At 57.1% G+C, this 115,343-nt stretch carries 103 protein-coding genes and 1 tRNA gene (2 of these 104 only partly in view); 70 read left to right on the forward strand and 34 right to left on the reverse strand.

Annotated features, from left to right (window positions below):
- Both K0V07_RS14190 and K0V07_RS14195 read left to right on the forward strand, forming a co-directional pair.
- Positions 1-1,183 carry the 3' portion of an SGNH/GDSL hydrolase family protein gene (locus tag K0V07_RS14190; protein WP_220622044.1) on the forward strand. 311 nt of this gene lie to the left of the window's left edge, so only the last 1,183 of its 1,494 coding nucleotides appear in the window; its start codon lies off the left edge, out of view; the stop codon is at positions 1,181-1,183.
- Between the two features lie 29 nt (positions 1,184-1,212).
- Positions 1,213-2,253, forward strand: coding sequence for a LacI family DNA-binding transcriptional regulator (locus K0V07_RS14195; RefSeq protein ID WP_220622045.1), 1,041 nt, complete (start codon positions 1,213-1,215; stop codon positions 2,251-2,253).
- Between the two features lie 168 nt (positions 2,254-2,421).
- Here K0V07_RS14195 and K0V07_RS14200 read toward each other — a convergent pair whose 3' ends face one another.
- Both K0V07_RS14200 and K0V07_RS14205 read right to left on the reverse strand, forming a co-directional pair.
- Complete coding sequence (locus K0V07_RS14200) at positions 2,422-3,210, reverse strand: TorF family putative porin (RefSeq protein ID WP_220622046.1); 789 nt, start codon at positions 3,208-3,210, stop codon at positions 2,422-2,424.
- Between the two features lie 413 nt (positions 3,211-3,623).
- Complete coding sequence (locus K0V07_RS14205) at positions 3,624-4,448, reverse strand: mechanosensitive ion channel domain-containing protein (protein ID WP_220622047.1); 825 nt, start codon at positions 4,446-4,448, stop codon at positions 3,624-3,626.
- A 93-nt stretch (positions 4,449-4,541) separates the two neighbouring features.
- Here K0V07_RS14205 and K0V07_RS14210 point away from each other — a divergent pair, with 93 nt between their 5' ends.
- From K0V07_RS14210 to K0V07_RS14225, 4 genes are all read left to right on the forward strand, one after another.
- Positions 4,542-6,467, forward strand: coding sequence for a DUF294 nucleotidyltransferase-like domain-containing protein (locus K0V07_RS14210; protein WP_220622048.1), 1,926 nt, complete (start codon positions 4,542-4,544; stop codon positions 6,465-6,467).
- 35 nt (positions 6,468-6,502) lie between these two features.
- Positions 6,503-7,180, forward strand: coding sequence for a 3'-5' exonuclease (locus tag K0V07_RS14215; RefSeq protein WP_220622049.1), 678 nt, complete (start codon positions 6,503-6,505; stop codon positions 7,178-7,180).
- Positions 7,181-7,252: 72 nt separating this feature from the next.
- Entirely contained in the window at positions 7,253-7,717 is a 465-nt protein-coding gene (locus K0V07_RS14220; RefSeq protein WP_220622050.1) for a DUF4405 domain-containing protein, read from the forward strand.
- 48 nt (positions 7,718-7,765) lie between these two features.
- Positions 7,766-8,734, forward strand: a complete 969-nt coding sequence (locus K0V07_RS14225; protein ID WP_220622051.1) for a TIGR01212 family radical SAM protein — start codon at positions 7,766-7,768, stop codon at positions 8,732-8,734.
- 174 nt (positions 8,735-8,908) lie between these two features.
- Here the strand turns inward: K0V07_RS14225 and K0V07_RS14230 are convergent, their stop codons facing one another.
- Positions 8,909-9,805: a phosphatidylserine decarboxylase gene (locus K0V07_RS14230; RefSeq protein WP_220622052.1), complete on the reverse strand. Its 897-nt coding sequence runs from the start codon at positions 9,803-9,805 to the stop codon at positions 8,909-8,911.
- A gap of 154 nt (positions 9,806-9,959) precedes the next feature.
- Here K0V07_RS14230 and K0V07_RS14235 point away from each other — a divergent pair, with 154 nt between their 5' ends.
- A complete protein-coding gene (locus tag K0V07_RS14235) occupies positions 9,960-10,457 on the forward strand; it encodes a hypothetical protein (RefSeq protein ID WP_220622053.1) in 498 nt (165 codons plus the stop codon).
- A 167-nt stretch (positions 10,458-10,624) separates the two neighbouring features.
- On the opposite strand, the gene clpB is transcribed toward K0V07_RS14235, so the two are convergent.
- Entirely contained in the window at positions 10,625-13,225 is a 2,601-nt protein-coding gene (clpB, locus tag K0V07_RS14240) for an ATP-dependent chaperone ClpB (protein WP_345778179.1), read from the reverse strand.
- A 387-nt stretch (positions 13,226-13,612) separates the two neighbouring features.
- Between clpB and K0V07_RS14245 the strand changes: the two genes are divergently transcribed.
- From K0V07_RS14245 to K0V07_RS14255, 3 genes are all read left to right on the forward strand, one after another.
- Positions 13,613-13,879, forward strand: coding sequence for a hypothetical protein (locus K0V07_RS14245; protein WP_220622055.1), 267 nt, complete (start codon positions 13,613-13,615; stop codon positions 13,877-13,879).
- 211 nt (positions 13,880-14,090) lie between these two features.
- Positions 14,091-15,350: a GDSL-type esterase/lipase family protein gene (locus K0V07_RS14250; RefSeq protein ID WP_220622056.1), complete on the forward strand. Its 1,260-nt coding sequence runs from the start codon at positions 14,091-14,093 to the stop codon at positions 15,348-15,350.
- Between the two features lie 273 nt (positions 15,351-15,623).
- Complete coding sequence (locus tag K0V07_RS14255) at positions 15,624-17,252, forward strand: S8 family serine peptidase (protein ID WP_220622057.1); 1,629 nt, start codon at positions 15,624-15,626, stop codon at positions 17,250-17,252.
- Between the two features lie 5 nt (positions 17,253-17,257).
- Here the strand turns inward: K0V07_RS14255 and K0V07_RS14260 are convergent, their stop codons facing one another.
- Complete coding sequence (locus K0V07_RS14260; protein ID WP_220622058.1) at positions 17,258-18,568, reverse strand: FAD-dependent oxidoreductase; 1,311 nt, start codon at positions 18,566-18,568, stop codon at positions 17,258-17,260.
- Between the two features lie 179 nt (positions 18,569-18,747).
- Between K0V07_RS14260 and K0V07_RS14265 the strand changes: the two genes are divergently transcribed.
- Together K0V07_RS14265 and K0V07_RS14270 are read left to right on the forward strand one after the other, a co-directional pair.
- Positions 18,748-19,524: a helix-turn-helix domain-containing protein gene (locus tag K0V07_RS14265; RefSeq protein WP_220622059.1), complete on the forward strand. Its 777-nt coding sequence runs from the start codon at positions 18,748-18,750 to the stop codon at positions 19,522-19,524.
- A gap of 102 nt (positions 19,525-19,626) precedes the next feature.
- Positions 19,627-20,991 carry a cellulase family glycosylhydrolase gene (locus tag K0V07_RS14270; RefSeq protein ID WP_220622060.1) on the forward strand — a complete coding sequence of 455 codons (1,365 nt, stop codon included), beginning with the start codon at positions 19,627-19,629 and terminating at the stop codon, positions 20,989-20,991.
- Between the two features lie 25 nt (positions 20,992-21,016).
- Here K0V07_RS14270 and K0V07_RS14275 read toward each other — a convergent pair whose 3' ends face one another.
- Positions 21,017-22,360, reverse strand: coding sequence for a sulfatase-like hydrolase/transferase (locus K0V07_RS14275; protein ID WP_220622061.1), 1,344 nt, complete (start codon positions 22,358-22,360; stop codon positions 21,017-21,019).
- A gap of 56 nt (positions 22,361-22,416) precedes the next feature.
- On the opposite strand from K0V07_RS14275, the gene K0V07_RS14280 reads away from it, so the two are divergent.
- The gene (locus K0V07_RS14280; RefSeq protein ID WP_220622062.1) at positions 22,417-23,493 is read left to right on the forward strand and encodes a LacI family DNA-binding transcriptional regulator; all 1,077 of its coding nucleotides are present in this window, start codon (positions 22,417-22,419) and stop codon (positions 23,491-23,493) included.
- Positions 23,494-23,794: 301 nt separating this feature from the next.
- On the forward strand, positions 23,795-25,105 hold the full coding sequence (locus tag K0V07_RS14285; RefSeq protein WP_220622063.1) for a tyrosine-type recombinase/integrase: 1,311 nt from the start codon (positions 23,795-23,797) through the stop codon (positions 25,103-25,105).
- A 14-nt stretch (positions 25,106-25,119) separates the two neighbouring features.
- Here K0V07_RS14285 and K0V07_RS14290 read toward each other — a convergent pair whose 3' ends face one another.
- Positions 25,120-25,536 (reverse strand): hypothetical protein, encoded by a 417-nt coding sequence (locus K0V07_RS14290; RefSeq protein ID WP_220622064.1) that lies wholly within the window; start codon positions 25,534-25,536, stop codon positions 25,120-25,122.
- A 146-nt stretch (positions 25,537-25,682) separates the two neighbouring features.
- Here K0V07_RS14290 and K0V07_RS14295 point away from each other — a divergent pair, with 146 nt between their 5' ends.
- Together K0V07_RS14295 and K0V07_RS14300 are read left to right on the forward strand one after the other, a co-directional pair.
- The gene (locus K0V07_RS14295) at positions 25,683-26,471 is read left to right on the forward strand and encodes a hypothetical protein (RefSeq protein WP_220622065.1); all 789 of its coding nucleotides are present in this window, start codon (positions 25,683-25,685) and stop codon (positions 26,469-26,471) included.
- A gap of 357 nt (positions 26,472-26,828) precedes the next feature.
- The gene (locus tag K0V07_RS14300) at positions 26,829-28,409 is read left to right on the forward strand and encodes a toll/interleukin-1 receptor domain-containing protein (protein ID WP_220622066.1); all 1,581 of its coding nucleotides are present in this window, start codon (positions 26,829-26,831) and stop codon (positions 28,407-28,409) included.
- Between the two features lie 20 nt (positions 28,410-28,429).
- Here the strand turns inward: K0V07_RS14300 and K0V07_RS14305 are convergent, their stop codons facing one another.
- Together K0V07_RS14305 and K0V07_RS14310 are read right to left on the reverse strand one after the other, a co-directional pair.
- Positions 28,430-29,962, reverse strand: coding sequence for a type IV secretion system DNA-binding domain-containing protein (locus tag K0V07_RS14305; RefSeq protein WP_220622067.1), 1,533 nt, complete (start codon positions 29,960-29,962; stop codon positions 28,430-28,432).
- Between the two features lie 26 nt (positions 29,963-29,988).
- The gene (locus K0V07_RS14310) at positions 29,989-30,363 is read right to left on the reverse strand and encodes a hypothetical protein (protein ID WP_220622068.1); all 375 of its coding nucleotides are present in this window, start codon (positions 30,361-30,363) and stop codon (positions 29,989-29,991) included.
- Between the two features lie 570 nt (positions 30,364-30,933).
- Between K0V07_RS14310 and K0V07_RS14315 the strand changes: the two genes are divergently transcribed.
- The 21 genes from K0V07_RS14315 to K0V07_RS14415 all read left to right on the forward strand — a co-directional run bounded on the left by K0V07_RS14315 (position 30,934) and on the right by K0V07_RS14415 (position 53,372).
- Entirely contained in the window at positions 30,934-31,350 is a 417-nt protein-coding gene (locus tag K0V07_RS14315) for a hypothetical protein (RefSeq protein ID WP_220622069.1), read from the forward strand.
- A gap of 95 nt (positions 31,351-31,445) precedes the next feature.
- Complete coding sequence (locus tag K0V07_RS14320; RefSeq protein ID WP_220622070.1) at positions 31,446-32,717, forward strand: TolC family protein; 1,272 nt, start codon at positions 31,446-31,448, stop codon at positions 32,715-32,717.
- Between the two features lie 45 nt (positions 32,718-32,762).
- Positions 32,763-33,893 carry an efflux RND transporter periplasmic adaptor subunit gene (locus K0V07_RS14325; protein ID WP_220622071.1) on the forward strand — a complete coding sequence of 377 codons (1,131 nt, stop codon included), beginning with the start codon at positions 32,763-32,765 and terminating at the stop codon, positions 33,891-33,893.
- A 20-nt stretch (positions 33,894-33,913) separates the two neighbouring features.
- Complete coding sequence (locus K0V07_RS14330) at positions 33,914-37,012, forward strand: CusA/CzcA family heavy metal efflux RND transporter (protein WP_220622072.1); 3,099 nt, start codon at positions 33,914-33,916, stop codon at positions 37,010-37,012.
- A 17-nt stretch (positions 37,013-37,029) separates the two neighbouring features.
- Positions 37,030-37,356 carry a P-II family nitrogen regulator gene (locus K0V07_RS14335; protein ID WP_220622073.1) on the forward strand — a complete coding sequence of 109 codons (327 nt, stop codon included), beginning with the start codon at positions 37,030-37,032 and terminating at the stop codon, positions 37,354-37,356.
- Between the two features lie 38 nt (positions 37,357-37,394).
- Positions 37,395-37,661, forward strand: coding sequence for a hypothetical protein (locus K0V07_RS14340; RefSeq protein WP_220622074.1), 267 nt, complete (start codon positions 37,395-37,397; stop codon positions 37,659-37,661).
- 8 nt (positions 37,662-37,669) lie between these two features.
- On the forward strand, positions 37,670-38,158 hold the full coding sequence (locus tag K0V07_RS14345) for a hypothetical protein (RefSeq protein WP_220622075.1): 489 nt from the start codon (positions 37,670-37,672) through the stop codon (positions 38,156-38,158).
- Complete coding sequence (locus K0V07_RS14350; protein ID WP_220622076.1) at positions 38,145-38,528, forward strand: P-II family nitrogen regulator; 384 nt, start codon at positions 38,145-38,147, stop codon at positions 38,526-38,528. Before K0V07_RS14345 ends, K0V07_RS14350 begins: the two co-directional genes overlap by 14 nt.
- Positions 38,521-39,039, forward strand: a complete 519-nt coding sequence (locus K0V07_RS14355; RefSeq protein ID WP_220622077.1) for a hypothetical protein — start codon at positions 38,521-38,523, stop codon at positions 39,037-39,039. Before K0V07_RS14350 ends, K0V07_RS14355 begins: the two co-directional genes overlap by 8 nt.
- The gene (locus K0V07_RS14360; protein ID WP_220622078.1) at positions 38,993-39,919 is read left to right on the forward strand and encodes a cation diffusion facilitator family transporter; all 927 of its coding nucleotides are present in this window, start codon (positions 38,993-38,995) and stop codon (positions 39,917-39,919) included. Before K0V07_RS14355 ends, K0V07_RS14360 begins: the two co-directional genes overlap by 47 nt.
- Before the next feature lie 150 nt (positions 39,920-40,069).
- Positions 40,070-41,029, forward strand: a complete 960-nt coding sequence (locus K0V07_RS14365) for a permease (protein ID WP_220622079.1) — start codon at positions 40,070-40,072, stop codon at positions 41,027-41,029.
- Positions 41,030-41,415: 386 nt separating this feature from the next.
- Entirely contained in the window at positions 41,416-41,721 is a 306-nt protein-coding gene (locus K0V07_RS14370) for a hypothetical protein (protein WP_185676817.1), read from the forward strand.
- Positions 41,715-42,071 carry an IS66 family insertion sequence element accessory protein TnpB gene (gene tnpB / locus K0V07_RS14375; protein ID WP_220622080.1) on the forward strand — a complete coding sequence of 119 codons (357 nt, stop codon included), beginning with the start codon at positions 41,715-41,717 and terminating at the stop codon, positions 42,069-42,071. Before K0V07_RS14370 ends, tnpB begins: the two co-directional genes overlap by 7 nt.
- A gap of 45 nt (positions 42,072-42,116) precedes the next feature.
- Positions 42,117-43,634, forward strand: a complete 1,518-nt coding sequence (locus K0V07_RS14380) for an IS66 family transposase (protein WP_220622081.1) — start codon at positions 42,117-42,119, stop codon at positions 43,632-43,634.
- Between the two features lie 280 nt (positions 43,635-43,914).
- A complete protein-coding gene (locus K0V07_RS14385) occupies positions 43,915-45,222 on the forward strand; it encodes a TolC family protein (protein ID WP_220622082.1) in 1,308 nt (435 codons plus the stop codon).
- A gap of 16 nt (positions 45,223-45,238) precedes the next feature.
- Positions 45,239-47,164: an efflux RND transporter periplasmic adaptor subunit gene (locus tag K0V07_RS14390; RefSeq protein ID WP_220622083.1), complete on the forward strand. Its 1,926-nt coding sequence runs from the start codon at positions 45,239-45,241 to the stop codon at positions 47,162-47,164.
- Between the two features lie 21 nt (positions 47,165-47,185).
- Positions 47,186-50,296 (forward strand): CusA/CzcA family heavy metal efflux RND transporter, encoded by a 3,111-nt coding sequence (locus K0V07_RS14395; RefSeq protein ID WP_220622084.1) that lies wholly within the window; start codon positions 47,186-47,188, stop codon positions 50,294-50,296.
- A 27-nt stretch (positions 50,297-50,323) separates the two neighbouring features.
- Positions 50,324-50,752, forward strand: coding sequence for a metalloregulator ArsR/SmtB family transcription factor (locus tag K0V07_RS14400; RefSeq protein ID WP_220622085.1), 429 nt, complete (start codon positions 50,324-50,326; stop codon positions 50,750-50,752).
- Between the two features lie 4 nt (positions 50,753-50,756).
- Positions 50,757-51,554, forward strand: coding sequence for a cation transporter (locus tag K0V07_RS14405; protein WP_220622086.1), 798 nt, complete (start codon positions 50,757-50,759; stop codon positions 51,552-51,554).
- Between the two features lie 607 nt (positions 51,555-52,161).
- A complete protein-coding gene (cysK, locus tag K0V07_RS14410; RefSeq protein ID WP_220622087.1) occupies positions 52,162-53,118 on the forward strand; it encodes a cysteine synthase A in 957 nt (318 codons plus the stop codon).
- Between the two features lie 68 nt (positions 53,119-53,186).
- Positions 53,187-53,372, forward strand: a complete 186-nt coding sequence (locus tag K0V07_RS14415) for a hypothetical protein (protein ID WP_220622088.1) — start codon at positions 53,187-53,189, stop codon at positions 53,370-53,372.
- A 561-nt stretch (positions 53,373-53,933) separates the two neighbouring features.
- Here K0V07_RS14415 and mobF read toward each other — a convergent pair.
- Entirely contained in the window at positions 53,934-56,762 is a 2,829-nt protein-coding gene (gene mobF / locus K0V07_RS14420; protein WP_220622089.1) for a MobF family relaxase, read from the reverse strand.
- A 349-nt stretch (positions 56,763-57,111) separates the two neighbouring features.
- Between mobF and K0V07_RS14425 the strand changes: the two genes are divergently transcribed.
- A complete protein-coding gene (locus K0V07_RS14425) occupies positions 57,112-57,648 on the forward strand; it encodes a JAB domain-containing protein (RefSeq protein WP_220622090.1) in 537 nt (178 codons plus the stop codon).
- A 28-nt stretch (positions 57,649-57,676) separates the two neighbouring features.
- Here K0V07_RS14425 and K0V07_RS14430 read toward each other — a convergent pair whose 3' ends face one another.
- Positions 57,677-58,612: an AAA family ATPase gene (locus tag K0V07_RS14430; protein ID WP_220622091.1), complete on the reverse strand. Its 936-nt coding sequence runs from the start codon at positions 58,610-58,612 to the stop codon at positions 57,677-57,679.
- Between the two features lie 186 nt (positions 58,613-58,798).
- Here K0V07_RS14430 and K0V07_RS14435 point away from each other — a divergent pair, with 186 nt between their 5' ends.
- The 13 genes from K0V07_RS14435 (at position 58,799) to K0V07_RS14495 (ending at position 69,096) form a co-directional block, all read left to right on the forward strand.
- Complete coding sequence (locus tag K0V07_RS14435; protein WP_220622092.1) at positions 58,799-59,071, forward strand: hypothetical protein; 273 nt, start codon at positions 58,799-58,801, stop codon at positions 59,069-59,071.
- Between the two features lie 48 nt (positions 59,072-59,119).
- Complete coding sequence (locus K0V07_RS14440) at positions 59,120-59,461, forward strand: hypothetical protein (protein WP_220622093.1); 342 nt, start codon at positions 59,120-59,122, stop codon at positions 59,459-59,461.
- Complete coding sequence (locus K0V07_RS14445) at positions 59,454-62,093, forward strand: hypothetical protein (RefSeq protein ID WP_220622094.1); 2,640 nt, start codon at positions 59,454-59,456, stop codon at positions 62,091-62,093. Before K0V07_RS14440 ends, K0V07_RS14445 begins: the two co-directional genes overlap by 8 nt.
- Positions 62,090-62,536, forward strand: a complete 447-nt coding sequence (locus K0V07_RS14450) for a hypothetical protein (protein ID WP_220622095.1) — start codon at positions 62,090-62,092, stop codon at positions 62,534-62,536. Before K0V07_RS14445 ends, K0V07_RS14450 begins: the two co-directional genes overlap by 4 nt.
- Before the next feature lie 4 nt (positions 62,537-62,540).
- Positions 62,541-63,344 carry a DUF4141 domain-containing protein gene (locus K0V07_RS14455; protein ID WP_220622096.1) on the forward strand — a complete coding sequence of 268 codons (804 nt, stop codon included), beginning with the start codon at positions 62,541-62,543 and terminating at the stop codon, positions 63,342-63,344.
- A 15-nt stretch (positions 63,345-63,359) separates the two neighbouring features.
- Positions 63,360-63,818, forward strand: coding sequence for a hypothetical protein (locus K0V07_RS14460; RefSeq protein WP_220622097.1), 459 nt, complete (start codon positions 63,360-63,362; stop codon positions 63,816-63,818).
- 17 nt (positions 63,819-63,835) lie between these two features.
- A complete protein-coding gene (locus K0V07_RS14465; RefSeq protein ID WP_220622098.1) occupies positions 63,836-65,050 on the forward strand; it encodes a hypothetical protein in 1,215 nt (404 codons plus the stop codon).
- A complete protein-coding gene (locus K0V07_RS14470) occupies positions 65,047-65,733 on the forward strand; it encodes a hypothetical protein (RefSeq protein WP_220622099.1) in 687 nt (228 codons plus the stop codon). Before K0V07_RS14465 ends, K0V07_RS14470 begins: the two co-directional genes overlap by 4 nt.
- A gap of 7 nt (positions 65,734-65,740) precedes the next feature.
- Entirely contained in the window at positions 65,741-66,631 is an 891-nt protein-coding gene (locus K0V07_RS14475; RefSeq protein ID WP_220622100.1) for a hypothetical protein, read from the forward strand.
- A gap of 12 nt (positions 66,632-66,643) precedes the next feature.
- On the forward strand, positions 66,644-67,720 hold the full coding sequence (locus K0V07_RS14480) for a TrbI/VirB10 family protein (protein WP_220622101.1): 1,077 nt from the start codon (positions 66,644-66,646) through the stop codon (positions 67,718-67,720).
- Positions 67,710-68,228 (forward strand): hypothetical protein, encoded by a 519-nt coding sequence (locus K0V07_RS14485; protein ID WP_220622102.1) that lies wholly within the window; start codon positions 67,710-67,712, stop codon positions 68,226-68,228. The genes K0V07_RS14480 and K0V07_RS14485 overlap by 11 nt, the downstream gene beginning before the upstream one ends.
- Positions 68,229-68,354: 126 nt before the next feature.
- A complete protein-coding gene (locus K0V07_RS14490) occupies positions 68,355-68,729 on the forward strand; it encodes a hypothetical protein (protein WP_220622103.1) in 375 nt (124 codons plus the stop codon).
- A gap of 88 nt (positions 68,730-68,817) precedes the next feature.
- Positions 68,818-69,096, forward strand: coding sequence for a hypothetical protein (locus K0V07_RS14495; RefSeq protein ID WP_220622104.1), 279 nt, complete (start codon positions 68,818-68,820; stop codon positions 69,094-69,096).
- 115 nt (positions 69,097-69,211) lie between these two features.
- Here the strand turns inward: K0V07_RS14495 and merA are convergent, their stop codons facing one another.
- Positions 69,212-70,684, reverse strand: a complete 1,473-nt coding sequence (merA, locus tag K0V07_RS14500; protein ID WP_220622105.1) for a mercury(II) reductase — start codon at positions 70,682-70,684, stop codon at positions 69,212-69,214.
- Between the two features lie 2 nt (positions 70,685-70,686).
- On the reverse strand, positions 70,687-71,337 hold the full coding sequence (locus tag K0V07_RS14505; protein ID WP_220622106.1) for a heavy metal-associated domain-containing protein: 651 nt from the start codon (positions 71,335-71,337) through the stop codon (positions 70,687-70,689).
- A 50-nt stretch (positions 71,338-71,387) separates the two neighbouring features.
- Here K0V07_RS14505 and K0V07_RS14510 point away from each other — a divergent pair, with 50 nt between their 5' ends.
- Positions 71,388-71,780: a MerR family transcriptional regulator gene (locus K0V07_RS14510; RefSeq protein ID WP_220622107.1), complete on the forward strand. Its 393-nt coding sequence runs from the start codon at positions 71,388-71,390 to the stop codon at positions 71,778-71,780.
- Positions 71,781-71,844: 64 nt separating this feature from the next.
- On the opposite strand, the gene K0V07_RS14515 is transcribed toward K0V07_RS14510, so the two are convergent.
- From K0V07_RS14515 to K0V07_RS14530, 4 genes are all read right to left on the reverse strand, one after another.
- Positions 71,845-72,384 carry a DUF3347 domain-containing protein gene (locus K0V07_RS14515; protein ID WP_220622108.1) on the reverse strand — a complete coding sequence of 180 codons (540 nt, stop codon included), beginning with the start codon at positions 72,382-72,384 and terminating at the stop codon, positions 71,845-71,847.
- Positions 72,385-72,438: 54 nt separating this feature from the next.
- Positions 72,439-72,852 carry a FixH family protein gene (locus K0V07_RS14520; RefSeq protein ID WP_220622109.1) on the reverse strand — a complete coding sequence of 138 codons (414 nt, stop codon included), beginning with the start codon at positions 72,850-72,852 and terminating at the stop codon, positions 72,439-72,441.
- A gap of 28 nt (positions 72,853-72,880) precedes the next feature.
- Positions 72,881-73,231, reverse strand: a complete 351-nt coding sequence (locus K0V07_RS14525; RefSeq protein WP_220622110.1) for a hypothetical protein — start codon at positions 73,229-73,231, stop codon at positions 72,881-72,883.
- A 169-nt stretch (positions 73,232-73,400) separates the two neighbouring features.
- Positions 73,401-73,826 carry a hypothetical protein gene (locus K0V07_RS14530; RefSeq protein ID WP_220622111.1) on the reverse strand — a complete coding sequence of 142 codons (426 nt, stop codon included), beginning with the start codon at positions 73,824-73,826 and terminating at the stop codon, positions 73,401-73,403.
- A gap of 191 nt (positions 73,827-74,017) precedes the next feature.
- On the opposite strand from K0V07_RS14530, the gene K0V07_RS14535 reads away from it, so the two are divergent.
- From K0V07_RS14535 to K0V07_RS14550, 4 genes are all read left to right on the forward strand, one after another.
- On the forward strand, positions 74,018-74,485 hold the full coding sequence (locus K0V07_RS14535; protein WP_220622112.1) for a JAB domain-containing protein: 468 nt from the start codon (positions 74,018-74,020) through the stop codon (positions 74,483-74,485).
- A gap of 101 nt (positions 74,486-74,586) precedes the next feature.
- Positions 74,587-74,844, forward strand: coding sequence for a hypothetical protein (locus K0V07_RS14540; protein WP_220622113.1), 258 nt, complete (start codon positions 74,587-74,589; stop codon positions 74,842-74,844).
- Between the two features lie 409 nt (positions 74,845-75,253).
- Positions 75,254-77,044 (forward strand): DUF3560 domain-containing protein, encoded by a 1,791-nt coding sequence (locus K0V07_RS14545; protein ID WP_220622114.1) that lies wholly within the window; start codon positions 75,254-75,256, stop codon positions 77,042-77,044.
- Between the two features lie 48 nt (positions 77,045-77,092).
- A complete protein-coding gene (locus K0V07_RS14550) occupies positions 77,093-77,734 on the forward strand; it encodes a class I SAM-dependent methyltransferase (protein WP_220622115.1) in 642 nt (213 codons plus the stop codon).
- 211 nt (positions 77,735-77,945) lie between these two features.
- Here the strand turns inward: K0V07_RS14550 and K0V07_RS14555 are convergent.
- From K0V07_RS14555 to K0V07_RS14565, 3 genes are all read right to left on the reverse strand, one after another.
- Positions 77,946-78,021: transfer RNA gene (locus K0V07_RS14555), tRNA-Phe, on the reverse strand.
- Positions 78,022-78,189: 168 nt separating this feature from the next.
- A complete protein-coding gene (locus K0V07_RS14560; protein ID WP_220622116.1) occupies positions 78,190-79,026 on the reverse strand; it encodes a pseudouridine synthase in 837 nt (278 codons plus the stop codon).
- The gene (locus K0V07_RS14565; RefSeq protein ID WP_220622117.1) at positions 79,023-79,820 is read right to left on the reverse strand and encodes an SDR family NAD(P)-dependent oxidoreductase; all 798 of its coding nucleotides are present in this window, start codon (positions 79,818-79,820) and stop codon (positions 79,023-79,025) included. Before K0V07_RS14565 ends, K0V07_RS14560 begins: the two co-directional genes overlap by 4 nt.
- A gap of 69 nt (positions 79,821-79,889) precedes the next feature.
- On the opposite strand from K0V07_RS14565, the gene raiA reads away from it, so the two are divergent.
- Positions 79,890-80,264 carry a ribosome-associated translation inhibitor RaiA gene (gene raiA / locus K0V07_RS14570; protein ID WP_220622118.1) on the forward strand — a complete coding sequence of 125 codons (375 nt, stop codon included), beginning with the start codon at positions 79,890-79,892 and terminating at the stop codon, positions 80,262-80,264.
- Positions 80,265-80,416: 152 nt separating this feature from the next.
- On the opposite strand, the gene K0V07_RS14575 is transcribed toward raiA, so the two are convergent.
- The 3 genes from K0V07_RS14575 to K0V07_RS14585 all read right to left on the reverse strand — a co-directional run bounded on the left by K0V07_RS14575 (position 80,417) and on the right by K0V07_RS14585 (position 83,412).
- Entirely contained in the window at positions 80,417-80,779 is a 363-nt protein-coding gene (locus K0V07_RS14575; protein ID WP_220622119.1) for a hypothetical protein, read from the reverse strand.
- Between the two features lie 370 nt (positions 80,780-81,149).
- Complete coding sequence (locus K0V07_RS14580; RefSeq protein ID WP_220622120.1) at positions 81,150-82,241, reverse strand: Gfo/Idh/MocA family oxidoreductase; 1,092 nt, start codon at positions 82,239-82,241, stop codon at positions 81,150-81,152.
- A 13-nt stretch (positions 82,242-82,254) separates the two neighbouring features.
- Positions 82,255-83,412, reverse strand: coding sequence for a Gfo/Idh/MocA family oxidoreductase (locus K0V07_RS14585; protein WP_220622121.1), 1,158 nt, complete (start codon positions 83,410-83,412; stop codon positions 82,255-82,257).
- Positions 83,413-83,660: 248 nt separating this feature from the next.
- Here K0V07_RS14585 and K0V07_RS14590 point away from each other — a divergent pair, with 248 nt between their 5' ends.
- On the forward strand, positions 83,661-85,271 hold the full coding sequence (locus K0V07_RS14590) for a carbon starvation CstA family protein (protein ID WP_220622122.1): 1,611 nt from the start codon (positions 83,661-83,663) through the stop codon (positions 85,269-85,271).
- A gap of 242 nt (positions 85,272-85,513) precedes the next feature.
- On the opposite strand, the gene proS is transcribed toward K0V07_RS14590, so the two are convergent.
- Positions 85,514-87,040: a proline--tRNA ligase gene (gene proS / locus K0V07_RS14595; protein ID WP_220622123.1), complete on the reverse strand. Its 1,527-nt coding sequence runs from the start codon at positions 87,038-87,040 to the stop codon at positions 85,514-85,516.
- 138 nt (positions 87,041-87,178) lie between these two features.
- The gene (locus tag K0V07_RS14600; protein WP_220622124.1) at positions 87,179-88,234 is read right to left on the reverse strand and encodes a LacI family DNA-binding transcriptional regulator; all 1,056 of its coding nucleotides are present in this window, start codon (positions 88,232-88,234) and stop codon (positions 87,179-87,181) included.
- Positions 88,235-88,420: 186 nt separating this feature from the next.
- Here K0V07_RS14600 and K0V07_RS14605 point away from each other — a divergent pair, with 186 nt between their 5' ends.
- The 3 genes from K0V07_RS14605 (at position 88,421) to K0V07_RS14615 (ending at position 93,358) form a co-directional block, all read left to right on the forward strand.
- Positions 88,421-90,430: a heparinase II/III family protein gene (locus K0V07_RS14605; RefSeq protein ID WP_220622125.1), complete on the forward strand. Its 2,010-nt coding sequence runs from the start codon at positions 88,421-88,423 to the stop codon at positions 90,428-90,430.
- Between the two features lie 190 nt (positions 90,431-90,620).
- Positions 90,621-91,847 carry a polysaccharide pyruvyl transferase family protein gene (locus K0V07_RS14610; protein WP_220622126.1) on the forward strand — a complete coding sequence of 409 codons (1,227 nt, stop codon included), beginning with the start codon at positions 90,621-90,623 and terminating at the stop codon, positions 91,845-91,847.
- Between the two features lie 128 nt (positions 91,848-91,975).
- Positions 91,976-93,358 (forward strand): sulfatase, encoded by a 1,383-nt coding sequence (locus K0V07_RS14615; RefSeq protein WP_220622127.1) that lies wholly within the window; start codon positions 91,976-91,978, stop codon positions 93,356-93,358.
- Between the two features lie 212 nt (positions 93,359-93,570).
- Here K0V07_RS14615 and K0V07_RS14620 read toward each other — a convergent pair whose 3' ends face one another.
- Genes K0V07_RS14620 through K0V07_RS14630 form a run of 3 tightly spaced genes read right to left on the reverse strand, consistent with a single transcriptional unit; the run spans position 93,571 to position 96,322 of the window.
- Positions 93,571-94,278: an RraA family protein gene (locus K0V07_RS14620; RefSeq protein ID WP_220622128.1), complete on the reverse strand. Its 708-nt coding sequence runs from the start codon at positions 94,276-94,278 to the stop codon at positions 93,571-93,573.
- A gap of 53 nt (positions 94,279-94,331) precedes the next feature.
- Positions 94,332-95,099, reverse strand: a complete 768-nt coding sequence (locus K0V07_RS14625; protein ID WP_220622129.1) for an SDR family oxidoreductase — start codon at positions 95,097-95,099, stop codon at positions 94,332-94,334.
- A gap of 32 nt (positions 95,100-95,131) precedes the next feature.
- The gene (locus K0V07_RS14630; RefSeq protein WP_220622130.1) at positions 95,132-96,322 is read right to left on the reverse strand and encodes an enolase C-terminal domain-like protein; all 1,191 of its coding nucleotides are present in this window, start codon (positions 96,320-96,322) and stop codon (positions 95,132-95,134) included.
- An 82-nt stretch (positions 96,323-96,404) separates the two neighbouring features.
- On the opposite strand from K0V07_RS14630, the gene K0V07_RS14635 reads away from it, so the two are divergent.
- Positions 96,405-97,169, forward strand: coding sequence for a helix-turn-helix domain-containing protein (locus K0V07_RS14635; RefSeq protein ID WP_220622131.1), 765 nt, complete (start codon positions 96,405-96,407; stop codon positions 97,167-97,169).
- Between the two features lie 29 nt (positions 97,170-97,198).
- Here K0V07_RS14635 and K0V07_RS14640 read toward each other — a convergent pair whose 3' ends face one another.
- Positions 97,199-98,536: a polysaccharide pyruvyl transferase family protein gene (locus tag K0V07_RS14640; protein WP_220622132.1), complete on the reverse strand. Its 1,338-nt coding sequence runs from the start codon at positions 98,534-98,536 to the stop codon at positions 97,199-97,201.
- 182 nt (positions 98,537-98,718) lie between these two features.
- On the opposite strand from K0V07_RS14640, the gene K0V07_RS14645 reads away from it, so the two are divergent.
- From K0V07_RS14645 to K0V07_RS14655, 3 genes are read left to right on the forward strand one after another with little or no spacing between them, the layout of a single operon-like run.
- Positions 98,719-99,789 carry a LacI family DNA-binding transcriptional regulator gene (locus K0V07_RS14645; RefSeq protein WP_220622133.1) on the forward strand — a complete coding sequence of 357 codons (1,071 nt, stop codon included), beginning with the start codon at positions 98,719-98,721 and terminating at the stop codon, positions 99,787-99,789.
- Positions 99,790-99,847: 58 nt separating this feature from the next.
- On the forward strand, positions 99,848-101,416 hold the full coding sequence (locus tag K0V07_RS14650; RefSeq protein WP_220622134.1) for a sialate O-acetylesterase: 1,569 nt from the start codon (positions 99,848-99,850) through the stop codon (positions 101,414-101,416).
- 18 nt (positions 101,417-101,434) lie between these two features.
- Positions 101,435-103,624, forward strand: a complete 2,190-nt coding sequence (locus K0V07_RS14655; RefSeq protein ID WP_220622135.1) for a glycoside hydrolase family 3 N-terminal domain-containing protein — start codon at positions 101,435-101,437, stop codon at positions 103,622-103,624.
- 66 nt (positions 103,625-103,690) lie between these two features.
- Here the strand turns inward: K0V07_RS14655 and K0V07_RS14660 are convergent, their stop codons facing one another.
- Positions 103,691-105,118, reverse strand: coding sequence for an ammonium transporter (locus tag K0V07_RS14660; RefSeq protein WP_220622136.1), 1,428 nt, complete (start codon positions 105,116-105,118; stop codon positions 103,691-103,693).
- Between the two features lie 246 nt (positions 105,119-105,364).
- Between K0V07_RS14660 and K0V07_RS14665 the strand changes: the two genes are divergently transcribed.
- Complete coding sequence (locus tag K0V07_RS14665) at positions 105,365-106,201, forward strand: PEP-CTERM sorting domain-containing protein (protein ID WP_220622137.1); 837 nt, start codon at positions 105,365-105,367, stop codon at positions 106,199-106,201.
- A 69-nt stretch (positions 106,202-106,270) separates the two neighbouring features.
- Here the strand turns inward: K0V07_RS14665 and K0V07_RS14670 are convergent, their stop codons facing one another.
- A complete protein-coding gene (locus K0V07_RS14670; protein ID WP_220622138.1) occupies positions 106,271-106,741 on the reverse strand; it encodes a hypothetical protein in 471 nt (156 codons plus the stop codon).
- Positions 106,742-106,877: 136 nt separating this feature from the next.
- Between K0V07_RS14670 and K0V07_RS14675 the strand changes: the two genes are divergently transcribed.
- Entirely contained in the window at positions 106,878-108,674 is a 1,797-nt protein-coding gene (locus K0V07_RS14675) for an ATP-binding cassette domain-containing protein (protein WP_220622139.1), read from the forward strand.
- A 281-nt stretch (positions 108,675-108,955) separates the two neighbouring features.
- On the opposite strand, the gene K0V07_RS14680 is transcribed toward K0V07_RS14675, so the two are convergent.
- Together K0V07_RS14680 and K0V07_RS14685 are read right to left on the reverse strand one after the other, a co-directional pair.
- Positions 108,956-110,191 carry a hypothetical protein gene (locus K0V07_RS14680; RefSeq protein ID WP_220622140.1) on the reverse strand — a complete coding sequence of 412 codons (1,236 nt, stop codon included), beginning with the start codon at positions 110,189-110,191 and terminating at the stop codon, positions 108,956-108,958.
- Between the two features lie 24 nt (positions 110,192-110,215).
- The gene (locus K0V07_RS14685; protein ID WP_220622141.1) at positions 110,216-111,157 is read right to left on the reverse strand and encodes a LysR family transcriptional regulator; all 942 of its coding nucleotides are present in this window, start codon (positions 111,155-111,157) and stop codon (positions 110,216-110,218) included.
- Positions 111,158-111,233: 76 nt separating this feature from the next.
- Between K0V07_RS14685 and K0V07_RS14690 the strand changes: the two genes are divergently transcribed.
- A complete protein-coding gene (locus K0V07_RS14690; RefSeq protein WP_220622142.1) occupies positions 111,234-112,229 on the forward strand; it encodes a putative sulfate exporter family transporter in 996 nt (331 codons plus the stop codon).
- A gap of 232 nt (positions 112,230-112,461) precedes the next feature.
- Positions 112,462-113,787 (forward strand): DEAD/DEAH box helicase, encoded by a 1,326-nt coding sequence (locus tag K0V07_RS14695; protein WP_220622143.1) that lies wholly within the window; start codon positions 112,462-112,464, stop codon positions 113,785-113,787.
- Here the strand turns inward: K0V07_RS14695 and xerD are convergent.
- A complete protein-coding gene (xerD, locus tag K0V07_RS14700; RefSeq protein WP_220622144.1) occupies positions 113,784-114,734 on the reverse strand; it encodes a site-specific tyrosine recombinase XerD in 951 nt (316 codons plus the stop codon). The two genes, K0V07_RS14695 and xerD, sit on opposite strands and share 4 nt — an antisense overlap.
- A 467-nt stretch (positions 114,735-115,201) precedes the next feature.
- On the opposite strand from xerD, the gene argA reads away from it, so the two are divergent.
- On the forward strand, positions 115,202-115,343 hold the beginning of the coding sequence (gene argA / locus K0V07_RS14705; RefSeq protein WP_220622145.1) for an amino-acid N-acetyltransferase. Its footprint extends 1,187 nt past the window's final position; only the first 142 of its 1,329 coding nucleotides appear in the window; its start codon is at positions 115,202-115,204; the stop codon falls past the right edge of the window.

The raw sequence follows: 115,343 nt of genomic DNA on the forward strand, positions 1-115,343 counted from the left end.
CTGCGGCATCTCCGGGGACACCTCCTGGGGCACCAACAGCCGCTACGACTGGGATGTCGCTCCCACCGAGCCGACCGTCGCTACGATCATGCTCGGCATGAACGATGTCGGCCGCAACTACTACGGTCAGGAAGCCACCCCCAACATCCAGCAGCAGCGTGAAAAACGTGACGACTCCTACCGCAAGAACATGCGCAAGCTCGTCAAGAAGCTCAAGGATCAGGGTGCGACCGTCATCCTGCTGAGCCCCACCCCCTATGACGACACAGCGGACATCGAGACCAAGAACCTGAAAGGCGTTAACGCCAAGCTCGGTGCCTACGGTGACTTCGCACGCGAACTGGCTGAGGAGGAAGACCTCACCGTGGTAGACTTCAACGGCCCGATGACTGCGCTCAACGAAAAGCTTCAACAGGACGACCCGACCTTTACCCTGATTGGACCGGACCGCGTCCACCCGCGCACTCCCGGCCACCTCATCATGGCCTATCTGTTTCTCACTGCACAGGGTGCGCCCGCCGAGGTATCCAGCGTGAAGATTGACAGCAAGAGCCTCAAGGCCAGCGCCGACAATGCCACCGTCACCGACCTCGCCCGCAAAGGCGACAGCCTCAACTTCACCGTGAAAGAGAACGCCCTGCCCTTCCCCGTTCCGTCAGATGGCGAAGTCGCCCTCGAATACATACCTTTCACCGAAGACCTCAACCAGGAGCTGCTCACCGTGACCGGGCTCGCTCAGGGCTCTTACACGCTGAACATTGATGGCAACAGCGTCGGTACCTTTACCCAGGCAGAACTGGGCAGCGGAGTGAATCTCGCCACCCTGACCAACACGCCGCAGTACCAGCAGGCCCAGAAGGTTCTCGCGCTGGTCAAGCAGTGGCGCTCTCAGGTGGCCACCCTGCGCGGCATCGCCTATGTCGAGCACACGCGCCTGAAGGATGACCCCAAGCCGATCGACCTGGAGCAGGTGCGCCCGAAGCTTGAAGAGCTCATGAACAAGTACAAGACAACGGATGCTGACAAGCCGCATGCCGGGTACTACGCCCGCGCTATCGAAAACTACCTGAAGAACAAGACCAGCCAGGAGGAGATCAGCCAGAACATCGAGAAGCTCCAGACACAGATCAAGCAGGCTGCCCAGCCTGTCGCCCACGAATACTCGCTGCAACTCTCCCGCTAAGCGGCGAGCAGCAGTCTCTTAGTTGAATAATGCCAGATAATTCTCAGCCGATCACACTGCAGAGCATCGCCGATGCCAGTGGTTATGCTCGCTCTACGGTCTCTCTGGCGCTGCGTAATCACCCGAGCATCCCCGCGGATACGCGGCAGAAAATTCGTGAGGTAGCCGACCAACTGCACTACCGCCCCAACCCGCTGGTAGCTGCACTCATGTCGCAGCTCAGGGACCGCAACAACAAGCATCAGGAGCGACTGGCTCTGATATGCAGGTTTAAAAACAAGCTCCCCCATACCAATGGCGAGGGGCTGTTTTATAACCTGCTGTATAAGGCACTCATCGATAACGCCGAAAAGCAGGGGCTCGGCATCGATGAGTTTTACATGGGGACCGAGAACTTCACCGACCATCGGCTGTCCAGCATTCTTGTCTCCCGAAACATACACGGGGTCATCTTCTTCCCCGGACTGGATGAGAAGGTGCAGGAGTTCCCCGAGCTGGAGTGGGAGAAGTTTGCCACGGTACTGATCGGCTACAACACCACACGGGAAAATCTCCACCAGGTCGCCTCCAACTACACCTACGACATCGACTACGCTCTGGAGCGCATTCGCGCCACCGGCGTGACACGGATCGGCTTTGCCATCGACGAGATCGTCAACCGCTCGACAAATGAGGCCTGGCTGTCCCGCTACCTGCTGGATCAGTACCGGCGTCCCCCCGAGCAGCAGATCCCGCCCTTTCTCACGCCCAACCGCATGATCCCGCCTCAGAACCTGCTAAACTGGCTGAAGCAGCACCGACCGGAGGTCATCCTGGTCGCGGGTGGCACCATCCCGAAGCTTCTGACCTCCCAGGGGGTTCGCATCCCGCAGGACGTCAAAGTCGTCAATCTCATTCAACGCCATGAGCCTGGTCTGGCGGGAATCGACCCGCATACCGATGAGGTCGGGCGCGCAGCGATCAGCCTGCTGACCGCCCTCCTGCAGGGGAATCACCTCGGGCCGCCTGATTTCCCGCAATCGATCTCCGTCAAGGGGCAGTGGATTCCCGGCGATTCCTTTCCCGAATAACACATCGCTGTCCGCCCGAGATCGGCTGCGACAAAAAAGCCCCTGCATCACCCCGATGAGGGGCCGATGCAAGGGCTTGAAAGTCTTCTTCTTTTTATACGCAGGGTCGGTACGCCCTGCTCCGAATATCTCGCGAGGCTAGAACTGGAAGGTCCCACCGATGCCCCATCAGAAGTTGGTAGCGCGCTCGCCAATGTTGTTATCCTTACCGGCATCGTTAGTTGAGAAACGGGGACCGGCGAAGACCGAGAAGTTCTCATTGTAGGTGTAGACAACATCCACTGCCATCTCGACGTAGAAGTACGAGACCTTGTCCACCTCGTTCTGCAGATAACCGAAGGCAACCCCAGCGGCCAGAGAAAGTCCGTCCACGGTGTACTCACTCAGGTCAAACTCGTAGCTGCTGACGATGATGCACTCAAGCTGGTTGAGGTTCAGGTCGTAGTTGAGCTCGAAACCGGGGTTCAGCAGTACATCTGCCGCGATCCCGAAGTTCAGCTCCCAAGTGTGGTTCGGGTCGGTATTGAAGTCCGGATACAGGTAATAAGTAGCGCCTGCCGTAGCACTCAGCAGATCGTCCATAAAGGACATGCCATAACCGGCGTAGATATTGTATTCATCAGAAAACTCGTCGTTCGTCCAGTTCCCACCGGGATTGGAGTCCAGAGGCATATTAGCCCAGACGCCGGCATAGAACCCATAGTAGGCGAACTCTACGTTCGGCTGCAGCGACTCGTAGGCACCCTGCGCACCTGAGGTGACATACATCGACTCATAGTCGATCGTCGCAAAAGCGTGCAGCTCGACCTCACCCTCATCCTCAATCACAGCGGTCTCCCGTTCCTCTGCCTCAGTGGTAGCATCTACCCCCTGGAAAATCTCCGACTGGGCGTATCCTGCACTTGTGCCAAGCAGGAAGGATACTGCGAGAAGTTTACTGATTGTTTTAATAGTCATAGCATTATCGGTATCGTGTTAATGAAGACCGATCCTATCTTCGACCGCCAAGTAGCTTTTTAGCGGAAGGATAGGAATGAGTCCGCGTCTCAATTCTGTATCATTTGGATCCCTAATTAATTCTCATGGACACAACTGAGACACAGCAGCCATGAATCACCGTCAGCCCCACCCCTCAATCGTGATTGTGAGATTCATTTTCAATCCGACCAAAAGGTCAATTTTGTTATGAGCGAGGGGATAAAGATAAGTGAGTTTCAAGCACCATAATTAGAAAATCTTATCACCCCATCAATGCATCAAATCCGCACCTCTACCCAACCAATATCGTACGGCCTTCAATCATGCCTAAAAAAAGGCGCCCCCATGCAGGAGGCGCCTGTCGTAAAAAACAAATACGTATAACAGATAGACTAAGCCGAGGGCTTGGGGTCGACCTGATGCAGATGGACGTCCTGCTGCGGGAACGGGATAGAGATCCCCTCTTCGTCGAAGCGCAGCTTGATCGTCATGTTGAGGCGGAAAAAGGTCGGCCAGTAATCCGAGCTGTTAACCCAGGGCCGCACCGCAAAATTGACGCTGCTGTCGGCCATTTCGAGTACGCCGATCGTGTAGGTCGGGTCCTTCAGGACGCATTCATCATTGTTGAGAATGTCCTCCAGGACTGCCTGCACCTTACGCAGATCATCCTCGTAGCTGACGCCTACCACCAGGTCCATACGGCGCGTGTCGTGGGCGGAGAAGTTTGTGATCGGCCCGCTGGTGATCTGGCCATTGGGGACCACTATCTTCTTGTTATCCGGCGTTTTGAACTGAGTTTCAAACACGCTCAACTCGACGACACTCCCGCTGATACCGGCGGCCTGGATAAAGTCCCCGACGCGAAACGGCTTGAAGACCAGGATCATGACCCCGGCAGCGAAGTTACCCAGTGAGTCCTTTAGAGCGAAACCGATGGCGACCGTACACGCGCCCACGATGGCCACGGCAGAGGTCGTGTTAATACCCACTTCTTCGAGCGCCGCGATGATCGCGATGGCGAGCAAAATAAAGTAGAGTACATTACTGCAAAACGAGATCACGGCTGCCTCGACCTTTCTTGCGGTCAAGACCTTACGGAATATCTTGCAGATGAACTTGGCCAGGATACGGCCAACGATCAGGATAATAATGGCATAAATCGCCGGGAAGGCGTAGGTTTCCACCAAGTGCATGATGGTGCTGGTTTCTTCGTCCATAGATGAGGATGGTAAGTTTGCGATTAGGAGCTGTCCGGTCGTCATTTTTTGCTCGGACCGGTACAGAATCGGCGCATAGAATGAACACTTTATATGAAAACGTCCAGCATCTCCCTGCGCGTCGCTGATTTCCTCAAGCAGCACCCCCCCTTTGAATTTTTCGGGCTGCAGGACCTTGTACAGCTTGCCGGTACGGGGAGGGTCAAGTTCCACGAAGAGGGAGAGCACGTTTTTGATGAGGGCGAGCCCCGCGGGCGGCATTTTTACGTCATCCAGCAGGGTACGGTAAACCTCTACTCCCGCTCCGCCAAGGGTGGTGAAGAGCTGATCGACGTGCGTGTCGAGGGGGACCTGCTGGGCATCTTCTGGCTGATGGGAGAGCAACCCTACCGCTACACAGCTATCACCGCCAGCGACACCCTGTTGTACGCCCTGCCCTTTGAGGACTTTCTGCCGCTGGCTGCCCGCTACCCCGCCGCCACCCGCTACCTCGTCGATTATTTCTCGGAAATGTCCGGCCCCAAGGGGGATCATACCGATGAGAGCAGCCCCGGCCATGAACAGGGCCTGTGGCTCCAGAAGTCCGGCCCGCACCACACCTTTGAGCCAGAGGACTTCCTGAACTGCTCCCCCGGCGAGAGCATCAAAGATGTCGCCTCCAAGCTCTCCTCCCACCACCAGCAGGCAGCCATCATCACCGATGACAAAAGCTACCCGCTGGGTATCGTGACCGAGGCAGACCTGTGCCGCCGCGTGGCCACAGCGGAAGTCTCCCCCGATGAGCCGGTCGAGCTGCTGATGAGCTCACCGGTACGCACAGTCAGCCCGGACCTTAATGCCGGGGACCTGCTCCTGCTCATGCTCCGGCATCGCCTGCGGCACCTGTGCGTGACGCAGGACGGCTCGCCCGACTCACCCGTCCTCGGATTGATCTCCGAGCGTGAGCTGCAGATGAACTACGGGCGCCTGCCCAATGCGCTCGGGCGTCAGATACTCTCCGCCCCGGATGTGCGCACCCTCTCCCGGCTACGCGACCGGGCCGATCAGCTCCTGATCGAATACCTCGAGAGCGAAGCCCATATGGGCTTCCTGACAGACTTTGTGGCCGAGATCGACAGTCTGGTGCTGAACCGCGCGCTCGTTCTCGCTGAGCGCCACCTGATTGATCGCGGTCTTGAGAAACCCGACATCGACTTCTGCTGGCTGGCCATGCATAGCGAGGGCCGCAAGGAGCGCCTGATCCGCTCCTCCCAGCGTACCGCTCTCGTCTATGCAGACCCGCCGATGGAGATCAGCCGCTACTGCCGCCGCTGGTTCCTGCACCTGGCCGAAGAGGTCAGCCACATCCTCGTCGGCTGCGGATTCCCCTTTGACACCAATGGCCGCCTGGCCAGCAACACCGAGTGGTGCCAGCCCTTTACGACCTGGAAGGCCTACTACAGCCGCTGGATTCATGAGCCAATCGACAGCAATATCGTTTCGCTGACCACGCTGTTTGACCTGCGGGCAGTAGGCGGAAACCCCGAGCTGGCCGACGCCCTGCGCAGCCATATCCGCGCAGAGATTAAGGAAAGCCCGAACTTCATCCCGCTGCTGGCCAACGACGCCATGGCAAACCTGCCCCCGGTCACGATCTTCCGGGACTCGGTCATGGACAAGGCCGGGATCCTCTGGAGCTGTATCGACACCAAGATGCACGCCCTCTACCCGCTCGTCGATGTGGCCCGTGTCTTTGCGCTGGAGTACGAGCAGGAAGACTGCACGAACACGATGGAACGCTTTGAGCGCATGGCAGAGCGTCTGCCCGAGGACCGCGAGCTTTTCCGCGCGGCTGCCGAGGCCGTAAGTGCCAGCCTCGCCCTGCAATCGCTGATCGGCCACCGGCGCGGCGATAACGGCCAGTTTATCCGCCCGCACGAGCTAACGAAGGCCGACCAGGAGCACCTCAAGGGCGTTTTTCGCACGATTGTTCGCCTCTTGGACTACGCAGCGGCACACTTTAAGCTTAAACTCGACTAGCCACTCTACTAACTGCCTGAACTTCGGATACTGCCATGAACCTCTTCGGAGATACTGACGACATCCAGCTCTACCACGAGTCCTTCGACGACAGCTGGAGTGACAGCGACACGCTGGACCATGTCCGCTTCGTCGTGCTCGACACCGAGACCACCGGCCTGGACGCCCGTAAGGACGCCATCGTCACGATCGGGGCCGTCGCGGTGCGCCGTAACCAGATCATGCTCGATGACCAGTACGAGGCCATGATCAAGTTTGCCTACAACACCTCCTCGGTCGTGGTACACGGGGTCACCCGCGAGTCGGCTCAGGAGGGCGGCGTCGAGGAACCGGTCGCACTGCGGCAATTTCTCGCCTATCTGCGGGACGGGATCATCGTCGGCCATCACATCGGATTCGACGTGGAAATACTCGGCGAGCGCTGCCGCCAGCGCTTCGGGCTCGACCTGCAAAACCGCTGGATCGACACCATGGAGCTCACCTTGAGGCTGGAGGATCTGGGCGCATTCCCCGAACAGGAGCACCTGAAAAAGGACTTCTCACTGGACGGGCTGTGCCGCCGCTTCGGCATCCCGCCGCACGACCGCCATACCGCTCCGGGCGACGCCTTTATCACCGCACAGGTTTTTCTGAAACTTTTACGCCTGGCCCGGCGTTATAATATGACAACGCTGGCCGACATCTCCCAACGCTGGCAGCCCCCCGAGGAGTAACACGGGTCGCGCCCTTTGGCGCCAGTACGCGGGAGATTGTTCCAAGGGCCAGTTTACAAATCGATCTGCCCCATGAAAAAGCTCATCTTCCGCCGTGTGCTGAACCTCCTGCTGTGGCTCAGTGCCTGTTTCCTCGCCGCCACCGGCTTTGCGCTCAAGTGGCGTTTCCCTCACGGAGGGGGACATCGTGGAGGCTCGGGTGGCCCACCCGTCATGCTGGGGCTAGATAAACACGAGTGGGTGGACCTGCACACCTGGGTCGGCGTGGGATTCGCAGTGCTGATACTCGCCCATCTTTACCTGGCCTGGCCCTGGCTTAAAAACGCAGCCGCGGGCAAGAAGCGCCTCTGGGCGGTCTTCGGCGGGCTCGCCACCGGTCTGGCCATGGTGGCGATACTCCTGCTTGCTCCCGTCAGCAGTCAGACTCTAGCCGAGTCCAGCGACTCCACACTCCAGACGCAGGGCGGCAGCTATGGTGGGAATGGACCGGGCGACGGCACCGGTAACCGCTGGAGGCAGCAATCTGACGACGAGTAAGGTTACGCTTTCCAACCCGCTCACAGGGCGTATAAATGGACGGTCTGCATGAGCGCGGTATATCCATGGGGCCACGAAGGCCGTTATAATGACTTCACGCGAGCCTTCCGGCGGCGCTTCGAGGGGCGCGTGCAAAAGGTATCCGTGGACGGCGGCTTTACCTGCCCCAACCGCGACGGCACCCTCGCCTGCAGCGGCTGCGCCTACTGCAACAACGAGAGCTTTAACCCGGACTACTGCCGCGAGCAGCCCAGTATAGCCGCGCAGCTGCGCGAGGGCATCCAGTTCTTCTCCCGAAAGTATCCCTCGATGGGCTTTCTGGCCTACTTTCAGGCCTACTCAAACACCTATGCTCCGCTGGACATCCTGCGCGAACGCTATGAGGAAGCCCTCGCCCAGCCCGGCATCGTCGGTCTGGTGCTCGGCACCCGCCCGGACTGCGTGACCGAGGAGGCCCTCGACTATCTGGCCGAGCTGGCGCGCGAGCACACCGTCATGATCGAGTACGGCGTCGAATCCGTAAAGGACCAGACCCTGCGCCGCATCCGGCGTGGCCATAGCTACGCCGACTCGGTCCGGGCCATCGAGAAAACCGCTCAACGGGGCATCACCGTGGGGGCTCACCTCATGCTCGGCCTGCCCGGCGAAACGTACGAGGACTGGATAGCACAGGCACAGGCTGTCTCCGCCCTGCCCCTTGATCACCTCAAGCTGCACCAGCTCCAGATCGTGCGCGATACAACGCTGGCCGACGAATACCTGGCAGACCCGTCGCGCTTTCACCTTTTCAGCCCCGAGGAGTACCTCGAAACGGTGGTCGATTACCTGGAGCGCCTCAACCCGCAGATTGTCGTCGAACGCTTCACCAGCGAAGCCCCCGCGGACCTGCTGCTGGCCCCGGACTGGGGAAAGCTCCGCAACTACCAGTTTGCGATGAAGGTCGAGAAACGCCTGCGCGAACGCGACACCTACCAGGGCCGCCTCTACGCTGAGCAGGACATAGTCCTGCACCTGTGATGCTCACGCATCACTGATGACTCCGCTAAGGCGGAGCCATAGGCCGAGTTGCATCCGGTGGCAATAATGCTGTCTCCAGATCACACGAACTCCTCTTGCGCAATCGAAAGCTAAAGGGGTAGGCACGCAGTGCCGTAGGGGCGAAGCCCCTCAATGCCACCGGGTGCAACCCGGTCACGCACCCATCACATCGCCCATGTGGGCGTAGAGTTCGCGTCCGGCGGCGGTATGCTCTAAAAGGTCGGCGGACAACTCCACCCGGCCGGGCTCAAAGAGCGTGATGCACATTGAGCCGCCGAAGCCGAAGTAACCCTTTTCGCCGCCCTTGGGCGTGTACTGGCCGGGCACATGCGTCTGCACGATCGTGCCCACACAAGTCGCGCCAACCTCCAGGCAGAGTATCTGCCCAAAGCTTTCCGTCTTCAGTCCGGTCAGGGCACGCTTGTTTTCCCACAGGACAGACAGCCGCTGGCGCAGGCACACCGGGTTGACGGAGTAGAGGCTGCCGTTGACGAGCAGCGTCTCACCCGGCACGCCCTCGGCCGGATAGTGAAAACGGTGATAGTCCACCGGGCACAGCCGCGAGATGACCATCGAACCGCCGCTGTATTGGTCCGCCAATACGGGATCGCCGAGCAGTTTCTCCAGGTCCATACGCTGGCCCTTGGCGTAAAACTGGTCCGATGCGCTCACATCGGCAAAGCCCAGATGCCGACCGTCGGCGGGGAAGACCACGGTGGCCTCGTCCGCGTCAATCGGCCGAGCCTCGGGCTTGAGGTGGCGCGAAAAGAAATCGTTAAAATTTTGGAAGTGGTCCGGCGGTCTCGCCATCTCGTTGATATCGAGCCCGTATTTTTCGATGAAGGGGACGATCTTGCGTGCGCTGGAGCGACGGTCCATCCGCCAGCCGTACCAGCGTGAGAACCACGCGCGCTTGGCCGCGAGCTCGACCGTGAGCCGCCCCAGCGGCTTGTTATAGGCCCAGTCCAGCCAAGCCTCGCCGTAGACGGACTCGCGCTCGATCTGGCCGGTCAGGCGATTAAAAAACTCGGGGCCTTGGGATTCGCTCATGCGGGGCACAGGTTTTAGCAAAAACACCGCCACGCCAAGCGGGAAAGTCATGGCCACGAAGAGTCCCGGCACGGGCCGGAATCTTGACAGCCCTCAGGCCTCGGCCCTATTGTTGCAACCCTATTGCATCTTTAACGTTGTACCGGTTTCCGTCATGAATGCCAAGCCCCCCGCCGTCAGCCAGTCCGACAACCCCAACCTGATCCCCCCGAGCGGCCCAAACTGGCGCCTGATTGGAGCCGCGATTGTCGCCCTGGCGATTATCGGCAGCATCGTATCGATCCCACTCTACGAGCGCTGGCAGACGGAGAAGGCCGCCCACATCGAGCGCGGCAAACAATTTGGAGCGCTCTACCCCATCGAAATCAACGGCCAACCCTACGAGCTGGAGCTCGGCTGGGGCCGCAAAAACCTCATCATCCTGACCGAGCCACTCCTGCCCACGGATACGCAGATCACTGTCAGCGGGGACTTCGGCACGGAGACGCTCGCCTGGAACGAGGAGTACAAGATATTCGGCCCCTCGCAGCTCCCCGTCGATCCCGCCGCCCACCACAAGGTCACCGTCACCATCAAGGACGCTGACGGCAACCTGCTGTGGAAAGGCAAACGCTGGGCCTGGGGCATCGTCAGCGAGCATCACCACCACTAGCAGGCAGGACACAGTCCTGCACCTGTGATCCTGTCGGATCACTGAGGCCAACGCTTTAAGCGTCGGCCTGGGCAATGGCGGTTGCGCCGATTCAAACGAACTTCTCTTGCTCTATATAAAAGAGCAGCGAACGCAGTGAGCGATGGGGCAGAGCCCCATCATTCGCATCACATGCCGAGCATGTGCAGTTCGCCGTCCCTGACGGTGAAGGTGACGGTGGAGCCGTCGCCGACATCACCGGCGATGATGGCGCGGGCCAGGCGCGTCTCGACCTGCTTCTGGAGGAAGCGCTTGAGCGGACGGGCACCGTAGACCGGATCAAAGCCCTTCTCCGCCACCCACGAGCGAGCGTCTGCGTCGAGCGCGACCTTGACGCCACGGTCTTCGAGGCGGTGGTTGAGGTCGGCCACCAGCAGGTCCACGATCTTCGTGATCTCTTCGAGCGTAAGCGGTTTGAAGAGCACGATGTCGTCGATGCGGTTGAGGAACTCCGGGCGGAATCCGGCGCGCAGCTCGGTCATGACGGACTCGCGGACAGACTCGGGGATTTCCCCACCGGCAAAGCCGTCAATGAGGAAGCGTGAGCCGACGTTCGAGGTCATGATGATGACCGTGTTCTTAAAGTCCACGTTGCGGCCCTGCGAGTCGGTCAGGCGACCGTCGTCGAGGATCTGCAGGAGCGCGTTGAACACGTCCGGGTGCGCCTTTTCGATCTCGTCGAAGAGCACGACGGAGTACGGCTTGCGGCGGACGGCCTCGGTGAGCTGACCGCCCTCCTCGTAGCCGACGTAGCCGGGAGGCGCGCCGATGAGGCGGGCCACCGCGTGCTTTTCCATGTACTCGGACATGTCGAGGCGGACGATGTTCTGCTCGGTGTCAAAGAGCGACTCCGCGAGGGTCTTGGCCAGCTCGGTCTTCCCCACCCCGGTCGGCCCGAGGAAGAGGAACGAGCCGATCGGGCGGCGCGGGTCCTTGATGCCGGAGCGGGCGCGCAGGATAGCCTCGGAGACGAGCGTCACCGCCTCGTCCTGCCCGATCACGCGATCGTGCAGGATGTTCTCCAGGTTCAGGAGCTTTTCTTTTTCGCCCTCGACCAGACGCGAGACGGGTATGCCCGTCCAGCGGCCCACAATCTCGGCGATCTCCTCGGCAGAGACTTCCTCCTTCACAAGGGTGTCGCCGGAGCGTACCTCCTGCTTTTCCTGGGCTTCGAGTTTCTTCAACTCGTCTTCGAGTTGAGGCAGCTTACCGTGGCGCAGCTCCGCGAGCTTCTGCAGGTTGTAATCACGCTCGGCCTGCTCCATCTCGCGGCGGACCTGCTCGATCTGCTCGCGGACTTTCTGGGCCTTGCCCAGCTCGGCCTTCTCGTTTTCCCAGCGTGTGCGCATAGCGTGCGTCTGCTCGCGCAGCTCGGCCAGCTCCTTACGGAGGTCTTCGAGGCGCTTCTTCGAGGCGTCGTCCTTTTCCTTCTGGAGGGCGGCCTCCTCGATCTCCAGCTGCATGACGCGGCGGTTCAGCGCGTCCAGTTCGGCGGGCATGGAGTCCATCTCAGTGCGGATCTCGGCACAGGCTTCGTCGACAAGGTCGATAGCCTTGTCGGGCAGGAAACGGTCGGAAATATACCGGTGCGAGAGCACGGCGGCCTGCACCAGGGCGTTGTCCTGGATGCGCACACCGTGGTGCACCTCAAAGCGTTCGCGCAGCCCGCGCAGGATCGAGATGGTGTCCTCGACCGTGGGCTGATCGACCATGACGGTCTGGAAACGGCGCTCAAGGGCCGCGTCCTTTTCGATGTATTTGCGGTACTCGTCGAGCGTGGTGGCACCGATACAGTGCAGCTCACCACGGGCGAGCATGGGCTTGAGCATGTTACCCGCGTCCATGGCGCCCTCGGTCTTACCCGCGCCGACGATGGTGTGCAGCTCATCGATGAAGAGCAGGATGCGCCCGTCACTGCTTTTGATCTCCTGCAGCACGGCCTTAAGGCGCTCCTCGAACTCACCCCGGTACTTGGCACCGGCCACGAGCGAGGCCATATCGAGCGCGAAGATGGTCTTGTCCTTCAAGCCCTCGGGCACGTCCCCGCGCACAATGCGCTGAGCCAGCCCCTCGACGATGGCAGTCTTACCGACGCCGGGCTCGCCGATGAGCACGGGATTGTTCTTCGTCTTGCGCGAGAGGATGCGGATGACGCGGCGAATTTCCTCGTCGCGCCCGATGACGGGGTCGAGCTTGCCCTTTTTGACCTGCTCGACCAGGTCGATGCCGTACTTCTTCAGCGCCTCGTAGGTGGCCTCCGGGTTCTCGGAGGTCACACGCTGGTTACCGCGCACCTGCTGCATGGCGGTGAGGGCCTTGTCCGCAGTGAGCCCGACGCTGGAGAAAAGCTTCTTCAGCTTGGCGTCACCGGACTCAAGCAGCCCGAGAAAGAGGTGCTCGACGCTGATGTACTCGTCCTTGAGGCGCTTGGCGGCAGCCTCGGCCTTGGTGATAGCGTCCTGCAGCGCCTGGGTGATGTAGATGCGCGAAGCGTCCACGTCCCCGGTGACAGCGGGGAGCTTATCCAGCTCGCGCCCGACGGCCAGCGTCACTGCGCTGGGCTGCACATCGAGCTTCTCCAGAATGGCCGGCACGATGCCGTCCTGCTGGTTCAAGAGAGAGAACAGCAGATGCCAGGTGTCGATCTGCTGGTGATTGCGGCGGCGGGCCTCAGCCTGCGCCTCCATAAAGCCTTCACGGGCCTTTTGGGTAAAAGTGTTTAAGTCCATACTCATGGTGAACGGATTTGCACAAAGCGTTCCACCCGATTTTCGCTGTGCGAAGTCGAGCGGAAACATTCATAAGATACTATATAACAACTGACTAAAAAGCCAACACCGTACACACCAGTCATCTACAGGCACCGCCATTTCTGGGACAAAACGGCCCGCCCTGCGTCAAAATTTCACGTCTCTGTCCTAAGAGTAATCACAGCAACTGGCAATACAGATCATACCCCCAAAATGAGACAGCTTGATCAAATTAGGATTGCCACCCCCGAGTCATGACCCTACTTGCAAATAGGCATGATACCCCTTCCGTTCAGACACTGTCTGCTGGGAGCAGTCCTTGTTCTTACCTGTAGCTCTTCCCATGCCCTTTTCGATAACAGCTGCATGCTGTTCAACATCGCGTCCCGCGATCACCCGCTGCCCTCGGGATGGCTCGCCGACAGTCTCTTTGACCTCAGCGCAAAAAAGATGAGCGTGGCGCAGATTCGCAGCCTCAAGTACTCCCTGAGCGACGAGGATGTGCGAAAGACTACCGATAGCTCCACCTACTATCTCGTGGATGGTGAGATCCGCTTTATCGCTCCCGAGGATACAACCTCTCAGCCAGCACCAGCCAACAAGAGCCAGGCGAACGCCGCCTCCGAAAAGTAAGCCTACCGCGAGCAAGAGTAATTCGAGATCTGAGCGGGCAACCGATCCTCAATGGGGTCGATCTGAAACGCTTTCGGGCTTCAACCTGAGTCTACAGCTTACACGTATGTGTGAGCAAAAATTGACTGGCGAGACAGTAGCGTCCTAAGAGATGCTTAGGCCTTTCCTGCACGGCCTTCCCAAAGGGCCTTTATCTCCTTTGTTTCCCATCATGAAAAGCAAACTGATCCATCTGAGCTTGTTGAGCGTGCTCGCCACGCTGACCCTCTCCCACGCACGGGCCGGTGAAAACCTGGTCCAGAACCCGTCCTTTGAGCAACTGAGCTCGAAGCAGAATCCGCGCTACTACTCGTCGTTCTTCCCCAAGGCACCGGCCAAAAATGCTGACGTTGTCGGGCAAGGCGACCTGTCCATGGTCCTCGTGGATGACTCCACCGCTCACAGCGGGAAGTACTCCCTGCGCCTTTCCTCGGATAAGCCCGTGCGCATCGCCATGGGCCAGAGCAAGCTGCCGTTCATCCCCGGCCAGACGATCCGCGTCACCGCCTGGATGAAGGGTGAAAACCTGAAGGCCACCAGCAGCATGCCCGCCGGCGTGATCCGCTTCGCCTTCAGCGCTCCGGATAATAAAGACATCCATCAGGATATCTACAAGCAAAGCGGCTGGCTCAAGGCGCCCTCCAGCGACTTCGACTGGACCGAGCTGACGACCACCGTCACCGTCCCCGAAGGCACCGAAAACGTCAACATGCAGTGCTTCCTGTGGGAAGGCACCGGCACGGTCTGGTTTGACGACCTGAGCGTCGAGGTCATCGATGGTCCGGCCAATCCGCCTGACAGCCTCCCCGACCCTGACCAGCTCCGCCGCTACCAGGACGAGAACGCCAAGCTGCCCGCCAAGGAAGCCGGCACCACGCGCGTCGTGTTCCTCGGCGACTCCATCACGGACATGTGGAAGCTTGACCGCGACTTCCCCGACATGGGCTACATCAACCGCGGCATCGGTGGCCAGGACACCGCCCAGATGGTCGGCCGCCTCGATCAGGATGTGCTCGCGCTGAAGCCGGACGTGGTCTGGTTCCTCGGTGGCACCAACGACATCCCGAAAAAGTTCTCCGCCGAAGCTACGCTGAACAACGTGCGCCAGATCGCTGAGACTTGCCGCAAGAACGGCATCCAGATGATCATCTGCTCGATCCTGCCGGTTTCGGATTACCACAAAGACCGCCAGGCTCGCCTGGAGCGCACCAAGCTGCGCCCCCCGGCCAAAATCCAGAAGCTCAACGAAGGCCTCAAGAAGATCGCCAAGGAAGAAGGCGCGATCTACCTCGACCTTTACGACGTGATGGTGGACGAAAACAACCAGATGCCTGCCAACCTCGCTAACGACGGCCTGCACCCGAACACCGACGGCTACAAGATCATGGCCCCCTACGTGCAGAAGTCTATCGATCAGGCTTCCGCCAAGTAACTTCTCAATGAAGCAAAACGGGCGGCATCCAAGTCACCGCCCACGATAAGGCTCACCGGGATGATCCCGGTGAGCCTTTGTTTTATCCAGAGTCGCATCTGCGCGTCAGAGCCGCAGGTCATCCTGAGTATCGGCGGAGAATCCATCTTTCTGGTCGCTTTACGCGGCAGGAAATTCGTTCGCCAGCGGTTTAAACTTTCTCTAGGCAACGGTGTTGTATCACACGTCGCAGGCTGAAAACCGCTCGCGGCGCTTGATGTGAATCGCTCCGCGATGATGAAAAAAGCTCTCACACTCATCCTGACCGTTGCCCTGCTCGGCCTGAGCGCCTGGCTTGCCTGGTCACTCGGGCGCGCCTCGCATTCCCGTGAGGCAGGAGAGCCCGCAGCTCAGTCATTCCTCTCCGAGTCCCCTTCCCCGCCTCCTTCTGAGACCAAAGCCGCGCCCATCTCGTCCGAGCCCTTTTCCCTGAATTACCCGGAAGCACCGGCGGGCTCCCTGCGGGGTGAGGCTACGCTGGTCTTTGACAGTCAGGATGAGTATGAGCAGGCACTGGCCTGGCTGCGTGCGCAGGGTGTAGACGTACGGGACCTTTTACCGGGCCTCAATGCCATCCGCATCGGCACCTATGATCCGATCTGGAAACGTCTGGGGGCCGCCCCCGATCAGGTCGGCTACAACTTTCCCATCACCCCGCCGCCGCCTGTCGCTGATTCGCCCTACCTCTCCGCCCACAACGCCGCCTTTGGGGCGGGAGTGCTGGAATTTCTCGGCGTGGATGAAGTTGATGCCAGCTGGGGCGAAGGCGTCATCGTGGCCGTGCTCGACTCGGGTGTGGAGACGGACCACGCCGACCTCAAGGATGCGCACCTGCTCACCCTCACCCGCGAGGGCCGTAGCGACCCAGTCGGCCACGGCACCGCCGTCGCATCATTGATCGCCGGGCAGGAATCACCCGTACCGGGGCTGACCCCGGGCGCCACCATCCTGAGTCTGCCCGTGCTCGATGACAAAGGCCGGAGCGATACCTTTCGGGTGGCCGAGGCGATTCTGTTGGCCGTGGATCAGGGAGCTCGGGTTATTAGCATGAGCCTGGGTGCCTATGGAGACAGCCGCGTCCTCAGAGAAGCGGTCAAGTACGCTGCCGCACATGATGTCATCATGGTGGCATCCGTCGGTAACGACGGGGCCGGGCAGGTCGCCTACCCCGCCGCCTATGATGACGTCGTCGCCGTGGCTGCCGTCGATGCGCTGGGCCAGCCCGCTTCCTTTTCCAACTACGGGCCGCAGGTCGATATCGCCGCGCCCGGTGTCGGCGTACCGGTCGCCTGGAACGGTAACCGCTACGCGAGTGTATCGGGTACGTCCTTCAGTGCGCCCCTGGTGGCTTCAGCCATCGCACTCGTCCTGCAACAGGAGCCGGGGATGAGTGCGCACGAGGCCATAGGAACCGTCCTCGACAACGCCAACGAAGGGGCCACGCCCGGTAAGGACGAATTCGTCGGCCAAGGAATTCTCAACATCGAGCGCATCCTCGAGCGCAACCAGCGCGGGATCTTCGACGCTGCCACCGCAGGGTTTAGTGTGAGCACCGCAGAGGGCACCCCATCCGGGCTGATCGAAGTCATGGTCGAAAACCGCGGAACGGAGTACCTGCGCGAGGTCTGGCTGACCATCGAGTACTCCGACCACGAGGAATCCATCGCACTCGGTGCCCTCGGCCCGGGCGACGTTTACGTGCAGCCAGTTCAGATCACACCGGACCCCTTGAATGCCTCGGATCTTACGGAAGTTCACGCCACCGTCGGCATCAACGGCAGCGACTCACGCCCCGGCAATGACAGCTTCACCGGTCAGGTGCAAACCCGGCCAACCAGCGAGGCAGTCACACCTGAGCGTTAGCGGATTTATCCAATGATCGCGCCTTGCGCTGCGAGTGTTTCGCGCAGGTGGGCAATGTCCAGACCATCGATAACGCCGGGCAAATCACACGCCAGAGCGGCAGCCGTCCCGGCAGCCTGCCCCGTGGCCATCGCCGCCGGCAATACGCGGACAGCGGCCAGTGCTTCGTGCGAAGCCGAAGCACAGCGCCCGCAGGCCAGCAGATTATTTTCACCCTCCGCGACCAGGCTGCGGAACGGGATCGTGTAGTAAGCACCCTCGGGCAGAAAGCGATGGTTGTACAACGTCGCCCCGCCATCCGGGCTGTGAATATCCACCGGATAGCTGTTACAGGCGATGGCATCGTCAAAGACTTTGCAGGAGGTCAGGTCCTCGGCCTGCAGGACATACTGGCCCTGAATACGCCTCGTCTCGCGCACGCCGATTTTCCAGCCGATCTGCGTCAGGTAGCAGTTTTCATAGCCGCGAATATGGGGCCTCAGAAACTCCTCGATGAACTCCTCGATCTGGTAGCGACCCTCCTTCTCGGCCTGCGCCAGCTGACGACTGTCCGTCCCCTTGTCCACGAGGATGCGGGTGACATTCATCATGTAAACGCCGGGCTTACCGGGGACTTCCTGCGCCCCGGAGAGCGCGGTTCCGTCGCGCGGATTGCGCCAGTTCTTACCCTCTGCCCGCAGGCGATCCCAGGTCTGTTGAATCTCATCCCAAGACATTTTCTCCTTAGCCACGCCGCCCAGCGTAAAAACCAACGTCATGGCCTGCGTCTTACCATCGCGCTGCCGTCCCATCGGCGTGGGCAGCCCCGCCAGTCGGGCCACCTGAGCATCGCCACTGGCATCGACAAAGCACTTCGCACGGGTGCGCAGGACTCCGTCTTTGCTGTAAAAATCCGCCACCCGCAAGTGGCCGTCCTCGCGCCCCAGGTGCAGGAGCGGAGCATGAGTGATCAGCTCGACACCGGCCTCATCGAGGAGATGCGTGAGCTCGATTTGCAGCGCCTCGCAGTCAACGGGTAGCCAGTCCTCCTCGCGAACATCCCGCGTGAACGCGCCGCGCTTTGAGAGTCGGTCCATCAGCTCCAGCGGGATGCCTGCCACGGCGAGCTCCGGCGCGTGCGCGGTGCGAAATGTCGCCAACGGCAAGCCCGTCGTGCTGTTCCCGCCCAGATAGGGCATCGCCTCGGCCAGCAAGGTGCGCGCACCGTTACGGGCGCTGGCTACCGCTGCCACGCAGCCTGCCAAACCGCCGCCCACCACGATAACATCGTACTGGCCAGCTTCTTCCATCTCCATCGGGATCATCACTTGCGTCATGGTTTCGATCCTGACAGAGCCCACTCCAGACCCCAGTCTATACGATTGCAACAAGTTCGGATTAAGTTATATATTTTGCGCACATGATGGTAGCAGACGGGGAATTAATGCCTTTTGATTGGATGTCTAAACTCAGTACATGCATCCACTGGGCTTACATCAACCGCTCCCCTTCACACATGAAGACCTACTGCCCGCACCCGCAGGCGGCCTGGCTGCTGCGCAAGGGGAGCCTGCTTTTGCGCTTTGGGCAGGAGCGCGAAACCTACGCCGCCGGGCAGTGGATTTTTCCCCGCGCCGAGGACGGGCTGCAAACCTTCAGCGAAGATGCTGAGCTGTTATCAATCCGGTTCACGCTGGAGTGGCCGACCGGCATTCCACTCTTTGATCGCAGCCATAGCCACAGCGTTGCCGCAAGTGAGGTCCGGTCCTACACCCAGATCAGTGAGCGGCTCCTCCACTATGTGGAGCAGCACTTCCCGCAGGCAGACCCCCACCTGCGCAATGTCCAACTCGGCCTCGACCCGTACTTCGAGCTGCAGGAGATTTTCGCGCAGTGGACGAGCCAAACCCTAAAACTGCTACGATCGCTCAAGGTGCCGACGACGAGCCCAAGCCACCTCGACCCGCGCATACGCGACGCACTCCAGCGAATCGGGCGACAGAGCTGGACCGACCCGATGACGACGGCGGACCTGGCCGTACAGGTGGGGCTGAGCCTGAGCCAGTTCAACCGGCTCTTTCTCCGCGAGACGGGGCTGTCCGCCGGGCAGTACCGCGAGCAGCTGCGCAGGCGCGCCGTGCAGGCTGCGCTCATGGACCACTCCCTCACGGTCAAGAGTATCGCTATGGAGTACGGGTTCAGTTCGCTGCCGCACTTTTCCGCCTGGGTCCGCAAGCACTTCCAGACCTCCCCGCGCGCTTACCGTCAGGCCGTCCAGGAAAGCACTCTGTAGGCGGCCATCCCCCATCTTCTCAATAGCGAGAATCACCGCCCTTGCTTCGCAGCGAGGACGTTGCCACCGTGAGGTTTTACGAACAGCCCAATGACCGCAGCCATGCAAGACACATCCGGCCTTACGCCATCATCCACTCCCGTCCGCTACTTTGAGGAGAACGGAAAAACGTTTATCCCCATCGGCCTGAACCTCTGCTTCCCGCGCTTTATCAGTAACGAGCAGGAGGGGCTGGACCTCTACGCACAGTGGATCAAGCGGCTGGCCGATGCAGGCGGCAACTACATGCGCCTGTGGCTGGGGCATGCTTTTTTCGACCTTGAGCCGGAGCAGGCCGGTGTCTTTTGCCCACGGGTTGCCTCGCGGCTCGACCGGGTCCTGAAGATGGCGCATGAGCGTGGCATCCGCGTAAAGCTCACCCTCGACCATTTCCGGTCGATCTCGACCCAGGCCCAGGCGGAGATCTTTCCCGGCGCGGCCTCCTTCGACAAGCCCGTTTACGCCAAGGCCAACGGCGGCTGTGCGGAGGATATGGACGCGTTCCTCACCCATCCCGACGGGCAGGCCCTTTACCTGAAAAAACTCGACTGGCTCAGTGAACGCTATGCCGAGCATCCCGCGATTTTCGGCTGGGAGCTGTGGAACGAAATGAACTCCGTGAACAGCTCCCACTGGCCGCAGTGGACCCGCCTCATGCTGCCTGAGCTGCGCAAGCGCTTCCCCCGGCACCGCGTGATGCAGAGCCTCGGCTCCTTTGACCGGGAAAGCCAGAACGCCCTCTACGCCGACTACGCGACCATGCGCCCGATGGACCTCGTGCAGGTCCACCGCTATCTCGATCCGGCGGCGGGTTTCACGCAGTGCCAGGGACCGGCAGACCTGATGTGCGCAGATGCCGTCAACACCCTGCGGGAAATGGCCCCCGACCTGCCCGTCATCCTGGCAGAGACCGGCGCGGTCGAGGCGAACCACTCCGCCCCGGCCAAACTCTATGCGTCCGATACCGAGGGGCTGCTCCTGCACGACCTGATCTTCGCGCCTTTCTTCAGCGGATCGGCGGGCTGTGGGCAGATGTGGCACTGGGACTACTACGTCACCAAGCACAACCTGTGGTGGCACTACGGACGCTTCGCACGCGCCATCGAGGGCTTCAATCCTGCCGGGGACGGCCCCGTACATACCTCTGTTTGGGAAACAGATGACCTGCGGGCCTACGGCCTTAGCGGCCGCTGCCAGTCCCTCATCTGGCTGCGCGACACCTCCTCTGACTGGCGCAGTGAAATCATCGATGGCCAGCCAGCTCCCTTACGGCAGCCGAGCACCTTTGCCCTCCCCGATTCGCTGCCCCGCACGCAGACCATCACCTGCTACGACCCGTGGGAAGATCGCGAAACCGTCGCCGAGCGCACAGCTGAGGGCGTACAGTTACCCGCCTTCCGGCGCTCGCTCGTGCTGCGGCTAAAGTAGGCTCTGTCCGCGACTAACACTCGAATCAGGCGAAGGGCCGGGTCGACCACCAAGCCTCCTCGGCTTTGCTGAGGCGATCGATCTGCTCAGCGCAGGCCGGGACCTCGCTCAGGTCGTTAAGCTCGTATGGGTCCTCGTCGAGGTGGAAAAGCTGGATGCGCTCCGTACCACAATCGCGACGCTCACTGTGGCGGTAACGGATAAACTTCCATTGCCCATCCGAGGCCATGCTCTGCACGTCCTTGTAGGCCGCGGTCAGGATACGGGCGGGCGGCTCTTCGCTCTTGAGCATGTAGGGGCTCATGTCGACCCCGTCGCTGCCCTCGACAGCGGGCAGACCGGCCAGCGAGCTCAAGGTCGAGATCAGGTCCGTGTGATTCGTCATCGCGTCGCTGCAGCCCTGAGGAGCGGCACCCCCACCGATGATAAGTGGCACACGCACACTCGGGTCGTAGACGTTTTGCTTACCCATCAGCCCGTGGCTGCCCACGCATAGCCCATGGTCGGAGGTGTAGATGACGAGCGTGTTTTCCCACAGGCCCTGGACCTTCAGCTGCGACATGATCGTGCCCATAAAGGCGTCGTGGTGCGAGATCATCCCGTAGTAGTCGGCCACTTCCTTCTGCACGCGCTCGGGGGTGCGCGGATGCGGGGCGAGTGTCTCATCGCGGATCATGAGCTCGCCGTTGTCAAAGGGATGCTCCGGCATAAAATCCGCCGGCACCGGAATGTCCTCGGGGCGGTAGAGCGAGGCGTAGGGCTCGGGGGGCATGCGCGGGTCATGCGGCGAAGTCAGGGCCACTGTCAGGAAAAAGGGCCGCTCCTCATCGCGCGCATGCAGAAACTCACGGGCACTGCGGGCAAAGACCTCGGTGGAGAAGCCACCAGCGGAGGTAACAAGCTCCTGCGGATACTCTCCGGTCGGATCGTAGGGACGGATCGGAATGTCGTCCTGACGTCCCATCCCCCCGAGGAAAATCGATCCCCCCCCCTCGAAGCCACGATTCAGGCTCACTTTGTCATTGTGCCATTTGCCGACAAAGTGCGTCTGATAGCCGTTGTTGCGGAAGTGCTCGGGCAGCATGAGGTTTTCCGGGGCAATCGTGCCCATCGCTCGTTCCTGACAGGGGTCGGTGGCCGTCATGGCCGTAAAGAGGTCCTTGCCGGTGTAGATGATCGCACGACTGGGGACGCAGACTGCCCCCTGCATACCGCCCATGCAGTGGTGATGCCTCAGCAGGAAACCCGTGCGCGCCAGCTCATCAAAATACGGCGTCTGCACGGTGGGATTACCCATGCAGCCGAGAGCGTCGAAGCGGTGGTCGTCGGCCACGATCAGGAGGACATTCGGGCGGGATTGCTTACTCATGTCCCCAGAATACCGCTTGACAGCCCCTATGTACAACGCGCACCTTACTGAAACATTTGAGTAAGACAAATAAAGCACGTGTACGCCTCAAAGACATTGCCGCCGACCTTGGTTTAAGTGTGTCGGCGGTCTCGATGGCCCTGCGTGAAGACGCCTCCATCCCCACAGAAACGGTGAAGCGTGTCAAAGAAGCCGCGCAACGCCTCGGCTATGCGCCCGACCCGGCGCTGAGCGCACTGGCTGCCTACCGCAGCGGCTTAAAGGTGCGCGAAGACTTCAACGTCATCGCACTGGTTTCAGACATATCGCCGGAGGGCAGATGGCTATCCAGCAACAGCGCGCAAAAGCTGATCGAGGGCGCCACCGAGCGCGCACGCACCCTCGGCTACACGCTCCAGTACTTCAACGCCTGGAACGACGGCATGACCCCGCAGCGCCTCAGTAAGGTCCTCCGCGCGCGGGGTGTTCGCGGGATCATCATCGGGCCGATGGCCGACCCCTCAGCGACGCTCGATATGGACTGGAAGCGCTTCTCCGTGGTCATGGTCGAGCGGGCTTTCCAGTACGGGCACTTTCACCATGTCGTCCCCAACTACTACAACGACATGATGCTCGTGCTGCACCACCTCCGGGCCAAGGGCTACAAGCGCCCCGGCATGATCCTCTACCAGTCGCTGGCTGAGCGCGTCGGCCACCGCTGGGAGGCTGCCTACGCCGTCGGCTGGCCGGAGAAAACCGGTGACATCCCCGCCCTCATTCTGACCCCGGACATGCTGGACGGCAACGTCCTGGACTGGTTCCGGCGCTATCGGCCGGATGTTATCATCGGTCGCGGGATGCTCATCATGCGCACCCTTGAGCAGGCCGGGATCGCAGTCCCCGGCGATGTCGGCTATGTCGCGCTCAGCGCACTGGATGAGCCAGCCGGCGTCAGCGGCATCATCCAGCACCGGGACGCTATCGGCGCCGCCGCCGTGGACATCCTCAACTCCCTGCTCCACCGCAACCACTGCGGCCCGAACACCATTTCCCTCGGCACCCATGTGGACGGCACCTGGCACGAAGGCCACACCCTGCGCCCCACCCCGGTCTCGCTCCGGGCAGAGATACCGAGCCGCGCCATCAACGGCTGATTTTGCCCATAAAAAAAACCCGCTCAGTCGTAGACCAAGCGGGTTTTCTAAAATGGTGGCCAGAACGTGAATCGAACACGTGACACAAGGATTTTCAGTCCTCTGCTTATGTATGCCTAGTTGTTTCATGTTCTGACAGGTTTGTTATTCAAATATATGTTAATTAGCGATTTATGAAATTATTGATGAAGTTTGAATTCTGAGCTTGGCATATCTAGGCAGGACTCAGCACCCCCAATTTAAGCAACAAATAAGCAACTAAGGCTTGCTTGCCTCGACGAGAAATACTAAGATTGAATACATGAAATCGTCCAAAGGAACACTAGACTATTGGTATGACCGTATCCGCAAGAATTCGTTCAAACGTACAGATGGCTCCACCTACACCAGCCCAGAGTATGAGATTTATATGTCCGTCGGAGGCAAGCAACAGCGTTTCAAATTGGGTACAGGCAACAAAGAGGTTGCCGCAGAGAAAGCATTGGAAATCTACATGTACAACCGTGCTAACGGTGCCCAAGCTACTCTTGAAAAGTACAAACAAAAAAAGACTGTGGCGGTTGATGATCCAACCGTTGGCCAATTTCTGGAAGAAATTGGCCGCCTTCGGCTAATAAAACAGACAACTTTCACCGACTATTCGCGAAAATTCCGAACCGTAGTCAGCGGCGTCTTTCGTATCCCTGCGGACAAATCACGGTGCTATCACCGTGGCGAGGCTGTTAAAGCGTGGCGCAACAGGGTTGACTCGATAAAGATATCGGACTTGAGCGCTAGCAGAATAATGCAGTGGAGGGCGAACTATCTTGATGGACTAGAGCAAGACCCCATTGCCCAAAGACGGGGGAAGGCCACCGTGACATCACTCCTACGCAACTCAAAAGCTTTATTTAGTCCGAAGTATGTTAAGCACCTCACTTTTAAGCTACCTCAAAACCCTTTCGATGGACTCGTAATCGGTGGCTCTACGACTCGACAGTACAAGTCTGAGGTCGATTTCATGTCCTTGGCAAACAAGGCGAAAGAAGAGCTGTACGCGGAACTGTCTGATCTTCCGGCTATTGACGATAAACAGATGCGGAAAAGCACGATCGCTCTCAATAAAGCACTATCAAAACGTGAGCAGTTTAAGATAATCTTGCTGTGCTTGGGGTGCGGAATGCGGCGAAGCGAAGCGGATACCCTGCTCTGGACCAACGTCGATTTTAAATCGAATAAAATTCGCGTCGAAGCAACCGAGTATGGGGACGTAAAAGGAGCATCGAGCGAACGCGTGATTGATGTCGATGCAACCGTCGTGGAGCTACTCGCGAAATTTAAAGAAGAGGCCTCCGGTAGCTTTGTGATTGAAAGCAATCGCAAACCAAAACCTTCCGTGAGATACCATTATTATCGATGCGACCATCATTTCAAGCGACTTATCGCTTGGTTGCACACTCAGGGAATCACGCAAAGAAATGCGATCCACGAATTGCGCAAGGAATTTGGTTCGCAGCTCACGGAGCAATTTGGCATCTACGTCGCTTCAAAAGCACTTGGACATTCTGAAGTAACGACAACAGCCCGGAGTTACCTAGAGAAGAAAGGCCACAAAAGCCTGGCAATCTTTTGAGGTCACATTTGAACTCAGGTCGCTTTGCGAATCCCGCGCTCCTCGGCAATCCGGTTCACTTCATCCAGATAGTACCGACATGATGTTCTCGACATCCTGATCTTTGTTAAGCCCCAATCCTTGGCCCTTCGGCTGAAGTAGCGAGGATTATAGCCTAGAATCCTTGCTGCGTCCCTACCGCTAATTTGCTGCCTTCCAAGTTTTTCGGGTACGTTCGACTTTTCAGATTTTTCGACCGGGGCATTCGCCCCGATAATTTCGATAATCTCAGACTTAGGAATCGAGTCGATAACTTGCCTGCGGATACTTGAATCTGTCAATGCTTGCCTAATAATTGCTGAAGCAAAACTCGCGATGTCGCCTTGAATTGCGGGGTGTTGAATCAGCATACTCAAGAATCCCGAAGTGTCGCTCTGCAATTTCATATCCATGTTCAGAGTATATCGCATTTCTCTGGAAAGAATAGGGAATCTCGCTGAGGGAGTATTACCGAATTATCAGGACGATGGAATTTTTTGACGGATTGGTGCATCCGACCAATAGTCCGTTTTATGATGAATTTTAATTTCTGAAAATAATGTCTGGAGTTGATAATTGTCCACTGGTGGCCAGCGAGGACTTTATACATGAATTAATGAGCAGTGAGTCCGAGGCAAGATTAGCTGCGTTTTATGATCTTTGGCGATCATCAGAGAGTCTTAGGAGGCAGATACGACAGATTGTTGATAATGAAATTATCGACAACGCATCGCCCCCGCCTGGCAGCGCTTCAACCGAAAAATCACGCGACAGACTTTTTAAGACTACTTGCAGCGATGGGGGCAATGAGGCCTTAACGGATTTTGCGAAGATTGCGCCCGAAGTCGAAAAACGTCTAACCTGCGCCTACGGCGGGCTAAGCCGTAAAGAATTGTTGATATTGCTAGATAGGCACAGAATTGGCAGGCGTGACCCGGGGACCTATTTATTGATTCGAGCTTGGAAAAGGCATACCGACAGTTCCGATAACTCGCCGGATTTCCGATTAAAGCGACTGACGCTAAGCTATATCGAGCGAGCGATCATTGAGAACCGTGCGGATTTTTTCCGTGATACCGCTGACATCCTCGAATTCCTCAAAGACGGCGAATTTTGCGAGAACGGTCGGTGGGACCATGACCCCGGACAGTTTTGGCAATTCCATTTGCTGCTCTACATCTTAGAGCATCCAAAAGAAAAATACACGATACGGGAGTTTGGAGCCTACTTTGAGCGTGAAGTGGGTGCCAATGAAATGCCGACCGCAAAAACCATTCGAGCGTTTTGCCGATCAAACGGCATTTCCTTGGATTCCACTCCCGGCGCACCGAAAAAAGTGAGCACGTAGCCGCTCCGTTCACTTGCAAAAAAAAGCCATGTGGCTCCGGCAGCGATCAGCAGACCGAGCCCCGAGTTGCATCTGTCCACTGTTGATAAGTTGGCCAGCGCCTATGGTAAGTAAGCTTGGCAATTACTCCGTTTAGGGGCCGCAGGAGTCGGGAGGAGACTCTTATTGTTCCAATAACTGGTAAAGATATAAGGGAGGAAGTAAGAAATAATGATTTTGAATTACTGCTAACCAAATGCTGGAATCAGGCGATCAACATCTGACACATAGGCTGTACTTCCTTGCTTCCCGATATTTTACAGCAGCTAAAACGTTCGTACTTGCAGAAATCAGCTTTGTAGAGAGCCTAATTTAGGCATGGACGGCAAAGCAGCCCCAAGAGTATTTATATCGTATTCTCACGATTCCCCTGAACACAAGCAGTGGGTCAGCGAATTCGTGACTGAACTACGTCTGAGCCACGGAGTCGATGCCATATTGGATCAATTGCACCTAGGGCCGGGTGATGATTTTGTCTACTTCATGAGAGAGGCCATCGGCAAGGCTGAGTGGATATTGATTGTTTGCACTGACCCATACATTGAGAAGGCGAATTCGAGAACAGGAGGCGCAGGATATGAGACTATCATCGTCGAAGGTGAGCTAATTCGTGACCTCAAAACGAAGAAGTTCATTCCCATATACCGTCTATCCGACGGTTCATGTCGTGCGCCAGATTCTTTATCGACCCGTTTTGGCGTAAACTTCCACAATTCCGTTGATCGTGAAGAGGCATTTCGGCAGTTGGTAAACTGTTTGCATGGAATCCCTCCCGACATTCCACCAGTTGGCGGAGGTCCCAAACCAAAGAAGAGTAATGCAATAACATCCCCTACTACGGTAAAACCAGTACAAGTGAGTCCAAACTACACCAAGGAGCCACCTGGTCAGATTGATGTTTTGCAGCCCTATTCAAAAGAGCCCCCCGGCGTAATCCCTGTCTTTCCTGAACCGTCAGATGCCACAGGAGAATTCTACGAGGACGCCTTGAACTACGCGACCATTGGGAATCGCACAATCTGGCGTCGCCAACTTGATTCAAGAATTAAGATCGCGTTCATGAAGCTGTTTGAGCTCAGGGAGTCTTGGGATCGCGCGCAATACACACAAGAAGATTGGGAACCTGAAAGTTTTCCCCAAATAGCTTTTGAATCTTTAGCAGTATTCAAAGAAGTGTTCTGCATGGGTTTAGCAGGCATCGAAGCAGCGAATCAGGGATTCAATCGCCAAACTTCACTGATACAAGAGTTAGTTGACCCACCCGATTGGGATTGGGCTGGATCGGTTGTTACTCGCTCGATTCCCGAATTACTTGTGTTTTGCTTTCAAGCATTGGCCGGAGCAATGAGCGTCAAATCCGAGCAACCACACATCATATTTGGTATGGCGAATTTGCCAGTTAGTCGGAGATTCCAGTCGGACAGCACAACATTATGGCAGCAAACAAATCACATTGGTTGGCCGGAAACACTTGGCCGGAATTGTGTTAACGCATGGAATTTCCTCATGCGCCTACACGCCGAAGTCGAATGGATTTCAAAAATATTCGATGGCAAATCGCTTAAGGGGCTCGTATGCGCACACTATGCCCTGTTATCCGTAAATGAATTTCTGCACTTTCTAGATGAAAAGCCGAATCTTGAGACCTACCATCATGGCATACCGACAATGTTTCTAGGGCATGACAACTTAGAGCGTGGTCTTCAGTACCTTTATCGGAGCAAAGTCGAAATCAGGGAATGTATTTTGTCAGGACACGATATTCGAAAGCTCAATGAATACTGGATTGTATGGGTGAAACGATCGTTGGATTACTATGCCAAATTGAATCGTATCGGAATTTACCGCGATGCTCGACTAGGCGGATTTAAAGACCTCCTACCCAATTTATTAAGCTGATTTCTGAATCAAATACTAACTCACCGCTTACGCTTGGCCTTCGCCCACCAGTCGCAAATCTTACCGTCCAGTCCAATGGGCGGCACGGTCATTTTCTTCCAACCCTGTTCGCAGTGCTGTACCACGCACTCAAACTTCCGCAGTTTGCGAAATTCATACGGCTGGATGATGTAGCGATCTTCCTTGTGCTTGTTAAACGAATGTTTACCCCCGGAGACGCCTTGCGACTTGCGCCAGACTTCCCGCTTGCCTACGCAGTCTGCGGCGGTTTTGGCGCTTTCTTCATCGGCAGCCTTGAAGATCACCCGATTGCCCATGTTGGCGATAAAGACTTTGGCTTTATCCGCGCCCATAGGCGGAACCAAGCTTTGTGTGGATTGCGTGCCCGTCATGACCATGACGCTCGCTTCCCGCAAGGTGTCCACGGTGTTGTAGTCGCTCAAGCCCGCTTCGTTGGCGGTGGCTGTCTTCTGGAATTCGTCAAAGAGCCCAACCAGCAGATTCAGGCCTTCGCGTTCCTTGGCGGACTTGTCGAAGCGTTGCAGGCCGTGATTGTAGAAGCTCAGTTTTAGGAGCGTGTAGATATAGCGGCGCTCAACCGAGAATTTCTGAGGCATGGCGACCGTGGCGATTTTACCCTTGTCCAGATCGGTAAAGGTGAACGTTGACGGCTCCTCGGAGCAGAATACCTCTGCAATTTGGGGACTGGTGAAGTAACTCAAATAACCCGCGATGGTCGATTGAACCCCTCGAAAGGTTTCTTCATTGAGACTCAGGTAGCTGGTTGCGAAATGATCAAGCACCTCATTTGCTTCCGGCGTATCGAACTCAGCCAGCGTTTCGCCCATTTTTTCTAAGTATTCTTCGTCAGTCAGCAGATCGAAGCAATTGAGGATGGTAACCGGCTGACCAAGCGCTTTCAAAAAGCGAAATCCCCATTCGATATGGATGGTCGCCTGTTGCTGAAAAAACGGATTCTCATTGCCTTTTTTAGTAAGGGAACTGGCGACATCCACAATCGTCTTGGCATGATTGGAGTACGGAATACCCGGCACTTCGAGAAAGTTGAACGTGACCTTGGGTTTCCAGTCCGCAGGCGCGTTGTCGGGACGGACCTCCAGGACAATCAAGTCGCTTTCATCTTTGGCGGGGTGATTTTTGAAGATGCCTTGTAAGACCTCAATAAAGGCGCCCTTTTCATCCAGAATAAGTCCGCCCCAATTCGGCGTATTCTGGCAAAGCTGCCAGATCACCCGTCGAAAGAAAAAGGTTTTGCCGCTGCCCGTTTGCCCGGAAACAAACCAGTGGCGGCACGCTTCGGATTGGCGCCAGACGAAGCGGCCAAACCGGAAAATCACCGGATTTTTATCAACGGCCTCCGGTTTTGCGGGCTTGCTTTTGCTCCGTGATCGACTGCATTCGCAGTAAAATTGCCATGCGGCCAGTGCGCCAAAAGCATAGGCGGAGGCGGCAAGCATTTCCTTTGGACTCCATAGCAAGACGTAGGCTATAGAACCGGAAAAAATGCTTAATATGAGGTTGCCGAAGGGCATTCAGTCAAAGGGGGTTCAGTGGGAAATCATTCCGATGAAGGCTGGATGTTATTCTTTTCAGAGATCGAGATTTTCTCAATAAATGGCGATCCTTGCGGACATCGCGCCATGAGTCGCTTATCGTTCGCTTTGATCCACTCGACGCTGAATTTCGCTATGCGTTCAAATAATGGTTCCAAACGAACGCCCTCCATACAGACCTCATGCGAGGAATAATGAAGCGTAATCCGCTCAATTTCGTTAAGATTTTCGTAGTCTCCATTGATGAAGTGAATCCAAGGGAATATTCGGCGTAGCCCGTCCTGAGTTTTTATGAGCAGCGTGGGAGCGCCTTCGCTGAGCGAAGCGCTGAGGACGCCTTCCGGCGGCCTCATTTCCTGAGTGGTGTTCCCGGTTTCCATATTGGTTCGCCTAACATTGATTGTCGCATACTCCGACTTTGGCTCCGTCTGAACGTGCGGCGGGGCGGTTCGATACGCTGGCGGGGCTCTGGCGGCGCCACGTGAAATTTCTTAAGCATTCGCTGTTGGAGTTCCTTGATAATAAGTTTTGAGGTCTATTGGGCGTGATCTATTCCCTGACGATTCAATTGCCTGCCCTTGTCATTTGATTTCGCAAAGTCCATCGCCAAAGTGCGCTCGCCGAGGCGTAGTAGATTTTCGCGCAGAGCTTCCTCGTCAGAGGTATATATTTTAATTTTCGACGCGCCCGCGAAATCGACACGTACCGCTGGTTGCGATTGGTCGCAGCCCGATTTTGCGAGTCAGAGAACAGAACCGTATCTACGGTTTTGCCCTGCTAAGGCGAGTAATCGTCTTTAGATTGATTTTAGACCAAAATGCTTTCTGTCGCACCCAGTTATTTCATGTGATCGCATTTCCATGGAGCTCCTCCTACGTACACATGGCTCTATTTGGACTGAGCCTGATTCAAGTGAAAGAAGGTGCTTGACATATCCCTCTCATCTCGTCTTGAAATCGATAAACGTGCGTGCTAAGAAGAAAATTGTAGCCCTGTTAATTGGCCTTGTCGCTTGGAACGGAGTTCTGGGTGGGGTTGATGGGTTATTAATGTGTCTGCACGCGGCAGGATCATTACATATTGCCAGCATTGATCCTGTGAAGGAATGCTGTCATGGAACTGATGAAGCATCAATTCATGAATGTAACAATTGTAATGATGTTGAGCTAAGCAGTGTCGATATGCTTGCTTTGCGGGACGGTGATTCATTGCTTAATAATCTTCCCGCCGATGCTCCTGAAATAGTTGTGCGACCCGAGTTTGTCTGGAAAGCTGAAAAAGTTCTCGGACCGACTCCGACACGCGCTCCTCCGCATAGTGTAGATGTTTGTCTGCTGGTAGCAGAGACAGTCGTGCTACGCATTTGAAATCCTGATCAACGTTGATGGGCGTCTCCATTCTGGAGCCGCTTTTTGCATGCCCCATTCGGGCGCGCAGTCACCAACTTGCATCAGGATTTTCCATGTACTTTTATAAATATTTATCCACATACACTCTAATTTTTTCTATCCCTCTAGGGACACTATTCGCGCAAACGCCAACCGGTTCTGAGCCGGAACCAGTTACATTTGCAGCAGCCCTACATCGAGCAATCGACAACGATCCTCGGCTCAATATAAACGCTGCTGAAGCGGAAGCCGCTGAGGGACAAATCGATCAGGCGGATTTACCCCCGAATCCGGTTATTGGTTTTGAAGCGGAAAACTTCTCGGGCACCGGTCCAATAACCGGAGTTCAAGGGTTGGAACTCACTTTAGGGATCAGCCAAGTCATTGAAACGGCGGACAAACAAGAACGCCGGACCGCTCTAGCCCGAAAGGAGCGCGCTCTGGTTGACTGGCAACGTGAAGTCTTGCTAACCGAATTGGAAGCGAACGTCAGGGCGGCTTTTGTCGATGTCTTGCTGGCTCAGAATTCCGTCGCACTGCGTAAAGAACAGTTGACGCTGGCTCAGGAAAGCGAGAGCGAAACCGCTCGACTCGTCGAAGCCGCCCGCTCGCCACAGGTGGAGCTGACACGCGCTACGCTCGCCGTTCGCCAACAGCAGTTTGCCTTGGACAAAGCTCAACGTAACTTATCTACGGCTAAAACCACGCTCGCGGCTTTATGGGGAGCCGAGCCCGAACCATCTTTCATGGTTGAGGGCAACGTTGCTTTGGAACCTGAATTACCGGGTTTTACCCAACTAGCTTCCCGGTTACCAAGCACAGCGCAACTGGCCCAATATGAAGCTGTGCTCCAGAGCCGTGAAGCTGCATTGGAGCTGGAGAAGGCGCGTGCGATACCCGACGTGGAGATCTTTGGCGGCGCTCGTTATTACAACGAAGATATGGGCAACTACGGATTTGTTGCGGGCGTCAATATTCCTTGGCCCCTCTTCGACAGGAATCAGGGGAATATTCGCACCGCCCGAGCACATGTGAGAGCAACAGAATACGAGCGGGAGGCTGTACGGCGAGAGATGCTCATTCAACTCAACCGCGCCTATCGGACACTGGCCAGTGCTCATGCCGAGGCGCTTTCAGTGCAAAAAGACCTGCTTCCCAGTGCAGAGCAAACACTGGCCGACACCAACGCCGGGTACGAGCGCGGCCAATACACTCAACTTGCCGTTCTGGAAAGCCGGGAAGTTCTGTTTGAGGTGCGTGAGGCTTATCTCGACGCCCTGCAACGCTACGCCTCCGCTCAAGCGACTATTGAGGCCCTGACGCGTCCAGCGAGCCTGCAACAGTAGTCAATCAATCGTCATTACCTTAATTTTAAATTCATAATTATTTCCATGAAAACATTTTCAAACTACATAAAATTACTTTCTATCGGGTTTATAGTTCTGGGGTCGTCCGTGACAGTACGCGGTCAGGAGCATGCTGGCCACGACCACGAGGAAGAGGTCGGTCACGGCGAGACTCATGAGCAACACGAGACGCACGACGCGCACGCCAGTAAAAAAGGCGAAGCGAGCGCACACGATCACTCCGAAGAAGCGAAACACGGGGAATCCCATCAGGCCCATAAAGAGCACGACGACCATGCGGATACTGACGACCACGGCAATCATGACGGTCATGGCGACGAACATGGTGGCCCTATCCGGCTCGATTCAAAGGACATGCAAGACTTTGGGATACGTGTAGCAACGGCTGGGCCTGGAGAGATTCATGACGAACTGCGTCTTCCTGGAGAAGTGCGCATAAATGAAAATGCCATGGGGCATGTCAGTCCTCGTTTCGATGGAATCGTTTCTAAAATCCATGCCCGCCTCGGAGATCAGGTGAAGAAAGGAGAGGTTTTGGCGGAGATGGAGAGCAATGAAACACTCAGACCGTTTAATCTGATAGCCCCCATAGATGGGACGGTCGTCGCCTTTCACATCACGCCAGGTGAAAGCCTCGCTGCTGGAGATGTGGCCTACACGGTTGCAGATACAAGCACAGTCTGGATCGATCTCCGCGTTTATCAACGAGATCTCCCCAAAGTGCATAAGGGGCAAACGATTCGGCTGTCGGCTGGTCACGAGTATCCCCAGAGTGAAGGGGAAATATCCTATGTGGGACCTGTGGTTGATGAGACTAGCCGGACAGGTTTCATTCGCTCGGTTGTACCCAATTCACAGGGACACTTTCGGCCTGGACTTTTTGTGATCGGCAACGTGCTGCTGGATGAATATCGCCTGCCGGTCGTTGTACCGCGATCCGCTGTCCACACGTTAAATGATACCAATGTGGTATTCGTTCAGACCGACGAGGGAGATGGCTATGAGGCGCAAGCTGTTCGCATTGGACGTGGTGACACGAAAAGTGTCGAAGTAATTGAGGGGCTGAAACGTGGCCAGACCTATGTGTCTCAGGGAGGTTTTTTTCTGAAAGCTGATTCGCAAAAAGAAAACTTCGGTGACGGCCACGCACACTAAGCTGAAAGGATAAAACATATATGAAACGCTTAGTAGAATTTGCGCTGCACTCGCGCCTCTTGATCGTCGTGATTGCCTTGCTCGTTATGGCTGCAGGCTATTGGGGCTACAAAAAACTACCGGTCGATGCATTCCCCGATGTCTCGCCAAACCTCGTGCAGGTCTTCACCGTAACGGAAGGACTTGCACCAGAAGAAATCGAAAAATACGTGACCTTCCCCGTTGAATCATCTATGAACGGTCTGCCGGGGATTGAGAACATTCGATCCGTTTCCAACTTCGGACTATCGGTGGTAAATGTCTATTTCGAGGACGGGATGGATATCTACTTTTGTCGGCAATTAGTTGGCGAACGTTTGAACGAAGCACGTGAAGCAATCCCTGCGGGATTCGGGGAACCCGAGATGGGCCCGATCTCTACTGGTATGGGGTTGGTTCTCTTTTACTACCTCGAAGACACAACTGGCCAGTACTCACTGACGGAACTACGTTCGATTCAAGACTGGATAATCAAGTTCAATCTCCAGAATGTCCCAGGAGTAACCGAGGTGCTTGGGATCGGCGGATTTGAGAAGCAATTCCATGTCGTGGTTAATCCCCTCGCGCTAGAACGTTACGGCTTTACCGTGCAGGAAGTCATCGAGCGGTTGGAGGACAACAACCTCAACATCGGTGCACAGTTCATCGAACGCAATAACGAGGAATACGTCGTGCGTTCGGTGGGGCTCGCAACGACAACAGCAGACCTAGAATCTGTGCTCATGGGGAGTAGTGATGGTGTGCCAATCACCGTGGGCGATGTTGCCGAAGTAAAGGAAGGTGCAGCTATACGCCGTGGCCTGCAAACGAAGAACGGGACCTCCGAGGTGGTCGCCGGACAGGTTATAAAACTCTTCGGGACAAATGCCTCGACTGTCATTCAAGGGGTTGAGGACAAGATTGAGACGATTAATGCAAGCCTGCCCGAAGGTGTTCATATTGTTCCCTACTATGAGCAGAAAACACTTGTGGAGTCCGCCGTGAGCACGGTCACATCGGCACTGGCTCAGGGCATTTTGCTGGTGGCGCTTGTTCTAGTCGTCTTTATGGGCGGCCTGCGTCCGACACTGGTTGTTGCCATAGCTTTGCCGTTTTCGGTTCTATTTGCGACTTTGGGCATGTATTACTTTGGCATATCCGCGAACCTAATGTCGTTAGGTGGATTGGCCATTGCTATTGGAATGCTGGTCGACGGCGCCATCGTCGTAGTCGAGAATGTCGACCAACATCTGAGAGCCGCCAATCCAGGAGAAACGAAACTCCAGATCGTAGCCCGAGCCTGCGGTGAAGTGGCGCGCCCAGTCGGTTTTGCCGTGGCTATCGTCATCCTCGTCTTCCTGCCCCTGTTCACGCTTACTGGAGTCGAGGGCAAAACTTTCCGGCCGTTGGCTTACTCTATCGCTTTGGCCATGAGTGGAGCATTGATTTATGCGTTGATCGTTGGGCCCACACTAGCTTATTTCCTGATGCGTAAGCCCAAGCGAAAAGAAGCTCAAGCAGGAGCCGACAAGCGTGAGAGCCTGATTGTACGCGTGCTGCAAGCACCTTACCGACCACTGGTGGGCTTTCTTGTCAATCAGCGATGGTTGGCAGTTCTGGGTGCGGTGGCGTTGCTGGGTCTCGGGGCATGGGTTTTCCCAAAACTAGGTACCGAGTTTACCCCCGAACTCAACGAAGGTACGGTCGTGGTTAAGCTGAAAATGGCTCCGTCCATCTCAATCGAAACATCGAAGCAAATGACACAGGCTATCGAGCGGCACATACTTGAAGTGCCAGAAGTGACAAAAGTCGTTACAAGGATCGGGCGAGGCGAAGTCGGCGCACACGCCGACCCGATCAACGCCGCTGAACTATATCTGATTATGACGCCTCCGGAGGAATGGCGCGAACCTTATGATCAGGAGGAGATGGTCGAACATATTCGGGAGGCCATAGGCGAACCACCCGGCGTAATAGTCAACTACACGCAACCCATCGAAATGTCTGTCGACGAGTTACTCGAAGGGGTGCAAGCCGAACTTGCGGTCAAGCTCTTTGGCGAGGATCTAGATGTCCTCCTCGACAAGGCCAACGAAATCGCCGCTACTTTAGGCGAGATCGAAGGGGCCAGGGATGTCCAAGTCGACCAAGTCACGGGTTCACCACAGTTGCTAATAAAAATCGACCGTCAAGCCGCCGCGCGCTACGGTCTAAACATCGGAGACATCCAACGGGTTGTCCAAGCGGGTATTGGCGGGACTGAAGCCGGACTCATTTTCGAGGGCATCCGCCGCTACGAAATCCTTGTTCGTTATCCCGAAGCATACCGGAATAATGTGGATGCAATCAAAGAGACAATCATCCGCAGTTCAGACGGGGCACTCGTTCCTCTCGACGAAGTGGCCGCAGTAGAGGAAATTGTCGGCCCACGGCAGATCACGCGGGAACGCAGCCAACGCTTCATTGCCATTCAAGCCAATGTCGTTGGCCGCGATATTGGCGGCTTTGTCGCTGATGCTGAAAAGGCCATTGCCGCCGAGGTTGATTTACCTTCTGGCTATATAACGGTTTGGGGTGGTTCCTACAAGCTTCAGCAAGAGGCGAATAAGCGTTTCGCGCTCGTCATTCCCATCACCTTGCTGCTCATCCTTTTGATGATCTATGCCGCACTAGACTCGTTTAGAAACAGCCTACTCATCTTACTCAACATTCCCTTAGCGCTAGTTGGTGGAATTGTCGCACTATGGATTAGTGGGGAAAACCTCTCTGTGCCTGCGACTGTGGGCTTTATAGCGTTGTTTGGCATCGCATTGGGGAACGGCTTAGTGCTTATCACCTACATCAATCAGCTCGTATTAGAAGGGATGGACGTTGGCTCAGCCTCGATTGAGGCGGCCTGTCGCCGCTTACGTCCGGTTCTAATGACTGCTATCACCACTGGTCTTGGATTGTTGCCGTTGCTGCTGGCAACAGGTACTGGTAGCGAGGTGCAACGACCACTGGCGCTCGCCGTAACCGGTGGCTTGGTGTCATCGACATTGCTCACACTCCTCGTTGTACCAGCCCTGTATAAATGGTTCGCGATCAGTCCAGAAAAATAATCCTAACGAATCTATCTATGAAAGAAATCAAAGCATACATTAAAGCGATCAAACAAGACGCCGTTACTCGTGCGTTGCATGAAATCGAAGGGCTCTCTGGGGCCAGCTTTTCCAACATACTCGGTTTCGGTCGCGGCAAAAACCAGACTTCGGGATATAATCCTGATGTCGACCCATCCGGCTATGTGCATCACGTCAAGGTTGAAGTCGTCTGTAACGACGACCTCGCCGATGCCGTCATCAGCGCAATTCATCACGCAGCCCACACTGGGCTGCGCGGTGATGGGCGTATTTTTGTAAGTTCCGTGGAGAGTGATGTACGGATTCAAAACGAACCATCCTAAATCATGCCCATCAGCGTGCGCAGATAAGCCGTTGTCTCATGAGTTCAAAGGCAAAGCGACCAGGAAAAAAGTCTAAGAAGTTACTTAGGCAGGAAGCTTTGTATGCAAAAGAGAAAAAGCAACGCAGGCAAGTGGCGCTGTCATTGCTAGTAATATCTTTAGTATTCATTGTGGCAACTGTACTGATAACCCTGAGAATCTCCAAGCCATACGGTCACTTGCATTATCCGGTGGGGCTAATTGCGTTTGATGCTTTGTTCTCCCTGTTCGCATCCTTTGCAGTAATCGACTGGATAAAATATTAATTATCAAAATGAAAAATATTTTAATAATATCATGCGCGGCACTTTTGCAAACAGCCTGCACCAGCGATGCAGTCTGGGCTAGTTCCGATATCCGTCTCCCAGCAGGAATGGCCGCGGAGAACCAAGCATCATCCCGCCCCTCATTAACGATCAAAAATGAGGGCAAGGCGGTGGAAGTCAGCCGTGCCGTGGCTATGGCTAGGGACGAGGACACCCTGATATCGATGCAGGTGACCCGTAGAAACTATCAATCACTTCCTCATGGTGCGCATATTGATTTATTGATATACGGTCATGACAATCAGCCTATAGAAACGAAGACAAAGAGTCTGCGCTCCCATCAGTTTCGACATCGCCCCAATGGCAGTTTCCTCCCCGCAAACATCAATGTTTCTATTGGCAGCCATCGGGACGATATCGCAAGGGTGGAAATCATCACGCACTCAGAAAACCATTCGGAACACTCGACAACCCTTATTGGCAATGAAGAAAATTAACGCAATCATTCGGGCTTCACGACTTCAGACCGTCATTAAGGAGTTGCAAACCATACCCGGCTTGACCGGCGTAACCATGTCCACTGTTCGTGGGTATGGATGCCATACCTGGACCACGTCCGAAGAAATACCTCCACTTTTTAAAAATTCGCGAACAATAAAGGCAGAGGCTCATACCAAAATAGAAATTATTTGTGCTGATCATGTGGTGGAGAAAGCCGTCTCAGCGATAGAAATCGCCGCGAAGACCGGTAGGCCGGGCGACGGAAAAATAACGATCTTTCCAATTGATGACGTAATTCGCATACAAACTGGAGCCAGGGGAGAACAGGCGATAGAACAGCAAGGAATCATTAGCGATCATGATTAAAACAATGGTCATTAACCAAGCGGAGGTTTTACCAGAGGTTTCATTGATTGAAGATCCCTGCGTCCACCGCTTGGTCGAGCGGATTCATAACCTCTTTCCGCGCCAAGTTCAAGTTGCCGTTACTCCAGCGATAAAGGATGAAATCGAAAGCTATGAACTAAAGGTTGTCTATAACGACCATCATATTTCAGGGGCTTACCTGCTCACTCATGTCAAGCGCGTCGGGTCTCTCCTGCTTCGAGATCATAAACACGCCTACTGGGCGATTTACCAATCACTTTCCAAGCAACAAAAAGAGGAGTTGTTGAAAGGCGTCAGTTCCATTCCGGGAGAGAGCTTTGTTGCCATCGATGGTCATGGTTTTCTCTGCGTCGAGTATTCTGCGGGAGCTAAAAAATTCGAAGCATATTTAAATGCGTACCTGGACGAATTCTTTAAAAGGATTACCCTTAATAGACTAAGCAATGAGCGAGCACCATCATCACGATCACGGAACAGAGCAAGTCAGTGATAAAGTTCTGCTATGGACTACCTTTGTTAATATTGGCCTGTCTGTTTTTGAATTCATAGCCGGAGCAATTGCGGGAAGCGTCGCGCTCATGGCTGACGCATTGCACAACACCAATGATGCGGCGGCGCTGCTCATTGCCTATATCGCCCGCAAGGTATCCAGAAAGGGCGCAGATGAAAAATTCACTTTTGGCTATCGTAGAGCCGAGTTGATTGGCGCAATGATACAATTGACGGCCCTCATCCTCGTTGGTCTCTATCTGGTCTACGAGGCGATCAGGAGGTTTTTCAGCCCCGAACCACTCGAAGGCGGTTGGATTATGGCGGCAGCCGGAGTTGCCTTGTTTGTTGATGTAGTCACCGCTTGGCTGTTGTGGTCAATGTCGAAAGGGAGCATGAATGTGAAGGCAGCTTTCCTGCATAATCTAACAGACGCTGGCGCTTCGGTTGCGGTATTAGTGGGTGGAGCAACGATTTACTTTTGGGGGTGGAACTGGGTCGATCCAATCCTCACCCTATTGATTGCAGGCTATATTCTTTACATGTCCTTAGGCATGCTGAGAACAACCTGCCGCATCCTCATGGAAGGCGCTCCACCTGATTTATCCATGGAGCAAGTGCAAGCAACGATGATGGATGTTCCTGGAGTCGAAGGTATTCACCATCTGCATGTATGGGAGTTGGATGAACACCATCAGGCTTTGGAAGCCCACGTCGTGGTAAAACGATCTCAGGCCGATCACGACCATGAATTGAATATTCGCCGAGCACTAAAACAGCGATTGCAAGAGCGCCATTCCATCCAACACTGCACGCTCGAACTCGAATATCCGGGCGATCCCTGTGGTTCCTCAACAAATAACCTGATCGAGCATGAATAATACTGAGACCACCACAAACAAAGTTCCGGTGAGAAAGCCGGGACTGCTAAAGCGCATCATAACCAGTCTTGACTGTGCGATGAAGCAAAAGGCTGACGCGCAGCGTCAAAATGATAGTTGTTGCGGCAAGAAGGACCCTAAAGACGGTAAATGCTGCTGAAGCTAGTCGACTTGCTAATTTATGAGTGGGCAGGGTTCGCTCCTGATTCCCGGCTGGGCGGAGCCATTCACTTTTTTGTCTACGACTCGTTAAAGATACTTCTGCTTCTACTCGGTTTGGTTTTTATTATCGGCATCGCCCGCACCTATTTACCTCAAGAGCGTCTGAAACAGTGGATCAATCGTGGCGGGATCTGGGGCAACACCGTGGCCGCTCTCCTGGGCGCCGTAACACCCTTTTGCTCATGCTCAGGCATTCCGATATTTATCAGCCTCCTCAAGGCGGAAGCTCCACTTGGAGTTGCTTTCTCATTTCTCATCACCTCTCCCATCATCAACGAATACCTCGTTGTGTTGATGGCCAGCGAATTCGGAATGCCGATCACCTTCGCCTATATCGTCTGCGGCCTGACCATTGGGATTCTGGCCGGTGCGCTGATGGGTAAAATGAAATTGGAGCGCTATCTCGAACTTGATATTATGAGGGGCGCCTCTGAAGAAGAGTCGGTTCGGCGCTACACCATTGCCGAGCGATTGCGCTTCGGATGGGGTGAAGCGGTTACAATGTTCCGGCAAATCTGGCACTGGATTCTGCTTGGTGTCGCTGTCGGAGCCGTAATCCACAGTTACGTTCCCCAAGCAGCCATGGAGCGTATTATCGAGGCAACTGGCGTCTTTTCCGTTCCAATCGCCACCACCTTAGGCGTGCCCATGTATGCCAATTGCGCCGCCATCGTTCCAGTTGCCATCGTTCTTTTCGAGAAAGGCATACCGCTGGGAACCGCCTTATCCTTTATGATGGCCATGGCAGCGCTCAGTTTGCCGGAAGCGATCATGCTGCGGCGTGTCATCAAACTACCTCTCATCGCCATCTTTTTTGGCATCACCGCAGTCGCTATTATTGCCACAGGTTATTTACTGAATGAATTGGAGCCTTTTCTTTCACGCTAGCTCAAAACGATGCTTTCACTCCATAGAAGCGACAGCCAAGTTTTACTGCGAAAGCAGAGCGGGCAAACTAATTAACACTGAGTCTTGATCCGCGATGAGCAGCATCCGCTACGCCATCACGAATTGCCGGGCCGCCGTTAATAAACCCGACAAGTATATTTTCATACAGCCAGAAACACCAGAACCACGAGTCTTAGTGTAAGCGTCATACCAAGTGCCGTTGATTTATTCTGCCCGCGGGGGCGGGGGTTGTCGTATATTCGGTAGGCATGGAGATTACGCCTTGTCCGCCAGAATGTGATGCCGGGAGCGCAGGCTTGAGTGAGCTTGAGTTGCTGAGGCGGGAGCTGGCTGGGGTGTCGAGGGTGTCGCCCGGGCAGCGAGAGTTGATCTTGGATGCGTTCGAGCGTAGCGGGCTGAGCGAGCGAGCATTTGCGGAGGGTCTGGGGGTGAGGGATGGGACGTTCAGGCGGTGGGTGCGGGCGCGGCATCGTGTTCTTAGCGGGGAAGCCGGGCTGACCGGAACGACCGGCCCTATTGCGCTGGTTGAGGCGGTGTTGGATGGGGGCGCGGGCACTGGAGGCTCTGTCGAGGTGGAGACGCCGGGCGGGCTGAAGGTGCATATCGCCCGGCGTGAGGATATTGCCCTGGCGGTGGCGCTGCTGCGGGCCTTGCGGGAGGAGTCATGCTGAGCTTCAGCGGGAGTCTGCGTGTGTTCGTGGCGCTGGAGCCTTGCGACATGCGCAAAGGGTTTAGTGGACTGGAAGCGCTGGTGACGCAGCGCCTGAAGGAATCGGTGCGCGGGGGAGCGCTGTTTTTGTTCACGAACAAGCGGCGCACACGCCTGAAGGCGCTTTACTTCGACGGGACGGGTTTGTGGCTCCTGAACAAAAGGTTGGAGGTTGGTCGCTTCAGTTGGCCAGTCTCGACGGACCCCACGGCAGTGAAGCTGCGGCTGCGCCCGGAGGCGTTTGTGCTGTTGTGCGACGGGGTGCAGATGCAGGGGGCAAAGTTTTTACCCTGGTATGAACGCGAGCCGTGATAATGAGCTTTACTGTCATGCTAAAATGGATACAGTGATGGCATCATGACCGACCGCGAAGCCGCCCTCGAAGCCAAACTGGAGGCGGCTCAGTTGGAAAACCGGTTGTTGCGGGAGAAGATCGACGCGCTGGTGCGTGCCCTTTACGGCAAAAAGAGCGAGAAGCTGGACCCCGCGCAACTTGAGCTGCTCGGAGGGCTTGCGGAAAAAATAGACGAGGCTCCCGCCGCCGTTGAGCCGCCCGCGGGAGTCACCCAAAAGGCTCCGAGCAAGCCCCGCCGCCCCGGTCCGCGCGTGCCCGAGCACCTGCCGGTGAAGGAAGTCGTGCTCGACCCGGACGAGGTGCTGGCTTGCCCGCAAGAGTGGCGGCTGATGGGCGAAGAGGTCAGCGAGCAGCTCGATTACGAGCCGGGGCGCTTTTACCGTCGCCGCCTGATCCGGCGCAAGTACGTCCGCAAGGACGCTCCCTTTACCGCGCCGGTGATCGCGCCGCTGCCTCCGTGTATGCAGGAACGCTGCCTGGCCACCCCGGAACTGATCGCTCAGGTGGTGATCGGCAAATATGCCGATCACCTTCCGCTTTACCGGCAGTCGCAGATTTACCGGCGCGCAGGCGTGGAGCTCTCGCGGCAGACCCTGTGTCGCTGGGTGGACCTGGCCGCCGATACCTGCCAGTTGCTCTACGAGTGGATGGCCCGCGAGCAGATGGCCCACGCCTACCTGCAAATCGATGAGACGCCCATCCCGTACCTTGATCCGGGCCGGGGCCAAACCGCCAAGGGCTACCTGTGGGTCTGCTCCCTGCCCAACGGCTACGTCATTTACATCTGGCATCCGAGCCGCTCAGCCGAGTGCCTCCAGCAGATACTCCCCGAGCACTACCGAGGCATTATCCAGTGTGACGGCTACGCCGCCTATCCCAGTGTGGCCAGACAACGCGCCGGACCGGACCTGGAGCTGGAACAGGGACCGGTTCAGTTGGCCAGTTGCTGGGCCCATACCCGGCGCAAGTTTTTTGAAGCTCGCGAACACGCCCCGAGCGTGGCCGGATGGATACTCGGGCAGATCGCCCAGCTTTACCGCGTTGAGCAACGCCTGCGTGACGACAAGGCCGGACCCGCCTTGCGGTCAGCTCGGCGTGCCACGCAGTCGGCCCCCGTCGTGGCCCGCCTGAAAAGGGCCTTGCCCATCCTGCGCCAGCGCTACCGCCCCCAGTGCTCCATGGCCAAGGCCATCGACTACGCCCTGGGCCAGTGGAGCGGACTGGAAGCCTTCCTCCAAAACGGGGCCATCGACATCGACAACAACGAGGTCGAGCGAGCCATCCGCCCCACCAAGATCGGCGCCAAAAACTGGACCTTTATCGGCTCGGAAACATCAGGAAGAACCGCTGCCATCCTTTACACCCTCATCGAGTCTGCCAAACGATACGGACTCGACCCCTACCAGTACCTCCTCCTCCTGCTCAGGGAACTCCCCGCCGCCACCAACTGGCAAATCCAAGCCTACACCCCTGCCGCCATCGCCAAGAGCAAACGACTCCTGCCGGCAAACGCCGCCTGAGGCCGACCAGCCCAATCCCCGGGGACACGGCGTACGCGCCCCCCTCCAACGCAAGCGACACCGCAAACGACGCGGCAAGCAAAATCAAACGGTGCTTGGCATGACGCTTACGTCTTAGTGGCCTCATAAAAAACAACTCTTGACTTCATCAGTTTCTGATTATCAAATGCCAACATGCGCATATATGCGACTATTAATGAGCAACCGACTAATACAACGAACTCTTAGGGTGGCATGGCCATTATTTCTGCATACCAGCAGTTTGCTCCAAGGAGAAACTGTGGCTTTGTCGGATGGCAGCCTTGGTGGAGAGTTGCAGGCTCTTAAAAGCGTTGAGCCGCAATATACGCCCTCATCTGATTACATCTTTGAGGAGCTTGAGGGGGAGATCACGCTCCTTGATGCCTTTGCTGCCGTGTTACTCAATAACCCCAGGCTGGCGCAATACGGATGGTCCGTGCGGATAAGCGAAGCTGAGACCTTGCAGGCCGGCCTTTTGCCCAATCCTCAGATTGGAATAGATGTAGAGGAGTTTGCAGGATCGGGTGATCGATCTGGTTTTGATGGCGCTGAATCAACGGTGCTTATCAGCCAGCTCATTGAGCTTGGACAGAAACGGCAAAACCGCTCTGAAGTTGCGCGGCTGAATGAAGACATCACGAGTTTGGAGTATGAAGCTACACGCGTGGCTATCCTCGCTGATGTGTCGAAGGCATTCATTAATGTGCTGGCCGCTCAGGAACGTCATCAGCTGATGCAGATGAATCTCGAACTTGCAGAGCAAGCCCTCGTCGCTGCAGACAAGCGCGTTGAAGCCGGGGCCGCCTCTCCCCTGGAACAAGCCAAGTCAAAAGCCATCGTGACTTCGGAAAAGATCAATGTGCAACGCTCGCAACGCGAACTTGACGGTGCGCGAATCAGATTGGCGGCATTGTGGGGAAGCAGTAATCCGAAGTTTACAAAGGTAAGGGGCGCTTTTTTAGCTCATGATAATTTACCTCATATTCATACCCTCTACACACAAATTAACCAGCACCCGGAGATCGCTCGCTGGGCGGCTAAACTTGCCGAGCGCCGGGCAGCGATTCGCTTGGAGCAATCTGAAGCGATACCTGATTTAACGGTTGGGGTCGGCTTAAAGCATTTGAATCAAAACGACGACCTATCTGCGGTAATTCAAGTCAGTGTGCCAATTCCAGTATTCAATCGAAATCAGGGGAATATTTTAAAAGCCAGGCGCGAACTCGAAAGAGCCCGCCAAGGCCAGCGTGAAACCGAAGTTCAGATTTACGCTTCGCTGACGAATGCTTATCAGCAGTTGACCATGCTGCACGAAGAGCTTGCGGCCATCAAAACGGAATTACTGGTCACCGCGCAAGGAGTCTACGATGACACACGCAGGGCATACGAGGAGGGCAAAGCGAACTACCTCGAAGTGATTGATGCCCAGCGCATGCTCTTCGACACTCGTTTGCGCTACAATGAATCACAGGCTGCTTACCACCAGATCGCGGTGGATATCGAGGCCTTGATCGGCCAGTCACTTTCTAATTTTCAGCAAACATTACCGGAAACGAATTCCAATTAAAGGAGGAGGAAGTAAAATGAAAACAAATCATCATGCCCAGTTCAATCGCTCCAGATGGAGCGTCGTAGTCCTCTTAACGGTTATTCTGTCATTAGTGCCTCTGATTGGAAGCGCAGATGGCGCAGCCGAGGTGCAGAAGCAGGATAACGGAGATGAATGCACTCTCTGTGAAACGGACATACCTAAAGGTCAGAGCGAAAAGGCAAAAAGCGAGGCTACCACGAGCCACACTTCTAGTGCGATTGAGCTTTGTGAAGCGCATGGCGTCAGCAAGGATCTCTGCTATATCTGTGACCCGTCCAAACGTGAAAAAGGACGCTTGTGGTGCAAGGAACACAATCGCTACGAGGATCGCTGCTGGCTTTGCCAGCCACAACTGGAAGACAAGGATCGCCTGTGGTGCAAGGAGCACAGCCTCTACGAGGACGAATGCTTCTACTGCCATCCAGAGGTAAGCGAGAAAAACAACACCCCCGCGACCGCTTCTACCGCGTCTGCGCAAGCGAGTATTTCACTTTCCTCGGAAACCTGCGACCCCCACGGGGTTTCTGTCGATCTCTGTTATATTTGTGACCCGTCCAAACGAGACAAGGGGCGACTGTGGTGCCGTGAGCACGACCGCTATGAAGACCGTTGCTGGATATGCCAGCCACAGTTGGAAGACAAGGGTCGCCTCTGGTGCGAAGAACACAGCCTCTACGAGGACGAATGTTTCTACTGCGACCCGGCTCGGGCAACTCATAGCACACAGCAAGATTCTTCCAAGCAATCGGACGCCCCTGCTCTCTGGTGCAAGGAGCACGATGTTGCCGAATTGGAATGTGGTATTTGTCAGCCTCAACTCGCCGGCCAACTCGCACCGGGCAAAAGTGTAAAAGTCCGCTTTGCTTCGGCGGAATCCTCTTCCAAGGCGGGAATTGCAACCTCATATCCCACCGAAGGCATTGCGCAACCATCGGTGTCGGCTTTCTTCGAAGTGAGCTACAACCGAAACAAGTTGGCGCTCGTGACACCACTCGCCGATGGGATTGTTCGCGCCGTTCATGCGGACGTGGGGCAATCTGTCCGCAAGGGAGATGTGCTCGTCGAGATCAGTTCCGACGAAGTAGCCTCGGCAAAGGCGGAATTCCTCACCCGCCGGGTAGAGGAGCGTATTGCGGAAACTGCTTATCAGCGGGAGAAAAAGCTGAAAGAAGAAAAGATCTCGGCAACCCGTGACTTCCTGGAAGCGGAGGCGGCTGATGAAGTGGCACACTTAAAGAGCAAAATGGCGCGGCAAAAGCTTCTGAACCTCGGGTTTACGGCTGAGGAAATTGCACAAATCGCCAAAGAGCAGGACAGCAGCTCCATTATCCGACTGCGTGCGCCGTTTGCGGGAACGCTCGTCGCTCGTGAGGCCGTTGTGGGGGAAGCCGTATCCGAAGGCAAAGCGCTGTTCAAGGTAACTGACTTATCGACCCTTTGGCTGGATTTATCAGTCAGCCCGGAGCATGCCGATTCCGTGCAAGTCGGTCAGATCGTGACAGCGCGTTTCGACGGTGGACCTGAAGGTGTTGAATATACCGGAGTGGTCACCTGGGTGGATGCCGCCATTGATACGCGAAACCGTATGCTTAAAGCCCGCGCCGAGATAAAGAATCCGCAAGGCACCATACGGCAAGGCATGTTTGGGCATGCCGAGTTGGCGCTCACGAGTTCGGGTAACGCCGTTTTGCTGCCAAGTGATGCGATTCAGCATCACGAAGGCCGACCCTATGTTTTCGTAAAAGAAGCAGCTGATCTTTATGCATTACGACACGTAAGGCTCGGACAATCAGGAGGCGATACGGTTGCCGTCATGGAAGGTCTCAGTCCAGACGAACTGGTCGTAACCGAGGGGGCCTTTATCGCCATGTCAGAGTTTCTCAAGTCTCGTCTAGGTGCAGGCTGCGTCGACGATTAACTCGCTTGCGATTCAAACTTCATGGAATCCATTTCAAAACTCTCATTGCAGAATCGGCTCTTGGTTCTGCTACTTTCGGCTCTCTTTATCGGTGTCGGTTCATGGAAATTATTTCAGCTCCCTGTGGATGCGTTTCCCGACACGACGCCCGTTCAGGTGCAAATCAACACCGTCGCACCCGCGCTCAATCCTGAGGAGATCGAGCAACAGATCACCCTGCCGGTTGAGCTGGCGATGGGCGGGTTGCCCGGGCTGGAAAGCGTCCGCTCGGTTTCCAAGTTCGGTTTTTCCCAAGTCGTCGCGACCTTTTCGGACAATACCGAGATTTCCGAGGCGAGGCAATATATCTCCGAACGGCTCTCCACGGTCGAACTGCCCGAGGATATCGAACGGCCACAGCTGGGCCCCATTTCGACCGGACTCGGCGAAATCTTTCACTACACTCTCAGCTCCACCGATCCCGAGCACTCCTTGGAGGAGCTGAGGACACTGCATGACTGGGTGATCAAACCAGAGCTGCGGAAAGTCTCCGGGGTCGCCGAAGTCAACTCGTGGGGCGGCTACGAAAAGCAATATCACGTCATTGTCTCGCCCCGGAACTTGGTCAAATTCGGGCTGACCCTCGACGAGGTAGCCGAAGCGCTACAGGCGAACAACAGCAACGCCGGTGGCGGCATCCTCACACGCGGCGGGCAGTCGCTGCTGATCCACGGCCTCGGGCGCGTGGAGTCGATCAAAGAGATCGAGGACATCGTGATCGCCTCCTACGCGGGCAGCCCGCTGCGCATCCGCGATGTGGCCGACGAGGTGAAGATCGGCTACGAAATCCGCCGGGGCGCTGTCACCGCACAGGGGCAAGGCGAGATTGTGCTCGGCCTGGCCTTCATGCTGATGGGGGAAAACGGCATGGTCGTGACCGAAGAACTCAAGACACGCCTGGATCGCCTCCGCCGGTCACTGCCGGAAGACGTCGTCGTGAACGTCGTCTATGATCGCACCGAACTCACCAGCCAGGTCATCGGCACGGTTCAACATAACTTAGCGGCGGGTGCCATCCTCGTCGTGGCGATCCTTTTCGTGCTGCTGGGAAATCTCCGGGCAGGCCTGTTGGTCGCTTCGGTCATTCCGATCTCCATGCTCTTTTCGGCCTTCGGCATGAGCTACTTCGGCATCGCGGCCAGTTTGCTCAGTCTAGGCGCGGTTGACTTTGGCATGATCGTGGACGGCTCCGTAGTGATGACCGAGTCGAACATGCGCAAGCTGGGGCAGCGACGCGTCGAGTTGGGGCGGGAACTGACCAAGGCGGAGCGCCTTGAGATCGTCATCAGCTCGGCCAAGGAAGTCGCCCGCCCCGTCGTTTTCGGAATGGGCATCACAATTGTAGTGTTTTTCCCGATACTGACGCTGGAAGGCACCGAGGGTAAAATGTTTCGCCCGATGGCGCTGACCTTCATCTTCGCCCTCGCAGGCGCACTGATCTACGCGCTGACCGTCACGCCCGTGCTCAACTATTATTTCATCAAGCCCAGTGCGAAAGAAGAGGCGGGCTGGTTTGCGGGGACATTGACCAAGGCCTACGCGGCCTGTTTGCGCTTCGCCATGCGCGCCCGCGTGTTTGTTTTGACGGCGGTGGCCGTTGTCTTCGCGCTGACGCTATGGGCTGGTGCGAAAATGGGCGGCGAATTCGTGCCTCGACTGAGTGAAGGCGCGGTCACGATCAATACGATCCGACTTGCCGGAATTTCGATTCCCGAATCCGTCAAATACAACACGCGCATCGAGCAGCTCTTACTGGAAAACTACCCGGATGAAATCCGCCACGTCTGGAGCCGCATCGGCTCGGCCGAGGTCGCCACCGATCCGATGGGGACGGAACTGACCGATATTTTCATCTCTCTGAATCCGCGTGAAGAATGGACGAAAGCCAAAACCCAGACGGAGTTGGTCGCCGCCATGCAAGCGACCGTGGCCGAACTGCCCGGACTCAACATGGCCTTCACCCAGCCCATCGAAATGCGGCTCAACGAAATGGAGTCCGGCATCCGCTCCGACGTGGGAATCAAGATCTACGGCGACGAGTTTGACGAACTTGTGCGACTGAGTGACGACGTGCAGCGGATTCTGCTCGATGTCGAAGGTAGCGGCGACATTTCCGTCGACCAACTGACCGGGCAGCCGACCCTCAAGATCGACATACGGCAGGATGTCATCGCACAGCACGGCATTTCCGCTCGCCATGTCATGAGCATTGTCGAATCCGTGGGGGGGACACGGGCCGGGCAAGTATTTGAGGGGCAACGCAACTTCCCCCTCGTGCTGCGCCTGCCGGACGCTTTGCGCACGGATATCGACGCCTTGCGTAACACGATCATTCCGACTGCCGAAGGCCAGCAGCTGCCCCTGCATCGGCTGGCTGACATTCGGATCGAAGATGGCTCCGCCACGATCAACCGTGAATGGGGCCGCCGCTTGATCCGTATTCAGGTCAACGTGGACGACCGTGACGTTTCATCATTCGTCGCCGAAGCTAAGGCCAAGATCAATGAATCACTGGAACTGCCCGAGGGCTACGTGCTCGATTGGGGCGGTCAGTTTGAGAACCTCGAACGCGCTCAGACACGCCTCGCCATTGTGGTGCCAGTTACATTAGCGGCTGTTTTCTTCCTGCTCTACTTCAGCTTGAAGAACATGCGCGATGTTTTGCTCATTTACAGTGGCATCCCACTCGCCCTCATTGGCGGTATCCTCACCCTCTGGTTTAGAGGTATCCCTTTCAGTGTGAGTGCCGCCGTCGGCTTTATCGCTTTAAGTGGCATCGCCGTTCTCAACGGGCAGATCTTGATTTCGGCCATTCGTTCCTACCGCGAGCGCACCGCCAACCTGCGGGAAGCCGTCACACAGGCCGCCTGCCAACGCCTCCGCCCCGTGTTGGCGACGGCACTGACCTCGGCTGCGGGATTTTTACCCATGGCCTTATCCACTGGTGTCGGTTCGGAAATTCAGCGGCCACTGGCTTCCGTCGTGGTCGGTGGCATCCTGACTTCGACTTTGTTGACTCTGCTTGTTCTGCCGCTTCTCTATGAACTGTTCGGTAGTCGCGGTGATCCCCAACGCGAAGACACTGATGCATGACAAACCCTCTAAATCGAATTTCATCCCATGATTGATCCAACATCCGCTTCCGCAATCTTCAAATCTTTGTCCGACCTGACGAGACTGCGAATCGTCCGGCTACTCGTCGTCAATCAAACAGAAATGTGTGTCTGTGAGTTAGTCGATGCCCTCAATGAGAAACAATACAACGTCTCCAAACAAGTAAAGATTCTGGAGTCGGCAGGCATTCTCGAAAGCAACAAAGAAGGCCGCTGGATTTACTATGGGCTCAAACAAAATAAGAAAGGCCTTCTAGATTCTATCTACACCGGCGTCGCGATGATCGAAGACAAAGCTGACCTATTCACGAGCGACCAAAAGCGGGTCGAAGCGCGCATGCAGTTACGCGAGGATGGACGCTGCAAAATTGGTTTGGTCCAGACAGAAAACGGAGGGACTGTGAGCAGTGATTCCCCACGTGTTTCTCACGGCTAATCAAATGCTGCTATTTAAATCGACATACCACATTGAAAAAATGGACTGCCCCTCGGAAAAGCAGATGGTGCGTCTCAAAATCGAACCGCTTGAGAGCGTTCTTGGTCTGTCATTCGATATTCCTCAGCGAACAGTGCATGTCATTCATCAGGGCAATGCGGAGTTAATCACTGAGGCAATCGCAGAGTTGGGATTGGGCTCACGTTTTGAGGCTTCTGAGAAAGTAGAAAAATACGCCGGCGAAGAGCAGATCACTCAGAAACAGATTTTGTGGTGGGTGCTCGGCATTAATGCTTCGTTCTTTGTCATCGAGATGGGATTCGGCTTGTTATCGAACTCTATGGGGCTGATTGCAGACTCTCTCGACATGCTGGCCGATACCATCGTCTACGGGCTCAGCCTGATAGCTGTAGGCACCGCCGTTACGACCAAGAAGAAAGTAGCTAAAACCAGCGGGCTTTTCCAGATGCTGTTGGCGCTTATCGGCTTTTCGGAAGTTGTTCGACGGTTCTTCTTTTCAGAGGCGATGCCGGACTTCAGGACGATGATCGCCGTGGCCTCTCTTGCCATGGTCGCCAATGTGATTTGCCTTTGGTTGATTCAAAAAGCTAGTTCGGAAGAGGCTCATATGCAGGCGTCCGCCATATTTACCTCAAACGATATCATCGTTAACGGCGGCGTCATCGTCGCCGGTTTACTCGTATACTCGCTCGATAGCCCCTGGCCCGACCTCATCGTCGGCGGTATTGTTTTCGGATTCGTCATGCGGGGAGCGATGCGCATCTTAAAATTATCGAAATAAACTTTCCAATTGAGTGTGTTATTTGACCTAGCCTAATCCATGACCCATCATCGACATACACGACATACACGACATATAGCCGCAATCAGCTTGGCATTGCTGATCGCCTTAGGCTCTGTTTTGGGTACGGTCAATGGGGTCGTAATTTGCTTTTATCCTGAGGGAGATCAGCAGCCACCTGTCGAACTTTTGAGCCATGATTCTTCTGAAGCTAGTGTGGAATGCGTGGTTCCGGAAATGCCAATCTTCGGATCGAAATATCCGTCTTGCACAGACTTATTGCTGAAATCGGCGGACTGGCTATTGGTACGTCCCGTAACACTAAAGTCGGGAGATGTGCTATTTACGAAGGTTACTCGCGGGAGGCATATAACTCCAGTAACGAGCTTCCTTCCTGAAATGCCGGGGTCATGGGGTCTTATCCGCAGACTAAATCATGTGGAGTCCACCGCTGAATTGGTCAGCCGCGTTATTGTGCTGCGGCTTTGAGGAGATGAATTTGCCAAGTTGGGCAGCGGTTCAGTCGAACTGTTGCCATGTTTCACCGCGTACCATGTCCGGTGATTCGCTAATTATCTTTTCTCTTAAAACAAACCACAGAATATTTATGAACAAATTATACGATTCGATTACGGCAACCATCGGTAACACGCCGCTCGTCAAAATTAACCGCACTACAGAGGACATAGATGCAAACATCTACCTCAAGTGCGAATTCTTCAACCCGCTCGCCAGTGTAAAAGATCGCATCGGAAGGGCAATGATTGAGACCGCTGAACGCAACGGAAAACTCAAGCCGGACAGCATTGTCATTGAGCCGACTTCGGGGAACACTGGCATCGCTCTTGCCTTCGTTTGCGCGGCCAAGGGATACAGACTCATTCTCGCTATGCCGGAGACAATGTCGTTCGAACGCCGTGTGCTCCTACGTATGCTCGGCGCGGAAATCATCCTGACTCCCGGTCCCAAAGGCATGTCGGGTGCCATCGCCCGGGCAATTGAATTAGTCGAGGAGCAAGGCACGCGTGCGTTCATGCCGCAACAGTTCGAGAATCCGGCGAATCCAGAGATTCACCGTAAGACGACCGCCGAGGAAATTTGGTCGGCGACTGGAGGCAAAATCGACGCATTTGTAGCTGGAGTCGGCACGGGCGGAACCATCACTGGAGTCTCGGAAGTGATTAAATCTCGCAAAAAACTCTACAGCGTGGCCGTCGAACCGGAGGCAAGCCCGGTTATTTCCGGCGGACAGCCTGGGCCACATAAAATCCAAGGCATCGGCGCCGGGTTCATTCCGAAGAACTGCAACACCGATGTGATTGACGACATTATCAAAGTGAGCAACGAAAACGCCTTCGCCACAGCCCAAGCTCTCTCAGAAAAAGACGGAATACTGGGCGGCATTTCGACCGGAGCTAACGTGTGGGCCGCAATGGAACTGGCGAAGCGTCCGGAAATGGCTGGCAAGACCATTGTCACTGTCGGCTGTAGCTTCGGCGAACGCTACCTAAGCACACCACTAGCTGAAAAAGCCCGCGAAGAAATGGCTGCGAAAACAGCCTAAAATGTCTACGCACAATAGGGTCTATCGACGCCCCGGCCTTGAGCCGGGGCGTTCTCAGTTTGATGGCTGTGGGCACCGCCGTTACGACCAAGAAGAAGGTCGCTAAAATCAGTGGCCTTTTCCAAATGCTGTTGGCGTTTGTCGGCTTTTCGGAAGTTGTCCGGCGGTTCTTCTTTTCGGAGGTGATGCCGAACTTCAAAACGTTGATTCTAGTGGCTGCTTTGGCTTTGGCCGCCAATGTGATTTGCTTTTAGTTTGATTCAAAGAGCTCGTTCGGAGGAGTTGAGGATAGAATTTGATCTAAATTTATGGCAAAATCCGAGTCTCTTAAGAAATGTTTCCAACAGAAAATTTGATGAGACTTACTCAGAATTATTGAATAAGCAGATTCGTTTATCACCATGAAGATCCGATTTTTTTTGCGCTTAGCCACGAGAAAGGTGAACTTGAAAGGCAGGTTACGGCGATCTGTATTTCTGAACTATCACAGGCAAAGTATATAACTTTGGCAGCTACATTGCGTTGACGGCTCCTCTGAGCAGGACACCTCCGCAATTTTGGAACTCGTGAAGTAGCTGAGATAGCCCGCGATGCACGTTGGCATCGTTGATCGTAAGTATGACATTCACTTACCGCTTGCGCTTTGCCTTCGCCCACCAGTCCATTAATGAAATGAATCTAAGGGAATATTTGGCGCAGCCCGTCCTGCGTCTTAATGAGCAGCGTGGAAGCGCTTTCGCTGAGCGACGCGCTGAGGACGCCTTCCGGCGTCCTCATTCCCTCAGTGATGTTCCCGGTTTCCAAATCGATTAGCCTTACATTGATTGTCGTATGCCTCTGCTTTGTTGGCGCCGCCTTAATGGGCTGCGGAGTGGCTTGATGGCTTGGCGCGGTGCAGGCGGTGCCAAGCGCTGCTTCTTGAGCAATTGCTGCCTGGCTTCCTGCAAAATGATTTCGCGGGCGCGTTTGGCATGGTCGATTCCCTGCCGGATCAGTTGCCCGCCCTTTCGCTTGGCTTCCATAAAGTCCATCGCCAAGGTGCGCTCGCCGAGGCGCAGTAGGTTTTCGCGTAAAGCTTCCTTGTCCGAGGTGTAAATCTTGATCTTTCGCCGCGCCCGCGAAATCGACACGTACCACTGGTTGCGGTTCGTCGCCGCCCGGTTTTGCGAGTCGGAGAATAAAACCGTATCGACGGTTTTGCCTTGCGAGGCGTACGAGGTGACGGCGTAACCGAGATTGGCTAGGCGCTGCGTAGGCGCCAAAGTTTTGCGCTGGCCCCGGTCATCGATGACGGCAATGTTGCCGTTTTTGGCAATGCGGCTGACGGTGACGAGCTCGCCGTTGACAATAGGTTTGCCATCAACGGACTTGCCGTTGAACTTCATTTGGAGACGATCACCCGGCGCCAGTTCAAGCTCGCGCTGGCGAGCGACAACGAAGTGCTTGGACTGCTTGAAGCCGACCGTCGTCACCTTGCCATCTTTACGCAGGGAAAAACCTTGCTCGCTGGCGCGTTCGACTTTCGCAAGTTCGCCTTTACCAAAACGACCGTACTTTTTGATGAAATAAACGTGGTCGCCGGGCTCGTAAAAACGCGCGTCGCGCTTTTGCGCATTATCCAAGTCGCGGCTTTCGTAGAAAGCCAGCTTGGACTCCGCCCCCAACAAGTCCGCTTCCTTGAGGCGCTGACGTACGGCGTCATTAACGGCGTGAATTTCGTCCCAAGTTTGAGCGACAATCAGCGTCGATTCTCCGGCCTGCCGCGCCTGCAAATAATCATCGGCCAAAGTCGCCTGTCGGTTCGCCTCATCGACTTCGATCACGCAGTCAAGGGAGTCGAGTCGTTCAAACGACTCGACGACTTCACCCTTGGAAGCAGCCTTCACCGCTTCGCGGTATTCGCCAATGAAAACGCGCTCGTTTTCGTCGCGACCCTTGGCCGGGTCTTGCCGACGAATCGCGGTCAACTCGGCGGGATGAAGCCCGGCGTGCTTTTCAATGGCTCGGAGCGCGTCCGAGGCTTCCACGGCGCCATGTTGGCGCGTGTCGCCCGACAAAATGATGCGCGTTTCACTCGCTTTCAGCGTCGTGAAAAGGTCGGACATTTGCTTGCCGCCAATCTGCCCAGCCTCGTCAATCACGACGACAGCATTGGAAGGCAGATCGCTTTTCGCCAGAAACCGGGCGACGGTCTGCGCTGCAAAACCGTCGTTTTGCAGGTCGATAACCTGCTGGCGTTGCGGCGCTAAAACGACGACGGAATGACCGGCATTTTCCAAGCCCTTAGCGACTTCCTGTAAAGCGAAGGTTTTGCCGGTCCCGGCGCCGCCCCGGAACAGCGTCACATAATCTTGGCTCCCAAGGATCCGCTCAACCGCGGATTTTTGCTCGCCGGTTATCGTCGCAATTGACGGCTGATAATTTTCGCAAAATGGCGCGTGTTGATTGCGCTCATTTTGGGCGGTCGCAACGATTTGTAATTCGCGGTCGAGTGCGACGTGGGTGGTAATGGTGTGATCGCGCTCATTTTTGAGGTAATTTCGACGGGCGATTTCGGCGTTCAATTTTTCGAGGGTGAAATCCTCGCCCCGGCCCCGGATCAATGCCGCCGCCTTGAGCTGGTAATCTTCCACGACGGACTTGCGCTCGAACACCCGTTCATCGGCCCAATTGACAATGACCCCCATATCTGGCGTGATTTTGTCGCCGGAATTCGGCGCGTTTTCTGGCGCCAACGAAGCGATTTCGACATGAGTCATTTGGCCACTCCAATGAGCGTGCAGGTTCGACGCTGACGATTCCTTGATTTTGCGGTCCCGTTTTTCGTGCGCAATTTGCGCCCGTAATTCCTTCAAATTTTTGGGGCGATTGCCGCTCGATAAATGCTCCCTTACACCGGCGTCAATTTGCTGATGGCGCTTCGAGAATCTTTCAATCAATTCGGGCGATATGCTTCTGATTTCAAAATCACGCGCATTGTTCTCGATCACGTAGCCCAATTGTTTGAGTCCTTTAGTAAGCTCGTGGTAGTAGAGATTTTCGACAAATTTTTGCGCCTTGAGCATCTCGTAATTCTGCAACGCTTTCCACCGATTTTCGACGGCATCATACGTCGCGTTCATGACGATGCAGTGCGTGTGCAAATGCGGATCAAGCGCCCGGCTGGTGTCGTGACGGAAGGCCGCGCCGATCACGTTGCCGGTTGTCCGGTCATCAGAGCGCCCGTTTTTTCGGACGCGGGTCATGGCGAATTTCTCCATTTCCTGCATCGCTTTTTGGACTGCTTTATCGTGGATATTCACGATGCGTACGTCCTGATAAAGCCCGGCAATCGACACACTTTTGGGCGGGCTGATCGTGAAGTCGTAGAAGATGCGCCGGTTGGCGACTTCCTTGCCGTCCTTGGTTCGCGTCGTGTTTTTGCGCGCAGTTAGGCGCTCATTATTGGCGGGATTATTGCCCTCACATAGCGCGACAAATTCGCGTTCTTTTACGGTACCTTGCAGTCCCAATTTCTCCGCTCCCTGCCCAAACCACTCGCCTTGCACCTCGTTTTCTTGGGCGTAGTAGTCGCCTACCTGCAAGTGTTCCCGGAAGTATTCCTTGGCATTGCGCAGGTTGTATTGTGGCTTAGGACTGAGCACGGTTATGGGCGGGATTTCCCGGTGTTATTTATGTTGTGAAACGCATTGGGGCGTTTCTTTAGGTGGGGGACGCCTTACCCCTTACGAGCTAAGGCTATATTATCGCAGGATTCGCCCGCTTAATAGGGAAGTTGTCCAAGGCCGGATTCCCCAATTATTGCGCCAGACATCGCCGAAGTCTTCGGAGTACGGTTCGCGACAAAACCGGAGCGCATTCGCGTTCAAAAATAGCCCTGAAATCCGGTGGAAATTGCGGCGCATTTGACCGCACTGGAAAAGAAACTGTCCCCGTTTTTTCCAATGGTGTCACACGGTTCAAGGTAGTGCTGCGCCTCCACCTTGACCTCGCGTGAGCGCGAAGCGCGAACGGTTTCCAGTTCAAACCCTCATTGGTTTTGAGGGGCCGGAAGCCTTTCAAATTGAAAGGTACAAAATGAAAATCTACGAAGCTTCGATCAAGTATTCACTCGTCTCAGAATGCCAGAGCTCAGCACTCGACTGTCCCGCCATGATCTACCAATACATGCAGGGGGCATTTGATAATTATCCGATGCAGGAAAGCTTTTGGGTGATCTGTATGAACCGCAAAAATCAGCCGATAAGCCGCACCATGATTTCACTCGGAACGATCAGCGGAACCATGATAAGTCCGGCGGAAGTGTTCCGGGTGGCGATTCTCGGGAGCGCCGCCAACATCGCCGTAGCCCATCAGCATCCGAGCGGCGATCCACACCCATCGCAGCAAGATATTCGGGCAACTCGCAATCTCGTAGAATGCGGAAAAATGATGCAGATTCCCTTGCTGGATCACATCATTTGCGGCGATCCAAAATCCGATCCCAAAGGAATCGGTTACTACTCATTCAATGAAGGTGGGCTTTGCTAAAAGCCCAACTGTCCCGCCTGGCGAACCGCTAGGCGGGACGGCTTTCACTTTGCAAACGCAGCTTACCAGCGTCAGAATCGACGACCAACATTCCGGCTGGTTGATTGCCGAGTTTTAGTTGTTCAACAAGGGCGTCGCCAACCAAGCGTTCAATGCACCGGCGCAGAGGACGGGCGCCAAAGCGGGCATCAAATCCTTCGATGAGCACAAATTCCAGAACGGTTTTGTTGTAAGAAATCTGCGTATCGAATTGGCGATTCAAGCGCTCGATTTCGCGTCCGAGTAGGAGTTTAGCAATTTCAACTTGCACGTCATATTCCAGCCGACGAAACACAATCTGTTCAGAAATTCGTCCGACAAGTTCAGGACGAAGTTTCTCTTTGACCAAGTTGAACACGACACGCTCCACGGTTTCCACGCTTGATTTTCGCATCTCCATTGCTTCGGCGGCGCCAATGTTGGAAGTGAGCACGACAAAGAAATTCGAGACATTCAGCAGTGTGCCGTCCCGTAGCGTCAAACGCCCGTCCTCCAAAATTTGCAGGAGAATGAGCAGCAAATCAGGATGCGCTTTTTCAATTTCATCGAGGAGAATTGTGCCGCCTTGCAGGTTGCCGTCGGCATCCCGGTTCAAATCGAACTGTCGCCCCATTTGCCCTTGGGCGTTGGCGTCGTCGCCAAGCAGCACTTCCAATTGTTCCTTGTTTTGATACTCGGACATATCGAAACGGATGAGGCGATTTTCGCCGGGGAAAAGGTAGTGCGTGAAACACTTGGTGAGTTCGGTTTTTCCAACACCAGTTGGTCCCACGAACAGGAACGAACCTAACGGTCGATCCGGGGACGACAGTTTGAAGGCTCCGCGCTCCAGCACGGAACAGGCTTTGTCAATGGCGGTATCTTGCCCACGAATATTGGCCAGCAAATGACCTTTCAGTTTGGAAATATGATCGGTGGTTATCATTTAAAACGGTGCGATGTATGATCTTATAAATGTTATTATTTTGTTAAGAGATCAGATAATTGGAATACATTTACGGCGTGGAATATCTCAATGTTGATCGCTGATTAAAAGCAATTCCATAAGAAAAAACATACAAAGCTCAGCGGATCGTAGAAACCAAAAACAAACATCAACATATAGAAATCTATGAATGCAACCACACTTACACCCATCTTGGCGCAAGCCACACTGACTGACCTCAAAGATATGTTCTCGCTGGCGCTGGGCGTAATCTTTTTCTTCGGATTTGTTTACGGAGTGTTCCTTGTGTGGCGGGGTGCCCGCAAGATCGCCGATGGCGATTCGGAAGGCTATTCATCGATATTTGGCGGTGTGATTATTTCGGGCGCTGGCCTCATTATGTCGTCGTTCTTCGTGCTCGCAGGATTGGGCGACGCCGTGGTTACGCCTTCGTTCTAATACGGATTTTATCCGTATCAGATTCTTCTATTAACCCTGTCAATAGACATGGAACAGCTTGAGCGTACCCGCACCAATGCGGCTAATGATTCCAAAGGTCAGGCATTTGGCCTTTCAGGGAATCTATTTCTTTTCCCGATTATCGGCGTCGTCGTGGCGCTATCGGTAAGCATGATTTCCTTCAGTATTTTTGGCCTCGGATTGGTGGCTTCAATACTGGTGGCGGCGCCGTTTTTGGCGCTGCCCACCATCTACGTTTTCACGCTTCGTCACAATAAGCCCCGAGGCTATGACCGTGATTGGCTCCACAATGTGACCTCATCGGGTTTCTCATTTGTGAAGGCCAATCAACCAATTAATCCACGTCAAATAGGAGGCAGCTATGAGTAGTCAGGCACCCAATGGCTGGTTTGCCGATGACATGCTCATTTTCGGCTCGCTTGAAAAGGGCTGCCGTGTGGCCAAGGGTTTCGTGGTCGAAACGCCCGACCTGCGAGGCGGCAGCGTGAGCATCAAAAACGAATACAAGCGTAAGATACGGCATATGCTTAATTCGCTGGGATCGAATGAATCGATGCAGGTTCAATGGACTTGCAACAATGATTACCGCCACGCGCTAACGCAGTATTATCAGGAAACACTGGATCACTGTCAGGACGATTATTTGAAGGCCATTCGCAATGAGCGTTTCACGCGCTACTGGTCCAGAATGTTGGCGCGTCAACTCAGGCGCGAGCACCTTGTCATTTTCATTGTCTGCGAAATGGAAAAGTATTCGGGCAATCTGAAATCCAAGCCCGGACTCCGCAAATTTTATGACGCGCAGCTCGACAGTTTGCGGACCCATTTTGGCGAACGGGAAAATCAGATGCGCAATGTTTTGGGCGCGGATACATCGGTTGCCGCCATGAGCGACGTGGAACACTACGCCTATTGCAAGCGGTTCCTCAACCCCTCGCTTTCCGAGAGTTTTGACTATGACTACCAGAGCAGTTTCGACGAACGATACACGATTCAGGAAAACTGCCTGCATTGTGACATCCGTTCGGCGGACAAAGCCGCTCTGGAATTTGACGGCTATTATCACAGCATTTTCACGGTCCAACGCTGGCCCAGCGAAACCTACCCCGGCATCATCCATAACCTGACGAGTCTGCCGTCTCTGGACTATCAGATCACCGTCAATATTCAGCCTCTCGACATTCGGCAAATTATCCGAAAGGAGGAGAAGGAAGCCGACCGGCTCAAAAATGAGCACCGTCACAAGGGGCGCCAATCGGACGCCACGGCCATCCAGAAGAAAGAGAAAACAATCGACGCGCTTGCGCAGGGCTACACGAAGCCGTTCAGCGTTACCTATATTATTCGCACCTGGGCGAAGGACTTGGAAACGCTTCGCGCCAAAACAGCCGAGCTCAAGCAGGCCGTCGCTCAGATGAACGGAGCCGAGATTTACCAGAACACTCTTTTTGCCAGCAGCAAGAAGCTGTTCTTTGCCTCATGGCCCGGCTGGACCGGTTCCACCTACACGCACCGCGACGAGTACGCCGAGGACGGCTATTTGGCCGATTTGTTACCTTTTTCGGCGACCTTTACCGGTTATCTGGATAATGCCGAAGCGCTTTATGACGGCAACCAGAGCAATCTTGTTGGCATCAACACCTTTGTTGGGGGAACCCCGCAGCACACTGTTCTGTTTGGCATCAGTGGCGCCGGTAAATCGGTCTTCATGGAAGACCTCCTATCGCAAACCGCCCACAAATTCGCCTACACGGTTATCATTGAAGAAGGGCTGTCATACGAAAGCTTCACGAATAACCTTGGCGGCACACCAATCATTATCCAGCCCGACAGCGACCTCGTAATCAATTATCTCGATACGGCAGGTATGCCGCTGACACGCCTGCAAATATCCTCTGGCGTCGCCTTGGTTTCACGCATGATTGGCGTGCCCGATTCGCAGGAACGGCAACAGGTCAGGCAGGCGCAGATTGGACACTACATTGATTTACTCTACCGCGACCAATTTGAATCGTGGAGCAACAAGCATCGTGACCGTATGCCGGAGGTCCGCAAAATGGCGTGCGCCACCTACCTGTGGAAGCAAGAGAAGATTCAGACCAAGACAAGCTTTATCGAAGCATTCAGTATTTTCCGCGACTTACTTGCCGCTGAGGACGAGGAAGCGATGGAATTCTTCAATTCGATCAGGCCGGACAGGGTTGTCGAGTTCGCCAAACACGCCGACACGAGCGATTACGTCAAGGACACCGCTTTTGCCTACTTTGAGCCCGAAGATTATCCGATCCACTCTCAGTTGATTGAACTGATGCGATTCGGGCGCAGTTCTTACCACCCCAAGGAGGAAATTGACGAATTGGCTACCCTCATGGCCGCATGGACGGCTACCGGCAGTTACGGCAAGCTGTTCGATGGCGCGACCAACATCAATTTGAAAAACCGGATTGCGCATTTCGAGTTGGGACAATTGGGCGACGAAGCCGTTGAACTACGCACTGCCGCCGGTTTGCTCATTACCTCATTCGCCCGGCAACATATAATTTCGCTGCCGCGCAACTTGCGCAAACGGATCATCTTTGAAGAAGTCTCACGCTTCCTTGACGTGCCGGGAGGCGAGAAAACCGTTTCCGAGGCATACGCGCAGCTTCGTAAATTCTCATGCTGGACTTGTTCCATCGTTCAGCAATACGAGCGCTTCAAAAGCTCGCGCATTCGCTCCGTCGTCATGGGCAATTCCAAGCAGCATCTATTGATGCGACAGTTGGACAAGGCCGACATTCAGGAAATCGCCCAGGACACCGGACTGCCGCCATCGGTGCAGGAATCCATTATGGATTACCCGCTCGTGGAGCAACAAGCCGAGGGACACAAGTATTCCAGTGTGTGCTACTACGCGCCAGGCGCCAGACCGCCGCTTTGTGGAACCGCGCTGAATATACAGGCGCAGACCTATTACAATCAAACCAAGGCCCAGCCTGAAAAGGAAAGCATTACCCAATGAAAACACTATTTTCCCCAACTGGGCGTCACCAGATATTCTCTGTCCTGATTCTCGCAAGCGCGTTGCTTGCCGGTTGCGCCAACAGCGATGTCGGCAAGGGCGCCACCGTGGTCGGTGGAAGCGCACTCGGCGCATTCACCGCCTATGAAGCCTCCGACGGAGACGCCGCATGGACGACCGGGGGCGCGGCGCTGGGCGCCGTCGCTGCCTTGGGAGCCAACGCCTATGCCGAGGAAAGTGAGCGCCTTGCTTACCGTAGTGGCTACGAAGCGGCGCTCAACCAAAGCGTCAAGCAACAGTACTGGATTATGCAGAACCAGCAAATGCAAAAGCAGTACGGCGATCAGGATGAAACGGAAACCTTCGTCCCGATTGTTATTCCCGAACAAGAAATCAACGGCGAGCTCAGGGATGAGCGCGTCATCTACTTAAAAGCAAGGTAATCGCATGAAGCTAATTCTATTTTTCTCCATTCTGCTATTCGCAATTTCGGCGCAAGCGCAGTGGGTCGTCACCGATCCCGCGCATACCGCGCAAACCATTACCTCAAGAATACAAGACATCGCCAATCACGCCGAAGTCTTAACTGAGTGGCAGCAACAGTACGAACAGCTTACCGAGCAAATAAATACGATGACGCAGCAACTTGAAGTGGAAACCATCATGAAGGACTGGATGGGTGACCCGATTGCGGTCGATCTTCCTTCATTGGAAGTGCTTTCAATGGATGACTTTATCGATGACATCAATTACGGCATTCCGTGGGATGAAGTTATTGAGCAGGCCGATGGCACTGACAGTCTCGGTGAAACTCACGGCGGTTTGTTTGAGGAGGTGCCCGCGGTAACCGTAACCGGCGAAGCGGTCAACGTTACCGATGCGGCTTTGAAACAATACGCCGCCGTGGATCGGCAGTATATCAATTACGTTGAAGCCTCCGGCGAGATCGATGCTCGCTTGCGGGAGCTGCAAGAGAATCAGGCCCTCACCCTGACTGAACTGCGAAACGCCGCTACTGACGCGGAAGTGCAGAAGCTATCTGCCATTGTAAACGCTCAGAATGGTCAAATCACTTTGCTGATTTCTGAGCGCGAGAAGCAATACCAGCAATACAACGCATTGAAAGAACTGAGTGAGAATCAGGAGGCAAAATCAAAATCCGTCTCCGTTAAGGCGCACATGCAAGACCAACATGCTGCTTACCAATCTTTGCAAAACTACCTAATGGGGCTCACCAGCTCCGAAAACTAAAACGACCTACCAGTTATGAAAAGTATCGGATTAATTCTACTAACGGCATCGCTGGCCATCTGCGGATGCGGCGGCGAAAAGCGGGAAGCCCAAATTACCATTGCCGAGGACGGGCAACCGGCCCGGACAATCAGTATCATCGTTGAAGGCAAAGACGATGTTATCATTGAAGACCCGTATATCGCTGAAATCGAAGCAATCTCTGCTGAATACATGAAGGAGAGAGAGCGCATCAAAACCGAAGGCGACGAAATGAGCCGCGAGGAACGTCAGGCATTCGGCGACCTTCGTAAATCCAGTGGCAAGCGGATTCGCGAGCTCCAACGACTTCGCCGGGACTTTATTCGAGAGCAAATGACCGAACACGGCGGCGTTCGTTTCATCGTGACCGATTCGGAGGATGCGGAGGATGGAATGAACGAAGCGCTGAAAACAACCGGAGATTATCTGCAAGGGCTCCAAGAACGGCAATAGGCCCAACTCATTTATCCATGAATTTTCTCGAAGACATCTATCTTGAAGACTTTCAGCGCTCGATCATTGAGCTTCAAGAAGCGCTGTTGTTTGTGGCTTACTTCATTCTCGTAGTTGGGCTCATTGTTAGGCTGATACGAGCATCAGACACCGATACAGACATGATGGCAATGGTGAAGCCCATATTCACTTGTTTCTTCCTAAATGCCCTCATCGCAACGGTTCGTTTCTGGTTCGATGGGCTCGATTCAGGATTCAACGAGGCCGCTGCATGGATAAATGAAGACTTTGGCAGTGAACCTTTTGCCGTTAGCGAAGCTTTAATTGATACGATTCAGGAAGACCCTGAGGCTGAAGGTTGGGGAGTCGATAGAATCGTCAATTCGATGTATCTAGCCGTTGTTTATGGCTTGGCCAAAATAGGCATAACGCTGGCCGCACTATTTCAGGTCCCGTTCTATATTCTTCAATATGTCCTCAAGTGGTTTGGCTTTTTATTCCTGCCCATCGGACTCTCTCTATTCGTCTTTCCATCGCTGGGCAATATTGGGGTAAAACTGATTTCAAACATCATGGCAGTCATGGCATGGCCCATTGGTTTTGCCATAACGAATCTTGCAGCGATGGCCGTCATTGACGATTTTGCGACCGCTTCAACCTTTACGGGTAATGACACCGGAGCGGCGCTCTACATGATGAGTTTCGGTTCCCTGCTGATGGGCATAATGGCTTCGCTGATACTGGTGATTGGCACGCTGGCAACGCCAACCATCATGTATATTCTATTCTCCAGCGGCGCCATATTGCAGGGAATTACCGGGGCTGTTACCGGCGCTGCCGCCTTTGCGACCTACATGGGAGGCAGCATGGGCTTTAAAGGACAGGGTGAACCAGCCCCGAAAAGTGAGTCACCGCCCAGTAGTCCAGCTCCGGCGCCCGCTTCGAGCTACGACAGTATTGGCGGTTCTGGCGGATACACGACGGGCGAGCCACCAACGACTTACGGCGGGGGTTCATCAACCGAACTGGGTCCCGTATTCAGACAAGATCATTCGTCTGCTGACCAAGACGCAAAACTTGCGCTGACCAGTGAAAGCCAACCGGCTTTGCCAGCACCGCCCGAGCCTACCAACCCCATGCTTCCCGTTTCTCCGAGTGATCCAACGGGAAGCCAACATGCGGCCAGACTGTTCGCCCTTGGCGCTGCCGCAAAACCCGTAATTGATGTATGAGTTCAGAAAATCCAGAAACACTAGACTGCTCACAACCTGACCCGGTAAAGGCGCAGGAGCGTGGGACGAAGCGGCAACCGCAGAAGCAGTTTCATCCCCTGAAATTGTTCACGGACAACGCATGGGCGGCCCGCATGTGGTTTCTTGTATCGCTTTTCTTACTTGGCCTCGTGGTTATCCAACCATTTTTCATTATCAACGCCTACCGCACCCGTGAGCGAATCGTGGTCATGGATGGCGCAGGAACTTTTTCCGTGACGCCAACGCTGGACTTTCAGGAGGCGACTCGCGTTCACGAAGAACTGGCGTTATGGGCGACTTACGCCCTGTTCTCGCAGAATCCCAACGGGTTCGATATGCCTGAATTGCTCGACAAGCTCTTTCTGAATGAAGCCTTGAAGCACGCACGCGACTTGCATTCGCAAGCATCCAAGGAATTCCGGGAAAAAGACATCCACCAGAAGGTGGAAATTTTTGAAATCAAGATTCTCGAAACCCGAGAAGAACAGGTGTTCGCTCAGGTAAAAGGGCAATTGATCCGTACCGGAACCTTTGAAGGTAAGACCTTTGTCGAAGACCCGGAATTTACGCTCACCCTCGTTTTGCACCGCAACCCGAACATGCTCGATAACAAGCGCTTCCCGTTAGCGGTCACATCTTTTGAGGACAAAATCTTACTGTAAATGCACCATGAATCTACGCCTCATTCATTTCTTTCTCTTGCTGACACCAGCTATACTACTGGCGAAAGCAGACCGCTATAACCGTGATGTCATCAAGCAGTATGCGCTCAATCCGCAAACCGTCTACAACATCCCGATTGGCAACACGCCGACTACGATTACGTTTCCGGGGCCGCTTTCATCGATTGATGGCGCCAACGTCAGCAGTAGCGCCAAGAACAAGGCGCCGGTTCTGCTCAGTTACATTGATGGCCGCTACTTCTTTTCCGTTCGGGCGACCGAGCCCAACGCAAGGGGAGCGCTCAATGTGGTTTTTCAGAATCAGACCTTCGTCTTCAATTTCTATCACCATGAGGATGAAATTCCTTACCGGACCGTTCGCTTGGTGGATTCCGGTGATTCGGCGATGGTGGCGGCAGGCTACGGAGCCGAGCGCACCAACATACATAAGACCACGCCGAGCGTATTACTTGATTTGCCGGATCGCGCCAAGAGCTACCACCTGATTAACCAAGCATACCCAAAGATGTTGGATGAGGAGATCCAACATCTTGCCCCGCCAAACCTGAATACGGAATACCAAGACTTCAATGTCCGGATCGATGACATCTATCGATTCCCCCAGTACGACACACTTGCTTTCAAGATCAGCTTACGGAATGAATCCGATGAGGCGATTTTCTACCAGCCGCAGATGATGGCCGTCAGGATCGGGCAGAATTTGTATTTCCCCTCAATCGCGGACGCCTCCGGCATCATTCCCCCGCAGTCTGATAGCATCGCCTACATCGCGATCACCGGCAAGCCGAACGGCGAACGCGCCGACCTCAGCATCAGGAATCCATTCCAGATCATCGTATCCCAAGTGAATGATCCGGCCACGCTCCTCATTCCCTAACCCAACAATAAGATGCTATCATTTATCAAATCACCACTCGGCAACGCCGTCGTTCTAATAACCCTTGTTGGCTCCATTGCCGCCGTGGTTGTGCTCGACTCCATCGAAGAAGGGCGAGCCGAGGCTGACTTTAACGAGCCCCAAGGCGAAACCTACAATTACAAGCCGGAGGTGTACAAGCGGGACATCCCGCGCTTCAGAATGCCCGGCGCCGTTGTTCAATCCATCACGGACGAGAAGCCCGAGCCAACGGAAGAAAAGACTGCGACTAAACCAGAGTCAGTTGTATCCCGGCCATTCTTGGCGCGTCAAGAGGAGTCCAAGGAAGAGCCCGAACCGGAATTGCCGCTGAATCTCTTTGCGGGCAAACCGCCCGAGAATCAACCAACGCTTTCCGCCGATTACGCGCCGTATGGCCGCCTCGTTCCATGCGAGCTTACTATCACCGTTGAGAGTAATGCGATCAATACGCCGATCATTGGCCTTGTCACCGATGACGTGGTCCATGCCGGTAAAGTCATAATACCGGCGGGGGCCGAAGTTCATGGTCGCGCCAGCGAAAGCCGCAGCCGTGACCGTATTGCCGCCACCGGCACATGGAATTTCGTCTGGCGCACACAGGACCGTCTCAACGGCACGGAGCTAGCCGTGCAGGGCATTGCGCTAGACCGCGAATACAATTTCAACACCGGGCAGTGGGGGTTGCGGGATGGCTCCGCAGGCTTGAAAGGCTACCTCATCGAAAGCGATAGTTGGAACGAGATTAAACTGTTCGCTTCGACCTTTCTAGCCGCCGCTACGCAGGGCCTCAAAGAATACGACAACTTTATCACTGATACCGGTTCGAGTATCCAAATTGCCGAAAGCTCTGCCGGGAATGCCGCCTTGGACGGCGCCAGCGCCGTCATGGTCGAGTATGCCGAGCAGATTCGGGAAACGATTCAACGCGACGGCTACTACATTCGCGTGCCCACCGGGAAGCAGTTTTACGTCTATGTCACCCAAACCATCGACGCCCGCGAAGGTACGCGGGGCAACGTCAGCAACAAGGACATTTGGAAAAAGGAGGATAACGCAAATGAAGGATAAACGAAAACGACTCATTGGCCTGTTCGCCATCGCGCCCATTGCATTGTTTTGGAGCGGCTGCGAATCCACGGAATCTTTTGCCGAGGAACCGCCGCCAATGCAGCCAGCCGAGCCCATTCAAGTTTCGGGCACTCAGCTTGACCCTTACAATATGGGCAAGGTCCGCACGCCCGAGGCGATTCACGCCTACTATATTGGTCCTTACGTTGATCCACAGGATTCCGGCATTCGCCACGATGGACACCGTATTTCCCGAGTGGAACGCCCGGCTCAATGGAACCTGACGCCAAGCGCCCCGACCGCAGTTCCCTTGGGGCCGGTCGTCGCCGTCGCCGACCCTGCCAAGCAAACGGCACTGCTTACCGGGGAACTCGAAAACAAGATCACTCAGGCCAACAACCTGATTGCCGCCCTCATTGAGCAGAACGACCAGTTGCAAGGCGAGCTCCAACGGAAAGACAAGGCCATCGAAAACCTATCGCAGCGTATCTCCAATCTCGAAGATTAGCAATTTCATCATGAATACACACAAATCTATCACCTTTGGCATTCTGCCAAACCTGTAATCACAAGCTGAACAAATAGCGGCCCCACGGACAGGTTAAGAAAGCGTGGGGTTTGGTAGGACAATCCTATGACATCACTAAAAAAACGAGTTAGTCAGAATAAAGAGGCGATCAAATCGCCTGGCCCTAAGAAGAATCCTGAAATCGACGCGATGATTGACAGGTACATCAAAGAGCATCCCCAGCGGGTTGCTTATTTGAAAACAGAAACCAAAGACCAACTGGTTCGACGCGCCATCCTCAAGGACGCCTTGAAGTATGACGCGAGCATGAAGCAGCGGGTCAAAGTCAACGAGGCAGTGGGAAACTTTCTCAAAGATAACCCTGAAATTGCTCAGGATATTGAGAAGCGTATCTCACGCGTGCCCGACGAACAAAAACAGGATGCGCGTATGCGCCTCGGGCGGCAGGAAGCCACCCGAACAGCCCTGAAAATAAGCTGATTAACCGGGGTTGGTCGGGCGTAGCAATTCTTGGCCCGGCCAACCAAAAATTTAGCCATTAACCCATATTGATTAATATTTGAACATCATGGAAACCAAAACGAATAGCGCCGCCCCGGTCGCATTGCCCGTCGAAATATTAGAAGTGTTCGAGAACTCAAGCGACTACCTCAAACGCCGCTACGATTCTATTCTCCTTAGCCCGGAAGAATTAATTGTCTTCTTCCTCTCAAGCGTAGCCTCCCATGAGGTCGTCACGAGCCTTGAAAGGCAGGTTTTGATTCTCTCGGGTAAGAATCCGCCTGCTGACGAGGACGAGCACTTGATGCAAACTTACCTTGATATGGAAAATGAAGGACTCGCCTGAGTCTTGAGTGACCAATCAACGTAAAATGGAACCGCCGCCGGATAATAATCCGGCGGCGGTTTGTTTGTCGCAATAGCAGTTGAATGCTTTGCAGGTGTCCGAAATGGGCACCTGTTCATGTAGCGCAGCAGCTGAGTTTGTCCACATCCTTGCCGAAGGACAGGGCCGCCAGCTTCACCGCTTCGCTGAGAGTGAGGTAAGGGTGGAACATGGAGGCCAACTCTCCCGCAGTCATCTCGTGGCGGAGGGCGAGGCTGATTTCCATCATCAGTTCAGAGCCCTCGTGCGCAAGGACGCGGGCGCCAAGGATGCGGTCAGTCCGGCGGTCACGGATTAGTTGGAGGAAGCCACGAGTGTCGCGGGCGGCGAGTGCCCGGGGGACTTTCGACATGGGCAGCGTGATGGTTTCCGCGTCGTGGCCAGTGGCTTTCGCTTGTTGTAGATCCATCCCGACCCCGGCCACTTGCGGATCCGTGAAGACGACCCAAGGTAGCGGATTGTAATCACGTTCACGCGGGTTCGAGCCACTTACAGCACAGGCGTTTTCGGCAGCTAGTGCGCCTTCGTAAGCAGCGGTGTAAACGAACATAGGATCGCCCACCACATCGCCCGCCCCATAGATGCCAGGGGTGCTGGTTTGCTGGTGCGCATCCACTTCGATGAAGCCATTATGATCGAGAGCGACACCGGCTGCTTTCAGGTTCAGTCCGTCGGTATTAGGCGTGCGTCCAGTGGCTAACAGAACGCGTTCAGCGGTGAAAATCTGACGTTTGCCTTCTATACTTGCCTCAATCTCGACCCCTTCGCCTCCGGGGCGCACGGAGAGGACGTTCACGCCGGTTTGGATATTGAGTCCTTCGCCACAAAGATACCCGGTAAGGGCATCGGTTAGTTCGGCGCTTTCGGTAGGCAGAATGCGGTCGGAGCGCTGCAGGACGGTGGTTTTTACACCCAGCCGCGCAAACATCTGGGCGCACTCAAGTGCGATGTAGCGCCCTCCGAGGACGAGCAGCGACTTAGGCGCAGCGGCGAGTTCGAAAGCGGTGTCCGTGATAAGATAATCTATCTCGGCAAGTCCCGGAATTTCGGGAACATGCGTGCGCGCACCGGTGGCAATGATCACCCGGTCGGCAATCAAAGTTTCTCCGGCGACTTCGACCTCCTGAGGTGAAAGAAATTTGGCACGTCCTTCGATGATCTTGACCTCGGGCAGGTCTTTAACGACGTCGAGGTATTTTTCCTGTCGGAGCGTTTCGACCAGTGCATGGGTCTGCCGCGTAAGCGCTCCAAAGTCGGCTACCTCACTGCGCGACTTAATTCCGTCAAAAGGATGATGTTTGTTGCGATAATGCGTCTCCGCAGCACGAATGAGCGACTTGGAAGGCACGCAGCCGACGTTTACACAGGTGCCGCCAATAGGGAGTCCGTCGTTGATAATGGTCACCCGCCAGCCGCGCTCGGCGGCGCGGGTTGTGGCCGCGAAGGCAGCTGAACCGCCGCCAATAATGCCCAGGTGGCCTGGATCGGCAGGAAGTTTTTGAGCGGGTTCTGATGCGCAGTTGTGGTTTGTTTTACAGCAATCGGTCATGGCTATTGTTTGTCGGTTTTGTCGAACAATTGGACGGTGTATTGGGGTTCGACTTTGGCTTTAAAGAGGTCGGCGGGCTGGATTTTTTCGGCGTCGATGCGCACGGTGGCGTGCCCGGTTTTCCAGTCGACCTTGGCTGTAGATACACCTGGGATTTCCAGGAATGCGGACTCCACGCCAACAGCGCAACCCGCGCAGGTCATGCCATCAATCTTGAGCTTCACGTCCTGTCCGTCCGCAATCTGATTCGCGTTTTCGTGGTCGGCGGCGACTTTTGACGACGCAATCGAGGAAAGGGCCGGGACAACGGCAAATTGCAACAACAGGTAGGCTCCGATTCCGGTGCAGAAGATGGTAGCCACGGTTTTCACGTTACGGGCCTTGCTTTTTCCCGCACAGCAGCGGTTCTGCTTGCGCACGGCAAACCACGAAGCGAGCGCGAGAATGAGCAAGCCCAGCCCAATGAACCACGGTTTGTAGCGGTCTAACCCAAACAAGGCGGTCGCGCTTCCAAGACCAAGGAGAATGGGTATAAGTGGCCCTACACAACAGATCGCCGCCGCTCCAGCGGCCAAGAGGGCACCACCCAGACTCGTGCTCGACTTCGTTTTAACTAAAGCAGTTTGTTCTTTTTTAAACTCTTTAATGTCCATTATGGACAAAGTCTACACCTTGCACTAAGGTATAAGGTCAAAAGAAAAAAATGATAATCGGCGAACTGGCAAAAAAAGTGGGTGTTAACCCACAAACGCTCCGCTACTACGAGCGTAAGGGTCTATTGCCCGAGCCCTGGCGGGTCGGCTCCGGTCGCTATCGCATGTATGGCTCGGAACACGAAGCGCGACTACGCTTCATTTTCCGAGCCAAAGAATTAGGGTTTTCGTTGAAAGAGATCGAAATGCTGATCTCCCTGCAGGATGCTCCCGTAGCTATCTGCGACGAAATGAAGGCGCAGGCGGAAGCCAAAGTTGCCGATATCGACCGGAAAATTCGCGATCTGCGCAGCCTGCGCCGAGTCCTCGCTAAACAAATCGAGGGCTGCACAAAAACTGGCACCTCGAAGAACTGCCCGATGCTGGCGGCTCTGGAGGATTGAGAAACAGCACAAGTCATCTCAATCCCCAAGGCCGTTGTTTTCATCAAATAATCTGATTGGATATTTAGGACTTACAGCAGCTCAGGGGCACGGTGGTGCTGGTTTCAGAGGTCTTCTCCGGCATCCCACACGCGGGCATGCGCTGCCCCATGTAGGGGTTGGCTACTTTTTTGTTATCTTGAAGCCAGCGACCGCCTTCGACCATAGGACAGGTCATGACGAACATGCCCTCGGATTGGCCGAGCAGCTTGATGGCGTTGCGACTAAGCGGCAGAAAGGCCTTACGGGCACTTTCGAGGTCGAGCGCCCCGGCGAGTGTTTCAGCTTGTTCGGCGAGTGTCGTCTGCTCGGCCTTGGTGGCACGCTTGCTTAGTTGCTTTGCGGCAACCTTGGCCGATTCGAGATCGTCCTCGACGAGAGCTGCGGCAATGGCTTCATAAGGCTCAAACAGTGCTTTGGCCTGATTCTCGGGAAGCGCGACTGCCTGAACAGCTTGGGTATCGGCAGAGCCCTCCTGTGTGGTGTTGGCTTGGAGATAAGCGAGGCTTCCCAAACCGAGTGCGAGGCCGAGGGTAAGGATGGATGTTTTCATTTTTATTTTCATGGTGTTTTGTGGTTTTGATTTACGTTTTCGCGGTTATTCTACGGAAAATTTGGTTCATGGTTTTACGTTGACGGTGGTAACGGATTCAAAGGGCTCGCCGTTTGCGGTTCCGGTTAGGCGGGCGATCCACTCGCCTTCCATATCGACGGTCAGGGTACCAGTGTGGGTGCCGGTCGTCGCGCTGGCGGGTTCCGATTGCGCCTGGTTGCGCATGTCCATACCGGGCATGTCCATGGAGAGGACGAGATCGACTGCTTCGAGGGGCAGGGGTGATCCGCTTGCCGGATCCGAGGCGACGAGCGCAATGGCGTTCTCGCCCTTGCGCAAGCCGGGTGGGTCGACCCGCCACTCGAGTGTTGTCAGTGCATCATGGAGTAAAGCGAGCTGTTGGTCGAGGATTCCGAGCTGCTCGTCAAATGACGCCAGTCGTATCCACGCCGCCTTGGCTTGCGCGATACGTTGACGCACCGTGTTCAGATACTCGAAATAAGCAACATCAACCCCCGCCTGAGCGAGCGCGCTGCTCGCGCAAACGTGTGGGCCAGGGTATCTTCTGGAACAGACCAAATTTTTGGTTCTGCGCCCCGACCCGAGTTTCGATGGGCGAGAAAAAGTAACCATAGGACAGTTCTGGATCGGGCAAGGTTCCCGCCGCTGGTACGCGCGCCTCTACAGCCTCCCAGCGCAAGCGCGCCGCGGCAATGAAGGCGTCGTGCGTGAGAACCTGACCGAGGTACTGTGACAGACTGAGAGGTGGCGGGGCATCAGCTGCTGCACGCAACAATAAGGGAGCGGATGCGCCAAGGATAATAGTTGTATATATAATTTGATAAATTAATTGTCTCATGAATCGAATGTGATTTGAAGTTCGCGCACGGAAGCGACCTCTGAAGCCGCAGAACATGCATATAAACAAACGTTAACCAGTTATCAATAACAGTAGATCCAGATGCTACGGCTTTAACAGACGCAACGAATCCGGCTCTATTCAGAACACTGGTTTCAAACCATTCGGTTCAAATCAAAAAGACACAAAGCCTCGCCCTGATTTCAGCGGCGGGAAAAGAGGATTCTTTTTGCCAACGAACGAGCCTGCAAAGCGAAAGGCCTCGCTCGTATTTGGGGGCAACCTTGCCTGGAGACAACCACAGAGGCAAATCAATCAAGCTGGCGGCAGGAACCACTAGATTCATATCTGCCAATTTCGGGTCTATCTCCCCACTCATGAATGGACAGCCGCTACAGCCGACCGAAGAATCTTCATCATTCGACCCTTCGGAATCAACGGGCGCCTCAACTGAGCCACAGCAAGCGTGACTCTTGTCTTCAGTAGTAGGCTTAGTCTGTCCACCAAAACAATACACGGGCGCACAGATCACTGATGCTGCGAGCGTCATGGTGAGCAGGAAAGCTGAAACCCACTGTTTAACGGATCCTACCATTCAAATGGAAACTGTTACAGCAAGCCGACTTTCCCGTCAATAGCGAAAACTTGCATAAGCACCTGCGATCAACTGTGACGATCATGTAGAACGACAGTGCGGACGAGTTAAGCGCCGCCATCAAAAGGTCAGAATTCTCAGTTACGCTTGCCCTCGACACTGAATGAAGTCTCTCTACGGTATTTCTCACAATGGAGAAATTCACTCACCTGAAAGAAGTCCAAATCCTTTACAAATCAGTTACGGTTGAGGGCGACTGGCATGGGCAGTGGGTCGAAGGGTCGGAGTCCGTAGTTTCGCTATTTCGCAATATTCAGGATGAAAGCCAAAAGAAGCTTATGGTTATGAATCTGCATGAGCAATTTCGCATAGTCTGTTTTGAAGTGGCTGCCATCGGCGGCAATTTTGATGTAAACGACCTAAAGGTAAGGGATCTATTCACGTCAGCCTGCATCTTCAGAGCGGACTATTTGATGGTTGTCCAGAATTACATGGATGAGAGTTCTTGGCCGAAGGACACGAATATTGCATTCACCGATAAGGTGACGAAAATATCCAAGGACTTGGGCATTCAACTTCTTGATAATATCATTATCGGGAAAGAGCGATTTTACAGCTTTGCGAAGGAAGGGTTGCTACCGGCAGACCCGGCAAGTTGATTGATTCGAAGCACCGTTCATTATGCTATCGTATAATTGGGAAGCGTATGCATTCCCATTTTCCGTATTCTTTACCACGCAATGACGCTAGACTTTCTGACATGAAAGCAAAGATTACCGTGAGATTGAAGAATGTGGGTCGTGGATATGACTTGGACAAGCTACCACCGGCTCTTTTGGAAACCGTCATTGATGCAGCTTCACCCTTGATCGAAGCTGAAATAAACAAGGCGGAAGAACGAGCGATTCAAAAGATTGTCACCGAGAAGTTTGTGGCGAAGGTGATTAAGTCCGCTTTGGAGGGAAAGGCCGGAAGGCGTTCCAAGGCGAGTCCTGACAAGCTAGCGAGGAACGCTTAATACGTTGGTTCCCGCTTTTCATTGCAAAGCTCCCACCACTATAAACCCCCTTGGTCCCCCATTTCGCCGAGTTGCGAATTTGGGGGATATTTGCGAACAGGGTTCGCTCCGCCCTTGGCGGATAGGATCACGCCAAGCACTGCTTGGCGCAGGGTTTATTTAAAAGCCTGCTTTTCCTGCCAAGTCAGGAAAAGAAATCATGCCAGCCCTACGCTTGAACCTGTAAAGGTCGCATTTTTCCGCTCGCTTGTGCAGCAGCGTCGCAGGCTCCTTGCTTCCGCGCTGCGCACAAAAATCTCCACCTTGACAGGACGCCTGCGGCGTCCGCTCCGGGCACGCTCTAGCTTCGCTCGCCGCTTGGCAGGGAAAAACAGGCTTTCAATCACGAGAGTCACAACCCACCAAGCACATGAAACACATCAACGACAAAGAGAATGCCAGTGAACGGCTCGCAAATGCGACCGCGACTTATTGCCCCGAGGATAACAAGCTACGTCTTTACGTAGGGCGCGTCCCGCATGACGAATACCTTGCCCTGAAGGCCGAAGGCTGGACGAGCACGCCGAAACAGGATTGCGATTTTGCCGCCACTTGGACGCCCCGGCGCCGTGACACCTGCCTTGATTATGCGGGCATTATTGAAGATGAAGACATGGAACCGGCGGAGCGATCCGCCGACCGGGCCGAACGCTTCGCCGAATACCGCGAAAAGCGTACCGCCGAAGCCGTAGGCCATGCCAACCGCTACGAGGCAACGCCGCTTGCGCATGGCTACCAAAACGAACAGCGAGCACAACGCGCCGCCGCCCGACATGACCGCATAGCGGGCTATGCTTGCGACGCTTGGAGCAAGGCCGAATACTGGCAGCGCCGCACCGCTGGAGTGATTCAACATGCCCTTTACGTGTCAACGCCGAGCGTTCGCATGGGCCGAATCAAGCGCCTTGAATCCGAACAGCGCAAGCGAGCCGAAGCCGTAGAACAATACAAGAAGCGTTTCCGCAACTGGCAGCAAGTCGCGGCGATTGAAGACCCCAAGGAACAGACCGCCGCCGCTGTTCACGTCGCAAACTTCTGTCACGGCCACCATTACCGCCACCCGCGCCCCGAGTCGGCTACGACCTACGTGCGCGAGCACGGAACCAGCTTGTATTCACTCTTAACGCAGGAAAACGACCCAATTACCGGCGCCGAAGCCGCCGCCCTTTGGTTCAAGGGACAGATTGACCCCGAGAGCGCCGAGTTTGAACACACCAGAATCATGCAATGGACACGCCATTGCGAATTACGCCTTGCTTACGAAAGACAGATGCTCGACGCCCAAGGCGGACGCCTTGCTAGTGTTGAGATTGAGCCGGGCGGGTATATTGGCGGCAAGCTCGTTTACAAGGTCAACAAATCGCCCAAGACCAAGCGCGTAACATCGGTTTCAGTCCTTGGCCCGAAGGTTGAGAGCTGGACTTATCGCGCAACGAATATTCCCGGCACGCAGTGGGCCGAGTATTCGATTGAAACCGAGCGCCTTTCCCCGGACGCCTACACTCCACCGACCAATGAAAGCCGGGCTGAACTCAAACGGATTAAAGCCAAGGTCAAGCAAGCCCAGGCACCGCTAAAGAAATCTTGCCCGCTCATCAACCCGACCCGCGAAGACGCCGAGCGTTTGCAAGCCTTGTGGAATGAAAAGGCTTTGGCGGACGCAAAGCGCCATGCTCGCGTCACGCTTCCCGAACCGTCCACCGTTACCGAGATGACGCAAGCCGAATACAAGCGCACGAGCGCCGGAACCTACGCTAGCGCAAAAACCGTCCACCTTGACCCCGGAGGCCTCGAATGCCGCTCACGTTATTACAAGGTCCAGACGGGCGACGCCGTTTGCAAAGTTCGCCGGATGGATTCAGCAGGGGTGAGCTTTTACCGCGCTGATTCTGTCATCGTGCTGACCGACAAGCCGCAAAAGCCTTTTCCTATCGCCCTCTGGCATCGGGAGACCTATCAACCGGACATTGCGAAGCTGCACGAAGCCATTGCCGCCGCCAACGGCTGCGGAGCCAACGAGCAGCAGGCAAAGCTACTGCGTGAAGCCGACGAAAACGGAATCGTCGATTGCCCATCCACCCATCAAGCGAACTGGACAGACGAAGGCCGTAAGCTCTGCACCGCCTTCTTTGCCCGGCAACGTGAAACCGCCAATATTTAAAACATGCGCGGGAGGTCCGAACCCTCCCGCCTCAACCTTCCTTGAACAATGAAACCAGAAAATTATCACCGCTTGCAACGCTTGCGCTTGGAGAATGGCCAAGCCGGTTTTGACCAAGAAGCGATGCGCCCGCGCTTTGAACGTTTGGCCAATCGGCACGAGAACGGCGCCGCGCCCCGCGCCGTCACCGCATACCAGCTTTTCCAGACGCCGCCCGCTCTGGCCCGCAAGCTCGTCAGCTTGCTTGAACTGGCGCCGGGAGCACGTGTTTTAGAGCCCTCAGCAGGGCTAGGGCGCCTTTTAGATCAATTACAGTCCCATGCCCCCGCTGAGGTTGTCGCCGTCGAAATGGCCCCGCAGTGCGCCGGGGAGCTTTTCCAGCAGGAACGCGAGCGTGTGACCATCAAGCAACGTGATTTCCTCACCGTTACCCCCGGCGAAATCGGTGCCTTTGACGCCGTGGCGATGAATCCGCCGTTTCACATGCGCAGCGATATTGCGCACATTTTACACGCCAGATGCTTTCTAAAACCCGGAGGAAGGCTTGCGGCTATCTGCATGAGCACGGACCACCGGGAGCGGGCGCTAAGACCCTTGTGCGATTCGTGGGAAGTTCTCCCGGCGTCAACCTTTGCCGAGGCAGGGACAAAGGTTGACGCTGTTCTGTTAACGATTAGTCGAGACGCATAAGCGATGAAACGGCTTAGATTGTGCCGAGTTCTCCATGTGCAAATCGCCGCTAGGGCAGAACTAGGCAGGTTTTCAGAGCATAGTCATGTTGCTTTTTCGGCAGGACTTGGCACCTCCAGAGTAAGCAACAAGCAAGCAACAGCGTTGTTGCTTAATCTCGGACATACTGATAGAAAAAGCCCTAACCAATTGATGGTTAGGGCTTTAAAAGTGGTGGCCAGACCGTGAATCGAACACGGGACACAAGGATTTTCAGTCCTCTGCTCTACCAACTGAGCTATCCGGCCAAAGTATTTGGTCAAGAGACGGTTAAGGCCATCTATCAACCGGGAAATTGTAATCAGCGCAAGGTTTTTGCCGAAGTGTGGTGCACTTTGTAAAACGGCTGCCGCCAAGACTGTATGAACTTTCGTAGAACGGGAAAACGGGAGATGCTAGGGCTGCAAGCGCCCCGGTCAACTGGAAAAACCGTAATTTTCAGCGGTTTTTTTCACTTCGGCTGTCTGGGTGTACGGAGTCGTGTCCACGCCCATGACCTCACGGGCAAATTGCTCCATGTCCCAGGCCAGTGGAAGGCGGAAACTGGGGCCGTTTTCGAAGACCAGACTGCCCGCATGCAAAGCCTGACGGCGCATGGGCAGAGCGGCTGCGAGGCGGGGTGTCCAGCCCTCGGTGATAAACTCCAGAAAGAGCGTATCGTCCGGGCCGTAGATTTTGTCCCCGGCGATGGGATGGCCCAGCCAGAAGGCATGGGCGCGTATCTGGTGCTTGCGGCCCGTCTCGGGCTTCACGCGGACCAGTGTATACCCTCCCCCGCTCACGAGCGGCTCAAAGTGCGTGCGCGCCTTTTGCGCAGAGCGGGACTTGCGGACGGTGACACGCGCGGCGACCTCCGATTCCAAATCCTTGGCCAGCGGCTGGTTAACCAGCACCGGCTCGGTCATTTCACCCGCCATGATGGCCAGATAGGTTTTCTCCACCCGTCGCTCCTGAAAGGCCATCTGCAGCCGCCGGGCCGAGGCAGGACGCTTGGCGATCAGGACGAGGCCGCTGGTCTCGCGGTCCAGCCGGGCCACCAGATGCAGAGTCTCCAGCCCGGTCAGCTCCCGACAGGCCCCGACGAGGCTTGACCACGGGCCATTCTTGGAGGGGTGGCAGACGATCCAGCCGGGCTTGTCGATCACGAGCACATCCTCGTCCTCGTGGACGATCCAGCTTTTAAGCTCCTCGGGATCGATCAACTCAGCCTCTCCGCTCAGAAGAGGCCACGTGCTGTAGTGCCGCTCGCTCACGGTTGGCGGATTTTACGCAGGGTGCCGCCGGAGAGCTTGGTCACCAGCACCTTGGGCAGTTTCGAGGAAATGGCGACCCCGGCCTTGTTCCAGAAGCCCGTGGTGACGATCCAGCTATCCTTGAAGTACTTACGCAGGGACTCCTCGACGACCTTGTCCGCGGTGGTCCCGACCTTGATCGGGGACTCCTTGAAACCGGCCGCCCGGAAAAAGTTTGTCGCGGTCGGTCCGGGGCACACACACAGCACCCGCACGCCCTTGTCCTTGAGCTCGTCGCTGAGAGCCAGACTCCAGCTGTGCAGGAAGGACTTGGTGGCGCCATAGGTGGCCATCAGCGGCGTGGGCTGGAAGCAGGCGGTGGAGGCGACATTGATAATTCCGCCCCCGCGCTCGATGAGCTTCGGCATCAGGCGCCCTGCCAGGTGCACGCAGGCGCGCACATTTAGGTCGATCATGCTCAGATCGCGCTCCAGAGACACATCGTGAAATTCGCCGTAACCCCCGAAGCCGCTGTTATTTATGAGCAGCACGTCGCCACCGGGATTTTCGTCGATAAAGGTAAGAATTTCGGGAACGACACGCTCGATTTCCTGTCCTAAAGATAAGTCGCACGGTATGTGCCTTACCCCCTGATCCAGCCACTTTTTGGCAGGTTCCGAACGAGAAAGGTTGCATATCGCGGGATTATCATCTAACTTGCTTATCGAAGCTATGAAGCTTTCCCCAATACCAGAAGATCCGCCCGTCACGATGACGGCGGATATTTTTTTGTCGGCACGCTTTAAGCTATTCATTTCGAGACGGGTGGATAACTGAGAATAAAAAGGTCCATTACGTCACTAACCACTAACCGGAATATGCGTATGAACAATAAAGAAGTGATCATCTCCGGTCTTCATATCGACCTGACCGCAGCCCTCAAGAATCTCGTTGTCGAGAAAACGGACAAGCTGTTCCAGCACCAGGAACGGATTATCCGTATGCGAGTGGAACTCGAGTACAACCTCAATAAGGGTAATGGCAAGTCGGAAGAGTTCATCGCCAAGGGACACATCGAAATCAATGGAGCCCCCATGATTGTGAGTGTTGCCAGCGACGACCTCTACAAGTCGATCGACCAGATGGTCCTCAAGCTTGACCGCAAACTGCGTCGCCGATCACGGCTGCACAGGGTCAAGCGGAAACAGCCTCATGAAGTGGACATCCCGGCACAACTGCCGAAGGTACATGCCGCCTGATACGCGACTCTGTCATAAAAACTTAACCCATATTTACACTCTCAACCCGGCTCGAAAGAGCCGGGTTTCTTTTTGAGTGGGCACAAAAAAACCGGCCTGGCTTCTTTTCACCAGACCGGTTGATTCGAAAAATAAGGCTTCGAGGGTCAACTCTAGGGCTTCATCACGCCCATGTAGGCGGCGATAGCCCCGAGAATCAGGATCGCCCACCACAGGCCCATACCCAGCTGCGGCTTGCGGTTGAGGACGGCCGTGGCGGCCCCGAGGATCAGCCAGATCACGTACTTGGCGATCAGCCAGCCCTCGACGTAGCTGTAGGCGCCACCATAGCGGGCGATCATCCCGAATCCACTGACCAGTAGCAGCAGCAGGCCGATGCCGCTCGTGACAGAGCCGAGCACGCGCAGCTTCTTGTTGTCAGAGTCGAGCAGCCCGCGAATGATCAAGCCACCATAGCCCAGAAACACCATCATCACCCCAAGCAGGTGGATGATCTTATAGAGTTGAACAGTCATGCTTACGGGGGATGGGCTACGAACCCAAACCTGTCAACGGCATTCGGCACCAGGCAAACGCTCCCAAGGACAGAGCCCTTGACCTGTGATCCTTCGGATCACTGATGACTCCGCTTGGAGCGGAGCCATGGGCCGGGGTGCACCCGGTGACATTGATGGCTCCACGAAGGTGGAACCATGAGCAACAGCGGTTGACGCCGCCTCAAACGAACCCCCTTTGCACACTGGCGCAAGGAACAGGCACGCAGAGCATCAATGCCCCCGTTATGACTGGGGCAGCGAACGCAGTGAGCGATGGGGCGGAGCCCCATCAAGCTCCCGCACTGTCACGTACGGGGGTAGGCACACAGTGCCGTAGGGGCGGAGCCCCTCATTGCCCGCGGGGGCACCCCGCGTCGGCGAGAGCCTGGGCCTTGAGGGAGAGCTCGGAGGCGAGGAAGGCGTGCTCCTGGGTCATGGCGTTCTCGGTACGGTTAAGGAAGTCGAGAATGAGCTGCCCGAAGAACGGGAAGCCGACCTTACCGGCGCATTCGATCACCTGATCGCCCTGCTGGTCAGCGAGGAAGATCTGGTTGCCCGTGTTGCTGCGGCCGAAGTCAAAGTACTTGCGGATTTCGATCACGCCCTTGGTGCCGGTGATAAAGCTGCGACCGTCGCCCCAGCCGCGCATACCGTCCGGGGTGAACCAGTTGACGCGCGAGAAGCAGGAGGCACCGGTATCGAGCTTGAGCACGGCCTCGCCGACATCTTCCAGCTCGGGCTTGTCCTGATTGGCCATGTTGTCCACGCGGGCGTGGAGCACTTCCCCACCCTTGGAGCGGGTGTAGTGCAGGAACTGGTCAAACTGGTGCGAGGCGATGTCGGTCAGGATACCGCCGTACTTGGCCTTCTGGAAGAACCACTCGGGGCGCGTCGCTTTGGAGAGGCGGTGCGGGCCAAAGATTTCCATGTGCACGATGTCGCCGATAGCGCCATCCTGGATCAGCTGATCGACGTACCAGGCAGACTCCACGTGCACGCGCTCAGAGTAGTACACCATGTACTTGCGGCCCGTCTCGGCCACCACCTTGCGGGCGGTCTCCAGCTGCTCCAGCGTGGTGAAGGGGCACTTATCGGTAAAGTAGTCGAGCCCGGCCTGCATGACGCGGCACCCGAGCGGTCCACGCTCGGAGGGAATCGCGGCGGCAGCCACGAGCTTGACCTCTTTATCCTCGAAGATGCGCTCCAGGCTGTCCACGGGCTTGGCCTTCGGGAACTTCTCCAGCAGGGCATCCCGCTTGGCAGCGTCCGGCTCGTAAACGTAGCGCAGCTCACCGCCCGCCTCCGTCAAACCGTTACACATGCCATTGATATGGCCGTGATCGAGGTGAGCAGCCGCGAAAACGAATTCGCCGGGCTTGACCACCTGTTCAACATTCGCCGCGGTGGGCGCATAGTTCATGCCGTCTGCTTGCTGTGCCATGGGGTGTCTAAAGCTAGAATGTGTTGCTCATGTTGGAGGCCGCGCCCTTGGGCTGGTCCACCTTCTTCACAAAGGTCGAGGTCTCGATCTTCTTCTTGAGGGCAGTCTCGTAGGCGACGCCGTCGAGCGGGAAGCTCACCGTCTCACCGATGTCGGATGAGTGGATCATGCCGTTGGCCAGCTCCACGGAGTGGATGCCCTCCTCAGCAGGAGCGATAAGGGGTGCCTTGTCGAGGATGGCTGCCGTGAAGTTCTTCAGGATCCCCATGTGCTGCTCACCGCGGCCGCTGGCCGGCAGGGAGATGTCCCAGGTCTCGGGCTTGGCGAAACCGGTTTCGCAGGTCTCGCACCACTCGGTGCTGGTCACCTCGTTACGCAGCCACTTCATAGTATCGCCCTCAATGACGATACGGCCACGCTCGGCGGCGATTTCAAGGCGGTTCGTGCCGGGGGCTTCACCCGTGGTGGTGATAAAGACACCGTTGGAACCATCGGCGTACTCCATGTAGGCGGTCACGTCGTCCTCGACCTCAATGTCGTGGAAACGGCCTACCTGGCAAAATGCGCGGACCTTTTGCGGCATCCCGAAGAGCCACTGCCACAGGTCGATCTGGTGCGGGCACTGGTTGAGCAGCACGCCGCCGCCTTCGCCACCCCAGGTGGCACGCCAGCCGCCGGAGGCATAGTACTGGCGGGTGCGGAACCAGTCGGTGATGATCCAGTTGATGCGGTTGATCTTGCCCAACTCGCCCGAGTCGATCAGCTCCTTGAGCTTACGGTAGCGCGGGTCGGTGCGCTGGTTAAACATCGCGGCAAAGATCTGGTCCTTGTTGGTGTGGGCGGCGATGAGGCGCTCACAGTCGGCCTTGTGCACGGAGATCGGCTTCTCAACCAGTGTGTGCAGACCCAGTTCGAGAGCCTTGATGCCCAGCACGGTGTGGTCGTAGTGAGGCGTAGCGATGACGACTGCGTCGATCAGCCCGCTCTTGAGCATCTCCTCGGCGTCCGTGAAGCGCTTGGCGTCGCCAGCGTCAGCAGCCTTGAGTTTTTCCTCGTCGCGGTCGCACACAGCGGCCAGGCGCAGGCGCTTGATTTCTCCCTTGGAAAGCCGGCCGGCGTAGTGGCCGCCCATGTTTCCCAGTCCAATAATACCAAGTTTTACTTCGTCCATGATCTATAAAGTAGATAAAACGCCACCATAACCAACACGTGTAGGGCATCAAGCTTTTTACCTTCCCGAGGCTAAAAAAACGTGCGAACCAGCGGCCATGCAGGATAAGGGCTCACGAGCCCTATCAGAGTCATGGGCAGTAAATACCTGCACCTGTGCATGTACGAACTCTCTATCTATCCACCCTAATGATTGACTTGGGCACGTGAGCGACCCATCGTGACACACTTCCCCAATTTCCCCGACATATGCTTCAAATTCTGCTTGTTCTATCGGTGATCCTGTTCGTGATCGCCTATCGCTTTTACGGAAAATTTCTGGCCAGTCGCTGCGGCAGCGACGACTCCATCCCCACCCCGGCCTGCACGCATAATGACGGGGTCGACTATGTGCCGACACGAGCCTCGATCGTATTCGGGCACCACTTCTCCTCGATCGCCGGTGCCGGTCCCATCGTGGGCCCGATCTTTGCCGCCCAGTATTTCGGCTGGGGCCCGACCTGGCTGTGGATTCTCATCGGCTCCATCTTCGTCGGTGGCGTCCATGACTACGGCAGCACGCTGATGAGCCTGCGCTTCGCCGGGCGCACGGTCTCCGAGATCACCCGCTCGCTGGTGGGCAAGCGCACCGCTCAGTTCTTCCGGATATTTCTGCTGCTGACGCTGATGTATGTCATCATCGTTTTCGCGGATCTCACGGCAGGCACCTTCCGCACGCAGCCCGCGGTAGCGACGGCCTCGGGATGGTTTGTGGCCACAGCGGTCTTCTTTGGCTGGATGCTGCGCCGCCGGGGCGCAAAGTTCGGGGTGCTGCTCGCGTTTTTTGTGCCGCTGACCTTCGCCGGGCTGGCGGTGGGCCACTACTTCCCCGCCCCAGTTCTGGATAAAAATCTCTGGCTGCTGCTGATCATGCTCTACGCGCTGGTGGCCGCCGTCCTGCCGGTGGACACGCTGCTGCAGCCGCGCGACTTCCTCAGCTCGATGTTCCTTTTCGCCATGCTCGTGCTCGGGCTGGGCGGACTGCTCCTGACGACAGATACCCTCGTGCAGATCCCGATCTTCGAGGGCTTCATCTCCGACAAGGTCAACCCCGGCTACATCGCCCCCATGCTCTTTATCACCGTAGCCTGCGGCGCCTGTAGCGGATTCCATAGTATGGTGGCCAGCGGGACGACCTCCAAGCAGATCAAACGCGAGTCCGATACCCAACGCGTGGCCTACGGCGGCATGCTGCTGGAGGGGGTGCTCGCGGTCTTCGCACTGGCGACGGTGGCCATCCTCAGCACGGAGCAGACGCAGGGGCAAAACCCGGTCGGCGTCTTCTCACAAGGGGCTGCGGTCTTCTTCTCGCACCTGGGTATCCCGCCCGAGGCTGGCGTGGAGTTCGCCGCCCTGACGGTAAGTACCTTTCTGCTGACCACGCTCGACACCTGCACCCGCCTGAGCCGCTTCCTACTGGAGGAGTACTTCGACTGGCGCAACCAGACCAGCCGCTACCTCGGCACGGTGCTCGTCCTCATCCCGCCGACGGCCATGGTCTTCCAAACCTTTAGCGGTCAGCCCGCCTGGAAAGCCATCTGGCCCATGTTTGGCTCGACCAACCAGCTGATGGCGGCACTCGCACTGGTTACCTTTGTGGTCTACCTCAAGGCCAAGGGCATCCGCTACACCTTCGCGCTGATCCCTGCCCTCTTCATGCTGGCGATGCCGCTGCTCGCCATGGGGCTGATGGCCTTCGACGCGGAGCAACCCATGCTCCTGCGCGCTCTCAGCGTAGGCATGCTGCTGCTGGGGGTTTTCGTCTCGGCCATGTCCCTGAACTACGTCCGTCAGCAGGACACCGCTCTCAGCCCGCAATGATATTGCGGGGGCTACGCGCCCCCACCCCCCGCGGCGGAGTGCCTCCGCTCGCATAGATGGGGCTCTGCCCCACTCGCAGATCGTTCGCACTCATTGGGAGGACTCAGTTTTGATGCTCTGCTCAGCGCTTACTTAAACCAGCAATGCTGGTTTAAGTAAGCGCTGACACGATGCGCAGCATCGAAAGTGCAGGCTCTGCCTGCTGCGGGTCTGGGCTGCATAAGCCCAGAAAAACCTAAAACCTAGTAGCTCTTGGCGAAGATGACGCGCTGCGGGCTCGGCTTGCCGGTATAGATGCAGGTGCCGGGCTCGCCGTCGTAGCCGAACTGGCCTTCGAGCGGGATGTTGCGGATCGTCACCTTCATTTCCTTGGCGAGGCGATCCTCGTCCTCGGCGTCGCCGCCCCAGTGAGCGATGGCAAAACCACCGTGGATCTCCGGGCGCTCGGCACTCTTCGGGGTGAAGTAGGCCTTAAAGTCTTCGAGCGTGTCAATCGTCTGCGTGTTGGCGTCGCGGTGGGCCTTGGCGCGGGCGAGCATATCGTCCTGAATGCCCTGCAGGCGCTCGGCCACCGTGGCGACAAACTCGGCGCGGGACAGCCCCTGCTTTTCGCCAGTATCGCGGCGGGCGACGAAGACCGCATTGTTCTCGATGTCGCGCGGACCAGCCTCGACGAGGAGCGGCACACCCTTCTTGATCCAGCTCCAGCGCTTTTCACCACCGCGCATGTCGCGCTTGTCGATCTCGACCTCGACCCGGCGACCGCCGAAGCACTGCTCCTGCAGTTCCTTTTTCAGCGACTCGCAGTACGCGAGCACGGCGTCAGCCGTCTCGGGCTTGTGCATGACGGGCAGGATAACCACATGCGAGGGAGCCAGACGCGGCGGCAGCACGAGGCCGTCGTCGTCGGCATGGGTCATGATAAGCCCACCGATCAGGCGGGTGGACACGCCCCAGGAGGTCGTCCAGGCGAGCTCTTCCTCGCCCTGTTCATTCTGGAACTTAATGCCGCTGGCCTTGGAGAAGTTCTGCCCCAGGAAGTGGCTCGTCCCGGCCTGCAGAGCCTTACGGTCCTGCATCATGGCCTCGATGGAAAAGGTATGGTCCGCTCCGGGGAAACGCTCACCAGCGGTTTTCTCACCACAGATGACAGGCATCGCCATGGTGTTCTCGGCGAAGTCGGCATAGACGGCGAGCATCTTGCGGGTCTCCTCCATCGCCTCCTCGGAGGTGGCGTGGACGGTGTGCCCCTCTTGCCAGAGGAACTCCGCGGTGCGCAGAAACAGACGGGTACGCATCTCCCAGCGAACGACGTTGGCCCACTGGTTGATGAGGATGGGCAGATCGCGGTAGCTCTGCACCCACTTGGCATACATTTCGCCGATAATGGTCTCGGAGGTTGGGCGCACGATAAGCGGCTCCTCCAGCGGGCTGTCAGGCTTGAGCCCGCCGTTGCCATCGTCCACGAGGCGAGAATGCGTCACCACGGCACATTCCTTGGCGAAGCCCTCGACGTGGGCGGCTTCCTTTTCGAGGTAACTCTTCGGGATGAAGAGCGGGAAATAGGCGTTCACGTGACCGGTGTCCTTAAACATCTGGTCGAGCACGCGCTGGATGTTTTCCCAGAGGGTGTAGCCCCACGGCTTGATCACCATGCACCCGCGCACGGGCGAATTTTCCGCCATGTCGGCGGCCTTGATGACCTGCTGGTACCATTCCGGGTAGTCCTCGGCCCGCGTCGGGGTGATGGCTGTCTTCGCTTTTGCCATAAGGGGTCACAATGCAAGCGCCCGCGCCCGCCGTGGCAAGCGTGGAAAACGCCACCCGCAAGGTTTGCTGCAGAGAAATGCCCTCACCACCCCGGATCGCTCAACTCAGACCAGCCAGGCGAAGACTTACCTCCGGGCCTAGACCGCGAACGTCTTCGGCTCGGGAAAGGATGTGCCCGGCGACCAGACACCCTTGATCGAAATGACTGCCGGGTAGGCTGGCAGGCCGACCTGATTACTCTGGAGCTGGGAGGCCAACTGCTCAATCGCTGCCCGCCCAAGCTCCTCCGTAAAGGGGTTAATCCCCGCCATCCCCGGCTCGTCTCGCTGCACGAGGTTGATCAGGCGTACATCTTCCGGCACGCGCACCCCGGCGTCCCGCAGGTTACCCTGCACCCCACTCCCGGCGACGAGGATGACCTCGGGCCGGTGCTTGAAATACCACGGGGCAACCGCCGCGCGGTGCTCCAGGTCCGTCTCCGAGATCAACACCGGCACCTGGTCGCGCTTTGGGGTACGCTGCTGAAAATACAGAAAGCGCGAGGCCCAACGCTGGTTCGTGTGATCGTCCACCCGACGGGTGATGGCGAAGCCAACGCGCTTCAGGCCGGCTTCGTCCACCTTTCGCAGGGCACAGTCGATGTCGTAATAATAGTCGGAGACGACCTGGTTAAAATGTGTCAGCAGAGGATTGTAGCCGATCAGCACCGTACTGAATGCAGACCAGTCCAGCTCGGGGTAAACCGACAGGCCATCGTCCCTCCCCGGAAAAAGGATAATCCCGCGGATGCCGCGCGTCTTTAGTATCTGCGTCAGGCGAGCACCCGAGAGGGGCTCCTTACCGAGGAAAAACTCGTCCACACGGTAGCCGGTGGCATCAGCCGCCTGCTCAAGCGCACGGTAGATGAGAGAGTAATAGGCATTCGAAAACTGGCCATGCTGGCCGGGCTTACCGAACAGACTGATCAACCCCAGCGTCGTCTGCCCGACCTGACTGCGGCGGGTCCGCACCTGCGTCATCAGCGCGGACACCATCGGATTCGGGCGATACCCAAGCTCATCAGCCGCCTGGCGGATGGCCGCCACTGTCTTGGGCTTGAGGGCTTCGGGCTTACGCAGGGCGAGCGAGACCGTGGACAAACCGTAGCCGGTCTTTGCTGAAATGTCTTTGAGCGTGGGGGTTCCGTCGGGCATGCGTTTCGAGGCTTTCCAAACTGGGCTGTTCTTTTACGAACCCTTTTGATAGTGATAGACTTGAACGGCTTCAAGCAACGTTCAATTGGCACCGTTCATATCCGTCCACATCATCGACTTATGTTACTCGCATTCTACCCGCGACTACGCCCCGCCCGTGCAGGCTTGGTGATGTTAACGCTGTCTTTGATCCTGAGCGGATGCCAGCCCTCCGGCCCGGAACAAGGTAAAACGGCACCCCCACCGTCCGAAAAATCAACAAGCCAAGCCACCGCCGCCTCCCCTGCTGCACCGACCGAGACCACAGCGCAGGAGCCAGTCTCTCCCCCGACTAAAACCGCTGCGACTGGGCTGCATTCACGCCGGGAGCTTTTGGAGGCCGCTGCCAAGGACCCCGCACTGGCCGAGCAGCGAGATGTCTTTATCCACGAGGCCCGCAAGCTTCTGCAAAAACCCGTTATCTACCGCCCGAACGATCTCGAAGAACTCAAGGCCCAGGAGGGTCGTATCCCCTGGGACCGTCGCTACGCAACCGCCGACGAGTCCATTCGCGAGACCTTTGCCCTAGCCCGCTCAGACTCGATGGCTCTCGGCTCTATCGTCAACGAGACCAACGCTCTTGCCAGCGCCTACGTTCTCACCGGCGATCGTGTCTTCCTCGATCGGGCGCTCGCCCAGATCGACGAGCTAACCGAGTGGGACCCCGTCCAGCGCCCCGGATGGACCTCCTACGGCACGAAAAAGCTCCCGCCCCCAGGCGGCGATGGTGTCTGGCTGGCCACCGGTCGCGCCATCCAGGCATGCGTTGACATCCTCGACATCCTCCCGCAGGAAGACGTCCCCCCCGAGCTGCGCGCAAAGATTGATGCCCTCATGAAGCGGGAAATGGAACGCATCCTCGAAGACTGGAAGGCGCAACGGCCCTGGTACGTACGCTCGCACGCGGTCTACTCCAACCAGTGGGCGATCCCCATGGGTGGCCTCGTCAACGCCGCCCTTTACCTCGGCAAAGACAAGTACCCCGAGGCCTACGAGTACGGCATCTCAGCACTCACCGAGACCCTCGACTCACAGGGTAAAAAGGGGGAGTTCGTCGAGGGGCTGGACTACTCCGGCGCCACCATGCGCTGCCTGTTCTCCCCCGCCTACAACACCGCGCTGGCCGGTGACCGCCGTCTCATCGACCACCCCTTCCTCAAGTCCTACCCGGTCTGGCATGCCATGCACATCCAGCCCGGCGGCTACATCGTCAACCCGTTTGACGCCGGGTTCGGGGCGCGTGGCGGGCTGAGGCACTTTATCAGCATTTACTCAGACATGGCCGTCATGCTCGGCAGCCCTCAGGCCCTCTGGGTCCTGCGCACACAGGGCGTGCCGGATAAGAAGACCGTCAACGGCCTGCTCGCAGCCTCCCTGCCCGATTCACAGATGGCCGAGCCGCCCCTCTACGATAACTTCCCCAAGGCCACCATGGTCGTATGGCGCGACAGCTGGGACGAGGACGCCTCCGGCTTCTGGATGCGGGGCGGTGACGAGTCCGACTTCCACGACCACATGGACCGCGGGCACATCAACTTCATCGTCAACGGACGCGCCATCCTCATGGAGGCAGGCACTCCGGGCTATGGTCGCGAACGCTTCTTCGCGGACTATCGCTCTATCGGTGGCCATAACGTGCTCCAAATCGGCGACTTTGACATAGACACCGCGACGGATGCCCAGCTCACTACCGCAGGCCAGCCCCGCACCAGCGAGCACCGCGCGGCCCCCGTCGAAGTCGACTGGATGGATGAGGTGGGCGGCTCGGCCACCGCCGACATGAGCGCGGTCTATCCCGATGTCGAGCTGTGGACACGCACCGCCGACTGGGATGCGACCACCCTGGAAGTCACCGATAAAGTTGTCATGGAAAAGCCCGACATAGTGCTCTTCCGCTGGCACCTCGGCTCCCCCGCCAAGGACGTTAGCTGGATACACGGCAAGCTACCAAAGGAAAGCGTCACGCTTGAGGAAGGCGTCCTCACGGGCGAAGGCTACACCATCCACTTCTCAGCCGATCAGCCGATCACCGCCCGCGTCGAGGTGCGTCCCGATAACACGCAGGGACACCTCAGTGAGCACTACTGCCTGATCATCCGATCAGCCGCCCCTGTTGACGAGCTTACCCTGACCACGAGCATCGACGTGACAGAGTAAGGTTCGATAAGGCGGCATTTTCAGCGTCCAGATCCCGACTTTCGCACGGTTTCCAGGAAAATTGAACGGTTTCATTAATGTTCACTTTGCCCCTGCAAGGCCGCTACGCCTTAATCATAGAATGAATCTATCCTGACCGCTTTCCCTTTAGTGGATTGAGGTCAGCGGAAACAACGACCTCGAACACAGCATGTCCAGCTCCCCCAAACCTACGATCATCGTCCGCTCCTCCTGGCAAACGGTCAACATCGGCGACATCGGCCACACCCCCGGCCTCCTGCACCTCCTCCAGCAGTATCTGCCAGAGGCTCATCTCGTCCTGTGGGGCTGCAAGCTCGATAATGGCGTGCTGGAAATGCTTCAAATCCAGTTCCCCAATGTCGAGATCCTGACCGAAGACATCAGCTACGAGCCGATCCCCTCCTCAGAGTATGGCCGCCAGGTATGGGAAAATGCGGACCTGTTCGTGCATGGGTCCGGCCCCGGGCTCATCATGAAAAGCAGTATCGAGGCCTGGGCCGCCACCGGTAAGCCCTACGGCATCTACGGGGTCACGCTGGAGAAGTTCCCGCCCGAGAACATTGAGCTGCTCAGTGGTGCCCGCTTTGTTTTCTGCCGCGATACGGTCAGCCTGACACAGGCACGCGCCCACAAGGTCAAGTCACCGTGTCTTGAATTCGCCCCGGACGCCGCTTTTGCCGCCGATGAGCAGGACGAGACACGCGCCACGGCTTTCCTCGCTGAGCATGGGCTTGAGGAGGGCGAGTTCATCTGCGCCCTTTCCCGCCTGCGCTACACACCGTATTTCCTCATCCACAAGCGCGAGCCGAACGAGACGGAAATCGAGAAGTCAAAGATCAGCCAAGCGCACAAGGTCACCGACCATATGCCGATCCGCACGGCCATTATCCGCTGGGTGCGCGAAACTGGTAAAAAGGTCCTCCTGTGCCCGGAAATGACCTACGAGATCGAGCTGACAAAGGAGCAGCTTTTCGACACCATGCCAGAGGACGTGAAGCCCTTCCTCGTCTGGCGCAGCACCTACTGGTGCCCCGATGAGGCAACCAGCGTCTACGCCCGCTCGATTGCGGTTCTCAGCATGGAGATGCACTCGCCGCTGCTGGCCTTCGCAGTCAATATCCCGGCTATCTACCTGCGCCTGCCCACGGACACCTGCAAGGGGCAGATGTGGCGCGATGTCGGCCTGCCGGAGTGGATATTTGAGGTCGAGGACTCAGACGGTGACGACGTGGCCGAGACCCTGCTGAACATCTACAACCAGCCCGAGCGCACCCGCCAGAAGCTCGCCCAGTCTCGCCAGCATGTCGAGTACCTCCAGCGCCACTCCATGAGCGTGGTCAGTGAGTGTCTGCAAGAAGCGGTCGCCCAGCGGCTGTCTCCTGCCGCTCAGGCCTGAGCGATTACCTGGATAGCCTCCCCAAAACTGGCTGACGGAGCGCAGTTACCTGAGAAATGGATTAATAAGTATGCCTAAGAGCAGGACTTGCATAGAGGGCACACGATTGACAGGTATTTAAGATAACAATGCCCATTAAGAACGTTCTACTGATCATCGCTGACGACTGGTCCCCCATCGCCGGTTGCTATGGCGACACCATCGTCAAAACCCCGCACATCGATGCCCTCGCCGCTCGTGCCCTGCGCTTCGACAATGCCTTTTGCACGACGCCCTCCTGCGCGGCCTCGCGCGCCAATATCCTGACCGGCCAGTACAGCCACACGCACGGCCAGTACGGACACTGCCACGGCGTACACGCCTTTAACACCCTGCCCGGCATCAAGACCCTGCCCGCCATGCTGAAGGACACGGGCATCACCACCGCTCTGGCCGGCAAGACACACTTCGCACCGGATGCGGCCTACCCCTTTGACTTCCGCCAGGAGCTGATGTCGCCCGAGCTGGCCAAGTTCTCTAATCGCCGTATGGCCGATGCCGTTGAGGAGTGCTTTAATTTCGTCGGCGACAGCCCCTTCTACATGCACGCGGCCACCGGCTATCCGCACCGCATTGGGGGCGACTTCGACCCCGAGCTGGCCGCCCGCGAGTTTGGCCCGACGGATGCGACCTACTCCCCCGAGGAGATCCCTGTGCCCGCCTGGCTCCCCGGCACCCCTGAGGTGCGCCGCGACCTGTGCGAGTACTACCGCTACATCACGCGCTTTGACAACTTCGTCGGTAACACCCTCGCCTCGCTCGACAAGCACGGCAGCCGCGACGAGACGCTCGTCATCCTTCTTTCGGACCACGGCATGCCATTCCCCGGCGCCAAGGCCAGCTCCTTCGAGGCCGGACACCTGTGCCCGCTGATCATCGCTCACCCGGATGGCCCGCAGGGCGCCTCCACCGATGCGCTGGTCAACTGGACGGACCTGCTGCCCACCATCCTCGAAGCCCTCGGCCAACCCATCCCCGAGGACCTGACCGGCCGCAGCCTGATGCCGCTGCTCGACCAGCCCGACGCCCCCGGCTGGGACGCACCCATCGCCTACTCCCACAGTTTCCACGAGATCACGAACTACTTCCCGTATCGCGCCCTCCGTGGCCCACGCTACAAGTACGCCTGCCATCTCGCCCTGGGCGCGGACATGCCCCTGCCCACAGACCTCTACGATGCGCCCTCCTACAAATCCATCGAGGAGACCGGCGGCTCTGAGCAGCGCACGCACAAGCGGCTGCTGCGCCACGAGCGTGAAGCCCTTTACGACCTGCAAAACGACCCGTACGAAACCGTCAACCTGATCGACGAGCCGTCCCTGCAGGACATACGCCGCGACTATGCCGAGCAGCTCACACAGCTGCGCATCCGCACCAGCGACCCGTGGCTGGAAGTCGATTTCCAGGATGGCATGCTGCCCTCCCGCGTCGGCGATCTCGATCTGGCCAAGGAAAAAGCCGTCATCGCCTGACCCACTCCACCGGTCTAGCAAGCAGGCGGCAAGCCGTCAGCACCCCGCGTATTCATTTTCCATGACAATACGAAAGCGTTGGTGTCTCTTATTCGCCCACAAAAAAGGCGCGAAGCATAAGCTTCGCGCCCTATGACGCACAAAGCAGGTCCATCTGGACCGGCACTCTTATAGATGGGTATCAGGGCTAGGCAAATACCCAGCCCCTCAAATCAAAAGTAGCCGCCGCGGTCGTGGATTTCCTCAGCCGTCAGACCGGCTGCCACCCACTCCTTGATCTCGCCTTCGTTGCGCTCGATCTGCTCGGCACGCTCGAGGACGGTTACCGCCAGCTTACGCGGGATGACCAGCGCACCATCGATGTCGGCCAGTAGAATGTCACCGGGCTTGATCATGAGATCACCGACAAAAATCGGCACCTGATAGCCCACGATCTTGGTGTGGGACAGCGCGCCGTTACTGGTGCGATAGCGGTACCAGATCGGCAGGCCCTGGCTCAGAATGTCCTTGGTGTCGCGAATACCGCCGTCGATGATCGCACCGCGGCAGCCACGTTTGAGCGAGGCCTGCGTCATGACGCCGCCCCAGTGCGAGGCATGGTCATCACCATTGGCATTCCAGATCACGACATGGCCGGGCTTGAGCTCGTCGAGCATCTTTACCCGTACTTCCATCTCGCCGCCCATGGTCGGGTCCTTCACGGCCTTGACCGTAAAGGCTTCGCCGCAGACGACCATATCGTCGCGCAGCGGCACGATATTCGTCGGCAGGGCCTGATTAGGCAGGCACATCTCACGCAGCACATCGTTGACCGCGCCCGTGTAGAGCTTTTCATAGCGCTCGCACAGTTCCTGCAGAGGGATGCTCAGCTCTACCGTTTCGACGGTGTCGCGCATCTGCTGCAGCTTGTCTACTTTCATCTGGGATGACATAATCTTGGAATTCCTTTCGAGGATTGCAGGGTTGTTGATTTTTAAAGGCTCATGCCGCCATCGACATAGATATTCTGCCCGGTCAGGTAACCGGCAGCATCACTGCACAGCAGCAGCGCTGTGCCCGCGCAGTCAACAGGCTCACCGATACGCCGTACCGGGATCTTGCCCATGACGACTTCCTTGTAGGCCTCGTCAGCGAGACGGCCGAGATTGCGGTCCGTACCGATAACGCCGGGCGCGAGGTTGTTCAGGATAATCCCGTCCGGGGCAAGTTGCTTGGCCAGGTTGCGCATCAGGCTTGTCTGCGCGCACTTGGTGGCCGCGTAAACCAGCATGTCCGGGTGCGGCACACTTTCCTGCACACTGCCCACCGTCAGGATGCGGCCCCAGCCGCGCTCCTTCATGCCGGGCACGACGAGCTGGAGCAGCTCAAAGGTGCTGCGCAGGTTGACGTTCACCTGCTGGTGAAAATGCTCCAGGTTGATCTCCAGCCAGGGCTCGGGTATCTGCACGGAGGCGTTGCACACGAGGATGTCCAACTTCCCAAAGGCCGCCGTCACGGCCTCATAGATCCGTCCCGGTGCACCGTCCGCGCCCAAGTCCTCCATCACCACCGCGCTTTTGACCCCAAACTTTTCCACCTCAGCGGCAGCGGCCTTGGCCTTGTCACAGGAGGAGGTGGCATGGATGGCGACATTTGCCCCGGCACGGGCCAGGGTCAGCGCGATCGCATGGCCGATGCCGCGCGAGGAGCCGGTAACGAGGGCCGTGCGGCCGCTCAGATCAAACAGGGAGGATGTGTCCATAATGCGTAAATCGGGTTAGTGGGTTGGCCGTATTATAGCCCACCGACGATCGGATACCAGTCTGGACGCTTCGGGTCCTGATGGAAACGCGCGTAGTAGTCGCCACGCTTTTCGTACTCGCGCTCGTACTTCTCCATCTTTTCCTCGTCCAGCTCGACGCCAAGACCGGGGCCCGTCGGGACCTGGATGCAGCCGTCCTTATAGGGCATGAGGCCACCGGCGATGATGTCGTCGGTCAGATAGTGGTAGTGCGCGTCCCCGGCAAAGGTCATCTCGGGGATGGTCGAGGCGGTGTGCAGCATGGCAGCCAGCTCGATCCCAAACTCCGCCCCACTGTGCATGGCAACCCCGAGGTTAAAGGTGCGGCAAATCGCGGCCAGGTCCTTAACCCCGCGCGGGCCTTCCCAGTAGTGGATGTCCGTCAGCACGATGTCCACCGAGCCCATCTTGACCGCCGGAGCGAGGTCGTCGAATTTGTTCGGGTACATGTTTGTGGCCACCGGGATGTTAACCTGCGAGCGGACAGCGGCGTTTCCGTTGAGGCCCCAGGAGGGGTCTTCAAAGTACTCGATCGCGAGCGGCTCCAGACGACGCCCGATGCGCACGGCGGTCGGGACCGACCAGACGCCGTTCGGGTCGATGCGCAGGCCAAAGTCCGGCCCGAGGCGCTCCCGGCAAAGCTCCAGCACACGGGCTTCTTCACCCGGCTCCATCACACCAGCCTTGAGCTTCATCGACTTGACGCCGAGTGTTTCGTTCAGCTCGACACACCAGTCAGCCATGTCCTCGGCGCAGGCGTCGTCCTTACCGTCCGGGCGGTCATAGCGCCAGAACAGGTACGCGATCATCGGGATCTGGTCGCGCACACTGCCGCCCAGCAGATCGCTCAGGGAGCGGTTCATCGCCTTACCCTGGATGTCGAGGCAGGCCATTTCGATGGCAGCGTACAGGCGCGCATTCGACATGTAGTAAATGCTGCGCAGCACCTTCAGCTTGATCGCCTCCAGATGAAACGGGTCCATCCCGACGATGCGGGGCTTGAGTTTCGTCAAGGCACCGCGCTGGTCACCGCCTCCGACTTCACCCAGGCCGACGATGCCCTCGTCGGTGATCAGTTCCAGGACTGTCCTCAGGAAATATCCCGGATGGACACCGGTATTGTGACGTAGCTGACAGGTCAGCGGGATGGCGACACAGCGCACCTTCAAGTCAACGATCTTCATGATGACGCAGATTTTTTCCCTTTACACCTAGACCGTCAAAACATAATTGATAACATATTTATCAAATTTGATAACACCAAAAATGAGCAACTCACAGACCATTCCGGCCGTACACAAAACCGTCGCGGTGATGAAATACGTATCCGAGCGCAATGAACCGGTCACGGTGAAAGAGCTTTCCTACGGGCTGGAGATACCACCCGCCACCTGCTATCGACTGGTTAAGACCCTGCTGGAGCACAACTGGCTCCGCGAAGATCCCGCCGGTGGGCTGCGCATCGCCTTCGGTCTGGCTAACATCGCACGCTCGTATTCAGAAATCGAATACGCCCTGCACGCGCTGGAGACACCCCTGCGCCACCTGGCCGACACCGTGGAAATGTCTGCCAAGATCACCCTGCGCGAAGGCCACTACGCGACTACGGCCCTGAGGGCCGAGCCCTCACGCCCCAATGCGATCACGAGCCCCGTCGGCTACCGTTTCCACCTCGCAGTCGGCTCGGCGGCAGCCGTCCTGCTCTCCGCCCTCAGTGATGGTGAGATCAGGCGTGTCATTGATACCGCACAGCCAAACGTATGGCAGCGGCAGAGTACTGAGGATGTCTGGACGCGCATACGCGAGTGCCGTAGCAAGGGCATCAGCCACGACCTCGGCCAGCAGCATCCGTCGATCTTCGCCATTTCCACTCCCCTGCAGTTGACCGAGGACACAGTCGCCGCCGTCAGCGCCGTTGGCTGGCCGGACGATTTTGCGGGCAAAAAAGCCGACACCATCGCCCGGAAGCTCAAGCAAGCTGTAGACGAGATGCACAAGGTCCTGGGCAGCCAGGCTCCGCGCCTCGGCTAAGCCTTGACTGTACTGTAATGACAGACCGACTACACAGTGCCGACACGGGCAGCGTGCGCAGCCTCCAGGCTTTCGCGGACCTTGGCCATCGTTGACGCCTGCTGGGCGCGGACGCCCTTCATCAGGCGCTCGACGGTTTCCAGTGCGGCAGGACGATCCTCAGCGATGCGCAGCAGCGCCTCGGTGATCTCGGGGCCTTCACACAGGTCGATCTCGAAGAACCATTCGTCCATGCCGATGTCGGGCCACATCCAGCCCTTGGTGGTATCGGTCGGATGACGCAGGAAGATCGTGGGCGTGCCCAGTGCGAGCGCGAAAATCGGAGAGTGGTTATCGAGGCTCAGCACCGTGTGCGAGCGCTCATAGGTGGAGCAAGCCTCGTCGGGCAGCCAGTAGTCAGGGCGCCACACGACCTTGTCCTTGACCTCGGCGGGGATGTGCTCGTCGTACAGGCGCTTGGCCACCTCGACCTGATAGGTCATCTCGGGGCACAGCAGGACGGGCATCCCCGTCTTTTCGATCCATGCCGTAATCGTCGCGCCCATCTTCGAGAGGTCGGTATCGACATACTTGTCGCTGATGCGTCCGCGCTCACGGGTGACCGGAGTCTGCGGCTGGTGGTGGATCTCGTGGTACGGCGTGTAGCGCAGGCGCGGAATCACACTGAGAAATTCACCCGTCTTGAGCCCGTGCTTGCTCATGAAAGCGTCGGCGGAGGCATCATCGTGCAGGTCGCAGCCGAAAGCGCCATCAGGAGCAAACTCGATGCAGGGGCAGTTCACCTTCTGGAGTTGCAGATACTCCAGCGTGAGACTGTCGCGGCAGTAAACGAATTGCGACTTCTCGAGCACGGCTCGCAGGTCGGCTGAAATGTGATCTGCCGGTAAGGCACGGACAGCATCACGCTGATCCTGCAGGCTACCGCCCTCGTCCGGCTGCGTGCGAATGGCGAGGGGGTCGATCGTCACCCCATAGATGCCAAAAGGTTTGTCCGTCCGCTTGATCCAGTCTTCCAGATCGTCCTGAGCGACCACACTCGGGCCCGAGCCATGCAGGAGCAGGTCAGCCTCTTCGAGCGCACGCTCAAGGTCCTCATTATCACCGCGTCCATCGGGGCCCATCTGCCCCTGGACGATCTCCAGATCCGGGAAACGGCGCAGCAGCATTTCGCGGACACCCCGGTCCACATTACCGGCCCACAAAACGATCCGGGCCTCGGGGATGTGTTTTTCCAGCAGCGTGATCACGCCGGGTGAGTGGCCGATATCGCCGATGTTTACAGTCTGCCACGAGGAGCGTAGCAGCACACAGGGACGAGTTGCCTCGGAGGACTTGGCCTCGATGTTATTCTGAACCTTGGAAGACATGTGTGGTATAACGGATTATGACAACAGCCCAACCACTACCGAAGTTTTTCAACCTCAAACGGCCGGGATGGTGAGCGGGAGTAAATCGCTCTCCCACGTATTTCTTTAACGCTAACACATTCGTTCTTGAAGGAAACCTGAGCAACACTTAACTCGTTGAACTCCTTCAGTAACTCTTAATCATGGACCGCAAAAGCCGCAATGTCACCCTCCAGGACATCGCCGACGAGCTCAAGCTCAGCCGGTCAGCCATCTCGCTGGCGATGCGTAATCACCCCAGTATATCAAAGGAGACGAGGGAGAAGGTTCAGGAAACCGCCATGCGCATGGGCTACCGCCCCAGCCCGCTGGTCAGCGCCCTGATGACCCAGATCCGCAACAAGCGGCAGGCCAATGCAGAATCGATTGCCCTGATCAGCCGCCTGAAGGGCCCGATCACAACGGAGACCTCGGAGAGCCCCTTTTACTACATGCTCTACCAGGCGATCATCGAGCGTGCGCAGGCTAAGGGCTACCACATCGATGAGTTTCACCTCTCCGGTGAAAAACTTTCCGGACAGCGCTTGTCCAAGATATTGGTTTCGCGGGGCATCCACGGTGTTATTCTTTTCCCCGGTAACGACACACCCGACCTCGACTTCCCCCCGCTGGACTGGGAGCAATTTGCCACGGTGCTGATCGGCTACAACACCAACAACACGAACCTGCACCAGATCGCCTCGGACTACACCTACGACATCGAGTACGCGCTCAACCACGTCCGCCGGGATGGGAACCGCCGCATCGGCCTGGCCATCACCTACCGGGTCAGCAACTCCAGTAACCATGCCTGGCTCTCGCGCTACCTGCTCTTCCAAAACTTTATCCCCAAGTCCGAGCGCGTCGTCCCCTACGTACAGGAAGAAAACGGAGATATCATCCCGGAGAAATTCCTCGCCTGGTACCGGAAAGAAAAACCCGACGTCATCCTCTTTTCAGCCGACCAGATACCGGACTATATGGAAGAGGCCGGGATACGCGTCCCCGAGGATGTCCAGATGGTCAACCTCGTCCTGCGCGACCCCTCGACGGGCATGGCGGGGATGAACCCGCACACGCGCGAGGTCGGTCGCGTCAGTGTAGACCTGCTTGGGAATTTACTCCAAACGAACCAGATCGGAGTCAGCGCCTACCCGCAGAGCATTACCATCAAGGGCCACTGGGTGCCCGGTAAATCTTACATCGAAAAAACGAAACAGACACCCGCACCTTGAACGGAACCAACGGTGTACTCCTTGACGCACCCTCCACACATTTTAACACATCATTATCGTGAAACGAACCTCCTCCCCCATCCTCCTCGTTGCCCTGGTTGCACTTGCGCTCAGCACGACAGCAGCTCAGGCCGCACTTAAACTTCCCGCCCTGTTCGGTGACCATATGGTTCTCCAGGCCGGAAAACCGATCCATGTCTGGGGCACGGCCGATCCGGGCTCCCGTGTAAACGTCGCCCTCGGCATCGATGGCACAACCCGCGAGGGGCAGGCTCAGGCCGGTCCCGGTGGCATCTGGGAGGTGGACCTCGACCCGATTGAGGCATCGGCCAAATCCGGTGAGCTGACCATCACAGACAGCACCGGCGACAAGAAGGTCATCAACGATGTGTTGATCGGCGAGGTCTGGGTTTGCTCCGGCCAGTCAAACATGGCCTTCCGCCTCGTGTCCTGCAAAACCGGTGCAGAGGAGATTCCAAATGCGAACTACCCGCTCATGCGCTACTTCCGCGTCAGCCCAGAGATTTCCTACAGCCCGCTGGATGACGTAAGCGGACGCTGGGTCACCTGCACCCCGGACACGGCCAAGAACTTTTCCGCAGCCGCCTACTACTTCGGACGCGAGCTGCTCGAAACCCTCAAGCGGCCCGTCGGCCTGATCGGCACCTACTGGGGAGGCACGCCTGCCCAGGCCTGGACGAGCCTCGATGCGCTCGCTGCCGACCCGGCCCTCGCCGACTACGTGACCCAGCGCGAAGACTCCATCAAGAACATGGACAAAAACATGGAGCGCTACCGCAAAGTGTTTCTGACTAAATGGGAAAAGGACAAGGCCGCCTGGGAAGAGCAAAAGCGCACCGACCCGAAAAACGCCCCTGCCCGCGCGCCCCGCAAGCCGACCTCCCCGGACCGCAACCCCCGCGTCCCCAGTGTCCTTTTTAACGCTATGGTGCATCCGCTGCTCAACTACCCGATCCGGGGCGTCATCTGGTATCAGGCCGAGGCGAATTCCCACAACGACGCAGACGCGCAGCTCTACGCCACACTGTTCCCCGCGATGATCGAGGACTGGCGCTCCCGCTGGGGTCAGGGCGAGTTCCCCTTCCTCTTTGTCCAGCTGCCCGGCTTTGGCGGGCTCCACGGCATCGTGGAAATGCGCAAATCCCAGACCGAAACGCTTTCCCTCCCCAACACCGGCATGGCGGTCGCCATCGACCTGGGAGAAAAGAAAGACATCCACCCGAAGCGTAAGCTCGAAGTCGGCGACCGCCTCGCACGCATCGCTCTGCGCGACGTATACGGGCAGGCCATTGTCGCCAGCGGCCCGCAGCCGGAGTCTGCTTCGCGCGACGGCTCTACGGTCAATCTCACCATGCAGGATGAGACCGGCAAACTTTTGATCAAGGGCGACAGCCTGAACGGCTTTGAGCTGGCCGGAGAAGACGGTGTCTACTACCCGGCACAGGCACAGCTGGACGGTATGACCGTCGTTCTCTCCTCCGACAAGGTCTCACAGCCACAGAGTATCCGCTATGCCTGGGCCAGGTACCCGGATGCCACGCTGTTCAATGCCGAGGAGCTGCCTGCCGCGCCCTTCCAATTCGAGATCATTCAAGCTAAACAGTAATCTACGCCACTGCCCTTTATGTCGCGGACCGAAGCATCTACACCTGCTGATAAACCCTGGCTGAACGCCACCCTGCCCCTAGAGGAACGTATCGAGCTGCTGCTCGGCGCGATGAGTCTGGAGGACAAGGTCGGTCAGCTGATTCAGTATCCGTTTAAGGCCCCCGCAAAGGCTGAGCCTGCGGACCTGGATGCGATTCGCGGCGGGCGCATCGGCTCGCTGATTCTGGCCGGTTCCGCTTGGGCCGGGCATGGCCAGTCGAACCCGCTGGACCCTGAAGCGCTGAACGCGGTGCAGCGCATGGCCGTGGAGGAGAGCCCGCTGGGCATCCCGCTCATCTACGGCCGCGATGTCATCCACGGGCACGCGACCGTACTCCCCATCCCACTGGCCCAGGCTGCCAGTTTTGACCCAGCACTGATCGAGGAAGCTTCGAGCTGTGTCGCGCGCGAGGCCCGGGCCCAGGGCGTACACTGGGCCTTTGCCCCGATGGTCGACCTCTGCCGTGACCCGCGCTGGGGGCGCATCATCGAGGGCTATGGGGAAGACCCGCTGCTCGGCTCAGAGTGTGGCTCCGCGGTTGTCCGTGGCTATCAGGGGGACTCGCCCGCATCAGGTGATCGCATGATCGCCTGCGCCAAGCATTTCTGTGGCTACGGCGGGGCCGAGGGTGGCCGCGACTACGACACCACGGAGTGGACCGATGACTCCCTGCGCAACTACGTGCTCCCGGCCTTCGCGGCTACGGTCAAGGCCGGCGTCGGCAGCCTCATGTCCGGCTTTAACGCCATCGGCGGCACCCCGGTCAGCTCCAGCAAGACCTGGCTGCGCGAGTGGCTGAAGGAGCAACAGGGATTCGACGGATGCGTGGTCAGCGACTGGGGAGCTGTCGGCGACCTAATCTACCACGGCGTCGCTGCGGACGGTGCCGAGGCCGCTGCACTCGGCCTGGAAGCAGGTGTCGATATGGAAATGATTCGCGAGCACTTCGAGGATGAGCTGCCAGGTCTGCTTGAGAGTGGACGCATCCAATCATCGCAGGTCGACGACGCCGTCCGCCGCGTCCTGCGCATGAAGTTCCGCTCCGGTATCTTTGAAAAGCCCTATGTCGAGGCTGACCTCTACGCGTCGGTCCGCCGCCGTGAGGATCACGTCAACACCGCCCGCAAGGTTACTTCGAAGTCGATCGTACTCCTGAGCAACAAGGACAAGCTCCTGCCTCTCGCCCCGAAGCAAAAACTCAAGGTCGCAGTGCTCGGCCCCTACGCCTCGGCTCAGGGGCAGCATCTGGGTGCCTGGTGTCTGGACGGGAATCCCGCAGACGTCACCTCGATCCTCGACGGCCTGAAAGCTGCGGCCCCGGACTGGGAAATCCTGACATCCGACCCGGCCTTTACGGACGAAATGCTTTTTAACGCCTCGCTGGCGGATATCGTTATCGCCTGCGTCGGGGAGAGCCCCTGCCGCACCGGCGAGGTACACTCCATCGCTGAGTTGACCCTGCCCCCGGGACAAGAAGAACTGATCGAGTCTCTCGGCCAGCTGGGTAAGCCGCTCGTCGTCGTACAGTGCAGCGGGCGCCCCCTGCCCTCCCCGGCTGCCGACCACTACGCCTCCGCCTGGCTGCTGGCCTGGCACGGCGGCACTGAGGCCGGCACGGCCATTGCCGATATCATCACCGGGCAGACGGCTCCCAGCGGGCGGATGCCGATGTCCATGCCGCGCACGACAGGCCAGATCCCCTGCTACTACAACCGCCGCCGCCCCGGTAAAATCCGCCAGATGCCGAACTACCGCTACCATCAGGACGTGCAGGACACCCCGCTCTTTCCCTTTGGCTACGGGCTCGGCTATACGGAGTTCACCTACTCGGACACGACGGTCAAAATCCTCGCCGCCGCCGCCAGTGGTGAGCCCAGCGTGGAGCTTTCGGCAACGATCACCAATACCGGCCCAAGCGCGGGCGAAACCGTCGCCCAGTGCTACGTACGTGATGAGCACGCCCAGGTGGCGCGCCCCGAACGCGAGCTAAAGGGCTTCAAGCGGGTCGCACTCGCCCCTGGCGAAAAGCAGACCGTGAGCTTTACCCTGGGCCGCGACACGCTCGGCTACTTTGGCCAGGACGGCACCTATCGGGTAGACCCCGGTGCGTTTGCCGCCGCCATCGGCGCTGATGCCACCGTGCCGCTCGTGAGCTTCGATGTGTAGTTTATTTCGGATACACTAGGGCTTACCAAAATCTTTCAGATCGCGCGAACCGCGCCCTGACCGCTCTCATCCACGGGAGCTGTAGATGTAGCTTTCCTCGCCATGATCGGTGAGGTCGAGGCCCGTGTCTTCATCGTCCGCGCTATGACGCAGGCCGATCGTTGCGCGCAGGATTAAACCAATGATTACCGTGGCCACGGTAGCGAGCGCGATAGTCAGCCCGACCGCCGCCAGCTGCGAGAGCCAGAGCATATGGTGCTCAAGCGCGCTACGCAGGCCGTTGGCACTACAGATGTCGCTCACGAGCGCCGGGTTGGCACGCTCCGTCGCAAAAACTCCGGTCAGGATGGCCCCGAGCGTCCCTCCGACCCCGTGTACTCCGAAGGCGTCCAGCGCATCATCGTAGCCGAGCAGACGCTTCATATAGGTGACGGCAAAAAACGGCACAATCCCCGCGATAATCCCGAGCACGACAGCCCCCGAGGCATCGACATAACCTGCCGCCGGTGTGATCACCACCAGCCCGCCGACCGCCCCCGAGCAAAAGCCGAGCACGCTCGGTTTTCCCTTGAGCAGGGTTTCCATCAGCCCCCAGGTAAAGGTCCCCACCCCTGCGGCCAGGGTGGTCGTCATAAAGGCATTTGCGGCGATACCATCAGCGGCGAGCGCGCTGCCCGCATTAAAGCCATACCACCCGAACCACAGCATCCCGGTACCCACCATGCACAGCACCATATTATGCGGGGGCATCGGCTCGGAGCCGTAGCCCATACGCTTACCCAGCAGGATGCACAGGATCAACGCCGACCAGCCCGAGGACATGTGCACGACCGTCCCCCCGGCGAAGTCCAGCGCGGGGATCACGGCGTCGGCGTTACCGATACCGTTCATAAATCCGGTCGATCCCCAGATCATGTGCGCCAGCGGAAAATAAACTACAAACATCCAAACCAACACGAAACACATCGAGGCCCGAAACTTGATCCGCTCAGCCGTGGAACCAAAAATGAGCGAGGCGGTGATGATGGCAAACGTCAGCTGGTAGATGCAGAAAACACTCTGCGAAATCCACACCGAGTAATCCCCGTTCGGGGCGGCCCCCACTCCCCGTAAAAAGAAGTACTCGCTGCCCCCGAGAAATGGGCTGTCGAAATTTGTCCCGAAAACCAGACTGTATCCGACCGCCCACCACAGCAGCGTTACCACCCCAGCGCAGCCCAGACAGGTCGCCGCGATTGAGAGCGCGTTTTTCTCCCGCACCATCCCACCATAGAACAGTGCCAACCCCGGCAATGTCATGAAGAGCACGAGCGCACCGGAGGTCATCATCCAGCCGGTGTGTCCGGGGCCGGGAAAACCCTCGACATTACTGCCCGCGGGGTCCTCGTTTCTCATGTACGCCTCCAGCCCGGCCACGCGCTCCTCCAGGCTAGGGCTCTCGGCGGGAGCGGAAGCTTCCTGCGCATGCGAGGTAAATGCTGCCGTCCACAGCACAGCGATCAGCCCCCATCGCAACCACGCACCGAGCCACCCCCTGCACAAGCCATAGCGTGAATACCGAAAGTCGAAGAACGTTAGTAAGCTGGGCCCCATACCGTTGCCAAGCAACTCCCATGCCCCCTCAAACCGAAGTACCGCATGCCAAAACCACCCGACTCTAAACACCAGCCATCAAGCACTTGCACGATTGCAAGGTCGGCGGTTTTGATCCCTTACCCCTCGGCGGAGATAATTCAGACCATGAGCAAACTCCGTCTATCCCATCCACTTTTCAGCACTGCCCTTGTGCTTGGTTCCGTATTTGCAACGACCGTAGCGACGCAAGCCGCTGTGATCGATGACGCGCCTCTGGCCGAAGGGCCCGGCAATATCATCGCGAACTATCGCGGCATCTACCTCACGGCCTCCGGCAGCACACCGGCAGCAACGATCGAGGCGCTGGACAACGCCTACTCCATGCACGACTACAGTGGTGCCACAAACGGAAGCAACGTCTTCGCCTTCACAAACAATACGCTGCCCGACATCCAGATCAGCTCGCAGTCGAGCTTCACGACTTTCGGTACGACCATCACCAACACTTCCTGGCTCAGCTCGACTCCGAACGCCTATCGGATCCAGCTCCCCACCGACACAACAACCGCCTACACGATGAGCATCGACTTTGGCAGCTGGGACAGCGGCAGCTCATCCTTCACCGATAATGTTAATGCGGTAAGCGCGGCAGCCTTCACCCTCACCGCCCCGCAGGAGCGCTTTAAGGCCATCACCTCGATGGTGGTAAATTTCGTCTCAGCCACCGATGAAGTGCTCTCCAGCCAAACCATCCTGAGCAGCTCGCTAGACACCAGTTCCTCAGTCACGCGCGTCCTGTACTTCGGCTATGAGTCTGACTCGAACGACATCTCGTCCATCTCCATCACCTTTAATGTCGAGGCAGATGCCGAAGCGGTTTCACCACTGGTCGGTCTCAACGACCTGACCTTTACGACGATCCCCGAGCCTTCCACCTCGGCGCTCGGCCTGCTTGGCGCAGCTTTGGCCGCAGCAGTATTTATCCGGCGTCGCCGCTCCTGAGCGACACGATCTTTCGATCAAGCGGCAGGTGACTCACCTGCCGTTTTTTTATGCAGTCATGCAGAGCCCTCAAGACACCGTGGCGATGCTACCGGCTGATCCGTTGGGCAGCTTGAAGTCCGCCCCGGCAGCCTGCCCCAGGATCGCAGCGCCTATGGGCGACTGGGCGGTGATCACCGTCACCTCCGTACCGTCCACATCCAGCGTCTCACCGCCACCTACGGGCGAGAGGTAGAACCACTCCCGGTAGCGTCCCAGCTTACACTGGACAAGGGCGCCGCGCAGGGCGGTTTCACGGGGAGCCGTCAGCTCATCACGCAGGCTATCGAGACGGCTGACGGCCTCGGCCAGCTCCCGAGCATGCGAGGCCTGCCCGGCGGCCAGATACGATGCCTCCAGCCCCTGCGTATCGTACTTGGACTCGGCCCGTGACTCGTCATTGGTCGCGTAGTCGGCTGCATCTCGTGAGGCCCCTACCGCCGCCTCCAGCTCCGCACGGAGCTTTTCGCGCAGGGTTTCAAATACCTGGGTCTTGTCCATCCTGCTAGTGAATCCGAAAAGCTCGCCGACTAAAGCTAAAAAGATTCTTTCCGCACCGGGATAAGCAGACCTGAATGCATTTCCCGCAAAAACAAGACTCGCCCCCGGTGGGCAGAATGCGTGACATTTGCGGGCTGTGCTTCTGACACTACGAAAGATCTGCCTCGCCTATGGCGGGGCTCCCCTGCTCGACGACACCGCGCTCGTGCTCGACACCGGCGAGCGCGCCTGCATCGTGGGCCGCAATGGCGCGGGCAAGTCTACCCTTATGCGCGTAGTCGCCGGGCATATCCAGCCCGACAGCGGTGAGATGATCCAGGCTCCCGGCACGCATGCCGCCTTTCTGCCGCAGGAGATCCCGGACAACCTCAGCGGCACGGTCGGCGAGATCGTCACCAGGGCCCTGCACGAGCTTGGACTGCCCGAGTGGGAGGCTGAGCACCGGCTGGAGCGCACGCTGGAGCAGATGCAGCTACCGGCCGATCCGTATTTCGAGAGCCTCTCAGCCGGGATGAAGCGCCGCGCCCTGCTGGCCCGTGAGCTGGTGCGCGAGCCCGAGCTGCTCCTGCTTGATGAGCCCACCAACCACCTCGACATCGAGGCCATTGCCTGGCTGGAAACCTTCTTAAAAGGCTACCGCGGGGCCGTGCTTTTCGTGACGCACGACCGGGCCTTTCTCCAAAACGTCGCCACCCGCATCCTCGACCTGGACCGTGGGCAACTCACGAGCTGGGACTGCGACTACCAGACCTACCTCCAGCGCAAGGAGGAGTGGCTCGCCGCCGAGGAAAAGAACCGCGCCGTCTTCGATAAAAAGCTGGCCCAGGAAGAGGCCTGGATCCGCCAGGGCATTCAGGCCCGACGCACCCGCAACGAAGGCCGCGTGCGTGCCCTCAAGCGTATGCGTGAGGAGCACCGAGCCCGCCGCGACCGCACCGGAGCCGCCCGGTTGACCTTCGAACAGGCCGCTTCCTCCGGGGCCAAGGTCATCGACGCCAAGGACGTGAGCTTCGCCTACGGCGAGCGCCCGATCATCCGCGACTTTACCGACGCGATCATGCGCGGAGACAAGATCGGGATCGTCGGCCCCAACGGAGCTGGCAAGTCTACCCTGCTCAAGGTTCTCCTCGGCGAGCTCACACCGACCGCCGGGAGCGTACGCCTCGGCACGAGCCTCCAGATCGCCTACTTCGACCAGACACGCGAGGCGCTGGTCGAGACAGAGACCGTGCAGGAGGCCGTCAGCGACGGTAACGAGTTCATCTCGATCAACGGCGCACGCCGCCACATTCTCAGCTATTTGCAGGACTTCCTCTTCCCGCCGGAGCGCGCGCGCAGCCCGATCTCCATGCTCTCCGGTGGCGAGCGCAACCGCCTCCTGCTGGCCCGGCTTTTCACCCAGCCCTTTAATCTGCTGGTGATGGACGAGCCGACCAACGACCTCGACCTCGAAACACTCGAACTACTCGAAAACCTCTTGGTGGAGTTCTCCGGCACGCTGCTGCTGGTCAGCCACGACCGGGCCTTTCTGGATAATGTAGTGACAGATATCTACGTACTCGAAGGCGGCGGCACGATCCGCGCCTGCGTCGGAGGCTATCAGGACTACCTGCGTGAGAAAACATCCGCCACCCGCGCCACGCAAACCGCTAAAGCCGCCGCCAAACCCAAGGCCGGAAGCCGCCCCGAAAAGCCCCGCAAGTTTCTCAATCGCGAACGCTGGGAACTGGAGGCCATCCCTGCCGAAATCGAAAAACTTGAGACCGAGGCCGCCGCGCTCTCCGAACGTCTCTCCGACCCGCAGACCTACGCCAACGCTGCCGACGAAGTGCCCGCCCTCAAACAACGCCTCGAACAAATCGAAGCCGAAACCGCCGTCAAATTCGCCCGCTGGGAGGAACTCGAAGCCCTCCGCGAAGAACTCGAAGGCTAAACGAGTTAGGCTGGGCTTATGCAGCCCAGACCCGCAGCAGGAACAGCCTGCACTTTCGATGCTGCGCATCGTGTCAGCGATTAGTGAAAACAGAGAATCTGTTTTCACTAATCGCTGAGCAGAGCATCCAAACTGGAGTGACACATTTAGGATGCCCTGAAATAGGAACAAACTGCGTGTGGCTATTTTCCTGAAAAAGCCAGGGTGATCCGAGGCATCACGGGTCCAGGGCTATGTCCTGGTGGGGCAGTGAACGCAGTGAGCGATGGGGCACAGCCCCATCATTGTCCAGTGCGGTCACGCACCGGGCCGTGCGGGAGGGATGAGGAGGTGCTCTTCGGGGCGTAGCGGTCGTGGAGCTGGTCCACGAGGTACTCGAAGAAGATGTAGGTGTCGAGATCGTCGTAGGTGTACTGCGGGTGGTACTGCGTGCCGACCATGTTCTTATACTTGTAGGCATCGACGATCTTCTGGTCCTTGAGGACTTCGGAGAAATATTCGCTCGCCACGGCCTCACCCTTCTCGACTTTCTCGTTGTAGTTGGAGAGCGGGTGATAGGAGATCACCTCCAGCGTCTGCGGGATCGGCTCGACCAGTGCGAGGGAGTGCTGGAAGTCCTTGTTGATATACATGCCGGAAACGTCTTTGCCCTCGGCGTACTCTGCGGGGACCTCGTAGGCGACGATCTTGTAGTCCTTGTAGTCCGAGCCCTTGTCCTGCGTGTAGAGGTGCTTGCCGATGCGCCAGGTCTCCTCCGGGATCGGGCAGCCAGTGCCCTTGGAAATCTTCAGCTCCACATCGCCATGGCCGCCTTCCTTGAAGTCGAAAAGACGCCCGAGGTGGCCACCGGCGTGGATGTACCCGATCTGGGAACCGTGGCAGGTGCCCCACACCATCTTATCCTGAGCAAAGGCGGCATCGATGAAAAACAGCCCGTAGATGGTCTCGATGATGTCCTTGTCGATAGCGCCGTCGGGGGTCTCGATCTCGGTCACACCGGGCTTATAAAACATCGGGTGCGCGCCGTAGGTGTCGCTCGATTCAATGATGAGAAACTGGTACGGTTCCATGAACTCGTAGATGCCGTTGTAAGTCTCAGCCAGTGAGGAGTCCGGGTTCTTCTCGATGTAGGCGTGGATGTCCTGCAGGAGGGTATCGGTCTGGGGGTCGGCTTTCTTGATCTCGACCACTTCGGGCACGCAGTGTTGCAGCAGATCCAGCAGCGCCTCCTGTTCCTCTTTGGTCTTGCCGGTGAACTTGGCCTGGAAGGGGTTGAAAAGCGTGAAGTTGAACTTCAGGTCCGGGGTGAACTCCTTGGCTGCCGTGCGGAAGGCATAGAAAATCTCGGGCTGCATGCGCGTGTGATTACGCGACGGAATCACGACCGTGTTGATCTTGATCGGCTCCTGCGAGACCTCCGCCGCACTGAGAGCAACAGCGTTGGTAAAGAGGATGAATACCAAAAGTGGCTGGAGGAATACGCGCTTCATGGCTGCCAGCATGCTAGCTGAAACCATGCAGACAAGCCTAGAGTCCTTGCCCTATCTCTCGTCGTCGCGGATGCGCGCGGTCGCCCAGAGGCGAAAAGCCTCCAACTCCGGCGGCAGTGCCCCGGAAGCCAGCACCCAGGAAAAGGTCCGCTTCAGGCGCAGGGCAGGCTTCTCCACCACGGCCAGTCGCCCCAGTGCCAGCTCCTGGCCGATCGTACGCCGAGGTAGCAGCGCAATCCCCAGACCGGCCAGCGCAGCCCCTCGCAGCGCAAGCGTACCGCCCAGCACAAAGTCCGTGCGCAGCTCTGAGACCGGTACGCCCCGGCGGCGAAAAGCATCCTCGACCACGCGCCGCGTGCCCGATCCCGGCTCGCGCCACAGCAGAGGCAGCTTGGCCAGCTCACGGGTCGTCGAGGCGGCTTTCAGCTTTTTTAAAATCTCACGCGGCAGACGCTCGGGTGAGTATACTGGCACGATCACATCGGTCGCAAAAGGCTCCAGATGAAGACCCGCCGCCCGGCGCAGCCCCTCGACCGCCCCCAGAGCGACCCGCCCACTTCGCACCGCCCCGAGCACTTCATCGGTGTTGCCCACTCGCAGCTCCAGCCCCGGAACGCCACGCGTACGCGCGTACTCGGCCAATAGCTGCGGCAACACAAAATCCGCCAGCGTCGTGCTGGCAGATAACCGTAGCGGCCCTGCCAATCGCGCCCCTGCCGCCGGATCGACCGCCTCCACCGCCTCACGCAGGACCTTGGGGAGCTTACGGGCCACTGGCAGCAAACGCCGCCCGGCCTCGGTCAGGCTCATCCCCTGAGCCGAGCGATCAAAGAGCGCCTGTCCCACCGCGTCCTCCAGCCGCCGTAGCCGGGCCGATAGCGCGGGCTGGGAAACATGCATGGCACGCGAGGCAGCCAGCACGCCCCCGCACTCGGCCACCTGTAGAAAAGTGTCCAGCCACTCGGGGTCCATTCGCGGATAGGAAGATTTCATGGCAATAATTAAAACAAATAACCTATCGAAAACTAAGATTACCCTGATTCGTTGGCAAGCGGATATACTCGCACCCATGCTTGAGAGCACAGAGAGCGAAACCGATGCCGGCATGCTGGCAAAACTGACCCCCTGGCTGCTGCCGGTCGGGGTGCTGGTGTGTGCCGCGTTTGGGCTCACGGGGGCGCTGGCCCTCGCCCTCGGGGTCGGTGCGGCATTTATCGGTGCCAACACCGCCCCCGAGAGCTGGCACAAGCGCGCTCACTGGCTCCTGCAGGGGTCGGTGGTCGCACTGGGGGCAGGCATTGAGCTGCCCGTGGTGGCGCGGGCAGGACTGGACGGGCTGGGCGTGACCTTGATCAGCATCAGCGCCATCCTCCTGATCGGAAACTTTATCGGCCGCCTGCTTGGCGTGCCCCGTCACACGCGCCTGTTGATCAGTGCGGGTACGGCCATCTGCGGGGGCAGCGCGATTGCCGCCGTAGCCGGGGTGCTCAAGCCCCGCCAGCACGAGACCGCCGCCGCGCTGGGGATCGTATTCATCCTCAACGCCGTGGCCCTGATCCTCTTTCCTTTTATCGGGCACCTGCTGCACATGAGCCAACCGGCCTTCGGCTGGTGGGCCGCACTGGCCATCCACGACACCAGCTCAGTAGTCGGCGCAGGCATGGCCTACGGGCCGGAAGCCCTGACACTGGCCACCACGATCAAGCTCGCACGCGCTCTGTGGATCGTGCCGGTGGCATTCCTGATCGCGCATCTGGAGAGCCGCCACTGTAAAGCCACAGGCACCGCCATCTCGGGAGCCGATGCCAAGGGCAAGTTCCCGTGGTTCATCCTCGGTTTTATCGCACTGGCTGCGCTGAGGTGGGCCGTACCCTCACTCGCTCCGGCTGGGGACTGGATATCGCTGGCCGGTCGCCACGGGCTGAGCGCCGCGCTCTTCCTGATCGGCGCGGGCCTGAGCCCCGTGGCCCTGCGTAAGGTCGGCTGGGCACCCGCGGTTCTCGGCCTCGGGATCTGGATTCCCACCGCCGCTATCGCCCTGGTTTTTGTCGTGGTTTGCCATTAAAAGGCGCTCGCCCATGCCGATGCCCCAAAATCATTCTAAAGATTTATCTTGCCAGATGGGCAATAATACTATGCCTATCCGCCTTCACACAACGGCAGGCGGAAGCTTTTACGATGCTTTCCCAGCCTTTCCCTGATTCGGTCAAGACGGTGAGCGATTTGTTTCGGGCAATTAGATACTAGCAATCCTCATCGAGCCCTTGAGCAGCGGCTGTAAGCTGCCACACAGACCTATGACCGACTATTCCTTCAAGGATCTTGCCTTGGCGGCGCCGCTTGAACGTGCGTTGACCGAAAAAGGCTACACGAATCCCTCCCCCATCCAGGCGGAGGCTATCCCCGTCCTGCTGCGCGGCCACGACCTGCTCGCCTGCGCCCAGACCGGGACCGGTAAGACCGCGGCCTTTGCCCTGCCCATGCTGCAGCGCCTCTACGAGGAGAACCGCCGACCGCAGCAGCGCGAAGTGCGCACGCTCGTCCTCTCCCCCACCCGTGAGCTGGCCGTGCAGATCGCCGACAGCTTCCGTGCCTACGGCAAGCACATGCGCCTCAGCGTGAGCCTGGCCTATGGCGGTGTCGCCCAGAGCCCGCAGCGTCGCGCCCTCAAGAACGGTGTCGATGTCCTCGTGGCCACACCGGGCCGCCTGCTCGACCTCTATCAGCAGGGCTGCATGGACCTTTCCGGGGTGCACACCTTTGTCCTGGACGAAGCCGATCACATGCTGGACATGGGCTTTATCCATGACATCCGCCGCATCGCCAAGGAGCTTCCCCGCGAGCGCCAGACCCTGATGTTTTCCGCCACCATGGCGAACTCGATCGCCGAGCTGGCAGAGCGCCTGTTGAAGAACCCGCGCCAGATCCGCATCGCCCCAGCCGCCACCACCGCCGAAAAGGTTGAGCAAAAGGTGTACTTCGTCGAGCACGCTAACAAGCGCGACCTCCTCGTCCACCTGCTCAACGATCACGCCGATGGCAACCCGGACGAGCTGCGCCTCATCTTTACCAAGACCAAGCACGGTGCCAACCGACTGGCCACGCAGCTGACCCGCGACGGCATCGCCGCGGACGCCATCCACGGCAACAAGTCTCAGGCTGCCCGCCAGAAGGCACTCGACCGCTTCCGTAAACGCGAAATCAGCGTCCTCGTAGCCACCGACGTGGCCGCACGCGGGATCGACGTCAAGGACATCACCCTGGTGGTCAACTTTGACCTGCCGATGGAGCCGGACAGCTATGTCCACCGCATCGGCCGTACCGCCCGTGCCGGTGCCAGCGGCCTGGCCGTCTCCCTCTGCTGTGGCGAACAGCTCTCGCTGCTCATGGCCGCCGAGCGCCTCATCGGCTACAGCGTGCCCGAGGATTCTGACCATCCCTTCCACGCCGAGCCGATCGCTATCCGCCACCGCAACCCGAGCAAGCGCCGCGATGATCGTGCGCCGAGCGGCAAGCGTGGGCCGAGCTTCAGCAACGGACCGCGTAAGAAGAACTTTCGGCGGAACAACAAGCACATGGACCGCAAGGGTCGCCGTCGCGCCCCCAAGGCAGCCCAGGCTTAATCCGCCGTTTCATCCCCGCCGGAGACTTGCTTACGGCGGGGGTGGAACTGCGCATGCTGGCTGGCCAGCGAGTCCGTCTTCACGGCGGTATAGATCTGCGTGGTCGAGATGTCCGCGTGACCCAGCATTTCCTGAATGGCACGCAGGTCGGCGCCATTCTCCAGCAGATGCGTGGCAAAGGAGTGACGCAGCAGGTGCGGCTTGACGGGCTTATTGATCCCGGCCGTAGCGGCATGCCTGCGCAGGTTTACCCAGAAGGTTTTGCGGGACAGCGCACGCCCCCACTGGCTTAGAAATAAATCGCTGCCGGTACGCGGCTTGACCAGCTTCGGGCGGGCTACATCAAGGTAGCGCTCAAGCGCGGTGACGGCCTTTGAGCCGACGGGCACGACGCGCTCCTTTGAGCCTTTACCAAAGATCCGCACAAAGCCCTCGTCAAGATCCACCGCCTGCAGCGGCAGTCCGCACAGCTCGGATACACGCAGCCCGCTGGAGTACATCAGCTCCAGCATGGCCCGGTCACGCAGCCCCTGCGGGCTATCCTCATCGGGCGCATCGAGCAGGCGCTCGACCTCCTCCGCGCTGAGCGTACCGGGGAGCTTGCGGTGCAGCTTCGGGCTGTCCAGCAGCTCGCAGAAGTCTTTCACGCACACACGCTCGCGTACGAGGAACTTGGCGAACATGCGCAGCGCGGAGAGCTTGCGGGCGACCGTCGCCGGCTCGTAGTCGAGCTTGGCCAGCTCACTCATCCAGCCTTCCAGATGCTTACGCTCGACACCCGCCCACTCCATCACCCCCTTGGCCTTGAGGTATTCCCAGACATGCGCGAGGTCATTGCCGTAGGCCTCCACCGTGTTATTCGACAGACCGCGCTCCGTCTCCAGGTAGAGCAGGAAATCATCTACCAGCGGATCGGATATCGTATAGCGCGGAGGGGTCGCAGACATGGGCGCAATAAAGACAACGCATCCCGAGTCCGCAAATTTTTTATGTCCATTTTAGGGCATTTCGATTAATCTACCATGAAACGAGATTGCGCACTCGCTGTCGGACAGGCAAGGCACTCATGGCGAAGGCTGGGCTCGAAGCCCTGTCTCGCCATGAGTAACGCCGCATGACCTCAGCGAAGCGCAACTCATGATGAGCGAGTCACTTTTAATTTTGAACAGCGTTGCTCCGAGCGCGAAGGGCTTCCAGCCCTCCTTTGCTCGGAGTCGCCTTGTTCAAAATCACAATTGCTCTCGTCTCGCTCATGGGAGGTTAATCGAAGTGCCCTTTATACGAAAGCGGAATCGCCCCATCGGTCGTTGATCAAGCGAATCCAAACCAAAACGTCCCCATAAAGCTTCCCGCGCGAAGTCCGTTTTTTGGATTTACCCGCCGGGCATCAGGGAGTTAGCATACTCAGATCACTATGCCTTCGGATACGAAGACCACGCTCAAGCCGACCGACCTGCGCGGCATCCTCGAATATGTGCCGCAGTTCCGCGACCACGTCTTTGTCATCGCGCTGGATGGCTCGATCATCGACGACGAGAACTTCTCCAACGTGATGA

Source organism: Ruficoccus sp. ZRK36, from assembly GCF_019603315.1.
Taxonomy (GTDB): domain Bacteria; phylum Verrucomicrobiota; class Verrucomicrobiia; order Opitutales; family Cerasicoccaceae; genus Ruficoccus.

Coding starts and splice junctions, on each gene's coding strand:
- K0V07_RS14545 (WP_220622114.1), top strand. CDS start 75,254: ATGAAACACATCAACGACAAAGAGAATGCCAGTGAACGGCTCGCAAAT.
- K0V07_RS14245 (WP_220622055.1), top strand. CDS start 13,613: ATGCTGTTCAACATCGCGTCCCGCGATCACCCGCTGCCCTCGGGATGG.
- K0V07_RS14255 (WP_220622057.1), top strand. CDS start 15,624: ATGATGAAAAAAGCTCTCACACTCATCCTGACCGTTGCCCTGCTCGGC.
- K0V07_RS14690 (WP_220622142.1), top strand. CDS start 111,234: ATGCTTGAGAGCACAGAGAGCGAAACCGATGCCGGCATGCTGGCAAAA.
- merA (WP_220622105.1), bottom strand. CDS start 70,684: ATGACCGATTGCTGTAAAACAAACCACAACTGCGCATCAGAACCCGCT.
- K0V07_RS14645 (WP_220622133.1), top strand. CDS start 98,719: ATGGACCGCAAAAGCCGCAATGTCACCCTCCAGGACATCGCCGACGAG.
- K0V07_RS14665 (WP_220622137.1), top strand. CDS start 105,365: ATGAGCAAACTCCGTCTATCCCATCCACTTTTCAGCACTGCCCTTGTG.
- K0V07_RS14310 (WP_220622068.1), bottom strand. CDS start 30,363: ATGGAAACCGGGAACACCACTCAGGAAATGAGGCCGCCGGAAGGCGTC.
- K0V07_RS14330 (WP_220622072.1), top strand. CDS start 33,914: ATGAAACGCTTAGTAGAATTTGCGCTGCACTCGCGCCTCTTGATCGTC.
- K0V07_RS14685 (WP_220622141.1), bottom strand. CDS start 111,157: ATGAAATCTTCCTATCCGCGAATGGACCCCGAGTGGCTGGACACTTTT.
- K0V07_RS14380 (WP_220622081.1), top strand. CDS start 42,117: ATGACCGACCGCGAAGCCGCCCTCGAAGCCAAACTGGAGGCGGCTCAG.
- K0V07_RS14365 (WP_220622079.1), top strand. CDS start 40,070: ATGCTGCTGAAGCTAGTCGACTTGCTAATTTATGAGTGGGCAGGGTTC.
- K0V07_RS14405 (WP_220622086.1), top strand. CDS start 50,757: ATGCTGCTATTTAAATCGACATACCACATTGAAAAAATGGACTGCCCC.
- K0V07_RS14615 (WP_220622127.1), top strand. CDS start 91,976: ATGCCCATTAAGAACGTTCTACTGATCATCGCTGACGACTGGTCCCCC.
- K0V07_RS14250 (WP_220622056.1), top strand. CDS start 14,091: ATGAAAAGCAAACTGATCCATCTGAGCTTGTTGAGCGTGCTCGCCACG.
- K0V07_RS14490 (WP_220622103.1), top strand. CDS start 68,355: ATGACATCACTAAAAAAACGAGTTAGTCAGAATAAAGAGGCGATCAAA.
- K0V07_RS14285 (WP_220622063.1), top strand. CDS start 23,795: ATGAAATCGTCCAAAGGAACACTAGACTATTGGTATGACCGTATCCGC.
- K0V07_RS14300 (WP_220622066.1), top strand. CDS start 26,829: ATGGACGGCAAAGCAGCCCCAAGAGTATTTATATCGTATTCTCACGAT.
- K0V07_RS14305 (WP_220622067.1), bottom strand. CDS start 29,962: ATGCCCTTCGGCAACCTCATATTAAGCATTTTTTCCGGTTCTATAGCC.
- K0V07_RS14270 (WP_220622060.1), top strand. CDS start 19,627: ATGCAAGACACATCCGGCCTTACGCCATCATCCACTCCCGTCCGCTAC.
- K0V07_RS14510 (WP_220622107.1), top strand. CDS start 71,388: ATGATAATCGGCGAACTGGCAAAAAAAGTGGGTGTTAACCCACAAACG.
- K0V07_RS14195 (WP_220622045.1), top strand. CDS start 1,213: ATGCCAGATAATTCTCAGCCGATCACACTGCAGAGCATCGCCGATGCC.
- K0V07_RS14445 (WP_220622094.1), top strand. CDS start 59,454: ATGAGTAGTCAGGCACCCAATGGCTGGTTTGCCGATGACATGCTCATT.
- K0V07_RS14580 (WP_220622120.1), bottom strand. CDS start 82,241: ATGGCACAGCAAGCAGACGGCATGAACTATGCGCCCACCGCGGCGAAT.
- K0V07_RS14230 (WP_220622052.1), bottom strand. CDS start 9,805: ATGAGCGAATCCCAAGGCCCCGAGTTTTTTAATCGCCTGACCGGCCAG.
- K0V07_RS14590 (WP_220622122.1), top strand. CDS start 83,661: ATGCTTCAAATTCTGCTTGTTCTATCGGTGATCCTGTTCGTGATCGCC.
- K0V07_RS14620 (WP_220622128.1), bottom strand. CDS start 94,278: ATGAAAGTAGACAAGCTGCAGCAGATGCGCGACACCGTCGAAACGGTA.
- K0V07_RS14515 (WP_220622108.1), bottom strand. CDS start 72,384: ATGAAAATAAAAATGAAAACATCCATCCTTACCCTCGGCCTCGCACTC.
- K0V07_RS14535 (WP_220622112.1), top strand. CDS start 74,018: ATGGAGAAATTCACTCACCTGAAAGAAGTCCAAATCCTTTACAAATCA.
- proS (WP_220622123.1), bottom strand. CDS start 87,040: ATGGCAAAAGCGAAGACAGCCATCACCCCGACGCGGGCCGAGGACTAC.
- K0V07_RS14295 (WP_220622065.1), top strand. CDS start 25,683: ATGTCTGGAGTTGATAATTGTCCACTGGTGGCCAGCGAGGACTTTATA.
- K0V07_RS14290 (WP_220622064.1), bottom strand. CDS start 25,536: ATGGATATGAAATTGCAGAGCGACACTTCGGGATTCTTGAGTATGCTG.
- K0V07_RS14340 (WP_220622074.1), top strand. CDS start 37,395: ATGAGTTCAAAGGCAAAGCGACCAGGAAAAAAGTCTAAGAAGTTACTT.
- K0V07_RS14205 (WP_220622047.1), bottom strand. CDS start 4,448: ATGGACGAAGAAACCAGCACCATCATGCACTTGGTGGAAACCTACGCC.
- K0V07_RS14320 (WP_220622070.1), top strand. CDS start 31,446: ATGTACTTTTATAAATATTTATCCACATACACTCTAATTTTTTCTATC.
- K0V07_RS14215 (WP_220622049.1), top strand. CDS start 6,503: ATGAACCTCTTCGGAGATACTGACGACATCCAGCTCTACCACGAGTCC.
- K0V07_RS14630 (WP_220622130.1), bottom strand. CDS start 96,322: ATGAAGATCGTTGACTTGAAGGTGCGCTGTGTCGCCATCCCGCTGACC.
- K0V07_RS14480 (WP_220622101.1), top strand. CDS start 66,644: ATGCTATCATTTATCAAATCACCACTCGGCAACGCCGTCGTTCTAATA.
- K0V07_RS14210 (WP_220622048.1), top strand. CDS start 4,542: ATGAAAACGTCCAGCATCTCCCTGCGCGTCGCTGATTTCCTCAAGCAG.
- K0V07_RS14200 (WP_220622046.1), bottom strand. CDS start 3,210: ATGACTATTAAAACAATCAGTAAACTTCTCGCAGTATCCTTCCTGCTT.
- K0V07_RS14455 (WP_220622096.1), top strand. CDS start 62,541: ATGAAGCTAATTCTATTTTTCTCCATTCTGCTATTCGCAATTTCGGCG.
- raiA (WP_220622118.1), top strand. CDS start 79,890: ATGAACAATAAAGAAGTGATCATCTCCGGTCTTCATATCGACCTGACC.
- K0V07_RS14475 (WP_220622100.1), top strand. CDS start 65,741: ATGAATCTACGCCTCATTCATTTCTTTCTCTTGCTGACACCAGCTATA.
- K0V07_RS14235 (WP_220622053.1), top strand. CDS start 9,960: ATGAATGCCAAGCCCCCCGCCGTCAGCCAGTCCGACAACCCCAACCTG.
- K0V07_RS14395 (WP_220622084.1), top strand. CDS start 47,186: ATGGAATCCATTTCAAAACTCTCATTGCAGAATCGGCTCTTGGTTCTG.
- K0V07_RS14575 (WP_220622119.1), bottom strand. CDS start 80,779: ATGACTGTTCAACTCTATAAGATCATCCACCTGCTTGGGGTGATGATG.
- K0V07_RS14390 (WP_220622083.1), top strand. CDS start 45,239: ATGAAAACAAATCATCATGCCCAGTTCAATCGCTCCAGATGGAGCGTC.
- xerD (WP_220622144.1), bottom strand. CDS start 114,734: ATGTCTGCGACCCCTCCGCGCTATACGATATCCGATCCGCTGGTAGAT.
- K0V07_RS14670 (WP_220622138.1), bottom strand. CDS start 106,741: ATGGACAAGACCCAGGTATTTGAAACCCTGCGCGAAAAGCTCCGTGCG.
- K0V07_RS14400 (WP_220622085.1), top strand. CDS start 50,324: ATGATTGATCCAACATCCGCTTCCGCAATCTTCAAATCTTTGTCCGAC.
- K0V07_RS14635 (WP_220622131.1), top strand. CDS start 96,405: ATGAGCAACTCACAGACCATTCCGGCCGTACACAAAACCGTCGCGGTG.
- K0V07_RS14600 (WP_220622124.1), bottom strand. CDS start 88,234: ATGCCCGACGGAACCCCCACGCTCAAAGACATTTCAGCAAAGACCGGC.
- K0V07_RS14275 (WP_220622061.1), bottom strand. CDS start 22,360: ATGAGTAAGCAATCCCGCCCGAATGTCCTCCTGATCGTGGCCGACGAC.
- K0V07_RS14335 (WP_220622073.1), top strand. CDS start 37,030: ATGAAAGAAATCAAAGCATACATTAAAGCGATCAAACAAGACGCCGTT.
- K0V07_RS14585 (WP_220622121.1), bottom strand. CDS start 83,412: ATGGACGAAGTAAAACTTGGTATTATTGGACTGGGAAACATGGGCGGC.
- K0V07_RS14495 (WP_220622104.1), top strand. CDS start 68,818: ATGGAAACCAAAACGAATAGCGCCGCCCCGGTCGCATTGCCCGTCGAA.
- K0V07_RS14220 (WP_220622050.1), top strand. CDS start 7,253: ATGAAAAAGCTCATCTTCCGCCGTGTGCTGAACCTCCTGCTGTGGCTC.
- K0V07_RS14625 (WP_220622129.1), bottom strand. CDS start 95,099: ATGGACACATCCTCCCTGTTTGATCTGAGCGGCCGCACGGCCCTCGTT.
- K0V07_RS14260 (WP_220622058.1), bottom strand. CDS start 18,568: ATGACGCAAGTGATGATCCCGATGGAGATGGAAGAAGCTGGCCAGTAC.
- K0V07_RS14440 (WP_220622093.1), top strand. CDS start 59,120: ATGGAACAGCTTGAGCGTACCCGCACCAATGCGGCTAATGATTCCAAA.
- K0V07_RS14505 (WP_220622106.1), bottom strand. CDS start 71,337: ATGGACATTAAAGAGTTTAAAAAAGAACAAACTGCTTTAGTTAAAACG.
- K0V07_RS14265 (WP_220622059.1), top strand. CDS start 18,748: ATGAAGACCTACTGCCCGCACCCGCAGGCGGCCTGGCTGCTGCGCAAG.
- K0V07_RS14360 (WP_220622078.1), top strand. CDS start 38,993: ATGAGCGAGCACCATCATCACGATCACGGAACAGAGCAAGTCAGTGAT.
- K0V07_RS14450 (WP_220622095.1), top strand. CDS start 62,090: ATGAAAACACTATTTTCCCCAACTGGGCGTCACCAGATATTCTCTGTC.
- clpB (WP_345778179.1), bottom strand. CDS start 13,225: ATGGACTTAAACACTTTTACCCAAAAGGCCCGTGAAGGCTTTATGGAG.
- tnpB (WP_220622080.1), top strand. CDS start 41,715: ATGCTGAGCTTCAGCGGGAGTCTGCGTGTGTTCGTGGCGCTGGAGCCT.
- K0V07_RS14530 (WP_220622111.1), bottom strand. CDS start 73,826: ATGGTAGGATCCGTTAAACAGTGGGTTTCAGCTTTCCTGCTCACCATG.
- K0V07_RS14325 (WP_220622071.1), top strand. CDS start 32,763: ATGAAAACATTTTCAAACTACATAAAATTACTTTCTATCGGGTTTATA.
- K0V07_RS14640 (WP_220622132.1), bottom strand. CDS start 98,536: ATGTCTTCCAAGGTTCAGAATAACATCGAGGCCAAGTCCTCCGAGGCA.
- K0V07_RS14435 (WP_220622092.1), top strand. CDS start 58,799: ATGAATGCAACCACACTTACACCCATCTTGGCGCAAGCCACACTGACT.
- K0V07_RS14470 (WP_220622099.1), top strand. CDS start 65,047: ATGAGTTCAGAAAATCCAGAAACACTAGACTGCTCACAACCTGACCCG.
- K0V07_RS14465 (WP_220622098.1), top strand. CDS start 63,836: ATGAATTTTCTCGAAGACATCTATCTTGAAGACTTTCAGCGCTCGATC.
- K0V07_RS14430 (WP_220622091.1), bottom strand. CDS start 58,612: ATGATAACCACCGATCATATTTCCAAACTGAAAGGTCATTTGCTGGCC.
- K0V07_RS14485 (WP_220622102.1), top strand. CDS start 67,710: ATGAAGGATAAACGAAAACGACTCATTGGCCTGTTCGCCATCGCGCCC.
- K0V07_RS14680 (WP_220622140.1), bottom strand. CDS start 110,191: ATGGTTTCAGCTAGCATGCTGGCAGCCATGAAGCGCGTATTCCTCCAG.
- cysK (WP_220622087.1), top strand. CDS start 52,162: ATGAACAAATTATACGATTCGATTACGGCAACCATCGGTAACACGCCG.
- K0V07_RS14540 (WP_220622113.1), top strand. CDS start 74,587: ATGAAAGCAAAGATTACCGTGAGATTGAAGAATGTGGGTCGTGGATAT.
- K0V07_RS14565 (WP_220622117.1), bottom strand. CDS start 79,820: ATGAATAGCTTAAAGCGTGCCGACAAAAAAATATCCGCCGTCATCGTG.
- K0V07_RS14550 (WP_220622115.1), top strand. CDS start 77,093: ATGAAACCAGAAAATTATCACCGCTTGCAACGCTTGCGCTTGGAGAAT.
- K0V07_RS14345 (WP_220622075.1), top strand. CDS start 37,670: ATGAAAAATATTTTAATAATATCATGCGCGGCACTTTTGCAAACAGCC.
- K0V07_RS14460 (WP_220622097.1), top strand. CDS start 63,360: ATGAAAAGTATCGGATTAATTCTACTAACGGCATCGCTGGCCATCTGC.
- K0V07_RS14225 (WP_220622051.1), top strand. CDS start 7,766: ATGAGCGCGGTATATCCATGGGGCCACGAAGGCCGTTATAATGACTTC.
- K0V07_RS14655 (WP_220622135.1), top strand. CDS start 101,435: ATGTCGCGGACCGAAGCATCTACACCTGCTGATAAACCCTGGCTGAAC.
- K0V07_RS14355 (WP_220622077.1), top strand. CDS start 38,521: ATGATTAAAACAATGGTCATTAACCAAGCGGAGGTTTTACCAGAGGTT.
- K0V07_RS14610 (WP_220622126.1), top strand. CDS start 90,621: ATGTCCAGCTCCCCCAAACCTACGATCATCGTCCGCTCCTCCTGGCAA.
- K0V07_RS14525 (WP_220622110.1), bottom strand. CDS start 73,231: ATGAGACAATTAATTTATCAAATTATATATACAACTATTATCCTTGGC.
- K0V07_RS14695 (WP_220622143.1), top strand. CDS start 112,462: ATGACCGACTATTCCTTCAAGGATCTTGCCTTGGCGGCGCCGCTTGAA.
- K0V07_RS14350 (WP_220622076.1), top strand. CDS start 38,145: ATGAAGAAAATTAACGCAATCATTCGGGCTTCACGACTTCAGACCGTC.